Genomic DNA, 115343 nt, shown 5'->3' with positions numbered 1-115343 from the left:
AAGCATCCGGTCATCGCCACGATGGCTGACCAGGAGGACATCGTCGCCGGCAAGGGCGACCTGGGCGGCACCATGCGGCTCGGGGCGTACCCGGCGACGTTGACCGAGGGCTCGATCGTCGCCGAGGCGTACGGCAGCACTGACATCAGTGAGCGGCACCGGCACCGCTACGAGGTGAACAACGCCTACCGGGACGCGCTGACCAAGGCCGGCCTGCACATCTCCGGCACCTCGCCGGACGGTCGGCTGGTCGAGTTCATCGAGCTGGACCGGGGTCTGCACCCGTTCTTCGTGGCCACCCAGGCGCACCCGGAGCTGAAGAGCCGCCCCACCCGCCCGCACCCGCTGTTCGCCTCGTTCGTCAAGGCCGCTGTGGCGTACTCGCAGGCCGACCAGTTGCCGGTCGACCTGGACGCGGCCACGGAGGCCCCGACGGCGCGTAAGGCGGCCCGCAACGGCGCCGCGACGAAGGCGACGTCCGCGTCGTGAGCGCTGTCGAGCACCGCTACGAGGTGCGCTCCAGCGAGGAGCGTTATCGGGGCCGGATCTTCAACGTGGTCAGCGAGGAGGTGACCATGCCGGGCGGCGGGACCGCGCGGCGGGACCTCGTGCGGCACGTCGGGGCGGTGGCCGTGGTGGCGCTCGACGACGCCGGCCAGGTGGTGCTGATCCGGCAGTACCGGCACCCGGTCGGGCGGCACCTGTGGGAGCTGCCGGCCGGGCTGATGGACGTCTCCGGCGAGGAGTTGCCGGCCGCCGCGTTGCGGGAGCTGGCCGAGGAGGCTGACCTCACCGCCGGCCGCATCGACGCGCTGGTCGACCTGCACAGCTCGCCCGGGTTCACCAACGAGCTGGTCCGGGTCTACCTGGCCCGGGAGTTGGCCGACGTGCCGGCCGATGAGCGTCACGAGCGCAGCGACGAGGAGGCCGACCTCCAGATCGTCCGGATCGACCTGGACGAGGCGGTCGGCATGGTCCTGGCCGGCGAGATCACCAACGCTTCCGCGGTGGCCGGGCTGTTGGCCGCGGCCCGGGCCCGGGACACCGGCTGGTCGGCGCTGCGCCGCGCGGACACGCCGTTGCCGCGCTGAGAGTCGCCGTCGGGGCCGCACACGTGGCACCGGCGAGGAGTACGCGCAGAGGGGCCCCGCGGCGTGCCGCGGGGCCCCTTCGCGTTGGTCCGACGGTCAGTCGCGCAGCGGCCGGCCCTGCGCGTCCGTGCCGCCGTTCACCAGGATGAGGATGCCGTCGATGACGCCCCAGAGCGCCCCGACGCCACAGGTCACGATGCTCACCACGAGCTGCAGCACAGCGATCTTGGTGTGTCCGGTGTAGAACCGACCGGCGCCGAAGGTGCCGAGCAGGATGCCGAGGATGCCCGCGACGACCTTGCTCTTGTCGGAGTAACCGGGGGCGTACCCCGGCTGGTATTGAGGAGTGGTCATGGGCCGACACACTAGTGATCCACTCGCTCCTTGTCCGCACCGGTATCCGCCAGATGGGACGATAATGGGCGAACATTGTCCTGTCGGCTGAGGTGGCCTCCCACCGCCGGCCCGTTCGGTCGCCCTGACACTCCGTCAGGACACCCGGGCACCGATTGCCACTGTGCTGGCTCGCGGCGGCGCCGGGCGCGCCTAGACTGCCGCCGGCGGGACCGGTGGACCGTGGTGGCAATGGGGCCATCGCGGCACCGAGCAGTCGGGGGAGAGCAGCCCCGAAGAGAGGTGTCTGCATCGTGAAGGTCGGAATCCCTCGCGAGGTCAAGAACCACGAGTACCGCGTGGCGATCACGCCGGCGGGCGTCAACGAGTTCACCCGCAGCGGTCACCAGGTCTTCGTCGAGTCCGGCGCCGGGGTCGGCTCCAGCATCACCGATGAGGAGTTCGCCGCGGCGGGCGCCAAGATCCTGGCCACCGCCGACGAGGTGTGGGAGACCGCCGAGCTGGTGCTCAAGGTCAAGGAGCCGATCGCCGAGGAGTACCACCGGATGCGCGAGGGGCAGGTGCTCTTCACCTACCTGCACCTGGCCGCCTCCAAGGTCTGCACCGACGCGCTGGTCGACCGGAAGGTCACCGCCATCGCCTACGAGACCGTCGAGCTGCCCGACCGGTCGCTGCCGCTGCTCGCCCCGATGTCCGAGGTGGCCGGCCGGCTCGCCCCGCAGGTGGGCGCCTTCTACATGATGCGTACCGGCGGTGGACGCGGCGTGCTGCCCGGCGGCGTCTCCGGCGTGTACGCGGCCAAGACCGTGGTCATCGGCGCCGGCGTCTCCGGCATGAACGCCGCCGCCATCGCGCTGGGCCTCCAGTCCGAGGTGCTGCTGCTGGACAAGAACGTCGCCCGGCTGCGCCAGGCCGACGCCATCTACCGCGGCCACCTGCAGACCGTCGCGTCCAACGCGTACGAGATCGAGCGGGCCGTGCTCGACGCCGACCTGGTCATCGGCGCCGTGCTGGTGCCCGGTGCCAAGGCGCCGACCCTGATCTCCAACGAGTTGGTCTCCCGGATGAAGCAGGGCAGCGTTCTCGTCGACATCGCCATCGACCAGGGCGGCTGCTTCGAGGACTCGCGCCCGACCACGCACGCCGACCCGGTCTACAAGGTCCACGAGTCGATCTTCTACTGCGTGGCGAACATGCCCGGCGCGGTGCCGAACACCAGCACCTACGCGCTGACCAACGTCACCCTGCCGTACGCCCTGGAGCTGGCCAACCAGGGCTGGCGCGAGGCGCTGCGCCGCGACCCGGCGCTGGCGCTGGGCCTGAACACCCACGACGGCCAGGTCACCTACGGCCCGGTCGCCGAGGCGCACGGCATGAGCGTGCTCCCGCTGGCCGACGCGCTGGCCTGAGCGGTGGCGGGCTGACCGGCATTGCGGCCCCGGCCGGCGCGGGCGAGCAGCCCGCGCCGGCCCTGCGCCGTGCCGTGCGCGGCTACCTTGACCACCTCACCGTCGAGCGTGGCCTGTCCGCGAACACCCTGGCCTCGTACCGCCGGGATCTGGACCGTTACCTCGCGACCCTGGTCGATGCCGGCGTCGCCGACCTCGCGTCGGTCGGCGCCGGCGTCGTCGAATCGCACCTGGCCCGGCTGCGCGCCGGCGACGCCGCGCACCCCCCGCTGGCGGTCTCCTCCGCCGCCCGCGCGGCCAGCGCGGTGCGCGGCCTGCACCGCTTCGCCCTGCGGGAGGGCCTGGCCGGCGCCGACCCCAGCCGCGACGTCCGCCCGCCCACCCCGCCGCGCCGGCTGCCCCGCGCGTTGCCGGTCGACGACGTGGTCCGGCTGCTGGAGACCGCCGGCCCGGTCACCGCGACCGGTGACGGTGCGCCGCTGGCGCTGCGCGACCGGGCGCTGCTGGAGTTCCTGTACGGCACCGGCGCGCGGATCTCCGAGGCGGTCGGCGCCGCCGTGGACGACCTCGACACCGACGAGGGCACCGCGCTGCTGCGCGGCAAGGGCGGCCGGATGCGGCTGGTGCCGATCGGCGGGTACGCCGTCGAGGCGGTGCGCGCCTACCTGGTCCGGGCCCGGCCCGGGCTGGCCGCCGCCGGCCGGGGCACCCCTGCGGTCTTCCTCAACGCGCGCGGCGGAGCGCTGACCCGGCAGGGCGCCTGGGCCATCCTGCGCCGCGCGGCCGGCCGGGCCGGGCTACCGGTCGACGGGCCCGCCGCGGTCTCCCCGCACACCCTGCGCCACTCCTACGCCACCCACCTGCTCGACGGCGGCGCCGACGTGCGGGTGGTCCAGGAGTTGCTCGGTCACGCGTCGGTGACCACCACCCAGGTCTACACCCTGGTCACTGTTGAGCGGCTGCGCGAGGTGTACGCCACCGCCCACCCGCGCGCCCTCGGCTGAGCCCGGTCGGGGTCGGTCCCGACACGCCGGGCCGGTGCCGAACCCCCTGCTGGTCGGTGGCGTACAGTCGGCATCGGCGCGGACCTCCTGGGGCGACACGACCGGGGTGCGCAGCGGCGCCGCGAAGGACGTCGGACGGCTCCGACGCCGGGTGGGTCGTCGGGAGGGGGCAAACGAGGACATGGCTGGCAACGGTGACCGTGCCGAGACCTGGACGTCGGAGCTCCGCGAGCAGCAGGCCACGCTCGGTGCGGACCTGGGTCCGGCGGATCCGGCGGCCTACACGATGCGTAAGCCCATTCCCGAGCCGATGCCCACTGATCGGCACGGTCCGGCGCGCATCATCGCGATGGCCAACCAGAAGGGCGGCGTCGGCAAGACCACCACGACCATCAACCTGGGCGCGGCGCTGGCCGAGTACGGCCGCAAGGTGCTGCTGGTCGACTTCGACCCGCAGGGCGCGCTCTCGGTGGGGCTGGGGGTCAACCCGCACAACCTCGACCTGTCCGTCTACAACCTGCTCATGCAGGACGACGTCATCGCCGAGGACGTCCTCATCAAGACCGACGTGGCGGGCCTGCACCTGCTGCCGGCCAACATCGACCTCTCCGCCGCCGAGATCCAGCTCGTCAACGAGGTGGCCCGGGAGATGGCCCTGGCCCGGGTGCTGCGCAACGTCCGCAAGGAGTACGACTACATCCTGATCGACTGCCAGCCCTCGCTCGGCCTGCTGGCGATCAACGCGTTGACCGTCGCGCACGGGGTGCTCATCCCGCTCGAATGCGAGTTCTTCAGCCTGCGCGGCGTGGCGCTGCTGCTGGACACCATCGACAAGGTGCGCGAGCGGCTCAACTTCGACCTGGAGCTCGAGGGCATCCTCGCCACCATGTACGACAGCCGCACCACGCACTGCCGGCAGGTGCTCCAGCGGGTCGTGGAGGCGTTCGGCGACAAGGTCTACCAGACGGTCATCACCAAGACGGTGAAGTTCCCCGAGTCCACCGTGGCCGGTGCGCCGATCACCACCCTGGACCCGGCGTCCTCCGGGGCGCGCAACTACCGTCAGCTGGCCCGTGAGGTGATCGCCGCCCAGTCGGAGCGGTAGCCGGAACGCCCGGTGTCCGTCTCGTGGACTACGGTCGTCCGGTGACCGCGCCACCCCTCGACCCGCCGGCCGGGCCGCCCGAGGCCACCGCCCCGACGGTCGCCGCCGAGCTGGCCGCCGAGGTCGACGGTGTGCTGCCCGCCGGGGACGCCCCCGAGACCTCCGGGTTCACCGTCCGGCTGGCCAACTTCACCGGCCCGTTCGACCTGCTGCTGCAACTGATCGGCAAGCACAAACTCGACGTCACCGAGGTGGCCCTGCACAAGGTCACCGACGAGTTCATCGCCTACATCCGCGCCATGGGCGACAAATGGGACCTGGACGAGGCCAGCGAGTTCCTGCTGATCGCCGCCACCCTGCTCGACCTGAAGGCCGCGCGCCTGCTGCCCGCCGCCGAGGTGGAGGACGAGGCGGACCTCGCCCTGCTGGAGGCACGGGACCTGCTCTTCGCCCGGCTGTTGCAGTACAAGGCGTACAAGGAGGCGGCGGCGCACATCGCCGAGCTGGAGGCGGTCGGCGGTCGGCGGTACCCACGGGCGGTCAGCCTGGAGCCCCGGTACGCCGAGGCACTGCCCGACCTGGTGCTCGGCATCGGCCCACAGCGACTGCTGAAACTGGCCGTGAAGGCGATGACCCCGAAACCGGTGCCGGAGGTCTCCATCGCCCACGTGCACATGGTCCGGGTCAGCGTCCGGGAGCACGCGGCGATCCTCGCCGCCCGGCTGCGCCGGGCCGGCACGGCAACCTTCTCGCTGCTCTGCGCCGACTGCGAGGCCACGCTGGAGGTGGTGGCCCGCTTCCTCGCGCTGCTGGAGCTCTACCGGGAGGGCCTGGTGGAGTTCGTGCAGGAGCAGGCCCTGGAGGAACTGACCGTACGCTGGACCGGCCCGGCCGACGGCGACACCGAACTGCACGTCGACGAGTACGCCGGCACCCCGGCCGACCCGGAGTCAACCGCCGCGCAGGTGGTGCCCATCGACCCGGAGCCGGAGGCCGTGCTGACGGAGCAGGAGCCGACCGACGCGCCGGCGCGAGAGGTCGGGGGACCGGACGGGACGGACACGACGGAGGGTGAGCGGGATGAGTGACGAGGAACGCCAGGACTCCCTGGCCGACCAGGCCGCCGCCTGGGTCCCCCCGTGGGAGCGCCCCCGCCCGCCCGCTCCCACCTCCCCGGAAGCCGACGAAGACCCCGCCGCCGAACTGCCGCCGGAGACGTCTGTCACGACCCCAACGCCCGCTGCGGAAAATCTTGGAGGGCAGCCACCCCTGCAGGGGTCGGAATTTTCCAAGATCTCTGCCGAGTCCGACGAGTTTGGCGTGTCAGATGAGCCCGCCGAGCCCACTGAACGCGACGAGGCGGCTGAGCGCGATGCGTTTAGTGCGCCCGGTGCGACCGAGGCCAGTGCGGTGGCCGGCGCCGATGAGGCCAAGCCCCGTCAGCCCGATGAGGCTGGCGGGGGCGAAGCGGGCGCGGCCGTGGGGGAGAGCGGCGCTGGGGACGTACCCCATCGGCTGGCTGGGGGGCGACGGCGGGCGCCGGTCGCGCCGGAGCCTGCGCCGGAGCTGTCCGACGCCGAGCTGCGCGGCGCGCTGGAGGCGATCCTGCTGGTGGTCGACGAGCCGGTCAGCGAGTTGATCCTGGCCCAGGTGCTGGAGCAGCCGGCCGAGCGGGTCGGGCCGATGCTCGACGAGATCGCCGCCGGCTACACCGCCGCCGGGCACGGGTTCGAGCTGCGTAGGGCGGCTGGCGGATGGCGGCTGTACACCCGGCCGGAATACGCGACCTATGTCGAACGGTTCGTGTTGGACGGGCAGTCCGTACGGCTGACCCAGGCGGCGCTGGAGACGCTCGCCGTGGTCGCCTACAAGCAGCCGGTGACCCGTTCGCGGATCTCGGCCATCCGGGGTGTGAACTGCGATGGGGTCATCCGTACGCTGGTAACTCGCGGCCTTGTCGAGGAGTGCGGCGCCGAACCGGACAGCGGGGCGTTCCTCTACCGGACCACCACGCTGTTCCTGGAAAAGCTCGGGCTGAACACCGTCGACGAGCTGCCGCCACTCGCACCCTTCCTGCCCGACGACGTAGAAGAGCTTGCTGATGCGACCCGATAACCGTTCCCCCAAACCCGACGCCCCCGTCTACGAGGGTGCCGAGCGCCTGCAGAAGGTGCTCGCCGCCGCCGGCGTGGGTTCCCGGCGTGCCTGCGAGGACCTGATCTTCCGCCGCCGGGTAACCGTGGACGGGCGGGTGGCCAAGCTCGGCGACAAGGTCGACCCGGCCACCGCGGTGATCCACGTGGACGGCGAGCGCCTCCAGGTCGACACTCGCCTGGTCTACGTGGCGATGAACAAGCCGCGCGGGGTGGTTACCACCATGGCGGACGATAAGGGACGCAACGAGCTGGCCGAGTTCATTGGCAACCGGGTGGAGCAGCGGGTCTACCACGTCGGGCGGCTCGACGCGGACAGCGAGGGCCTGCTGCTGCTCACCAACGACGGCACCCTCGCGCACAAGCTCATGCACCCCTCGTACGAGGTGCTGAAGACCTACCTCGCCGAGGTGGTCGGGCCGATCCCGCGCAACCTGAGCAAGCGGCTGCTGGCCGGCGTCGAGCTGGAGGACGGGCCGGTCAAGGTCGACTCGTTCAAGGTGGTCGACACCCTGGGCAAGACCGCCCAGGTGGAGCTGAGCCTGCACGAGGGGCGCAAACACATCGTCCGGCGGTTGCTGGCCGAGGTCGGACACCCGGTCACCCGGCTGGTGCGTACCTCGATCGGGCCCATCCGGCTGGGTGACCTGCGGACCGGGCGGATCCGGCGGTTGACCAACGCCGAGGTCGCCGCCCTGTTCAACGCGGTGGGTGACTGACCCCCGGGTTCGGGGTACGGCTTTCGGTAGGCTCCCCGACGGCCCGGACGCGGCCGCGCGGGTGGCGCGGGTCGCGTCGCGCGGCACCGCGCGCGGTGCGCGGCGAGCTGCGGGCATGATTGATGACGATAAACAAACCGCTTGCGGCGCCGGAAGGCCGGCGATCCGTGAGGTACGGGCTGAGGAGGACGACGGTGGAGGAAAACGTACGGGCCGGGCGATGTGTGGTCGCCGTGGACGGGCCGTCCGGTTCGGGTAAGTCCACCGTCTCGCGGCGGCTCGCCGTCAGCATCGGTGCGCGCTACCTGGACACCGGGGCGATGTACCGGGCGATCACGTGGGCCGTGCTGCGCTCCGGCGTCGACCTCACCGACGCCGCGTCGGTGGCGAAGGTCGCCGGCGAGGTGGACCTGCGCGTCGGCACCGACCCGCAGGGGTACGGCGTGACCGTCGACGGGGTTGGCGTGGACGCGGAGATCCGCGGTGCCGAGGTGACCGGGGCGGTCTCCGCCGTCGCCGCAGTGCCGGCGGTCCGCGAGCTGCTGGTCGGCCGGCAGCGCGAGATGATCGGCAACGCCGGTCGGATCGTGGTCGAGGGCCGTGACATCGGTTCGGTGGTGGCACCGGACGCCGACCTGAAGGTCTTCCTGACCGCCTCCGAGGCGGCCCGGGCGGCTCGGCGCAGCGCCGAGGACGCCGCCGACGTGGCGGCCACCGCCGCGGACCTGGCCCGCCGGGACCGGCTCGACTCGACCCGCAAGGTCAACCCGCTGGCCCAGGCCCCGGACGCCGTGGTGCTGGACACCACCGAGTTGGGCATCGACGAGGTCGTGGCCCAGCTGCGGGACCTGCTCAGCGAACGGAGCGTGGCATGAGCGAGGGTGCAGGGTGGGTCGAGCTGCGTGAGCCCGACATCACCGTCGAGGAACCGACCGGCCCGCAGCCGGTGGTGGCCGTGGTCGGCCGCCCCAACGTGGGTAAGTCCACACTGGTCAACCGGATCATCGGCCGCCGGCAGGCGGTCGTCGAGGACATCCCCGGGGTGACCCGGGACCGGGTGCCGTACGACGCGCAGTGGAACGGCCGGGCGTTCACCGTGGTGGACACCGGCGGTTGGGAACCGGACGCGAAGGACCGGGCCGCGGCCATCGCGGCGCAGGCCGAGACGGCGGTGGTGACCGCCGACGTGGTGCTCTTCGTGGTCGACGCGATGGTGGGCTCCACCGACGTGGACGAGGCCGCGGTGAAGATGCTGCGACGCAGCGCCAAGCCGGTGATCCTGGTGGCGAACAAGGCCGACAACACCTCCATCGAGATGGAGGCGACGTCGCTCTGGTCGCTGGGCCTCGGCGAGCCGTTCCCGGTCTCCGCGCTGCACGGACGGGGCTCCGGCGACCTGCTGGACGCCATCCTCGCCGCGCTGCCGGAGGCGCCGGCGATCGTGGAGAACCGGCCGCGCGGGCCGCGCCGGGTGGCGCTGGTCGGGCGGCCGAACGTGGGCAAGTCCAGCCTGCTCAACCGCTTCTCCGGCGAGGAGCGGGCGGTCGTCGACTCGGTCGCCGGCACCACCGTCGACCCGGTGGACAGCCTGGTCGAGATCGGCGGTCAGACCTGGCAGCTGGTGGACACGGCCGGGCTGCGCAAGCGGGTCGGCCAGGCCAGCGGCACCGAGTACTACGCCAGCCTGCGCACCGCGGCGGCGATCGAGGCCGCCGAGGTGGCCGTGGTGCTGCTGGACGCCAGCGAACCGATCAGCGAGCAGGACCAGCGGATCCTGTCGATGGTCACCGAAACCGGCCGGGCGCTGGTCATCGCGTTCAACAAGTGGGACCTGGTCGACGCCGACCGCCGGTACTACCTGGACAAGGAGATCGACCGGGAGCTGCGCCGCATCCCCTGGGCGATCCGGTTGAACCTGTCGGCGATGACCGGCCGGGCGGTCGACAAGCTGGCCCCGGCGCTGAACAAGGCGCTGGCCAGCTGGGAGACCCGGGTACCGACCGCGCACCTCAACCAGTGGCTGACCGCGTTGGTGCAGGCCACCCCGCACCCGATCCGCGGTGGGCGCGCGCCGCGCATCCTGTTCGCCACCCAGGCCGGAGTGGCGCCGCCGCGATTCGTGCTCTTCACCACCGCCCCGCTGGACGCCGGCTACCAGCGCTTCGTCGAGCGCAAGCTCCGCGAGGAGTTCGGGTACGAGGGCAGCCCGATCGAGATCTCGGTCCGCCCCCGCAAGAAGCTCGGCCCCGGCGGCCGAGGCAAGGCACACGGCTGACGTTCTCTCTGCAAAAGTGCCGGATGGGCCCTCGCCCATCCGGCACTTTTGCACCCAACCTCCCACCTATCCTCCTAGGACGCTCTAGGGGTTGTGCGGTGGTTCGGTGATGCCGCGACCCGGGTGGGGCCTGTGCGGAGGACCGAGGGCTGCTGCGCTACGCTGTACCGGCTGTCGCGGGGGAAACCACGCGGGGGCGGGACGTGGCGCAGCTTGGTAGCGCACTTGACTGGGGGTCAAGGGGTCGTCGGTTCGAATCCGGCCGTCCCGACAGCACGAAAAGAGGCCGTCGGCCGGGATATTCTCCCTGGTCAACGGCCTCTAATTCGTACTGGAACAGTGGAGATCTACTGATCTAGACGGCGCGTAGCTGGGGACCACTTGGGGACCGGCGGGCCTTCAAGTGAGCGCTGAGGGCTGTTCCAGCGTCTGCGATCGACTGCCTGTCGGGGTGCAGGTATCGCTGTGTCGTCGTCAGCGACCCGTGACCGGCGATCTTCCGCAGTACATGCACCGGGACCCCGGCGTCGGCCATCCAGGTCAGCCCGGTGTGCCGTAGGTCGTGCCGTCGCAGGTGTTCGTAGCCCAGCTTCGTCACCACCTCATCCCAATGGGTCGCGTCCCGCAGCACGGCAGTGCTGACCCGTCCACCACGCGGCCCGGTGAACAGCCGAGAGTGCGGCTCGGCAACCGAGTCCAGGCGGCGAGCGACGATCGGTCGCACCTCTTCGATCAGCGGCACCATGCGGGCGCGCTTTCCCTTGGTGCCCTTGTCGATTAGGCCACCGGGGCCGGGCGTGGTCTGCCGGCGTACGGTCCACATCCACGTTTCCCGGTCGATGTCCTCGGCGCGGACGCCGGAAACCTCGCCGATCCGCGCGGCCGTGCACGCGGCGAATATCGTCACGTCGCCCCAACCGGGAAACCCGTTCGTGGACCGTTCGACCAGCGCGGCGGCGAGCTGTGTCAGAGCTTCCCAGTGAGGCAGAGCCAGCGTGCGCGGGTTGTCCAACTCGTCTTCTGCCCGCTGGTATTCGCGTTGCCACCCGGTGACCTGTGCGGGATTTCGGGGAATGATGCCGTCACGTACGGCTTGCTGCATTACTCGGACCAGCACGGCAAGGCTGTTCTTGACCGTCGATCGGCTGCACTCGTCGGCGATCCATCCATGGACGGCCCGATCTACCGCACCGTTGGTAATCATCCTCATCGGAATGTGGCCGAGGGCCGGCACCACCCGCTTACGCCAACCGGCGAGGTACGGGTCTAGCGTCTTCCGCTCCAGGCCGCGCAGCGCCAGCGTCATCACGCTCTCGCCGTACTCGGCCAGTCGCTTCGTCGCGGCGACCGGGTCGACGCCTCCTTGCGCCGCGCTGACCATTGCGTCGATCCACGCTTGCGCCTCTTCCGGTGTCGCCACCGACGTTGACTTGGACAGGCGGCGCTTGGTCGTTGCTTCGACCCACCGGACGCGCGCCCGGTAGGGGCGCTCCCGGCCTGCTCGTATCTCCACGTCGGAGGCGAGCCGTACGCCGATCGGCGGTTGCTGCGGAGGGGCCATCAGGCCGCCTTCGGGTGGACCCGGCGGGCGGAAAGCCACCGTTCTACGTCGGCCGTCGCGTACTTCACCACGCGGTCGGAAATCTGGATGAACGGTGGCCCCTGCAAGGGTGGAACGGTACGCCACCGCCGGATGGTCGACGGGTCGACGTCGAGCAGCTCGGCGAGTTCCTCGGTGGACATGAACAGCTTGGGTGAAAGCCGGATGGTGCCGGCCGCTTCCGGAGTGGCGTGCCTTTCCGGTGTGGGATTTTGCGTCACGAGTCGCACGGTGAGGGCCTTTCGGTTGACGCTGGTGGCTTGTGGAGGGTGTCGGGGTGGCGGTGCGGCAGAACGGCGTAGAACGGCCCGCTGGGAGCGTCGTAGGCGCAAGATTCCGGCGGGGTTGGTGTAAGGGCTTGGGGCTGTACCACCCTGTTTGGCTCGCAGCGGGCCGGTTTCCGGTGGCGGCGCGGGTGCGGGTGGGGAAGGGTCGGGAAGCGTTGACACGTTGACAATCGGTCGGCGCGGCCATGTTTCCGCAGGTGAGAGTGGGTGTCGGGTTGTCAACGCTCCCGTTGACAGGCGTTGACACCCGTTGACACCGGGTCGGCCGGCGGCGGGACTGTCAACGCCTGTCAACGCCTGTCAACGCCTGTCAACGCCCCCCGTTGACACCCTCTCGGGCGCTCTGAGCTGCGGAAACGTCGGCGTCGGGGCCGGTTGTCAACGTGTCAACGCTTTCGGGCACCTCGGCCACGGCGCGGGGGTGCAGCTCGTAGCGACCATCCGGCCCGTTGCGCACCCACCCGAGGGCGGCCAGTTCGGCGAGCACCGCTGACACCTCGTCGGACTTTGGTAGCCGGCGGGAGACACGTCGGTGCAGTTCCCGCCGGGTGAAGGTGCTCATGCCCTTGGTGGTGAGCACGCCGAGCACGTACCGGGCGTTCTCCATCGCCGCATCACTGCCGATGGTGGTCAGGGCAGTTCGGTAGTGCGCGGCGAAGAACTCGGCCAGCCGCACGGCGTCGGCCATCCGGTCGGCGTCGATCGGGCGTCGCCACGCGTCGGCGGGGTGGTGGGCAACGTGCAGCAACCCGGCCAGGCGCAGCGTTGCGCCGGAGAGCTTGTTGCCCCACTCCCGCATGTCGTGCAGCGTCCCGCCGGGCCGTAGCTGCGCCTCCACCTCCTGCGCTGCGGCCAGCCGCACCCGCCCCGCTTCCGGGGTGAGGGTCACGACGGCGGGGTCTTCCCACTCGGCGAGGGTGGCGGCCAGGTCGTGCACCCGGTGCCGGTAGCCGGCGGTCACCTGCTCAGGCACCGGCTCGGTATCCACCAACCGATACCCGGCCAGCGACCGGGGCAGGGCGAACAAAAACCGGGCCGGAAGCCCACGGCCGGCGAGGTCGGCGTTCCCGCCGAATTTCCGCAGCACGGTCGGTTGCGCCATCACGCACACGGTTAGCGCGGGATTGTCGACCGAGGCACCCTCCCGGGTCTGCCGTTCGTTGCTCATCGGCTGCCCCGCATGACCTTTCAGGTAGGGGTCAAGGTTCGGAGCACCGGAGTACCGACCCGCGAGGGTGTCGAAAATTCCGCCTTCATCGCTGATGATCGCCATGCGTCCGCCGTTGGCGGCCATCAACCCGATGAGGGCTTCCGGGGTGGCGTCGTCCACGATCAGCCGTGGCAGGCCGGGAACGGTGATCGCCTCGGCCGCGATCGCGGCGGCTACCGCCTCGGCGGCGGCCTCGTCGCGCTTGCCCGGGTCGCTGGCTTTCGCGGCGTGGGTTTTGGCCTGTTCGGCGTGCCGGTCGGCGATGTCCCGCAGCGCCGCCGCTTCCGCGATCCGAGGTCGCATCACCTCACCGAGCGTCGATTGAGCGGCGAACAGGGGCGCGGTCATGGCCCGGTGCACTGGGCTTTTGCGCTCGCCGGGGCCGGCGATGACGGCGGCGAACACGTTCACCGGCTCCCGCCACCCGCCGACCGGCTCCACTTCCAGCCGGCCACCCGCGCACGCGGCGAGCACGGCCACGGCGAGGGTGCCGGCCATCGCCGGATCGGTCTGGGTGAACCGGGCAACGCCGGTCACCATGTCGCCCAACCACCGGGGGAACACGTCGACCGGGAACGGCGGCGGCGCGGTGCTCGGCCCAGTCAGGGGCACTGGAACATCCCACAGCGGGCCGCCGCCGGTCGGTGGTGCGTCGGTGGCTTCCGGGTGGTCGGTGACGAGGTGCAGACGGGCGGGCGTCATGCGGCACGTCCTTCCGGTAGCGGTGCGGTGAGACGGGGATCGGTGACAACCGGGGTTGTCGTCGCGCGCGCCAGCTCGGCGAGCACGGCCATCTGTTCGGGCATGCCTCGCGTGCCGTCGAGCGGCCGGTGGGCGTGTGGCCACACCGCCGATACGGGGTCGGCGTAGTCGCGGCCGGCGAGCACGGTCACGGTGCCGGCCACGTCGATGCCCATGCGGCGGGCCTGTGCGCGCAGCGTCGAGGCGGTGACCGCGCCGGGCTGGCCCATACGCAGTTCGTACGGCTCGATCACCGTGTCCGGGGTGAGCAGCCCATGGCGGGCGGACAGGATGACGAGCCGCCCGCCGAGGCGGTCTGCGGCGCGGCGGCAGGCTCGGTGGTAGCTGCCGGTGTACATCTGCCCGGCCGGCGCGGGCCGGTCGAGCTTCGCCACGCCGCACGGCACGATCACCACCGCAACGTCGCGGCCCATCACGCTGCGGCGCATCCGAGCGTTCACCGGGTCGGCGTATGCCTTGCTGGCCGCCTGCCGGGTGGTGCCCATTGCCCGGCCCACCTCGGCATACGACCACCCGTCGTTGAGCACGAGGTCCACCGCGACCCACTCCCGGGCCTCCCGGCACGCAACCTCCGTCGCGGCCAGCGCGGCCAGGACATCGGATGGCGTTCGGGCGGTGGCCAGTGCGGCGGCGTGGTCGGCCACGTGGCCGGCTGCCGGGTGGAGCTGGGGCGCGCGGTGACAACTGCGGTTGTCGCCGAGCCGGGTCACGCGGCCACCTGCCGGGGTCGCTTGCTGCCGGCGGCCAGCCCGGATCGGATGGTGCGGGCCGTCTCGACGCTGCCCAACCCGGCAGACGCTGCGGCCTGTTCCAGCACTCCCGACGCATCCGTCTCGGTGAGCGACCCACCGGCCGCGAGTTGCCCGAGGGCCACGGCAGCGATGTACAGGCAGCGGTTGCGCTCCCCGGCCGGCGCGGTGGCCACCCGGTCGACTTCCCGGATGATCGCGGCTCGCACGTACGCGCCGCTGCGGTCTGTCGGCAACGACACCACCATCGGCCGCTGCGGCGGAAGTGGCGCCGGGGCCAACCGGGCGGCCAGCCACCCGGGCAGCGGCGCGGGGCCGGTATCCAGGTCGACCCGGTAGAGCCGACCGGCCACGGTGCTGCCGGCCGCGACCACGTAGCCGCCGTGCGCGCGGGTGTCGACCAGCGGGCCGAGGGTGCCGGCGGTGTTGCGCAGCGGCGGCCCGTCGTCGGGGTGGCGGTAGTAGAGGTGGGTGCCGCCCCGCCCGGTGGTCACCGTGTACGTCGGTTCGATGGCGGCGGCGTGTGCGGCGGCCAGGTCGGCGAGGGTGTCCAGCCCGGTCGGGCCGGTGGTGGCGTCCTTCGGGGTGTCGAGGTCGACCACCACGAGCCGCGACGGTCCGCAGGCCAACCCGATGCCATAGGGGCGGGCTGTCCAAGCCCGGCGGATGCGGTCGGGATCGGTGGTGGCGCGGGGTGCCCACCCGAGGTGGTGACCGGCGGTGCGGCAGCGCGGGTCACGGCCGGCGCAGTTATCGGCGGGGTGGTCGGGAAACGCCGGTCGCTTGTCGTCGGGGCGTAGCGGGAAGACGTGCCAGCCGCGTTCGGCGTGCGCGAGCGCGGCCGTGAGCAGGTTGGTGGTCGGCACAGGGCGCCTCTCTTCCTGGATGGTGAACGGGTGCCGTGGTGTCGATGGGGGTTCGGGCTGCCCCGCCAGCGCGGCGGGCGTGTGAGCGGGGCAGCGCAGCCCTTGCAGGTACGGGCGCAGGTTCTTCGGGGCGTGGCAGTAGCGGCGCTCGCTGCCGATCCAGTGGCCGCACCGCCCGCCGATCACCGCCCAGCCCTGCCGGGTCGCGGTCGGGCGGTGATCGCGGCCCGGGTCACCGCTTCCCGCAGGTCGCCGAGCAGCCCGACCAGTTGCCGACGGGCGGCCAGTTCGGACGGTGCGAGCGCGACCCTGACGCGCACCTCGGCGTGTTCGCGGCCGGCGGCGGTGCGCACCCTGACGAGGACGGCGCGGGAGCGGCCGGCGACGTCGACCACGATTTCGTCGGAGCGGTGTTCGTCGAGGCCGCATCGGTGGTCCTTGCCGCACCAGTCGGTGTGATCGTTGCGGCGGTTCATCGGTTGGCCTCAGCGCGTAGGCGGTGGAAGTGGTTGTAGACGCGGCGGCCGGTGCGCAGCCGGTGGCCCCGGTCGCAGCGCCGGCAGGCACGCGGGCGGCGCAGGACGCGGGTGGTGATGTGGCCGGTGCCGGCGCACCGCTGGCAGGTTTTCACGGGCTTCACCCAACACAGTCCGGCGTAACCGAGTGTGATCAGGGCGGGGATCGTGGTGAGGGCGATAGCGGCGGTCAGGTGGGGGTTCACAGGTGCCTCCTGGGCCGGTTTTTGGGTGCACGGGGCCGTGAGCTGCTATCTGCTAGGTCGCAGCTCATGATTCGGATCGGGTGCTAGCGAGGGTGCTAGCGCTAGCAGGACGGGCCGCTAGCGCTAGCACCCTCGCGGCGGGTTAGCCGGCGGACCGCTTCCGGTCACGCTCCGCGATCGCGGCGAGTACGTCGGGGTGCTTGATGCCGCGCCGGGTGGTGGCCCTGCCGTCGATGCGCCGCCCGACGTCGCCGACCTTCACCAGCGGGTGCGGCTTGAGCGCGGTAGTAAGCTGCGCCGCCTCCCACCCGCCGTACACGTCGGGCCGCAGCTCGGCCAGCAGCGCGCACAGCGTCTCGTTCCACACGGCCTTCTCGTCGCCCGGCCAGATCCGCGCCAGGTCGCCGAGGACGTCCGCAACCGGGGCCACGTCGCGGGTCTGCTCGTGCAGCTTCGGCAGCGTCCCGGCCGTGGTCCGCAGCGCCACCGCGCGGGCCACGATGCGGGCGGCGGCGGTGGTGTCGACGTAGAACGACCGCACCGCCGACGCCTTCGCACCGAACCCGCGCAGGATGCCCCACCCGGCCTCCACCACCGGCTGAAAGACCGTCGCCCGGTAGCCGTTCTTGTACGCCGACGTGCCAAGGATCATGTCGTTGGCCGTCTGGTCAGCCACGGAGAGGCAGAACCGGGAGTTGACGTTGCGGGTGATGCCGGTCGGCAAGCTGTCCTTGTCGGGGATCTGCGTACCGATCAGGATGATCACGCCCAACGCGCGGCCCAGCTTGATGACCTTCTCCAGGATGTCCCCGGCTTCCTTGCCGTACTTGCTGGTCATCAGCTCTTGCAGCTCATCGAACCAGGCGACGAGGGGGTGAAGCCCGGACCCCTTGAGCGACGCCAGTTCCGGCGTCACCTTGTTCTCTGGGGCCTTGCCCAACCTCGCGTAGTGCTCGATGCGCTTGGACCGGCGGCGGCACTCCTCGTACAGCCACTCAATGAACGCGAAGCAGCGGGCGAGGGTGTCATCATCGAAGCCGTTGCCGTACTCGGCCATGACCGGCTCCAGCACGGCGAAGTCCCCTACACCCTTCAACTCGTAGCCCCGGATCTCAGTGCGGGCGTCGAGGGCGGCGGCCAGGATCAGATCCCGCAGCGCGAACGTCTTCCCGGAACCGGGCTGCCCGCCGAACAGGTAGTTGCGGAACATCAGGTCAACCGCAACCGTGTCCAGGCGCGGGGTGGTGGCGAACGGGAACGCCTTGAACACGTCCACCTTCGCCGACTCCGACAGCAGCGGCCACGCGGGTTGCTTCATCTGTGAGGCCGGCTCATACCCGACCCACAACGCCAGCCGGCCCGTGTGGCCCGGTGCCGGTTCGGGCCACACCTGATCCAGCGGCAGCCGCATCGCCGAGGCCAGCCGGCCGCGCCGGGCGACCACCTCGGCGGCCTCCACCCCATACGGCAGGTCGACCACCGCGAGGTGCCCGGGGCCGTCGCGGTGAATGTCCACCGGGAACGAGATGGCCTTTGGGTCCTTGGCAACCGCGCTGTTGATCGCGGCCATCTGCAACGAGGTCAACGCCCGCCGCACGAGGTCAGCGGTCAGCTTGCGATAGCGGTTGCCCTCGGTCACCCGGTCGGTCAGCGGCTTGTCCGCCGGTCGGCCGAGCGTCGCCAGCAGCGGCACCACCACCGCCAACGCCAGGTAGCGCCACCACGGCGGCCCGACCGTCAGGACGATCGCCCCGGCCACGGTCGCGCCGGCACCGGCGGCCAGCACCCACCACCGCCACACGCTTTGGCGCTGCCGGCGGGCGTCGAGCTTGAGCCACACATCGGCCTCACCACGGGTCGCGGCAGCCTGCCGCAGGTGCCAGTTGCCCTCTTCGGCGCTGGCCCAGTGCAACGCCCGACCGAGCCCGCGGAACAGGCCAACCGGTGCCCACGCAGCGGTTTTCGCCGTGTACTTCGGCAGCCGCACCGCGTGATAGGCGGTGACGTAGCCGACATCCTTCGATTGGTGCCGCGCCGCCGCACGCAGGCCGCGCCACGAACGCGCCCACTCGGCCAGAATCGGCCGGCGCTCCCGCTGCCGGGCCAGCACCTCCGGCGGGATGTCCTCAGCCGCATCGACCAACCCGCCGAGGCGCTCCGGCCCGTCGTCGACCGTCTCGGCGTCGTCGCCGCTGCCGTCCTCGGCGGTGTCGTCCGCGTCGGCCGGCGGACGAGGGCGCGGCACCCGGCGGGCGCGGGCGTCGTCCAGGTCGACCACCTCGGCATCCGGCCCGGTGGGGTCGGTCAGGTCGTTCTCGGCGGCCTGCCAGTCGAAACGGTCGCCGGGCTCGTTGTTCGGGGCGCTCATCGGGACTCCTTCCCGGTGCGGATGACAGCGATGGGGGCACACAGACGGCCATAGGCATCGATCTGCCACGCCGTGGTGCGGATCAGGCCACGAGCGGCGAGCGCGGCGGCCACGGCGGCGAACTCCCGCTCATCGGGCCGGTCGTACTCCTCCATGCGGGTCGTCAAGCTGGAAACCCACTCGGTGCCCTGCGCGTAGTCGATGAGCAGGATGTAACCGCCACACGCGGCGGCGGCAATCGTGGCCCGCAACGGGGTGCCGAGCCAGTACGGGCGGCGGGGCCGCAAGCGGGCAGCTATCAGGAGCTTCCGCAGGGATGACAACATCAAGGCTCTCTCCAAATGGTTTCGTGCCGGATGGGTGAGACCGGCGGCGCGGCGCAGGTTGGAAGCCAGGGGCCGCGCCGCCGGGCGGCGCTAGTCGTGGTTGCGAACGAGGTGCGCGAGGGCGGCACCCATGCCGAGCACCGCGACCGGGAGGCAGGCCACGGCGGTGGTGATCCACCACGGGGCCGAGGTGACCCCGGCGGCCTCCAACAGGTGATAGGCGACCTGACCGAGCGCGCCGATCGCGAGGGAACCGAGGGCGGACCACTTGGCAAATCGGCGTGCCCGCTCGGGCACCCGACCGGACAGCCACACGTAGAGCGCGTACGCGCCGTACGTCTCCACCCCGATCGGGAGCGTGATCGCGCTGTTGATGGAGAAGCTGTCCCAGATCCCGGGTAGCGGGTGCACGATGCCGAACCCGGTGAGTCCGCCGAGGCCGACCCACCCGGACCAGATCGCGACGAAAGCCGGCAGGGCCAGCAGCACCACCGGCCACACCACCGCCGACCGGGCCGGCGCGGGCGGTGCGGGCGTGTCCGGGCGACTGACCGTGCTGGCCTCGACCAGCGGGGCGGGCGGCGTGATCTCCGGCGCGGGCGTCGGGTCCGGTACGACCGGCGGCGCGGGCTCGGGTGCGGCCGGTGCGGGTGCCGGGTCCGGGGTGGCCGGGTCGGTGGTGTCGGCCGGCGGTGCGGCGGGCTCGGCCTTGAGCAGGGCGAGCAGTTCGCCGGCCTTCGGTGCGCCGATGCGGAACTCCCGCATGAGCCGGTTGCGCGACGGGAACACCTCCCCGTCCGGCAGTTCCAGGTCCCGGGCGGCGGGCAACAGGTCTTCGATCGGTTGCGGGTAGCGGGTGCCGTTGATGGTGGGGGCGGTCATGCTGCGTCCTCCTGGGGGAAGGCGCACGCGAGGCATTCGCCCAGCGAGCGCGGGATGAAGTAAGGCCGAACCGTGTGGCAGGTGCGGCAGGTCCGGCGGGCCGTGAGGGCCTTGCCGATGGCGGCGCGCTGCGCGGGGGTCGCGGTGCGCTTCGGCGCGGCCAGGTCGACCCGGTACAGGTAGGCGGTGCGGGTGCCACCGACGCCGCGCCAGAGCACCTGAGCGGCGACGGGTTGACCACCGGGACGCAGGCCGGCGGCGGTCAGTTGACGGCGGGTGGCGTAGCCGGGCGGGGCACCCTTCCACCAGTAGGTGGGGATGCCGTACCGCGCCCCGTCCGGATCGAAGTAGGCGGCGCGGATACGCGACATCAGGCAGCGCGGCGCGGGTCGGTGCGGGCGGTCGTCTCGGTGGCGGCGCGGATGACACGGGCCTCGGCCCGGCGCAGCCGCCGCCAGTCCAGCGGCGACGGGCCGCCGTGGTCCTCGGCGTAGAGCATCGCGATCTCGGCGTCCAGCAGGTCCAGTTCGGCCGCGATCAGCGGCCACTCCGCGTCGATCGCGGCCAGGTCGGCGGCGGTCGGTTCGGCGGTGACAAGGGCGAGGTGCGTGCGCACGGGGGGGAACCTCCGGTGAGTCGATGAAGTGGGGGAAAGCCGGGGCGCGACCAGAACGGCCGCACCCCGGGCGAACAGAACGAGAGGCAGAAGCAACCGCGCGCCAGATCCGGCCCGCTCGCCCCGCTCGCCCGGGATCTACCGAGGTCGGCCACCGTGTGGCTCAAGGCGGGGATGCCGCAGACGGATCTACGCGGCGCTTCTGCTGTGAAGTTCTCAATGAACGACCACACGACCGGCCCGTGAGCGCGCAGCGCAATGCGCCACCTTCCCCGGCTTCCGCTCGACTTGCCGCGCCTGGCTAGCCAAGTGCGACGAGATGAACGTAGGCCGGCTTGGCTAGTCAGGTCAAGAGGGTGCGGCGAACTTTCCTGACTTGGCTAGTCAGCGCTACCGTGGGCGGGTGAGCGAGAACCTTGACTTCCTCGGCGAGCTGGACCCCGACGACCCCAAACAGGCCTCGCAGCAGATCGCGAACAAGCTTCGGGCCGCCATCCTCACGCGTCGACTCGCGCCCGGCGACAAGCTGCCGTCGCAGCCCGAGCTAGCCACCCGCTACGGAGTGGCGCGAGAGACGGTCAAGCGAGCCTTGGACCTGCTCCGGGCGGAACGCCTGATCGTGTCCCGGCAGGGCAGCGGCGCGTTCGTCCGCGCGCAAACACAGCGAGCGGTTGAACTGCGCCCGCACATCGAAGCCTCGTTCGACCGACCTAACGTCACCATCGACTTCGCCGGATTCTCCGGTGAGACGCTGCGCGACGCGCTCGCCGAAGCACTCGACAAGGTGCGCGTCGGCAGGCTCGCCCCGGAGACGATCGCCGTGCGGGTCCTAGTTTCCGACATGGCTGTGCCGATGGCGCTGCCGTCACGGGCCGAGACGCAGGCGGACGACCCAGCAGTGCGCGAACGCGCGGAGCGGATCACCCGCCGGGCGGTGGACGGCATCGTTGATCAGGTGGCCGAGCTAGGCGACCTCGGCCTAATCCGGTCCGCCACGGTTGATGTGCGGATGCATCGGGCATCTCCGCTGTTCAAGCTCTACATCTTGAACGGTGAAGAGGTCTTCTACGGCTTCTACCCGGTCGTTGAGCGAACCGTCTCGATCAAGGGTGAGCCCATGGCGATCTACGACCTCATGGGCAAGGACGTGCCGCTGTTCCACTACGCGGTAACCGACGACGACACCTCGCACGGAACGCAGTTCGTGGAGGCGTCCCGCCAGTGGTTCGACTCAGTGTGGTCGACCATCGCCTACCGGTACGACGGATGAACGCCGGCCTCGGCCGGCTGCTCGGCGAGGTCGGCGCGGTGCTGCTCGACTTCGACGGCCCCGTATGCAGCATCTTCGCCGGATACCCGGCGCCGCAGGTTGCCGCCGAGTTGGTCGATGTGCTGCGGCGGCACGACGTTGACGTGCCGCCGGATCTCGCTAACGAGCCGGACCCGCTTGAGGTGCTGCGTCGCACCGCGGCGGCCGGCGACCACGACATCATGCAGGCCGTGGAGAATGCGCTCTGCGCGGCCGAGCGCCGGGCCGTCGAGACTGCTGAACCGACGCCGTACGCTCGGGAGGTCATCGTGGCAGCCCGGCAGGCGGGGATGTCGGTGGCGGTGGTCAGCAACAACTCGGCCGGCGCGGTGAACGCCTACTTGGCAGCGCACCGGCTCGCCGTGTACATCTCACCGGTGGTCGGCCGGGCGTACGCCGATCCAGTCCGCATGAAGCCGAACCCGGAACCGATCCTGCAAGCCGCGCGTGTCGTCCACGAGCCGGCGCACAGGTGCGTACTGATCGGCGACTCGCTTTCGGACATTGAGGGGGCGAGGGCGGCCGGAGTGCGGGCGATTGGCTACGCGAATCGGCCTGCCAAGGTCGAGACAATGCGGACCGTTGGGGCGGATGTGGTAATCACGAGCATGGGCGAGATAGCCAGAATTTTGATCGGGGGCATGGATGATTGAAAGGCCGGATAGCAGCGATGGATGAGCGGGCCACTATGGCGCCGGCTGCCGCTCAAGAAGCAACGGTCGGCGAATCTGTCGAACCAGCGTCTAGAAGATTAGGGTGGCCGCAAGCGAATCACGACGTACCCGCCATATTCGTTGATCCGCACACTTCCGCCAATCCTGCAAGGCGCCCGACTGTAAGTCCCTCCGGAACCCCTTGAAGGCTACTGGTCATCCGACCTGAGGAACTTTTCCAATATCTCCCCGTCCCACAACCCCGTGCATCCTTGTCTGCAGTGGAAGCATTCGAGGGTGGTCACTTCCCGCGGAACTGCGCCACGCATCATCTGGCCGATTCGTGCGGGCTCTAGGGCGATTGCTTGAATCCGAGCCAACGGGTCGCGCGGCCTAAGCACGGTCGAAATCTCGTGAAGATCTGCCTCTCGGACAAGCGCCGCAGCGTACGTCTCGATGACGTCTCCCGGTCGGTGTTCCTTGCAGTTGGTCGAGCCGCATGGGCATCTTTCGCCGTCAGTAACAACGACTCTGTACATTCTATCCGGTAGGTGCTCGCATTCTGATATATCTTCGCCACACAAGGAGCAGAGTCTGGCAGCGGTGAATCCAACGGATTTGCCGACCCGGAGGTGCGAGATTACCACCGGGCACCGCCACACCCAATGGCCGTCTTCGAGCTCGATGTGGCAGCCGAAATGCCAGGACACGAAGGCCCCGATTTCGTGGATCAGGCGGTGAGCGTCACTTGCCAGCGGCAGGTCTTCCAAGAAGTTGAGGGCGTTTACGGCATGGCTCAACGCGCTTCGCGCTAAGCCCTCCGACTCTCTTCGTTTGCCCGCGCACCCCAAGGGAGGGGTAGATGGCACGCCACCGTAGATCCACCAAGGGGCTTTCGGGCTCTCTAACGCATGAGGATGCCGTGCGCAAGCCACTGCGTCTACGGCGTTGCTGAATAGCCGCTTTGCAGAAACCAGTTCAGCTGCTCCCTCTCGAAGGAGAATGCGTTGACGGAGGGGCCCGTCAGGAGGTGGAATTTCGACGTCATAACGCACTGCCAATGCATGAACGGTCCCGGCGAAGAGTAGAAGGGAAACGGCCACCTCCCCGCTGGTCATGCGACGATAGTTCTTAGTCACGGCTGTTCGTTTCGCCCTCGCCTGTCTCCCGAGGCGGGGGTATGACCCCCGCGGCTCCAGGCGAACTCTCGGCGGCAGCTCGAACGATTGCCTCGACTCGCTCCAATGCCAGGTCAGCCGGCCCTTCGATTCTTTGCCAGGTTGTAGATGAACCGTCGGCGTTCTTGGTGATCCCCATCGCGATCACGACCTTTTGGGTCGACGCCCTAGAGGTCTTTAGTTGGGTTCGCAGCATTGAGGTAAAATACTTGATGCCGTCCCATGCTGCGCTGCTTGCTAGATTGAGTAGTACACCGAGAAGCAGGGCGCCGGTAGCACTGAAGTTGCTCTGATAAAGTCTTCCGCGCTCACCGCTGACAAATTGTGCGTCGACGCCATTAGCGCGAAGTGTTTTGGCTGCATGCAATAACTGCGCGTCGTATATCGTTGCGCCATTCTCTATGCGCTGAGGAAGCAGGGTGAGCGTGGGGAGTTCGCTTTGCACGAGGGGCAGCACTATATCCAGCCAGCGCTGATCGACCTGCTCAACCGTTACTTCCTCATAGCCATGGGGGTTCATGGGATTGATGCTACCGCCTTCCATCGACCCGCTTGTGGACCCGCTCGTCCCGGACGGGCACGCGTTGTTGCGGGAATCCCTCTAGGATCCGTTGCCATGGATCTGGGGGAAGCGCTGCGCGGCGTTCGACTGAAGGCCTACGTTCACTCGCACGGGAGGGATCAGCCTGCGCAGCAGCATCTACAGGCGGTCCGGCGTGAGTTGCCGGCGCTCGTGCCGTCGGGCATGAAGGTACTTGCCAGCGGCGCCGGCCAGAGCTTGCCCGTGGTGCCGTGGATCGCCGTCCTCGACAGCAACGTGACCACGACGGCACAGGAAGGGCTCTACGTCGTCTACCTATACCGGCAGGATCTCTCGCGGGTCTACCTGAGCATGAACCAGGGCGCGACGCAGCATCAGCGGAACGCCGGCGAGGCGGGGCTAACCGGCGTAGCGCAGGATCGGGCAGCTCTGGCCGAGCTTCGGGCGGAGGCGGCTCTGCTGCGCAAGCACCTCAGCGATGAGGCGTTGGCCGGCCTGACAAAGGCTATCGAGCTTGGGGCACCGCGGAATCGCTTCCTGCCTTGCGGCTACGAAGAGGGCAACATTGCCGCGATCGAGTACGACCCGGCGCAGTTGCCGGACGAGGGCACGTTGCAAGCTGACCTCAGTCGCTTCCTCGCGCTGTACGCGACGTGCGTCGAGATCAAGAGCGAGATCCTGGCGACCGACCCGGGCCTCATCAAGACGACGGCCGGCTCCGACAAGGCCAAGCCCAAGTTCAAGCCCAAGCCGCCTGCGTTCCGCCCCAAGACACCTGCCGAGTACCGCGCGCAATTGAAGGCGTATGTCCAAGACCGCAAACCACGCCATGAGGCTCTGCTGAACGACTTCGCCAAGCAAGCCAAGGCCGCCGGACTCGTCCCAGCTAACAATGCTCACCCCTGCGACCTCACAGTCACTGGCCAGGGCAACCACTGGCTAGTTGAGGTGAAGACGGTAGGCGCAAACGCGGAGCACGCAGTCCGAGACGCGATCGGGCAACTCTTCTCCTACCGGCACTTCTGCTACCGCGAGAACGACCGCCCCGACCCATCCCTGGTAGCGCTGTTCTCCGAGCCCGTGGGCGAAGCGCTGGTAGATCTCATCGTGTCCTTGGGTATCGAAGCCGTCTGGCGACAGGGCGCCCAGTGGTACGGCCGTGCTGCTGTCGGCGCCGGTAGCCTTCTGGCCGCCGCCACACCCTCGACCGCTCCCGCCTAGAACACGGGTACACCGTGGGCTGCGGCAGCTAGGCCCCCGACTGACAACCAAGGTTGTCGCTGTACTGGCCCTGGGCGCCGTGGACACCCTGCTACCCCGCCCGACTCCCTTCCTTTCTGCCTCGAGGAAGAAGAGCTGCGGATCAATTCCCCCTCACCGTAGGTCCGAGCCTGCGATGCGGCCACGCAACCGGCGAGGTGAGGCCGGCCGGCATCCGGCAGCCGGGTCACCGCCACAAGTTGCACGTTCGCTGCACGCCGCCCAGTACCTTGCGCATCCCCGTTACCGTGGCCCCGTGCTGCTGACCCCCGTGCCGCTAGCCGTCGATTGGCAGCAAGTATCGGATCAAGCGACGGTCCTTGGGGTCTTTGTCGCCCTCGCCGTGGGCCTTGCAACGACCGTCGTCATGATCCGCCAGGAGAAGGTTACGAGGAAGGGCCAGCAGCTTCAGTCGGAATACGCGACCGCTGCCGCTGAGCGGGCAGAGTCGGCTGCTCGGCTGACCGAGGAGTACACGCGCCGGGTCGTTGAGGCGCTAGAAACGATGGCCGCTCGCCCAGCGGGAGCTGAACTGGTGATCGCCGCACCCCGCGTCCGCTGGTCTCTCGAGCACCACGACGGCGATAAGTACCTACTCACGAACATCGGAGATGCAGCCGCACACAGTGTGCGAATCAGTGCTGACAAGTCACTCGATTTGGTGAAGCCTACTGATGGGCACAACGTCGACGCCGGCGAGGCGTTGGGCTTCATGGCAGTTCCCACGATGGCCACCCGCGACTTCACGATCACCGTGGAATGGTTCGACCTTTCGACCGCTCAGAAACGGACGTGGAGGTACCCCCTCCCCACGGGCCGCCGGAGGTGACCTGCCATCCCGCCTGCCGCTGACCCACACCTCGGCGGAGCGGGCCAGGGCCAGGGCGACAAGGTGTAGGGCCGCCTACCGGAGGAACGACCTTGGCCCGTCCTACGAGGCCGAACGGCCTCTGACTGCCCGACGAGGAGACTCGCCAGGCGCGCTACTACAGAAGTACAACAAGGTCCGGCCATCTACGATGGACGGACGGAGCCAAGGTCGTTCGTCCGGCAGGGCGCTCCACCTTGTCCCCGTCCGGGGAGGCTGGACGGTCTACGACTGCCCGACGAGAAGATCCGCTTAAGGCCGCGCGCGGTTGACGTTGACCAAGAGGTCATCCCCAGTCGATAGAAGATGTCGGCTGGCCGCTTCTTATGGGCTGAATTAGCTCGCTGGCACTTCTCAGACGAATGCGAAGACTTTTGAGCTTCCGCGTCTCTTGAGTCTTGATGCCGTTGTGGATGAGAGCTGGCGCAAACTTCGCGCTTGCAGCACCTAACAGGAGGTCCGCCACGTTGGCGCCGTTTTGTAGTTGATCTCCCACACTTCCTGCTCGAAAAGAGCCGCTCTTCAACTCTAAAGTGGCGACGTGTAGCGAGCCGCCTCGTGGTTCCCAGAAAAGGATGAAGTCGCAGAGTTTACTGCTATAGCCATGATGGGCCTGATATTTGGTTCCCGATAGGCAAAGCCACTGCCGGTTATCGGCCGGCAGCAGCATTTTGCAGCCGCTGTCTTCGGCGCGCAGAACGGCGCAGCAATCTAAGTGTCCGATACGTTGGAGAGCCCTAGTCCTCCGGATCATCGCTCAGCCTCTTGTCGAGGGCAACAGTCTGTGCATACAGGTACTCGGCTACCTCGGAGAATGAGTCCTCCGGGATCCCCTCCCGTGGATCGATCGATAGTTCCACTACTTGGGTGCCGTCATCGCCTGGACGAAAGAGGTAGGCTGCGACATTCTTGGCGGAAAGCCGGGTATCTCGATCCAGGCCGATCTTCTCGGATCCGGAGCCTTTCACGTTGGCGGCAACCACAGCATTGTTGATCTGCTGAAGGAAAAATTCACTGTGGGTGGTTGTCGCGATTGCCAAGCCCGCATTAGCCAGCCGAGCTAATGTCCTCGCAAACGCGACTTGAGCCCGAGGGTGCAGATGCGCCTCTGGTTCCTCGATCATCAGGAGGTCGCCGCGTTGCATAAGCTGACGCAGGTATAGAACAACAGGAGCCAGTTCCGACACCATGGAAGACGTTCGGCTTAGTGGGAACTCCCCATCGTTGGATAGGTAGACGGGCTCAAGGTAGTGCCCGGAGGGGTCCTCCTTCATCTCGATGGACCCATGCAGAATTTCCTGCTCTAATCTAGCTGCATGCTCGGGGAACTGGCCGAGTGGCCGAACCCCCATTTCCACCATCTCGCCTAGGAAGTCTGCAACGATTCCACTAACGGCGGGGATTCGCATTTCGCGAATGCCGGCCCAGGAAGACTCTCTGACAATTGAGCCTGCAAGCGCCTTCTGTGACTGCATCAGGCCTGATCGAGCTGCGGGCATATACCGCGTATGGCGCGGGAAATCACTGAAGCAAGCTCGGATCACTTCAATGGACAAGTCCCTGAGTACCTGGCTGGCTGTGGTACGGGCGAGCCGCCGGGAACGGTTACGGAACCTTTGCCACCCTGTTTTATCGACTCGATTCCACGCGTCTTGAAGGGCTGGAGGAGTAACCACGGACTTGACGCCAGAAGCGAGGATCCGCAGTTCGAGACCCCAGGTTGGATTTTCGCTTGTCACGATAATTGCGGTTCGGCTTCCGCGCTTGTTAGTCCGGCGAAGGCCTGGAAGTGGTGTTCCGGCGGCCCGCGTCAACTGTTCGCTAAACACTTCGGCGTAGAGACGGAAAGAGACGTCGATCTGGTCCTGCAACATCTCCTGCGCCTGCGCTGGGAGCGCTGAGAGCTCAGGCTTTCTGCTGACGGTGAGGGCCTCCATCAGCGCGGCCGAGAACTCGATATTGTCCTCGTTCGTCTTAGAGCTGGGGTATCGGATGGCGCGCGTTAGCTCAAACGGAACGGCAGCTCCGAACTGTGCGAGCGCCGCGTAGAGCACAGTCAGGACCACCGACTTGCCACTATTGTTGGGGCCAATGAGAACTGTTAGTGGCTCTACCCTGATCGTCGCTGATCGAACGGGCCCGACGTTCGCAATCGAAACTTCCACCTTTTCACCAATCTTCGAGCACCTAGCGGCCTAGTTCCAGGCCGAAGGTGGCGCGAGACCTAATCATTGCACCAGTTGCCACGGCATAGGGCTCGGCGACACCTGGCGGCGGCCGTCCCGTCCGCAGGGCTCTACCTGCGGTCACCGAAGTTGGGCAGCTACCTTGAGGCGTCACCGCACCTCAGCCTCTACGCGGGGCAGGCTGGGCGGATCCTGCAAATCAGCAACACCCGCCGACCCAGGTGCTGATCTTCCAAGGTGGGTCCGTGGAGTGCCGTTTCGGGGCCGGCGGTCGTAGAGGTGGCCGCCAGGCCAGGACGCAGCCGGACTTGGCAAGTTTCAAGCTGACGCCTTGGGAGCCACCGGCGCGGACTGGACCGGGGGGCCGAACCGATCGAGTTGCCGAGTGTTCGAGGACCACGTCCAGACGGACGGAGGTCGGGCGCGCGGCCGGCAGCAGTCCTCACTTGGTGCTCAAGACGTCGGACCGCGACCACCGACGCTGAGAGATGCCGAGAGGCATTTCTGCACGTCACGCCAGTCGAGGCCAGGTAACCATCGGTCGCCAACTTGATCTCGTAATGCGTAGGTCGCTTGTGCCATCCACGTGCCAGTAGCCCGTACCCCTGACGGTCACGAGAGGGCACGAGCGGTCTACACGTCCTGTGCCTGACCTGGCCCACTAGGTCCTTGTCGGCCGTGATCTTCGCCCTTGCAAACTGAAGCTGCCGAGTCGGTTGGTCTTACCATCCCCACGTGGAAGACGACGACAGCAGCGGGCACATCTGGCGCGAAGAGGTGGCGAAGAGATTGCCGCTGGTTCACGACGCCCAGGCGCTCGGCCGGCTGATCGAGCACGACCACGACCCGCCGGAGATCGCGTACTACGAAGCGTTCGCGGGCCCGGAGGCGCAGGCGCTGGACGATGCACAGCGGTCCTATGCCGGGCAGTACCTCCGCAGGTTGCGGCGGCTTGACGAGCGACGCAGGCACGCCAGGAGCGACCGCGAGGACTGACGGCTGTACAGCCATCCGTACAGCCAAGCCGGCCGACATGCGTGGGTGACGGGCGACGGCCATCGACAAGCCGAGCAGGTCAGCTGCGCTCACCTACGCTGGCCGACAGCCGTCTTGATCTTTGCAAAGCCGGGGGAGCGCAGCGTGCCCGTACGTGCCGATGGGGCAGGTGCCGAGGGTCAACGGCGGTCAACTCCTGGACGTGCGAGCCAGCATGGCGACACAGGTCAAGCCAGGTCATGCCAAGCAGTTTCGGCCCGTGTCCACATTTCCTAAACCGCGTGCTGCGGCCGCCAAGCGTGTCAGTGTCCGGGGACCAGGCAGGGACCACACGGCATGCGCGATGGTGGGCGGCATGCGGCCGACCGCACGGCCTGATCTTGGGGATAGCGTGCGTGACGTGTGTGGACGTGTGGCGAAGCGTCCTGGGGGTCGTGTGGTCTAGTGACCTGTTTACGTACGACCGTTCAAGGCGGCCCGCTTCGCAGGCCGCTCGCGCCGCCGACCAGGGCCGGACGCAAGGTCCGCCGCCGACGCCTGCCGCTTCGCTCACGGCGTCGCCGGTAGAGCCCGCCCGCGGCGCGACATGTGACGAAGCCCCGGGCCGCTGGTTACAACGGTTCCGGGGTTTCGGAGGAATAGCGCGAGCAATACGCCGTGCCGGGTGACTTCGCGGGTCGCGGGGGAGAGGGGCACGAGCAGATAGGAGCAGGCGCTCAGGATCCGGGATGGGTGACCCGATGCAGCTAGGGGGACGGGCGAAAAGGCCCTAGCTCCCAGACTCGCGCTACCGGAAGCAGAAAGTTCGGTATTTCGCCGCCGAGATCAGGAGACAGGTCGCCGTCATAAACGATTTCGCCGCGCCGTCGCCGGAAAATTTCGATTACTTCGCTCAGTCGGCCATCCTTGGTCATCGCCGTTACTGTAATGGCCTCCATCCGGTTCGGGCGGTCCCTCGCAGGCTTCACGTTCGGTGTCCTGAGGTCTTCCCCTGGTTCGACATCGGCAACCCATTGCTCGCCGACCAAGACGATGCCATCGCCCCCACTCTTCCTTACCTCTTCAGCGAAGCGTCGAAGCGCCAGACGCTTTGAGTTCTGATCCGGGAACAGCATTGGAAAGTGAGCGGCCACTTGGTCACCGATCATGATGTACGCGAATGTAAGATGCGACTTGTCTACGCTCAGTACCCGCTTTGCGATTGCCAACAGGCCGGGAACACGGGCAATCGCATCACCGCTCACCGATCCGAAATCGACCCCGTACCTCTCGGCGGCGGCCTGATGCGATTCGCTGCTTACGTTGAAAGGAGCGCGAATCTCGGCGATCTCATAACCGGTCTTGAGGTCGACATGCAACAGGCGATTTTCGTCGGATGAGTCCATGCAGACCGGCTGCCCGTGGGCGTCAGCGGTTACACAACTCGGGGTGCGGGGGGCCAGGTTACATGCTGAGACCCCCGCTTTTCTATGTGCAGTTTGAACTACTTGCGTAAGGTGACCGTAAGCGCGAGAGGTTGCATCAAGCAGTTCCCAGTCCGGCAGCAGTTGGTCAACCCAGCGACGGTTCACCGAGATCGTCCCTTCGGGCGCGATGGCATTTCGGGTCAGGATGGCCCTCAAGATATCGCGATTACGGAATCGCGGGGGAAAATTGAAGGTGTTCTCGTATTCATGCGTCCAGTCGCGGGAAACTCTCACCCGTGCTTCGCTGTAGATTTCAAGGTCCGCCTCCTTTACTATCCGGTTGCGCGCCTTTACCACCCATGTCATTACGGGGTCGCTCTTAACGGAGCTTTGCCAGTCGCCGTACCAAGACTGGAATTCCGGCAAGGAGTTTTTCTGTTTCTGCAATAGCCATGTGACGTTTCGTAGATTCTGGACCAGCGCGTTCAAGTTCAACCGGAACCCCTCGGGGTCCATGTAAGCACCCGCCGTCATGTGCCAGTGCACATGGCAATCCATAAGGCGCTTGTGAGCGTCCTTGATCGGACAGGGAACTGGCTGACGATCGGCTGAATCGGGGGAGCTGGGCGAAGGTACGGGCATCCACCGAGGGTAGAGAGTTCCGAGACTGTGTGGCGCTAGCCGTACAGCCAAGAAGTACAGCGACCGACCAGACCACAGCGGACCGGAGAAGGCTGGACACGCCGCCTGACCTCGTATGCGCCCGCATCCGACCGCCTTGCGTGAACTTGACACGGAAGCGGTCAGGCGGGGCGTTGGATGCCTGACCCCTGCGTGACCTCAACCCGTCGCAAGAACCGCACGCCCAGCAAGTCCAGCAGGGTGGCCGAGCCGAGGTCGCGCATGGTGGCCGAGGGGCGGCACGGGTCCTCTTAATCCGCTGGTCTACTGGGGACCAGCCGGGGACCACACGTTGTCAGCGATCCGGAACGTGCCGCAGTCCTTGACACGTCAGACGGAGGCGGTCATCGCGCTTGACGTGCGCAAACGGGGTACTCCAACGTCCTGGGGGTCAAGGGGTCGTCGGTTCGAATCCGGCCGTCCCGACGCAGGTGAGAGGGCTGATCCGGAAATTGGGTCGGCTCTTTCGCCGTTTTGGGGACCAAGATCAGTCAAGTTGGAGTGGCCTGGCGCTGCTTGACCGTCGGTCAAGCTTCAGCGGCCAGTGCGGCCAGTGTGGTTGATTGCCGAATTCTTCTCTTGCTGTATCAAGGCGGCCCGCAACGCGGGCCGCGCCGGCCCGGCCCCGGCCTGCTGGCGACCTCCGGCCGGCATCGGCCGGGCCGGCCGGCCACGCTGACGAGCCACGAAAAACCATCCGACGTCAGGCGGGACGATCGCGGAGCAGGGTGGCCACCGTCGAGGCTGGGGCGATCGGCTGCCGCGCAGCGGAGCTGCTTGCCCTCGAAGTCATCGGGCTCGGGTCCGCGGTCGCTGCGACGAGGACCAGGGCGTCACTCATCCCCCGCGTGCCCGATCCTCTACGCCATCCACCCGGCGTCAAGGGCGCTACGCGTCGGCAAGCCGATGGCCTTCGGCCACCCTTGACCCCGACCGGATACCGCAGACTGTGGCACCTATGCGGGGGATGGGGGCAGTGTGGCGTCCGTCAACGCGGACCGTGCGGACTGGAACAGGAGGTGACGACGTGCAAAGTTTCGCTGACCAGGTCATCGAACTGCTCGGCGTCTCGGCGAGACAGGTCCCGTATTCCTGGGAAGCAGCCGAATCGGCTATCGGGGTAGGGGTGCCCGACGACTACAAGTCGTTGATCGGCCGAACCGGACCCATCATCGTTGACCAGTGGCTCTGTCTCTTCGGTCCCGACAGCGGCAATCGGAACTCTGATATCGCGCTTCTGGTCCAAGAGCGTGAGCGTGCCTGGGCCGAGTTCCGCGAGGCTGGAATTGAGTTGCCAGGCAAGTACTTCGCGGCAGGAAGCAGACTGCTTGCGTTCGCAGCTGTCGAGGCCAACTACTTCTTCTGGCACGCTCGGCCAGGGGTCGTGCCGGAGGACTGGGGCGTCGTCATCGTCGACGCGGACCTTGAAGAGTGGTATGAGCCCGACATGTCGGCGACCGAATGCATCTACAGAGTGCTAGTGGGAGAGATCGAGTTGGACCCGTTCGAGGATCTGTTCGGGGGCCTCGAGCATCGTGTCGAGACCTTCCCTGGCTGAACTACGCAGAGCAGCCGTCGGGCCATCCACGGGCCAGTAACCGTGGCGCACAGCGGTCACGAGCGGGCACGAGACGCAACCGGGCCGACCGCCACCCACAGGCGTTTCGGGCTTCGCGACCGCTTGAGCACGCTCTTCCAAACTGGCGGTGCGGCCGAGTGGTTCGCCACGAAGTCACGACTTCAGCAAGCGGCGGATATTCTCGGCCTCTGCTCGCGCGGCCTCCGCCTCCCTGGCGGCCTGGTTGCGGTCCGACTCGAAGAGGAGTTGCCGAGACAGGAAGCTCAGGCACTCCGACATCCGCTCCCGCCATAGGGCTAGCTCTTCGGTTGGCTTGTCCCCAGCGGGCTGTTCAGCCTGAGTAGCACGAAGGCGCCGCAACGCGTCCTTGAGGTCGGGAGGTAGGGACACAGCGCCATCATGCCCGTCTTCTTGCGTGCAGAGTAGGTGCAACGACCTTGTTGGGCTGATGTGGTGGTAACCGTGACGCTGGTGCAGCTCAGGAAGCAGGCGGCGGAGTAGCGAGCTGAGGTTTCCTAAACCGTGTGCGGTTCTGGGGACCACGCAGGGACCACACGTTGCGCCCGATAGTGGACGATGCGCGGTCAGGTGCACGGCTTGATCATGGGCATAGCGTGTGTGACGTGCGTGGACGTGTGGCGAGTCGTCCTGGGGGTCAAGGGGTCGTCGGTTCGAATCCGGCCGTCCCGACGCAGGTGAGAGGGCTGATCCGGAAATCGGGTCGGCTCTTTCCCCGTTTTGGGGACCAAGATCAGTCAAGTTGGAGTGGCCTGGCGCTGCTTGACCGTCGGTCAAGCTTCAGCGGCCAGCGCGGCCAGTGTGGTCGATTGCCGAATTCTTCTCTCGCTGTATCAAGGCGGGCCGCGCCGGGCCGGCCGCACCAGAAAGGCACTGCGTTGTCTGACGATGGTGTGTGATCCTGCTGCCGTGGAAGTCTGGGATCACGACGGCAAGCTCTACGAGGTCAACTCTGGACTACAGCCTGCCCGACGACGCGTGGCAGTACGAGCTGGTCGGACTGTCCGGAGCACCGCTACGAGCAGGTGCGCGACGTAGGCGTGTCAGTGCTTCGGCCTGCTCGTAAGATGCCGGGCAGTCGGAACGCATGTGGCGCGACGCCCGGACGGAGCAAGGAGAACGAGGTGCATATTGAGGGCCGCGCGGCGCTGGACTATCCCGCCTACCGGCGACTGGTGTGGGTGTCCGGCAAGGGGCGGCTGCTGAAGTTGTGGGTGGCCGTCCTCCTGATGGCGATCGGCGGGCTGCTCCTGTCGCCGGTGGCTGGCGTGGTGCTGCTCATCGTGTTCCTGGTCGCAGTCCCGCTCTTCTTCGAGCTCTCGTTGCGGCGCGTCTGGCGGCGGCTGGCAGCCGATGGGCCGGCTATGGAGGTCGGGTACGAGCTGACTGACGAGGGGATGAGGGTGTGCCTCGGCGGTGTCTCGACGCAGCACCGTTGGGAGTCCTTGCGGCCCCTGCAGCAGACGACCCGCTACTGGCTGTTCCAGGGCCTCCTGTCCCGACGGGCGATCGCAGTACCGAGAGACGCCTTCAGCTCCGACGCACGCGGCGAGGTCGACGCCGTGTTCGCCGGGCTACACTCACGTCCGCTGCCCGCCTGATCTTTGCAAGGGCGGGGGTTGGCGATCGGTTCCGGCCGGCGGTCGCGGCGAGCACCGGGCATGCCATTAGCGTGCCGTTGGGCGAGGACAACAGGGGCCAGCCGAGGCCACGAGTGACTGCCGAAACCAGGCCGTCAAGGCGGTGGCCTGGCGGAGATCGACAATTCCCAAGCTGACAGTCAGCCGCACAAGCCGGTGGCCGTGACGGGCCATCCATGGGCCAGTAACTGTGGCGCGCAGCGGTCACGAAGGGGCACGAAAGGTAACCAGCTCCACCGCAGCCCGCAGGCGTTTCGGGCATCACGACCGCTTGAGCGCGCTCTTCCAAACTGAAGGTGTGAGTATGCGGTTGATCGACTTGGTGGAGCGCCTAGACCAGTTCCCCGATGAGGCGACGGTCTACGCCGGCCGACCCTGGTCCCCGGAGGCACGCGCGGCGGCTGTGGTGGACGATGAGAACCAGCGGTCTGACTACCTGCTTGAAGTCAGCCTGGCGCGTGAGGTGCTTGAGGTCTGGTCGGCGTGGCGCGGTGGCCGAACACCAAGCCCAGCCGAGGCGTGCGCCGCCGTAATCCACTACGCGGAATGGGACGCCTACTTGCCGGTGTCAGAGACCTGGGCTTCGCCGTTCCCGAGGTCGACCAGGCTGCCGCCGCTGGTGCCAGTCCGCATCCCGCGCCGCGACCGCCTCGTTCGGGCGGTTGGCGACGGCGTTCAGGTCGTCACCGACCAGGCCCCCGTACAGTCCAGCGTTATCGACGCCGAGGCGTGCCCGAGCTTCCGCTGCACAGCCTTGACGTTCGCGCCCGCCGCCACGGCCAGACTCGCCGCCGTGTGCCGAAGATCGTCACGAGGGTTCCTCCGCTCGCCCGGTTTGGTCGCGGTCCAGGCTTCAGGTGTTCACCGGCCCACGGGCGCTGGGCTTCCATAAGCCATGACACGCAGGAAGACCACCACGATCAACAGAGGAACGATCACCCCGCCCACCATCCCGACGCCGAGGGGCCTGCGGCGTCGGCTGACGCAAAGCACCGCACCGGTGATCAGGAAAGCGGCCAGAACGCAGGGCGACAGCATGATGTAGAAGAACCCGGTGTAGGCGGCGGCGCTGTCTGGTCCTGGGTCCGGGTCTGCCCTCTGCTCGGCACCGGCCTGGGCAGCGGCGAAGTAGACGTACGCGCCGCATGCGATGTATCCGAGAACAGATACGAAGAATCCGCCGGCTACCTTCGCCCACGTAGGCATTGACAGAGTATGACCCGAGCCGGCCGGGCCGACCGCCCCGGGCACAGCCGGCAGTATGCCAGGGGCGGTGCCCACGAGTGACCGTCCGAACGTCTGACCACGGACGACACCGGATCGAGTATGAAAAGCGAGCACGAGGTTGTACAGCCTTGCGTACAGCCAAGACGGCCGATGGTCGGGGATAAGAAGCGGCGGCAGCCGACAAACCGAGCAGGTCAACCGCAGCAGCCGACGCGAGCCGACATACCGCATGATCTTTGCAAGGCCGGGGCCGGGTCCGGGGCCCGTTGCGTTCCCGATTGGACGGTCGGCGGGAGTCAGCTGCGGTCAGGTTCGGTGCAGGGGACCAGGGCGGGTAGCGCAGGCCAAGCCTGGTGATGGACCCGCGATGCGGCAGCGTATCGACACGTCCTAAACCGGGGGCTGCCGTCGCCAGGTTCCGACATCTGGGGACCAGGCGGGGACCACACGTGGTGCGCGATGCTAAGCGGTGCGCCGTCGGGAGCACGCCTTGATCATGGGGATAGCGTGTGTGACGTGCATGGACGTGTGGCGAATCGTCCTGGGGGTCAAGGGGTCGTCGGTTCGAATCCGGCCGTCCCGACGCAGGTCAGAGGGCTGATCCGGAAATCGGGTCGGCCTTTTGCCGTTTTGGGGACCAAGATCAGTCAAGTTGGAGCGTGCCTAGCGCTGCTTGACCGTTGGTCAAGTTTCAGGTGGCTACCCGGGTCATTTGCCGAATTGTTCGTTCTCTGGATCAAGGCGGCCCGCAAGCGGGCCGCGCCGGACGCGCTCGGCCTGCTGGCGGCGCAAGCGCCGGCATCGGCCGGCGCGCCGGCCGGTTGCAGGCTGCGCCAAGGACACGAACCGATGCCTCCGGCGGGGATCTTCGACAGAGATGGGGCCGCCCACCTCCACCGCGAGTCCGGGCGAAGCCGAACAGACCTGTCCCCCGGTGTCAACACGGTGGATCGTTGTGTTGACACCGGGGGACAGGCCCGTTCCACGATGTGCGGACTCACGGCGGAGATGGGCTCTAAGGCGCTTCGGCCAACCGCGCTTAAGCTTCTGCCGTGACAGAGCCAGATCCACCACTACGACACCTGAGCACGAACGAGGCCGGCGTCCTGGAAGCACTTCTCCGCCACAACTTCGCAGGTGCTGAGGAACTCCGCGTGCAAGCGCGAGACGTCATGGCCCGCCCGGGATGCGGGTGTGGATGCGGGACCATCCACCTCTTTCCACAAGGCAAGAACCTTCCCGCCTCACCGGCACAGACTCCGGTACGCGTACAAGGGCAGTTTCCCGATCAAGAAGGGCAGTGGTTCGGAGGCATCTTGCTCTTCCTTGCCAGCGGGCAGCTCGCGGAGCTGGAGCTCCACTCGTTCGGTGACCCGTTGCCCATGCCAGAACCCGATCAGGTGCTCTGGTTCCTGAGAACCGGCGAAAGCACCTGTACTCCACTGCCCAGCCAGCCGGAGTGACGGCGGGCAGGAGATCAGTGATCCGAGAGGCGCGTACCGCAGGACAGCCAGCAATGCCGGGCGACCCGAGGGCAGCAGGGCGTGCCCGCTCCGTGCCCGATGGGACGGGAGCCGAGGGTCAACGGCGGTCAGCTCCTGGACGCGACAGCGAGCGTGGCAACGCAGGTCAAGCCAGGCCGCTGCCGAGCGGCTTACGCCCACGCCAACACTTCCTAAACCGTGTGGCTGTACAGCCATCCGTACAGCCAAACCGACAGATCGAGCCGGACATCAGTGGACGCGGGTCGACGGGGCGAGCAGTTCAGCCGCAGTAGCCGACGTCGGCCGACAGCAGTCTTGATCTTTGCAAGGCCGTGCCCGTGCCCGTGCCCGTTGCGTGCCCGATTGGACGGTCGGCGGGAGTCAGCTGCGGTCAGGTTCGGTGCAGGGGACCAGGGCGGGTAGCGCAGGCCAAGCCTGGTGATGGACCCGCGATGCGGCAGCGTATCGACACGTCCTAAACCGGAGGCTGCCGTCGCCAGGTTCCGACATCTGGGGACCAGGCGGGGACCACACGTGGTGCGCGATGCTAAGCGGTGCGCCGTCGGGAGCACGCCTTGATCACGGGCATAGCGTGTGTGACGTGCATGGACGTGTGGCGAATCGTCCTGGGGGTCAAGGGGTCGTCGGTTCGAATCCGGCCGTCCCGACGCAGGTCAGAGGCCATTCGGAATCTTCCGGATGGCCATTTCTGATCTTGTACACCAGCGAAGTACAGCAACGGCTCATTGATCGAGGCTTTCGCCGAGTCTCCGCAGGGCTTCGCGGGTCGTCTTGGACGAGACCTGGCTGTAGATCTCCATCATGATCGAGAAGTCCGCGTGCCGCAGGTTCGCCATCGCGACCCGAGGGTGCACGTCCAGGTCGACCAGCAGCGAACCGCAGGTGCGGCGGGCGTCGTGAACGGTGATCTTTCGGATGCCAGCGCGGGCGATGCGGCTGTCGTAGGAGCGGTTGAAGTTGCGGGGTTCGACCGGCAGTCCGTAGCGGGTCGTGAAGATCATGCCGGTGTCGTGCCAGACATCGCCCGCTTTCTCGCGTGCGGCCTGCTGTTGTTGGTAGCGGTGCCGCAGTGCGGCGACGCAGATCGCCGGCAGCGGTCGGGGAGCGTCGGACTCCTCGGTCTTGGTGGCCCGGTGCAGCAGTTGGCCGCGTACCCGCTGGAGCTGCTTGTCGATGACGAGGCTGATGTCGTGGTTGTCGCGGCAGTGCTCGCAGAACTTCTCGCCGTGGGTGGTGCACGGCTTCTGCCAGCCGTCCCAGTTGATGTGGTCCCAGGTGAGGCCGAGGACTTCTCCCTTGCGTAAGCCGAGCACGAGGACCAGGACGTAGGCGGCGTAGAGGTAATCGTCGTCGTCGCGGGAGGCCTCCAGGAATGCCCGAGCTTCCTCGCTGCTCCACGACTTGCCCTTGCGGTTGCGGATCGGTGGGAGCTTCACAAGGGCCGCGACGTTCTTTGCGACCAGTTCCTCCACTTCGGCCTGAGACAGCGCCGAGCGGAGGACGGCGCGGATTCCCTTGACGGTGCGAGCCGCGGGGAGGTCCTGGCAGCATCGGCCAACCGCGCAGCACTTGCGGCTCTTCGGTGGCCGGCGATCGTCTTTCCCCTGGGCGCAGCACTGGCAGGTCTTCGCGACCTTGTTGAGCCAGGTCTGAACGTCTCGTACCGACAGCCGCCCGTCGAGTCGTTTAGTGCCGAGGCCGGGGTGGTCCGGCGGGGCGGGCGTCGCGGATGTGGGCGGTCTCGGCCGTGGTGAGGGGGTCGGGCAGGCTGTGTAGCAGGACACCATCGGCGGTGATCTGCATGAGGCCGCGGTCGAGGCGGACGGTGACACGCCTGCCGGCGAAGTGGTAGCCGACGGGGTGTTGCCAGCCGGCGAGGCCGATCAGGCCGGTGGCGTTGACGAGCCGTTCGACCTCGCTCGGGGCGCCGGCCTGGATGGGCCCGGTGGCGATCGGTGGTGGTCCGGCCGGGACGGCGTCGTCGGCGAGGAGCTGGTGCAGGTGGCCGGGGGTGAGCCGGGACGGGACGGTCTTGAGTCGGACGCCGTCGCTGACTGATGGCCAAGGCTCGGGGATATTGCTGGTCTTTCACGGTATGGGGTGTGGGTGGGTAATCATCTGGCACCTGCGGTCGGCTGCCACATGATGCGTTCGTAGCAGACGAGGGCGGCGAGGACAGCGGTGATCACGCCGAAGGCGCCGAGGGCGGGCAGGCTCCGGGCGACGGGAAGCAGTGCGAGCATGATGCCGGCCGCGACGATTTGGGCGCGTGGGGTGTGTCCGACGGTGAAACGGAGGAACAGGCCCCGGCCGATGAGGTAGACGACCGGGCCGCCGAACAGGGCTGCTGTGGAGGTCCAATCCAGCGGCGCCCCGGCAGGATGCTGCGACGGGTGGTGGGCCAGGTGCTCGAGGACGAGTTCGATGCCCAGGGCCAGGTAGATGATCCCGGCGATGAGCGGGAAGTGGGCCAGGCTGTAGGCGTTGATGGCAGGCCGGACGCGGTCCTGGTCGGGGAGGCGCGCCAGGGCCTGTCCGGCCGGTGCGGCGGCGTTCTCGAAGTACAGCCACCACAGGGCCGTGGCAATGGCCACGGCGAGCAGTGCGGCGATCAGGACCGGCCAGCGGGTGACCGCCGATCCGGCGCCGGCGCCCACCGCGATCAGCGACTCGCCCAGGGCGATAATCAGTAACAGGCCATGCCGGTCGCACAGGTGGCTAGCACTGCGCAACCGAAATCGCTCTCTGCTGAACACCGAGACGCACGCGGTACCGAGGCAGTCGATGAGGAACGCTGCGGCCCACAACAGCGTTTGTGTGGCCCCGCCGAGCACCGCCCCGAGCAGCAGCGGAATCCAGCCCCCCGCGATCGGGATGGCATAGCGGAAGCCGGGCGCCGGGATTCGCGGGTTAACGACGGCCACGTGCCAATTGAGTAGGTAAAACACGATCCGGATCACGATGTACGCCACCGCCACCGTCAGCGCTTCGGACACCGTCCACCTGCCGTGCCCCCACGCGTACGGGATGATCAAGCCGGCCACCAACATTGCGGCCATCACCACGACCAGCCCGGCGCGGACCAGGCCCACGTCGGCGCGGACCCGGTTGGCCAGCCAGGCGAAGGTAGTGAAGGGCCACCACAGCAGCATCAGGAACACCAGGCCCTGCACCAGGACGAGCGGCGTCGGCGACCCTGCCATGAACGTGGCCACGCGGATGAAGGCGAACGCGAACACCAGGTCGAAGAAGACCTCAAACGGGGTAGTGCGTTGGGCCTCGCCAATCGGCACCGGTCGCCGAATCCCCAAGATATGCCCCATAGGCGCATCTTCCTACTCAACCGGCCGATACGGACCCGGACGCCTAATATGGTGCCAGTCCACCAGCGGTCCACAGCCGAGACGTTCCCAGCGGTTCGGGCGATCTCCGTCGTCGACGCACCGCCTGGACTTCCAGCACCACGCGATTCCGCTGCTCCGTCGCGGCAAACTCCACCAGCACACGGCGCACTGTCACGCAGGTTCTGCAATCAGACAGGCTGGCTGCCGGCGATGTCGGGTCTCCGGACGTCTGTGACAGATCAGTCTCGGGACGTGGGTGACACGTCCGGCTAGACGATCTTTTACGGCTCAGGCTACAAGTCCTGGCGAATGCCCTGGGTGGGGCTGGATTCCGACTGTTATGGAGCTGCTTGGTCAGGCGGTGCATCGGTTGGCGTGGGGTGGATGCCGAACTTTTCGATCATGAACCGCCCAGAACAGGGGGCGAGGAGCGCGGCCGGCTGGATCGGTCGGCAAGCCCTTCCAGGCCCTCGTCCTGATACCAGGCCAGCCAGCGGTGCACCGCTTGGCGGGAGACTTCGAACCGTTCGGCGACGTCCGTGACCGTGGATCCGGCAAGCACGTCGTGGACGGCTCGATACCGCTGTTCCATCACGCTCATCTCCACCACACTCGGCGGAGTGTCACGTAGGTCCTGATACCGATGCGTCATGCAGGTCCCGAGACTGGACACGTTGGCCATCTGTCGGTTGTGAGAACTTTCTGTACGAGATCAAGGCGGCCCGCGTCGCGGGCCGCTCGCGCCGCCGAACCTGGGCCGGGCCGATGGCCCGCCGCCGCGCCTCTGGCCTTCGGCCGCCAGCGCGTCGGTGATAGCCCGCCGGCGGCGCGACATACGACGAAGCCCCGGGCCGCCATGAGTACGGGCAGTTCCGGGGCTTCGGTGTTGGTTGGTACAAGGGCAGTGCCTCCGGCGGGGTCCTCGGGCACTCCGGGATGGTGGCGCCATCCCGACACCCTCCGTCCGGGCAGAGCCGAGCGGGCAGGACCTGCCCGGTCAAGGTCGTTCAGACGGTGGGTGCTCCACCTTGACCGGGCAGGCCCCACCCGCTCCACGGTGTGCGGACGAAGGCCGACGGGATGGCTAGCGGGCGTTGCGGGCGAGGGCCCGCGCCAAGAGGCCATCGTCTCGAGAGTCATTCCAGGTAATGGCCTCGACGCCGTCTCCGGTGGGTGACAACGCTGCATTGAAGGCCCGAGCGTCGTCGGATAGCGGAGCATTCGTGACTAGCAGGAAGCCGCCATCGAAGCCAGACCATCGGGCCTTAGCGGCTGCAAGCTCGATGTCTCTCGCTCCCAGTGATCCCCGGCGACGTAGTTTGACTTGGACGTTAACCTTCCCGGTGCCCACCTGGACGCGGGCATCGACGCCTTTGTCCCCGGGGCCGGGCCGGTGAGTAGGGTCGATCGAGGCTCCGGTTCGCCGCATTGCGTCGATGACTGCGGCCTCGTAGACCTGCTCTGGAGGCAGGCTCACCTGATGGGTGATTGTCTCTACGGCCTCGGCAACTGCCGCGGCGACCTCCGGAGGCTGCTCCTGCGCTGCCCTCTCGACTGCGCGTGCAGCTCGCCGTTGGACAGCGGCAAGCTCGATGCTGCTGTCACCGTGCCCGAAGCGGCGGAGCGGTGTTCCCTGCACTCCAACCAGCAAGAGAACTGCACCGATGAGGAGCAGGATTGCTGTCCCTGCTTGGTTGTCGGAAGAAAAGACTGCCCAACCGCCGGTGCCAGTGCCAGCGAGCCCGAAGATGATGGCAGCTATGCGAGTGCGGGTGGAGAGGCCGTCAGGGGACTCTTTGTCTTCGTCGTGGGAAGCTGGCTCTCCAGTCGGTTCGGTCACGGCTGCCCACCCTAGCTACGCGATGCAAGGCACTCAGTTCCACCTGAGGAGTCGGGCAAGGACGGCGGGGGAGAGAGTTTGGATCGGGTGGTGGTAGCTCGTGCGGATGCAGCGGTACAGCAGCGATGTACAGCAACCGACGGCACCGAGTGGAACCACGGTGACCACCATCAGACCGTCGACCAGCGGTGGGAGCCAAACGGGGCCGTATTGCCGATCTCTGGGGGTCAAGGGGTCGTCGGTTCGAATCCGGCCGTCCCGACAGCGAGAGGGTTTCCACAGGTCAGAGCCTGTGGAAGCCCTCTTTTTCGTGTTCAAGGTGGTTCGTCGAGGTCGAGCACGCCGCTTATCGACCCGTTGACTCGACGGGTGACCGGACATGCCTCTACTGGACCTCAACAAGCTCACCGCCGACCTGTCCTCGACCTGGGCGGGATACCTGCGCGACTGAGACCGGACGCTGCGGGCGGGCAACTACCCGGAGACGACGCGCTACAACTACCTGCTCGCCGCGGCGCAACTGGCCCGCTACCTGGCCGAGCACTGGCCCGACCCCGATGCTGCCGACGCTGCGGAGGACCCCACCGAGGTGACCCGGGGGCATGCGGAGGCGTTTCAGGCGTGGATGATCGAGACCCGGTCGCCCTCGACCGCGCTGAACAAGCACAAAGGTCTGCAGCAGTTCTTCAAGTGGTTGCTGGCTGAGGAGGACATCGACCGTTCTCCGATGGATCGGGTCCGACAGCCCAAGACGCCACAGAAGCTGATCCCGATCATGCGGGACGAGGACACGAAGAAGCTCCTCGACGCCTGCAAGGGCGAGACCTTTCCGCACCTGCGCGACGAGGCGATCATCCGCCTGTACTACAACACCGGAGCGCGTCTGTCGGAGGTCGGCAACCTCCTGCTCGATGACGTCGACCTCAACACGGAGTCGGTGCACTACCACGGCAAGGGTGCCAAGGACCGCCGGCTGCGATTCGGGCCGAAGACGGCACGGGCCATCAGCCGCTACCTGCGCGCGCGAGGCAAGCACAAGGGTTCGGAACTGCCGGATCTGTGGCTCGCGCAGCTCTACAGCCGCAGCGGCAGGTGGGGATCCGACGATCGTCAGCCCCCACCTTCATCGCCGCATTCGGACAATTGAGCGATGCTGCCGGCGTCAGCGCCCGGTGGACACGATGTTTGAGGAATGCCCGTTCTGCTCGTCGCGCTTCAGGCGCTTCGCAGTCTGCTTCTCCTTGATCGTCTTACCCTTCTTCTTGACGTTCGCCTTGGTCGTCGAGTCCTTGGACATGATCGAACCTCCTGGAGCAGGTCGGTGAACGTGCAGCGTGGTACTCGCCTGATCGCGGCGTGCAGGTGACGGAAGACCCGCGCGGCGGGCGCGAAGTCCTTCACTGCACGCCGACCCTACGCTCTTCCAGCTCTTGCCGACGTTGGGAAGTGCATCGCCGGTGGTGGGGCAATAGATCGTGTCGCCCCACCGACACGAACCCCCATCCCTACGGTAGGCGGGTCGCGATGGGTCGTTTTCTCGGTGACCTTAGGTCCCATGGTGGGGGAGTGGGGTGCGGCGGGGTCCTGGCGACGCCCTGTCGGCCTGCCCCCGTTTACCCCCCGAAAACCCCGCCTGCGGATGACAACCAGTGACAAGATGCGATCATTGCTGGATCGTGTCTGTGCAGCTCAGCGCCCATTTCTGACAGTCAATGACAAGGTCGGGGCGGCTACGGTTGGTAACAAGGGGTTTTGACAACCAATGACAAGCCTTGAAGGAGGAGGCTTGACATGAGGTTCTCGTGGGTTCAAATCGCCTCGGTCCGCTGAGCTGTCTGGTTAGACAGCTGCGAGGGTGAGTAGCCGATCCATTTCGGCCACAGGCAGCGTTGGTGCTGCGGCGCTCGTTTGCGCCACCCACTGGCTACACCGAGATGGCCGGACTTCTGCCGATCAGACGATTTTGAGATGCCGTGGTGAGCGCATGAAACGCCGAACGGCGGCCCGCTGAATCAGTCGGGCCGCCGTTCGCAGAGTGTGGATCAAAGCGGGCGGATGTTCTCCGCCTGCGGGCCCTTCTGGCCTTGGGTGATGTCGAACTCCACCTTCTGATTCTCGTCGAGGCTGCGGAAGCCGCTCGCCGAGATCGCGGAGAAGTGGGCGAAGACGTCGGCGCCGCCGTCGTCCGGGCTGATGAAGCCGAAGCCCTTGTCGGCGTTGAACCACTTCACGGTACCTGTAGTCATGTCTGCTCCTCGCAGGCTGTTAGAGACCGCACTGTGCGGACCCTTACGCCGCCGCGTTGATCACCCGCGTCGAAACGACACGAAAAACGAAAAGCGCCTGGATGGGTTTCAGATGCCCCATCAGGCGCTGGAAAACGTCTACGGAAATCAAAACTGCAACTCGGCTACCGTAGCACATGATCCGTCGTCGATCCCATGGAGGTGAGTGGACCTGGTCACTTGTCTGCTTCATCGATGCCGCCCTGGCCACAACCGTGAAGCGAACGTCGACCAGGCCGTCGCCGCCGCGACCACCCCTGCGGCCGGCTCGTGCTCGCCTTGGCCGCCATGCACGCTGCGCGCACCAGTCAGATCCGCGCGTTGCGCCTTGATGACGTCGACCTCGGCAACCGGCGCATCGTCGTCGCCGGCCGGGTCCGGCCACTGGACGACCTCACCCACCAACTCCTGCGCCAATGGCTGGATCACCGGAACCGCCGCTGGCCAGGCACCGCGAATCCATACCTCCTGATCAACCAGCAGACCGCGACGGAGGTCGGCCCGGTGAGCACCTTCTGGACCAAGAACGCGCTCCGCAGCCACACCGCCCACCCTGGAGCGTCTGTGCGGAGACCGACAACTCGAAAAAGCCCTCGCCCACGGCGGTGACCCGGTGCACCTGGCTGCGGTCTTCGGCCTCGACGCCAAGACCGCGATCCGCTACGCCACCACTGCCCGCCAGCTCCTGGAATCCAATCCGGAACGGCACACCAGCGAATAATCCTCTGCGTCGGACCTCGGCTTCGTCGATCATGAGCAGGTGACGCGTACCGAGAGCTACACGCTCGCCGGGTTCGCAGCTGGCTTCCGCTGGATACCAGCCGGACAGGACTGGACCGCCGACCTACCGCGCGTCGTCCCCACTGTCAGCGACTGCCTCGCCGATTTTCTCCCGACGGACCGGGACATCGAGCCGTGGCAACAGCCTCTGTTCGAGCCGTGGCACCGATCCTTCCAACACGCAGCTAATGCCGTCAGGCACGCGCCTTCGGACTCCCGCACCGCTCACGTGCTGAGCATGAGCGTGGCGGCAACGGTGGCCACCGAGCTGGCGACCATGATCGAGATGTGGATCGGCGACCTTCCGCATCCAATCCGGATGAACCTCGCGCAACCTGCGGCCGCTCCACCCGGCACGATTCTCGGATTCGAGGTACTCGGCTTTGACGCCGGCCGCTTCCACAGCTGGCTCTGCTACCGGCTGGATACCCAGACACTCGACAAGCTCGGCATCCGGCCGGGGGATGCTGCGCTGCTGACCACCCTCAACGATGCACAACGGGCCGCTGACATGGCCAACAACAACCACGGCACTCAGGACGGCACCCCTGAGGACGTCAGCTGGTTTCCCGCACTCATCACCGAGCACGACATCGACGAGGCGGTCCGTAGTTCACCGGAACCCGCCGGTCCGCCAAGCGTAAGGGCCAAACGGAGGCCTTAGTCCGTCATGCTGCCGCACCGGGAAACACCAAGATCCCCGACAGGGTCAAGCTCAGGGCAGCGCAGTGACGAGTTCTGCTGGCGGAGTGCGGAGTTGGGTGTCCTTGCTGGGTGGTGTGCCGAACATGCGGCGGTATTCACGGCTGAACTGGGAAGGGCTGTCGTAGCCGACGCTGAGGCCCACACCGGTGATGTCTGTGGGGCGGCTGGCGAGCAGGAGCCGGGCTTCTTGCAGGCGGATGCGTTTTTGGAACTGGATGGGGCTCATTCCTGTGACGGTCTGAAAGTTGCGGTGGAACGCGGAAACGCTCATGCCGGCGATTTCCGCCAGGTCCTCCACGCGGAAGGCGGTGGCGTAGTTCTCCCGGATCTGACGCACGGCGCGGTTGATGTGGGCCAGTCCGCTGTCGGCGAGACCGAGCTGGCGGATGGCGACTCCCTGCTCGCCGCGCAGGAGATGCCAGAGGATTTCCCGCTTAACCATGGGAGCGAGGATCTTGCGGTCTGCAGGCTGCTCCAGCAGCCGCAGCAGGCGCACGATGGCGTCCAGCAGTGAAGGCGAGGCCGTGGAGACGGCAATGCCGGGTGATGCGGTGCGTGGGGTGGCCGGCAGGTCTCGGGGGTCGGCTTCCAGGAGGAGTTCAGCAAGGGCTGAGGGAGCGAGAGTCATGCCGAAGCCGAGGGTGGGCTGCCCGGTGTCCAGGACATGGCCGGTGACGGGGAGGTCGGCAGAGGCGATCAGGTACTCGCCGGGCCCATACTCGTAGAGGCGCTCGCCCAGGGCGAGGCGTTTGCCGCCCTGGGCGATGACTGCGAGCACGGTCCCGGACATCCCGGCCGCCGAAGCATTCGGATGGGTGAATTTGCATACCTGAATGCCGTCGATCGCCGTGCTCATGTCGGGCCGCGCATGCCGGTTAAGAAGCTCACGCATTTCGTCCAGGGCAGACATGAATTCATTTTTGCACGAACCTCCACACGGGGTCGCTGGCCGGGCAGGATTGGGCACACATTCATGATTCCGCAGGTGCCCCCACCAGGCAGGGCGGCCTGTGGGCGGCTGTCTTGGCCCGTCGCGGAGTGAGCCGTGGGCGGCGTGTGTGGACGGAAGGGCTTGGCGTGGCTCACAGCTCACAGCTCACAGCAGGAGTAGTTCAGAGGTTCTGACCTCCGGAGACTTCGATGTCCTGGGCGGTGATCCACCGGCCTTCCTCGGAGACCAACATGGCGATGACCATGCCGATGTCGTCGGGCTCGCCGACGCGGCCGAGAGTGAAGGTCTTCGCCAGTTCCGGGATGATCTGCGTGTTCTTGCTGAACGCGTCGTCGGCGAAGCGGGTAACGGTGGCTCCCGGTGCGACCGAGTTCACGCGGATGCCGCGGGGACCGAACTCCTTGGCCATGTAGCGGGTGAGCACCGCCACGGCGCCCTTGAGAGCCGCGTAGACGGAGTATCCCGGCGCGGTCACCTGGGGCAGCGTGGAGTTGCTGGTCAGGTTGACGATGGCGCCGCCGTCGGCGAGGAGCGGCAGCAGGGCCTGGGTGAGGAAGAAGGGCCCCTTGAACAGGCCGTCCGTGAGCCGGTCGAATTCCTCCTCGCGGGTGTCCTCGATCATCGCCATGCCGGCGAATCCGGCATTGTTGACCAGGTGGTCGAAGGAGTCCCGCTGGAAGGTCTCGCGCAGCACCTCGGCAACGGTCTCCCGGAAGATGGTGAATCCCGCCGTATCGCCGAGATCCAGGTGCAGCGCCACGGCAGTGCCGCCCTGCTGCTCGATCCGCGCGACGGTGTCCTTGGCGCCCTGTTCGTTGGAGCTGTAGGTCAGGATGACGCCGGTACCGCGCCGGGCGATCTGCAGGGCGGCGCTCTGGCCGATGCCGGAGCTTGCACCGGTGACGACGGCTACCTTCATGGTGTGCCTCCTGGGCGCGAGGATTCGTCGGAATCCGTGGGGAGTGTGGCCCTTCTATGAGACCGCTGTGCCGGGCCCGCGAAAAGAATGATCCTCTTCGCCTCTTGCCCAATCCTCTTGGATGGACGGGGCATGGGCCGTGTCAGCCGTGCCCCGCCACTGACCGCCGTGCAGGGGAGCGTTGGCCTTTGCGTAACTGCCCGGCTCGTCGCCGTGCTGTGCCTGCGCGTGGGCAGGATCGTGCAAGGATCCGCCAGGATGTCCCTACCAGCCCTCCCGCCGTGACGGTTGACTTGCCCCAAAGCCATTTCCGTCAGGCACGAGTGAGGCAGCCGACCATGACCGACACCGCGGACAGAAGCTACGACGTGGGCGCGGTCAGGCGCGCTCTGGCCATCGGCCCGGGCTCGCCGCGCGAGGCACGCACCATCGACATCACCACCCTGGGCCGGCGCACCGGCCGCCCGAGGCGCATCGAGATCTGGTTCCACCATGTCGACGGCCGCTGGTACCTCAGCGGGATGCCGGTGCCCCGAAGCTGGCACGCCAACCTGTCGGCGCACCCGCACTTCACCTTCCACCTCAAGAACGGCGTTCGGGCGGACCTGCCGGCCACGGCAGTGCCGGTCAAGGATCCCGCGGTGCGCCATCGCGTACTGACTGCGGTAGTTGCCCTGCAGGACGAGCCCGGTTTGCGCATGCGCGTCACCCAGCGCCAGCGCCTGGAGGACTGGCTCAAGCACAGCCCGCTGATCGAGATCGTTTTCGACGACGAACGGCTGCGCCGCCGCTGAGCTGACCGCCCCGGGCGACATGGAGCGGCAGTCTGCTCGAGCATGGCCACGGCCCCGGCCGCCTCGTCCGATGTCCGCTCCCTGCGGCTGGACCGGCACGCACCAGAGATGGGTGAAGTCTCTGCGCGGCCCGGGTCTCGGCGTGATCCCGCGCGGGGGAACCTCACGTTAGCTTGCTTCCACGGCCTGGAGGTGACCACAGCCCGGTGTGCGGCGTCGACCGGTGACGTCGGCGACCTCGGGCGGCTCGGCCCGTCGCGATTAGTGGACGGGTGACGTCCGCTCATGGCACCCCTCTGTGTCAAGAGACGGCGAGCAGCGGTGTTCTAGGCTGGGAGTCGGCGGGTCCGGGAAGTGACTGTTCCGAAGTGTTGACCATAGGGATCGGGTCAGCCGCGCTAGATTGCAGAGTCGCCCCCGCATGTCCTCCCGGGCCCGGGGCGCAGCACGCCGCACGACCCGCGACCGCCTCCGTACCTTCGTCGACCAGCGACCCTCCGTCAGCGCCATCGCGGCGTTCGACGACGATGTCGCGCTGCGGACGCTCACGGCGTTCGGTGACCTCGGCCTGTCGGCGCCGGACGACGTTGCGCTGATCGGCTTCGACGACACCGAGTACGGCGCGCTGTGGACGCCCGCCCTGACGACGGTCCACATCGACGCGGTGGGATACGGTCGGCGCGCGGCGAGAAGCGTGCTCGGACTCGATACCGGCGACCTGCCACCGGACCCGTCGTCGATCATCGAACGCGACTCGGCCTGACCAGGCGAACCACGACGGACGTGGGTCGCGCTGTCGGTGGTCGACCTGGCTGTCAGGACAGGCGAAAGCGACGGATGCGCCAGACACAGAGCCCAGCTATGGCGAGGGCCAGCGTGAGATAGATGGCTGTCTCGTACCACTGGAAAGTCCAGTAGCGACCGGCGGGCTGATAGGCCACGAGTTGTTGGAGACGAAGCTGGTTGATCGCGGCGTGGCAGTCCGCCTGCGAGTTCGTCATGGACAGGCAGGCTTGCGGCGCGGTCCCCGTGAACGAACGCCCGGCCGCGTCTACGGTCTGGACGGAGGTGATCCAGGCACCAAGGATGGTCACTGGCGTGGACACGGTCATGGTGTTGCCCTGAATCCCTATTTGGTATTGGGTTCCGGCGGCCAGGGTGAGCGCCGTCGTGGTGTGGGCGGGCGGGAGGTAATGGGCGCGGACCGACATCGGCACGACCATCTGCACCGCGGCGAGGACGGCGAGCGTGACGGCCATCGCCGGTACGGTTCGCCGTACCAGGATTCCTACAGTGACGCCGAGGGCGAAGGCGAAGGCGGCGTAGCCGATCGGGACGATGTCCCGTGCGCCGAAGACCAGGGGCATGAACCGGTTGGGGAACCCGATGCCCTGGTCTTGGCCGGGGAGTCCGTTGGCCTGGTCGATCGGGCTGGACCACCAGGTCACGGCCAGGCTGAGCAGTCCCGCGGCCAGCACGGCGGCCAGGCCGACGACGCCGAGCTTGGCGGCGAGCCAGCGGGGGCGGGTGACGCTCTGGGTCCAGGTCAGGCGGAAGGTTCCAGCCTCCAGGTCCCGGGCTACCAGCGGCGCGCCCCAGAACATGCCGATGACGACGGGCGCGAGGTAGAGGATCGCGATGCCGGCGAAGTACAGCAGCGCGTAGGCGTCGTTGGCCTGCACGGCGATGGAAAACGCGGTCTGAGCCGACTCGCAGTCGTTGTCGGCCACGCAGGAGGCGAGCCCGCTGGTGTTGTACAGATGCGCCAGGTGAGGGCCGGTGACGGCGAGCGCGATCGCGACCACCACGAGGCCGCCGATCGCCACCCATGCCTGCACACGGAACTGACGCCAGGACAGCCAGATCATTTCGCCGGCTCCGTATCGGTTCGACGGCCTTGGCTCAGGTAGGCCAGGACCAGGTCTTCCAGTCCGACCTGCGAGACGGTCCAAGCCGGGTCGTGCAGCGGGTTCTCCGCGCGGACGACGACAGTGGTCCTGGCGTCGCCGTGGTTGGCTGAGACGACCTGCCAGTCCGCTGGGACAGCGGCGCCGCGCGGTCCGGTGAGCGAGCGATGCGCGGCCAGGAGCTCCTTGATCGGGCCGGCCGCCTGCACCCGGGCCGTGCTCAGCACGATGAGGTAGTCGCACGTTCGTGCCAGGTCGGAGACCAGGTGCGAGGACAACACGACGCTCATCTCGCGCTCGGCGACCGCCTCGGCCAGGTCCTGAAGGAACTCACGTCGGGCCAGGGGGTCGAGGCTGGCGGCCGGTTCGTCGAGGATCAGCAGCTCCGGTTGCTTGGCGACGGCCAAGGTCAGGGCCAGTTGCGCACGCTGCCCGCCGGACAGCTTCCCGGCCCGTATGCCGAGGTTCAGCCCGAGCCTTTCAATCCGGCGCTTTGCGTACGCGGCGTCCCAGCCGGGGTTGAGCCGCGCGCCGTACTTGAGGTGGTCCGCGACCGACAGCGAGGCGTAGACCGGTGCATCCTGGGCGACGAACCCGACCCGGGCCAGCTGCGCCTGGCTGGACCCGGGCCGCCCGCCGAGGACGTCGACAATGCCGGTCGTGGGCGCGAGAAGTCCGACAGCCAGATGGGTGGCGGTACGTCCGCCGATCCCGGCGTCGGTGCGGGCCTGGCGCCAGGCGGTCAGCCGTGGTGCGATCAGCGCCCAGCGGGCGTCGGACAGGTCGGAGGGGGTAGGCGGGTGGCTCGGCCAGGCGATATGTCTACTGTGGACTACATGATGGATCGCCGTTGGGTCCGACGATTCCCGAACTTTCAGAACCAGACACGTTGCGCCCGAGCATCGAAAAGCGAGATCATCACGCATGCTCGACCCCTCGCCCGAGGACGACGGGACTTCACCGACCGTTTCTACGCCGCATTTCGTGGGTCGTGATCGGGAGATGGCGGCGCTTCGGGTCGCCTTGGCCCGGCCACCGGCGATCGTGCTGGTAGAGGGCGAGGCGGGGATCGGGAAGAGCCGACTGCTGCGAGAGTGGTTGGCCGCGCCGGACCAGCGCACTGCCTTGGTCTCGGTGTGCCCACCGCTTCGCGAGTCGCTGACGTTGGGGCCGATCGTCGACGCGTTCCGTGGGATCGACCGCCCGGTGTCGCGATTGCGGCTCACCGAGCTTGCGGGTGCGTTACGGCCCCTGTTCCCTGAATGGTCCTCGGACCTGCCGCCCGCATTGCAGCCCTTGGACGATGCGAAGGCGGCACGGCATCGCCTGTTCCGCGCCCTGGACGAGCTGCTGCGGGCTCTGCGTGTCGACGTTCTCGTGCTCGAGGACGCTCACTGGGCCGACGAGGTGACCTTGGAGTTCCTGCTGTTCGTCGCCTCCCGACAGCAATCGCACGGGCCGAGCCTCGTGATCTCCTATCGGCCGGAGGAGGTGGACGTCGGATCGCTGTTGCTGCGGCTGACGTCCCGGTTGCCTGCTGGCGTGACCCAGCTGAGGATCGCCCTGGCGCCGATGCGACCCAACGACACGGCAGCGCTGGTGTCCTCGATGCTGGACGGCAACCCGATATCGCAGGAGTTCACGACGTTCATGCACGAGCGGACCGGTGGCGTTCCTCTGGCGCTGGAGGAGTCGGTTCGCCTCATGTGCGACCGCGCCGACCTCGTCTTCCGCGAAGGACAGTGGGTCCGGCTGAAGCTGCGCGAGCTACAGGTGCCGCCAACGGTGCGCGACTCCACCCGGGAGCGGGTGGGCCGTCTGTCGCCGACGGCGCAGCAGGTGTTGCGAGCCGCGGCTACGTTGGCTGAGCGGTCATCGGTGGACACGATCGCGGTGACCGCCGGTCTGTCACCAGCTGCGTGTCGAGGCGCTATCGCGGAGGCGGCCAACGCCGGCGTCCTGGACGGAGACGACCGCGGCCAGTGGCGATTCCGGCATGTGCTCGCCGCCACGGCTGTCTACGAAGCGATCCCGTTGACCGACCGCAGACACTTCCACCTGCTGGCCGGCCGGGCCTTGGAGGACATCCATCCGCCGCCTGTCGCACGCCTTGCCCACCACTTCCGTGAGGCGGGCGAGACGCAGTCCTGGGCGCGGTACGCCGAGCAGGGTGCCGAGCTGGCCATGGCCTCGGGTGACCACACCAAGGCGGTCGACTTGCTGGTCGATCTGTTGTCGTGGGCCGTGTTGCCGCCGACGGATCGGGCACGAGTTGCGCGCATCGCCGGAGTTGCCGCACTGGGCCGTCGTGAACCGGTCGACGAGGTCTATCACCGCGTGATCCGTACCTTGCGCTCGGTGCTGGAGACCCCCGGTCTCTCCGCGCGCCAGCAGGCCGAGATCCGCAACCCCCTGGGTCGGCTCCTGATCACCGGGGGTGAGGCGCAGGCCGCACTCAGCGAGCTCGAGCAAGCGGTGGCCAACCTCGACCATGAGCCGGTCGAGGCGGCTCGGGCAATGACCTATCTGGGATGGGCCTATGCGGGGCCGTGGCCGGCGTCGACCCATCGGCGTTGGCTGGATCGCGCCGCTGAGCTCACCGCCGAATTCGATTCTCCCGCAGAGCGGCTGAACCTGGCCGGCAACCGAGCCGCGGCGTTGCTCATGCTCGGCGAAGAGGAGGCCTGGGACGTCGTCGCCGGCCTGCCCATCGACGGCGCGACCTCGGCGGAGCGTCTCGACGTGGCCCGCATCCACGCAAATGTCGGGACCGGCGCATTGATCTGGGGTCGGTACGCCGACGCGGAAGAACACCTCGCCGTGGCCATGCGCCTTGCCGAGGCCGAGCAGGCGTCCCGGTTGCAACACAACGTCCGACTCGAACAGGCCAACCTGGCGTGGCTCACCGGCCGGTGGGAGGGTCTCGCGGAGCGAAGCGCGGCACTCACCGATGCCGACCGAGACCGGCCGGCGCACTACCTCGGCAGCATTCGCCTCGCGGCCCGGCTGGCAGCCGCAGCCGGACGGCGGCGCGCTGCGGAGGAGCAGTTCAGGCTGGTCCTCGAGGAGTCTGCCCGTCTCGGCGCAGCCGACGACACGATGGAGGCCGCCGCTGCGCTGGCCAGGCTGTGGCTGACGGACGGAAACAGCGGCCGGGCGCTGCAGATCACGAACGAGCCGATGGACACCGTCCGGAGGAAAGGCATCTGGGTCTGGGCGACGGACCTCGTGCCCGCCCGGATCGAGGCGCACCTCGCCGCAGGCGACCTGAAGGCCGCGACACGCCTGGGCGACCAGTTCGCCAGAGGGCTGCGTGGCCGTACGGCGCCTGCGCCTCGCGCCGCCCTCACCGTATGCCGTGCCCTGCTGGTCGCCGCAGCCGGAGACCACGCCCGGGCGGCGACGGCATACGACCGGGCGGCGCACGCCTGGAGCGCGTTGCCGCGCCCCTACGACGCCATGCTCGCCCGCGAGCGTCAATCCGAGGCGCTCATAGCGCAAGGCCAGATCGAACAAGGTCGAGAGCTGCTGGCCGCACAGTACGAGCAACTGTTCAGGCTCGGAGCCCGCGGCGACGCAGACCGTGTCGCACAGCGGCTTCGCGAACACGGCGCCGAGGTTCCGCGACTGTGGCGCGGCGGCCGACGAGGGTACGGCGACCAGCTCTCACCGCGCGAGCTCGACGTGGTCCAACTGGTTGTCGCCGGCAAGACGAACCGGGAGATCGGCCGGATCCTGGCCAAGTCGCCGGCCACGGTGGATCAACAGCTGCGTGCGGCGATGCGCAAGTTGAAGGTAACCTCCCGGACCGCGCTCGCGGTCAAGGCGGTAGAGGCCGGAGTGTTCGCAGAAGAGGACTCCCTCGACGACCCGTCGTGAAAATTGACGTATCCGCTGGATAGCGACGGCCACTCGCCCCCTCGAGCATGACTCCATGATTCATAGCCGTAGGGCAATGTATGCCTGAGCGACCAGTCGCGCGTGACGACGCCGCCATCGAGCACCCGCCACCACCCGAGCTGCCCTGCGAGGCGCGCGTCAGCGCCCCCGACGCCGACGGTGCCGACGGTGCCGATGACCACAAAAACCACGACCCCTATCAACCCCTGTAGGCCAAGGACTCATATGAGACTCAAAGCCCTCGCGGCTTCGCTGGCCGCAGTGGTCAGCTTGAGCTTGATCCAGCCATCTCCGGCGTCCGCCGCTGAGCCGGATCCTGGCGCTGCCGCCAACAAGATCGCGTCGAACCTGAAGGACCGCTTCCGCACGGAGCCGGCGTCCGACTTCTGGATCACGTTTGACACCAAAGCCGACCTCGGGTCGGCGAAGAAGATCACCGACTGGACCGCTCGTGGTCAGTTCGTCTACGACGCGCTGACCGCAGCGGCGAAGAACTCCCTGGCATCTGTTTCCACCGAACTCGACCGGGCAGGCGTCAAATACACCTCCTATCCGATCGCCAACACCGTGTTCGTCAAGGGGGGCACCGAAAAGCTCGCCCTTAACGTGGCCTCGAGGGTGCAGGTCGCCGAGATCCACGCGACGCCGCAGGTCGCGCTGGTCGAGCCAGTGGACAAGAAGATCCCAGCTGACCAGGCTGCCCGCCCTGCCGCCCCGAAGGCTGCAGCCGAAGATGGCACCGTCTCGTGGGGTCTGGACGCCATCCATGCCCCCCAGGCGTGGGCCATGGGCGCCACCGGTGCGGGCATCACCGTGTCCAACCTCGACTCGGGCGTCCAATTCGACCACCCCGCTCTGATGCACCAGTACCGGGGCACGAAGCCCGACGGCACCGTCGACCACAACTACAACTGGATGGCCACCCGGGGCACGTGCACCGGCGCACCGTGCGACGACAACGGACACGGCACGCACACCATGGGCACCATGGTCGGCGACGACGGAACCAACCACGTCGGCGTTGCGCCGGACGCGCAGTGGATCGCGACAAACGGCTGCTGCGACAGCACCGGCGTCGAAACGCTGCTTCAGTCCGGCTGGTGGCTGCTCGCCCCGACCGATGTGGATGGGAACAACCCTGACCCGTCCAAGCGCCCGCACGTCATCAACAACTCGTGGGGCCAAACCGACGAGCACAGCTTCAACGGCTTCTTCCAGGCCATCGACGAGGCCTGGAGCGCCGCGGGCGTCTTCAGCGTGTGGTCATCGGGCAACACCACGCCGTACGCGGCCTGCGACACCGTCTCCTCGCCCGGCTCCGCCGAGAGTGCCTACTCCGTCGGCGCCTACTCATCGGACGGCACGCTCGCGTCGTTCTCCCGCAAGGGCGAGGGTGAAGGTGGCCGGATCAAGCCCGAGATCTCCGCTCCGGGCGTCGCTGTCCGTTCCTCCTACCCGAACAACAGCTACACCGAGATGTCCGGCACCTCGATGGCGGCCCCCCACGTGGCTGGCGCCGTCGCGGCGCTGTGGAGCTACGACCCGACCCTCATCGGGCAGGTGGAGGAGACCCGCCGCCTGCTCGCCGAGTCGGCCGTCGACGTCGACGACACCGAGTGCGGCGGCACCGCCGAGGTCAACAACAAGTACGGCGAGGGCCGGCTCGACCTCGTCCGCCTGCTCGAGCTCGCGCCCCGGCAGGGTGGCACCCTCACCGGTGTCGTCACCGCCAACGGCGTCCCGGTCCCCGCTGCCGAGGTGACGATCAGCGGGCCGTTCAGCCGGTCGATCGGAACCGACAAGGACGGCCGGTTCACGACGAACCTCCCGGTCGGCGACTACCAGCTCAGCACCAAGGTCTTCGGCTACCTGACCGCGACCGCCAACGTCACGATCTCCCTCGGCCAGGACACCTCCGTCAAGCTGCCGCTCACGGCCGCCGCTAGGCACGACATCAGCGGCAGGGTTGTCGACGACAAGAAACAGCCCGTCCCGAACGCCGACGTCTCCGTCAAGGACACGCCGCTGAAGCCGGTACGCACGGATGCCAACGGCGCGTTCACGATCGCCGCTGTCCCCGAGGGCGGGTACACGCTGGGCATCAAGCCCAACGCCTGCTTCTCGCCCACGACGGTCCCGCTGATCGTCGGCGCACAGAACGAGTCGCGCGAGATCCCAGTCGGGCTCGTCGTCGACAAGGGCGGCTACAGCTGCGCCGTCTCCGACGGCGAGTACCTGCGCGGCACCGACCCGGTCGCGTTCACCAGCGGCGTGTGGGCGACGGTGAAGCTGCCCTTCCCGATCGCGCTCTACAACGGCAGCCACGACACCCTCGGTATCAGCCTGCGCGGCGTGATCTCCCCGGACACCTCCACCGGACCCGGCAGCGGCGGTGCGGGCATCTTCCCGTTCTACGTCCAGACCCCGGTCGAGTTCGCCCCCGGCGGGGGAGTCTTCACGGCAGCCACCAAGGTCAACGGCGAGGACGCGTTCGTCGTCGAGTTCCGCAACGCCAAACTCTGGGCCTATCCGGACCGGTCGGAGTACACGGAGCCGGTCAGCTATTCGGCCACGCTCACCCGCTCCGGCACGGTGATCTTCGGGTACGGCGACGGCATCGGGACCGACGACCCGGTGACCGCCGGCGCGCACGCCATCACCGGCATTCAGGGCTGGGCCGGTGTCGACGGCATCCGGTTCTCCGACAGCGCCCCGGTGCTGCGCGACGAGATGATCGTCACCTACGACATGCCTGACTTCGGGTACCTCGACGCGACCGTCGTCGACCAGAACGACGGGCTGCCGGTGGCCGGGGCCAAGGTCTCCTTCATGGACAAGAATGGGCTCGTCGAGACCGTCACGACCAACGGGACGGGCATCGTGCATCGCCAGCTTCCGGTGGGCGACTACACCATGACGGTCGACGCGCCGAACTACACGACCGCGGCATACCCCTTCTCCCTCGACAAGCTCTACGCGAGTGCCAAGATCGACGCGCGTCTGACCACGGGTGTCGCCGGCCTGAAGGCTGACGGCCTCGACGCGCTGTTGGGCACCGACCAGAACGGTGTCGGCTCGCTGACGCTGACCAACAACGGTTCCGCCCCACTCACGTACAACCTGGGCGAGGCCGCGCGCCACCCCGACCTTGACGCCGCCGGCGCCACCGGGCGCACCGGGAAGGGTGCGGACAGCACGATCGACCTCACCGCGTGGAAGGCCGGTGCGAGCGGCATGAAGCCGTCGAACGTCGACGGCAAGGCGGCGACGGCGAGCGCCGCGGAAGCACAGGCGGCTGGCAAGGTCGGCGCGACCTCCGGCGGTGAGGTCATCACCCGGATCGCCATCCCGGGCAAGATCGAAAACAAGGAGCCCTCCGGCATCGGGTACGACGGCGACGTCTGGGTCCACGACTACAACGCGCGGACCAACACCGCCTACACGGTGACGGGCAAGCCGACCGGGAAGGTCTTCGACGCGTCGTGGAACCCCGCGTACCGGGCGTTCGACATGGCGCTCGACACCAAGACCGGTGACATGTGCCAGATGGAGGACAGCCCGGCCAGCTACATCCACTGCTTCGACCGGGAGACCGGGAAGGAGACCCGGCAGATCAAGGGTGACTGGTCCACGCTGCAGCTGACCGGACTCGCCTACAACCCGACGGAGGACGTGTTCTACGTCGGCGGTCGAAGGAACGGCATGATCGGAACCGTCGCCGGGACGTCGCACGACAACGCGGGTGCGCTGCTGTCCTTCTGCGCCCCGCCGCTGCCCGAGGTGATGGGCCTGGCCTACAACCAGGCGTCCGACACCATCTGGTACACCGACCTCACCTCGAACAGGCCCACCCGCCTGCTGCAGGTGGACCCCGACGACTGCTCGCTGGTGAACGCGTGGTGGTTCCCCGGCCAGAAGGCGGGCCAGGGCGGCGGCCTCGAGACCGACTCGACCGGGGCGCTGTGGGCGGCGGACCAGGTCGCCGATGACGTCGTGCTGGTCGACGTCGAGGACGACCTGCTCACCGACCTGCCGTGGCTGTCGCTCTCCTCGACCGGCGGCACCCTTGCCCCGGGTGAGTCGACGACCGTCAAGGTCTCGATCTCCTCGAAGGACACCAAGCCAGGAGTCCTCGGTGCGAACATCGTGGTGAGGTCCGACTCCGGACGCCAGTCCAAGACCTACGTCCCGGTGACGCTCACGACCACGAAGTACCAGGTCGGCGTCAACGCCGGCGGCCCTTCGTTCACCGACGGCTCCGGCTACACCTGGTCCGGCGACCAGGCCGGCGGCAAGGGGGCGTGGGGCTACGAGGGGAAGACGAAGGTCGCTTCCACGAAGGCCGGGATCGAAGGCACGACGGACGACGCCCTGTTCCAGTCGCAGCGCACCACGCCGGACAAGCAGTTGTTCTACCGCTTTCCCGACGCGCCCAAGGGCACCTACGCGATCGATCTCGGGTTCGCCGAAATCGAGAAGGTGGCCAAGGGCAAGCGGGTGTTCGACGTCCTCGTGGACGGAACGCTGACGGAGTACGCGTACGACGCGGCCGCGGCCGTGGGGCCGAACGCCGCCGACTGGCGCACCGCCGTCGTGAAGCACGAGGGCGGTCCGCTGACCGTGGAGCTGCGGGGCTCGAAGGGCCTAAAGGCCCCGACCATTGCCGCGCTGCGTGTGACGCTCGACCCGCGCGCAGACACGGCGGAGCCGGAGCCCCAGCCCGAGCAGCCGGAGCCGGGCCCCGTGCCGGTGGCCCCCGCCGGTCGCTCGTACTCGATGAAGGTGACCGACGGGCTCTACCGCCAGGGCACGGAGGAATCCGGGTGGCACGGCGATGACCTCTGCGGCGTGCTGTGGTTCGACTCCAGCTTCCTGCAACCCTTCTACGACACGGCCTGGGACGGGGTGTGCGTGACGACGAACGGCACGCTGACCTTCGACCGCGCCAGCACGCTGGGGAACAACACCGCACTGCCGTCGCCCAGTCCGATCGACGCGATCTATCCGCTCTGGGACGACCTCATCGTCGACGACGAGGCAGGCATCTACTTCGGCACGACCGAGGTGGACGGGCTGGCGGCGCAGGTCATCGAATGGCGCAACGTCACCTTCTACAACGACCGGACGGCTCGCGTGAGCTTCTCGGTCACCCTGATCGCGGACGGACGGGTCCAGATCGGATACGGCGACGGCGTCGGCGGCGACAACCCCCTCACCCGAGGGTCGTCGGCGACGGTGGGCCTGGAGAGCCTGAACCGCAACCCCGCGAGCCAGTACTCCTTCAACCAGCCCATCCTCAAGGCCGGCCTGGGGCTGGAGTACACCCTCCCGGCCGCGGGCACGATCGAGGGAACGGTCACCGACGCGAACGACCGCAAGCCGATCGCGGGCGCGATCGTCACGCTCAAGGGGCCGAGCGGTGAGCGGGTCATCACCGCCGACGAGAAGGGCCGGTGGAAGGCCCAGGCGCTGGTCGGCGAGAACACCGTGGAGGTGTCGGCGCCGAACTATGTCACCGCCAGCCACCCCGTGACCATCGCCAAGAAGGATCAGGCCGAGGTGGTCGACACGGCGTTGACCACGGGCGTCGCCACCATCACCGGAGGTGACTTCGACTGGCTCCTCGACAAGGACCAGAAGGCGACCGCCGACGTGACCGTGACCAACACCGGCTCCGCCCCACTCGAGGTGCGGCTCAGTGAGCAGAAGCGCACCAGCGACGACGGGCACGAGGCCGCCGACCTTCCGTGGCTGACCCTCACGGGCGCGGCCGCGGCCGGCACGGTCAAGCTGGCGGCCGGCGAGTCCACCACGGTCACGGCGACGGCCGACAACGCCAACGTCGAGCCCGGCGTGCTCGTCGGGGACGTGCTCGTGGCGTCGAACGCCGGCAAGGGCGAAGCCCAGTTCAAGCCGGTCCGCCTGGCGACCTCGGCTTACTGGAAGGGCGTCGACGCCGGCGGGTCCGGGTACGTCGGCGCCGACGGCTTCGTCTGGGCGCCCGACCAGCAGCTCGGCTCGCGGTCGTGGGGCTACGTCGGCGGCAAGGCGCGTGCCACCAAGGCCGACATCGCCGGCACCGAGGACGACGCGCTGTTCCGCACCCAGCGGACCGGCGAGACGTTCAGCTACGTGTTCAAGAACGCCCCCGCCGGGAAGTACCGGATCGGCCTCGACTTCGCGGAGATCGAGAAGGTCAAGGCCGGCAAGCGTGCCTTCGATGTTCTGATCGACGGCAAGGTCGTGCTCTACGACCACGACGTGCAGGCGAAGGTGGGTGCGCTGACCGCGGACGTGAACACGGTCACCGTCGAGCACGCCGGTGGCGATCTGAAGGTCGAGCTTCGCCGCGAGATCGGCGAGAGCGACCCGATCCTCAACGCCCTGAAGGTCCAGCAGGACCCGCGCCTATGAGATAGCCAACCTATCCGCCAGCAGTGGGCAGAGCCTCCTCGGAAAGGATCACCGGCGAGGCTCTGCCCACGACTACCGAGTGTGCGGCTTCGGACCGTACTCGCGCACTTGGTGGCAAAGAATCGGAGTTCCTCGTCAGTGGCGACGCGCCAGACGACGAAGCGCGTTGCCCGCCACGCCAGAGCCCTTCGCCACCGTCGCCCCCCGACCGCGCCCTCGCCGCTAAGGCCCGGATCACCGCCCTCAACCAGCTGCACGGTCGCAGCGCCAGCGTCATCACGCTCTCGCCGTACTCGGCCAGTCGCGTTGTCGCGGCCACCGGGTCGACGCATCCTTGCGCCGCGCTGACCATTGCGCCGATCCACGCGTGCGCCTCTTCCGGTGTCGCCACCGATGTTGACGTGGACAGGCGGCGCTTGGTCGTCGCGTCGACCCACCGAACCCGCGCCCGGCAGGGATGTTCCCGGCCGGCCCGAACCTCCATATCGGAGGCAAGCGGTACGCCGATCGGTGGCTGACGGTGTGTCGGGGCGACGGTCGGCCCGCAGCGTTGACTACAGGGCAGCGCGATGGGGCGCGCGGTGGCTGTCTGCTCTGCGCAGCCGTCGAGAGGGCCGCCCCGATTCATGGGGGGCCATCGAAAAAGAGGTAACCACCTATCTTGAAGCCCCTGAATGATCCCCTAAGAAATATCGATGGGAGGCCTTGAAAAGTATCAATGGAGGGCTGGGTGGGTGCCCCCTTGAAAACCTTCGATGGGGGGACATCGAGGACCGCCCTGTTCAGTCACCCCTTGAAAAGTGTCGATGTTTGTGTCCGCCGCGCTCGTCGTCCTCCACTTCGAACACGACCGCACCGCACCACCTGGTCACGCAGCGCTACAACCGTTGCTCAGAAAGGCTCATTGACAAGCTGGGAAGCGCCTGAAAGTGTCTCGCGTACAACGAAATTCATCCGACGTTTTTTGGTCTGACCATTCAGGGAGATCACGGTGCTGCGGAAGAAACCTCTTGCAATGACACTTGGCATGTCATTGCTCCTGTCCATGGGTGTAGCGGCTGACGCGTCCGCGACCAGCGTCGGCGAGGAGCGCTTCCAGCCGAGCGCCACCTACGATCTGTCGGTGACCGACGCCGAGCGCGACGCGATCCACGCGGAAGTCGAGGCGTTGGCTGGGCGCGTCAACAGCGCGCGGGCGGGGGACGGCACCTACGACCCGCTCAGTCTGATCGGGGCGATGCTGGACGGGTCGAGCTACGACTCCATCTCCCGAGGCGGCACGGCCGCGACGGCGTACCCCTTCCCGGTTAGCAACACCGAAGCCAACCAGAACGAGTACGACCGCAAGGTCGCCAAGCTCGCCTGGGTGGTCAAGCTGGCCACCGACCTGGGTTTCCCGGTGGTCGTCCAACGCCAGGCCGACAAGTACGTCTACGCAGAGATCGGTGACCCGGACGCCCCGGAGATGGTCATGGCGTTGAGCCACCTCGACTCGCCGACGGCTTCCGTTTCGCCAGCCCAACTGGCGCGCTGGCGGGACGCCGATGGCAACCTCGGCACTCCTGGTGCGTACCACTCGCCCTATGTCCAGGACGGCTGGGTCTACGGGGCGGGCCTGCAGGACGACAGCGGCCCGACCCTGGCGACGCTGCTCGCGGCCAAGGCGCTGCTCGAGGCGGGGTTGCCCCTCGACCGACGCATCCGCATCGTCATGGGCATCTACGAAGACGGCGGTCCCGGCACGCCCTCGACGACGAACACCGCCACCTTCCAGTCCATCCCGTACAACTCGAACCCGAGCTTCTACGACAACTGGGCCTACAAGAACCTCAACCGGGAGGAGATCCCGATCGCGGGCTACACCTCCGACTCGCGGTTCCCGGTCATCGTCGGCAACTCCGGATCGGTGACCCCGTCGGTGTCGATGAGCTTGTCCGCAGACAGCACCAAGGCCTTCCGGTTGACGGATGCCACAGCCGGCGTCACCCGGCGCGAAGGCGACCCGACGCTCAAGGACATCGCCTACGGCAGCACCACGCAGATCGCCTCGCGGGCCATTTTCACCCTCGACGTGGCGGGGGCCGGCTCTGCCGAGCGCGACCGATTCGTGTCGGCGATCACCGCTGCCGCGACCACGAAGGGTTGGCTCCCGGCTGCTCCCCGCACCACGCCCAAGGTGCAGACTACGATCACCGGCGACTCGCTCACGCTCGAGATCAACACCGATGTGGCGATGGAGATGCCGACCCCGCAGTACGGCAAGAATGCCATTGTGTGGGGAATGTTCCTCCTCTCCAAGGGACTCGGCGCATTGGGAACCACGGCCGCCGACATGCAATTGAAGAAAGCCGCCGACGGCATCGCCGACCTGTTCTTCCGCGACGGTGTCGAAGGCGAAGCCTATATCGGCAAGTACATGGGCATCCCGGCGAGCCTGTTGCGCAACCCGAGCAACGGCACGCCGAACCTGACCTTTGCCCTCATGGGAGGCATCAATTCAGAGACCCCGACGAGCTTTTACACGGACGCCTCCGGCAGTCTCAGCATGCCGATGTATGTGCGCAGCATGCACGTCACCGCGGCTGACTCCGGCCAGGCAACGGCGGCGGTCACGGCCGCCTTCCAGGCGAAGGGGTTCACCATCGGCAACCTCGGCTCGCCCGTCGGCGCCGGGTTGTACGTTACTCACGACAACCCGCTGACGGCTCTTCAGTTCGGGAGCTACGAAGCCTCGATCAACCGCAATCCGGCGGAGTTTGCGGATCCATATTCCCTCAGGGACGTGGTCTATCCGCAGGGCACGACCGGTGGCACCCTGGCCAGCAGCTTCCGCAATAAGATGACCGCCTTCGGCGCCGTCATCCCGGGCAACGAGCGCTGGTGGCACACGGCCAACGAGCGGATGAAGGTCGACTCGGCAGTGCAGATGACCAAGATCATGGCCGATGGCATGCTGGAGATGGCCCGGTACTCCGGGCCCGCCGGTGCCAAGTTCATGTCGGCAAACATCCCTGGGCTGAACGCCGACCGGGCGGACCTCGACCTGCTCGACGTCACGATCGGAACCTACAAGGACGCGTCGGCCGCTGTCGGCACGAGCCAGTTGGGCACCCAGGCCCTGCTCGGCGCCACCTCGTTCAACATCCCGATGTGGAACGGGCGCGGCAACTCGGCCCCGACGGCGTCGGCTTTCGCACTGGGGCACGCCCCGGGAGGGGTCTACTTGCCCCTGACCGACACCGAGTACCTGAACAACACGTACGTGGCGCCGATGCGTCTGGAGTTCAAGGTGGAGCGCCCCGACCACATGTCGGACGCGGCTTGGGCGAAGTTCGTCGCCGGCGGCTACGGCGACTTCCAGTTCAACATTCTCGTCGGCGACGCGGTTGTGCCGCTGGCCGTTCCTGCAGGGCAGAGTGCGGACAGGTACTTCTCCTCGCGCATCTCGGCCAACAACCCCGACGCCATCTACCTGTCGGTCAACCTCGCGATCACCGATGCCCCGTACACCGGGGTGCAGGGCATCCTCGCGGATTCCAAGACGGACCTGTACACGGTCAATCCGACGTACTTGGCTTCAAACCCTGATCCGTTCCCCGGTCGCGGGGCCATCGAACAACGGGGCTTCTTCACCTTCGGTGATGGGCAGAAGAACGCGGAGTTCTCTTCACCCGACGCGGTCTACGTGACAGTCGCCAACGCGGTCACCGATGCGAAGCCGTCGGCGGTGGTGAAGAAGTTGAAGGGCAACAAGAACGAGTTGACCATCACGGTGAACCAGACCCACATCGACGGCAGCGAGTCTCCTGTGACGACCACGTTCACCATCGACAACAACGCTGCCGGCACTTACACCGTCGGCGATTACAAGGTATACGTCGAAACCAAGGGCAACACCCAGGTGCGGTCGATCTCCATCGTGTGACGCGTGTGAACCCGAAGTTCAGCGCGCGGACGAGAGGGCATGCGCGGTGCAGGGCCCCGGCAAAGTCGTGAGGGTGCCCGGCTTGATGTGGGTGGTGTAGACGCGCCCGTGCTGGTGGTAGCAGGGCGGGCATGACCGGTTCAGATGATCATTGAGGTTCCGACGCCTTATTGATCGTCCGAAGTGAGTCATGCCCGCGCTGCCATCATCGCTGATCTCGTCCTTGTCCGACGCACCGGCTGTCACCGTGCGCGATTGGGCCGCGCTGATTCATGCCATGCGGCCTTCGCGAGCCCTGATAAGCGCCTGGGTCATCAGCGCGGCGGCAAGAAAGACGGCGGCGAGGATGGCCCAGCCCGCCGCGCCGTGTTCGATGGCGGCGGTGACGACGAGGGGCGCGAGCATGGCGCCGAGTGCTGCGCCGGTCTGGCTGACGCCCTGGTAGGCGCCGGCGTTGGCAGGGTCGGCCAGTTCGAAGGCGAGTGTCCAGCTGCCGGCCTCGGAGAGGATCTCCGCGAGACTGTGCGCGATGGCTGCGAGGACCAGGACGGCCACGGCGATCACGAGTGAGCCGAAAGCGGCGATGGAGTACAGGGCGCAGGCGAGCGCCAGGAGTGCGCCGGCTTGCGCGATTGCGCGGCCGGAGGAATGCAGGTCGGTTGTTCGGTGTGCCGCCCAGAGCTGCAGGACCGACACGATGGCGGTGTTCGCGGCCAGCAGCACCGCCACGGTCACCGCTGGCGTCTGGGTATGGCCAACGACCCACAGTGGCATCCCGATCGTCAATAATCCGAACTGCATGGAGAGGAGCGCGTAGAGGGCGGTGATCGCCAGATAGGTGCGGTCTCGCAGCGGTGAGCGTCGCATGGGCCGACCGGATTGGGTCCGCTGTGTTGGGTCGGTGTCTACGTGGGTCGCCTGGGGCTGCCACCGTGCCCGGACGAGCGTGTAGGCGGCGACGAGCGTCAACGCTCCGGTGGCCAGCATGGCCACCTGGTACGCGGGTCTCGTGTCGATGGCGAGGGCGATCGCCGCCAGCGCGGTCCCCAAGGCGATGAAGACATTCATCACCACCCGCAGCCGGGCCCGCACAGCGAGCCGGTCTGCCGCGGTGAAGGACTCCGCAATCATCGTCGTGAGTGCGGTGCGCTGCATGGCCTGTCCGCAGACCGCGACGCTCGCGACGACGACGAACGCAGCCGGCGTCCGGGCCAACAGGTAAGCAAGCAGCGCTACACCCTGTCCGGCGGTGGCCAGAACCATCACCCGCCGCGCGCCGATCGCCCGGGCAAGGTAGCCGGCACCCAGTGCCGCTCCGACCCCGAGGCATCCGGCGATGGTCAGCCCGAGCCCGACGGTCGTGGCGGGGAAGCCGGCCACGCGCGTGAAGTACAGCACGCTGACGCTGAAGAACACGCCCTTTGACAGTGAGGACGCGATCGTCGACCAGGTCAGCGCCCGAGCGGTTGGGTCGACCGGGTTCAGGTATGGGGCAAGCCACTCAGTGATGGACGGCCGCCGGACCGTTGCGGGAAGCATGATTGCAGTTGTCGCACTGTCCGGTCCCTTGCCGCCAACGATGTAGCGTTGTGCTTCATGGTCCGCTATGAGTTGGTCGATAACGACTTGGCTGATGTCCGGTTCGCGGTGTCGCCACTCAACGAAGTGGTGCTGTCGCTGCGGGCGTGGCGAGACCCGGGTCGGTATCCCCTGCATTTGCGTTGGGTGCGCTCCGTCAACGAGTCGCGAAGCGCGCTGGACCACGAGACACTGCTGGCCCTGACTGATTCGAGACTTTGGACGCCTGACTTCCTCAATCCCCGGCCGTCCTCCCCGCTAACCCACTTCGATGATGAACTGGCGAGGCTGGCCACCATCGACCCGGCCGTGGTCGTCCGCGACCTGCGGGCCGTGCACAGTGCGGGGCCGCTGCCCCGCGCGTTGCGTGGTCCCGTCCCTCGGGTGCTGTCCAGGATCATCGATGCCCTGGCCGGCTACTGGCGGCACTGCTTTGCGCCGCACTGGCCGCGCATGCGAGCTCTCCTTGAGGGCGATGTGACGTTCCGCGCGCGGCAGATCTCCCAACACGGACTTGCGGCAATGTTCAACGGGCTCTCGCCTGCAGTCCGGCTCGTCGACGCGACCGTCGAGGTGCGGCTGCGATCCCGTCTGCAATACACGCGGGCGACCAACGGCGGCCTGACCCTCGTGCCGAGCCTCTGGACGCTCAACGCATCGACGCCGGCCTCCGAAGCCGAACCGCCGATGATCATCTATGCGGGGCGTGGGGTGGCGACGCTGTGGGAGCCGCAGCCGCTGGCCGCGCCGGGCGCGTTGGCGGCTCTGCTGGGCGTTGTCCGGGCCGGTCTGCTCGTCGCGTTGGAGACGCCGGCGTCATCCACCGAACTCGCGTCCCGCCTCGGCGTCACGCCAACTGCGGTCAACCAGCACCTGCGCGCGCTGCGCGACGGTGGTCTGCTTGTCGGGGTACGCGACGGCCGGTCCGTGCTCTACCGCCGTTCCCCGCTCGGTGACCGCGTGGTAGCACCCGACCCTGCCTCCTGGCAGGGGTGAACTGTTTGGCGGGCCGACGATCGCGGTGCAGTCGGTCGAAGGCGATGCGCTCAGAGGTTTGCGGCGGTCGACCGGGCTCTGGCCGGTTTTGGGCACCCTTGAGCACCCGAACGTGCGTGCCGTCGATCACCGCCCGGGAGATGTTCAGCTGCTCGGCGGCTCTCAGCTTGCCCAGCAGCACTTCGTGCAGGCGTTGCCGCACGCCGGCGTCGGTCCAGTCGAGCAACCGCCGCCAGCAGGTCATGCCCGACCCGAAGCCCAGATCCTGGGTAGGCACCTTGCGGTCATCAAGGGGCTTGCGACCAGGGTTAGCGGCGCCGACGTGGTGGTCGAGGCGGTAACAGCGGCGCGATCTCGGCCCACAGCTCGTCAGAGGCGATCCACGGCGGCTGCTCACCCCTCCTTACGTTGAGACAGGACGATCCTCACGTCCCGAGGACACGCCAAACATCTGGAGATGTTGTCCCAGGGTGTCGCGATTGCTGCGTGAGTATCAGCTGTCCGAGTTCCTGGGTGCATCGGGTGAGCGCGACGTAGAGGCCGTTCCAGCCGCGCGGTTCAGCGGCGATGCCCTGGGGGTCGATGAGTAGCGTTGCGTCCCATTCCAATCCCTTGGACTGGGTTGCAGTGAGCACTGGCACATCACTCAGCACGGCTAGGAGTTCGGCGATGCGGTCCGCGGGGGCGATGACGCCGACCGTGCCACCATGCCACCGTTGCTGCAGCCGTCGCGCAGCTTGGGCGGCGGCGTCGGCAAGCTCGGCGGACGTGATCGTGAGCTCCCAGGGGGCGATGCCGGAGGAGCGTACCGCCCGTGGCGGAGTGTTGTGGCTGCCAGCTTTCGTCAAGACCGGTTCGGTGAGGTCCATAACCTCACGTGGGGTCCGGTAGCAGATGGTCAGTTCCGCGGCGGTCCAGCGGTCTCCGAAAACAGCCTGCACCGCTTGTGCCCAGCTGGTGTGCCGGTGCGCTGCCTCCGCCTGGTCGATGTCGCCGACGGCGGTGATGGAGCGACTGGGACAGCGCCGTAGGACCATGTGCCACTGCATCTCGGACAGCTCTTGCGCCTCGTCGATGACGACGTGGCCATACACCCAGCCGCGCTGTCGGCGAGCGCGGTCGGCGATGAACTCGCCCTGTGGTTGCGGGGCGTCGACCTCGCCGAGTAGGTCGGCGAGGGCGTCGAGCAGGGCAATGTCGCTCGATGCCCATGGGGCGGGCTCGGCCGAGACAGCGGTGATCTCCTCCGGGGACAGTTGCGGGGCGAACCGGGCCAGCAGGGTGCGGTCGGTCAGGAGATCACCCAGCAGGGTTTCGGCGTCGAGGGTGGGCCACCATGCCTTGATAAACCGGGCGATGGTGGCGTTCTCGGCGATACGAAGACGGAGGTGATCGATCTCTTCCTCGGAGAGCAATCCGTCGATGTCACTGCCGGTGGACGTCCTGCCGGAGTGGTGGTCATGCCGCATGCCCCTGTCGACGCGGGCGAGGATGTCCTCGAAGCCTTCCTCCATCTCGTTCATCAGCGCCTCGCGCTGCTCGACGACGACTTCGGCAAGGAGGTGGTGCAACTGCTCGGCGAACGCCGCGCGGGCGCGGTGGTACGGGCGTCCCTGCACCGCCGAGGCGAGCGCCTGCGCCACTGTTGCGGCTGTGACGACGTAGAACTCGCCCTCCCAGCGCAGCTTCAGCTCGCGAGGCCGGGGGAGCAGCGACGTGACGTAGTTTTCGAGCGCGGGCTGCCAGAGGGCGCGGCCCTTGATTTCGGCGAGAAGCCGGCTCTCGTCGCGGCCCACGCGGACCTCGGTCAGCAGAGTGTCGCAGGTCGCCGAGACGACGGCGGTCTCACCGAGCGCGGGTAGCACCTGGCCGATGTACTGGAGGAACCGCGGCGAGGGGCCGAGGACCAGGACCGCTTGGTCGGCCATCTTCCGGTGGGCGAACAGCAGGTAGGCGACGCGGTGCAGAGCAACCACGGTCTTACCGGTGCCGGGACCGCCCTGAACGATCAGCGGGCCGGTCGCCTCAGCCCGGATGATGTCGTCCTGTTCGCGTTGCAGCGTGGAGATCGCCGTCGACATGCGGCCGGTGCGCCGCTGGTCGAGGGCGGCAAGAAGAGCGCCTTCACCGACGAGTTCCGCCGTTATGGTCCCGTCCAGTGGCTCGTCGTCCACGCCGACGACGGTCGATCCCGTCGTGCGTATGTGACGGCGCCGTGCCTGACCTTGTGGGTCGACAGCCGTCGCGGTGTAGAACGGCCGAGCTGCGGGAGCGCGCCAATCGACCAGCAGTGGCTCACTGTCCTCGCCATCGTTGCGGAGACCGACACGGCCTACGTGTCGCACGGTGCCATCAAGGCCGTCGAGGCGGCCGAAGACCAGCCCTTCCCGTGCTCGCCGCAGCTCTTCGTACTGCTGGCGGAGCATGCGCTGCCGGGCCCGTTCCAACGCGTCCAGGGCCTCTGACGAAAGCTCGACCTGCAGGTGGTCGGCCAGCCTGTCGCGCCGGGCCGTGGCCAAGTCGAGAAACGCCTGTTCCTCGGCGACCGCGGATCGGCGCGCGACGCCCTCTGCGGTAGAGGTCGGCGGTTCGCCGTCCGGTGTTATTTCGCTGACGCCAGCAGTGTGGTTGTTCAGAGCAGACTTCCGGCGCATTCGCAAGTCCTTGTATTGGTGTTCCCCTCGGCCCGGATGAGCCGCAGTGCATTCGGCGGCAAGCATAGGGCTGGTTTCCCTTGTCGGCCAGGAACTCCGCCGGCAGAGATGGGGATCTCAATGCCTTGCAGTTCCGGGTCGCTTGTGGCCTTACCCAATCTTGATTCGCTTATTGACAGTTCGGTCCTTATCTGATCTGCGGGTGGCCCTTCGACCAACCACACTGCACCCACGATGCGGATCCACGACGACAGCACCATTGGGAGGGGTCGAGACGTTGTTCCAGCCAATGAGTTGATCTCAGCAACGCGAGTCTGCTGATTGGACGGCACGGACAAAATGCCCGAAGTTGACGGGGCGGGATATGGGCCCGGATTCCCTCGCAGGGCTCCGGAGGCAGTGCCCTTGAGTGCCCGTAGGATGCGCACCGTGGGTTACCTAGTATGGCCTTCAGGCCGCCTGAACCTTCCGCAGTCGGACGACGCCGCTGCCGTCGCCGCCGCCAAGGCCGCCATGGCTGAACGAGGTGGTTGGTTCGCCCCGGATGAGTCTGCCGCAAGCGACACACTGGCCGACATAGCGGAGGCGGCGAGAGCCTCGATCAGCCGCGCCGGAGACTGGATCGAGTTTGGTTACGACGATGCGGGCGATCCCAAGTGGTCGGATCAAGCTACGGCCTTCTACGTCGCGATTGCGCCGTTCGTTCGCTCGGGAGTCGTCCATATCGAGGGCGAAGACGGTGCCCGCTGGTCCTATTCCTATGCTGATGGGCAGGTCACTCAACAGGGTTGGAACGGTTGGGATGGATCCATCGAGCCGTTTGGCGAGTATGTGGAGCACCCTCTGCCCGACCAGCTTTAGGCGTCAGCGGCGGCCCCTTCTGAGGTAGAAAGAGTCATGAGCTGGTTGCGACGGTCCCGCACTGCCTCCTATGCGGTCGACGGTGTCGAGCCGTGGCGTAGCAGCGGCGGCTGGGACATCTTCGACGGCGACGCTCTGGCCTGGCTGCCTGCGGTTGCCGAGGCCGCCGCGCGCCTGCCGCAGGACCCCGCAATGGAGGACCTGCCGGACTAACTGGCGGTCTGCACGAAGAACGGCCGGGAGTGACGTGATCTCAACATGAATCCGGTAGGTATCGGTATTCGAAATGGGTGAGATGGAGAGCGGCGCGGACGATGTCGCCGACCTGTCGTGGGCTGGCGGTGCTGTGGCCTAGTGTGCGCCAGCGGCCGGGTGAGGATCGCGAAGCCGCGTTCTCCGAGGCATCGCATGGATCGAAGGGCAGCGTTGTAGGTGCGGTTGTCGACCGCGAGGCGGCGGCCGTCGGCGGGTTGCTTGTACGGGGTGTGGATGCCCTGGCCGGCGCCTTCGTAGCCGGAGTCGGCCAGGGTCGGTAGATCCAGCGCCGACGCCGCCCAGTAGAGCGCGCCGGTGATGTCCAACTGTTGGGCGCAGGCCAGGTCGTGAAGGTGTCCGGGCATCGCACTCGAGGTCCAGACCGGTAGTCCGTCCGGGCGCATGACCGCTTGGATGTTCGCGCCGAAGTCGCGGTGTTTCCCGGAGTACCAGGCGTCGATCGTTTTGCCCTTGACGCTGGTGGTGGTCTCGGCGAGCCGGTCGGTGTCGAACAACTTGCCGTCGAGGATCACGTGGGACCAGCCGTCAGCCGCGACCTGGGTCAGGGCGTCGTGCAGGGTGGGGGTCTGCGCGGCGAGGACGCGCACGGCCTCGGCGACGTACCGGTAAGCAGTTGCCCTCGACACCCCGAACCCGACCCCGAGGGTCGTCTTGTCCTCGCCCTTGCGGAACCACACCAGCACCAGAAGCGCCTGGTAGAAGCACGTCAACGCCCGGGCTCGGCGGCGGGTTCCCACCGCCCGACGCTCCGCGTGTAGCAGACGCGCCACGTGACGCACGAGTTCCCTGGGGACGTCGAGCCTGGCAGAATAGGTGATCACGTGGAGCTCTCTCGGAGACTGATTCTGTCGCAAGAACCTGTCTACCGATGGCTCCACGTCCTTATCCCACACTGTCCGCTATGGACGCTACGCCATCCCGAATCCCGCCCGAATCCTTGCTGAGATCACCTCAATGAGCCCTTTTCATCGTGAGGGGCCGGGTCACGGTGGGCGCGGCGGAGATCTGGTGTCGACATAGGACGCGGCTCCCGGTAAGACAGCAGTCGACCAAGATCCGATGCCCCAACCGGGAGCCTCGCTGTGCTGTCCTACCCGTCCGTAGTCGCGCTGTCCAGCCGCACCCTGAACCACCTGGCCGACCTCCTTCGCGCCGAACGCGCCCGGCGCCGAGGTCGGTGGTGGCGCCTCGATGCCGGCCGGCAGGCCCTGCTCGCCCTGGCCCAGCTCCGCAACGGTGACACCATCGCCCGTCTGGCCCGCGGCTTCGCAGTCAGCGTCTCGACGGCCTGGCGGTACGTCCGGGAAGCGATCGACCTGCTCGCGGCGCACGCCGAGGACCTGAACGCGGCGATGCGTCGCATCGGCCGGCTTGCCTACGCGATTCTCGACGGCACCCTCATCCCGATCGACCGGGTCGTGGACCAAAGGCCCTACTACTCCGGCAAGCACAAGCGCCACGGCGTGAACGTGCAAGTCATCGCGGACTGCGCCGGACGCCTGATCTGGGCCTCGCCCGCGCTGCCTGGCGCTGCGCACGATCTGACCGCCGCCCGCACCCACGGCCTGACCGACGCGCTGACCAGCGCGAACGTCTTGACCTTCGCCGACAAGGCGTACCAAGGCGCCGGCGGCAGCGTCCACACGCCGTTCAAACGCCGTTCGCACCGGCCCCGACTGTCCCGACGGCAGGAGACCGTCAACCGCCATCACGCCAAGATCCGAGCCGTCGGCGAACGTGCCGTCGCCACCCTCAAAGGCTGGAAGGTCCTAGCCAAGCTCCGCTGCTGCCCGCGACGCGCCACCGCGATCGTCCAGGCCATCCTCGTCCTACATCACGTCCAGACCAGCCGCGACCCACGATGAAAAGGGCTCGTTGTTACACGGACGGGTCCCAGGCGATGAGCTGATCGAAGATGCGACGGTCGCCGTCCAGCTCCAGCTTCAGCTTCAGCTTCAGAGAATCCAGCGGTATGCGGCCGTAAAAGAACAGGACCAGGTCACTGGCCGTGCCCCGGGCGGAGGCGTCGGCCGTGTCCGGGTCCTCGCTGGCAGCCGGCGCGCCGAGGCGGGCGGCCCATGCGCCGTCGCGGGACAGTCGAAGGCGCCAAGAGCGGCCCTCGGTGGCGTAGTAATCGACGACGGCGGGTTCGTGCGGCCAGGCGACATCCGTCGAGCAGAGGGTGAACTGGCAGTCGTCGAAACCGTCGAGGGCGACCTCGACTGGTAGCGGCTCCGGGTCCCCCACGGTGAGCTGGACATCGTAGGTGTGCACCGCGATCTCGGGAACCTGGCGCCGAGCCCATGCACCGGAGGTTTCCGGTGACTGCGAGTCACCCCACCACGTCCAACAACCGCGGTCCGGGCCGGCCTCACGCAGCGCGCTCGTCAGTCGCTCGACGGACTCGGTCCACCAGGCCAGGAGAGCCTCGCGTTCCCGAGGCGCACCCGTGCCGTCGTCCCAAGCGGACTTCTCCGGGGGAGCGTCGGCCGGCCCGGCGGCGACGATGGCGGCCGACCTGCGGCGGCCCATGCCCAGGTGCTGCACGAGATCGAACAGCGTCCACTCCGGACAGCTCGGCACCGGCACGTCGAGGCTGGGCGCCGCAGCGACCGCGGCGCGGAAGGCGGTCGACCGTTCGTCAATCAGCCGCAGATGATCAGAGAACGTCAAAGTCTTTTGCACTCCGGCTTTCTACCAGTGTGCTCCGACAACCGGACAGCGATTTTCGCAGCCGACGCGGCCGCGGCACTGGCGCGCCAGGGTTCCACCTGCCGTGACCTGCACCGTCACGATGAAAAAGGCTCAATGAAGGTGCTCTTCCGCCTTAGAGCGTGTTTGAGAAGTTGTTGATCAGGTCCAGTGAAGGTTCGGCTGGCTTGTTGTTGGGCCGGCGGCCGGGTACCGGCCGACCAGCATAGACATCCCACGGGCTTGAACGCACACAATCCAGGACAGAAGCGCGCTCATGCTCATCGTCGCAGGGCGTGCAACGTCGAGGCCCGCAGCGTGACGGCGAACAAGCAGAGACTGCTGCAGCACGCATGAAGCCGTTTGAGGTCCATTTTGATGGGGTGGGGCTGCGGGTGCGTGTCAGCCCAGTGCTTTGCGCAGCAGTGCCGTCAACTGGTCCTGTTCGTCGGGTGAGAGTCGTCCGACCGCCGTGCGGGCGAAGGTGAAGGCTGTTGTGAACCGGTGGTTGATCTCGTCTCCTCGGGGGGTTCGCGCGACGAGTCGTGCGCGGCGGTCCTGGGGATTCGGTTCGCGGGTCACGAGGCCGAGCGCTTCGAGGCGCGCGACGATCTGGGTGATGTTGGAGGCATCGCAGCCGAGCTCCTCGGCCAAGGCGCCCATGCCGCGTCGCTCATCGAGTCGCCCGAGCACACATGCCTGGGCCGGGCTGAGCGACAGTTGGGCTGCGGCCGCCTCGTAGGCGCGGTCGTATACGTCGACCAGGTCGAACAGGACGGCCTCGGCCTCGGACGAGGTGGTTACGGGTCCGTTTGGCAGTGCCATGGCTCCCAGCCTAGAACAGTTACTTGATCCGCTCAAATAGCTGTGATCCAATGATCCTTGATTCACTCAAGCAACAAGGAGGGGCAATGGAGAGCAGAGTCGAGCGCACAGCGGGCGCGATCGTGGTGCCGCAGATGATCGCGGTCGTCCTTGACCGGTTCGGCGGTGTCGACGAACTCTCGTCGCGCCGCGTACCGCTTCCGGAGGTCGGCGACGACGACGTCCTCATCCGGGTGGAGTTCGCAGGGGTCGGGTCCTGGGACGCGGGCGAGCGGGAGGGGGACTACGACGGCATTTTCGGTGTCGCGTCGACCTTCCCCTATGTCCTCGGCTGGGACGCGGCGGGCACGGTGGCCGCGGTCGGACGCAACGTCATCCGGTTCGACGTGGGTGAGCGTGTTTACGCTGCGTCGATGCCGGTGCCGCGTGGCGGCTTCTACGCCGAGTACGGCGTCGTTGAGGCGGAGTTCGTGGCTCGCGTGCCTGACCGGGTGCCGACCGAACAGGCCGGCGCAATGGCTTGGGATGCCCTGACCGCACTGAGCGGCCTCGATCTGCTCGGCCTGCGGCCGGGCGAGACGCTCATGGTCTTCGGGGCCAGCGGGGGTATCGGGCACATGGCCGTGCAGCTGGCGCGGCACAGCGGCATCCGGGTGTTGGCCGTGGCCTCTGGTGACGACGGTGTCGCCTTGGCCCGGCGGCTGGGCGCTGACGACGCCGTCGACGGTCGCAAAGACGATGTGTTGGCTGCGGCGTTCGAGTTCGCACCAGGCGGGCTCGATGCGGCTCTGGTCACCGTGGGAGGCGAGACTGCCGAACGGTCTCTTCGCGCGATCAAGAATTCGGGACGGATCGCCTGGCCGAACGGTGTCCTGCCCGCGCCTGTAACGTCGCCGGACGCGACGGTGTCCTACTACGACGGGGATCGAAGCCGCGCCGCCACCGATCGGCTGAACGCGACCATCGAGGCCAGCTCCTTCGAGGTCCACGTCGCCCGGACCTTCCCGTTGGAGCGAGTCAAGGATGCGCATCGCGCCCTAAATGATCACTATGTCGGGAAGCTGGCCCTCAAGGTCGGATAGAACGCCAACAAACGGCCCGAGGCTCCGGCTGTCAACGGCATCAACGCCGCTCAGCCTTCCTGACACGCAGGTAGCGGTCGAGGGACCAGGCGTTCAGTTCCAAATCAGCGTGAAGATGGGCCTGGGTCATCTGGATGGTGGCGTGGCCGAGCCAGAGCGCATGCTGGCGGTGCTGGACGGGGTGTGGCAGCCGGTTCGGGGCCGGCGCCGGGTGCTGGGCCTGTACTGGGCCGTCGTGCTGACGCTGTTTCTCATGCGCCGCAACGAGTCCCAGGCCGTGGCCGGCGAGTTGTTCGGCTGCTCGCAGTCCACCGTGTTCCGGATCGTGTGCCGGTTGCGGCCGCTGCTACGCGCGGCCACCGCCGAGGTCGCCGGCCAGGTACGGCTTCAGGCGAAACGCTCGGCGGTGCTGGTTGACGGGTTCCTGGCCCCGACCGATAACCGCACCGGCGTGAGCGACCTGTTCTCCGGCAAGCGCCATACCTACGGGTTGAACATCCAAGCCGTATCGGACCTTGCCGGCCGGCTGGTCGACACCGGCCTACCGGTGCCCGGTGCCCGCCACGACAGCAAAGCCCTGGCCGAGTCCGGCATCGCCGACCGGTGGGCCAGCCACCTCGAACCCGGCGGGCCCAGCATGCTCGCCGACCTCGGCTACCTGGGCACCGGCGCGATCACCGGCATCCGCAAACCCCGCGGAGCCGACCTGACCGGCGTCCAACGCGCCTGCAACACCGCCATCAACAGCGCCCGCGCGGCGGGGCCATCGCCCACCTGGTCAACTGGAAAGTCCTCGACACCGGCTGGCGCGGACGCCTCACCGACTTCCCCGAAGTACTACGCACCGTCACCGGACTCGAAATCTACCGAACCTGGGCTTTCCCGACGACTAGCCTGTCGCCACACCCGACACCGATGTGGCGCGGGGCCTGCTAGGCGCGGGCTTGGCGGCGGAGGCCGAGGGCACCGGCGGTTAGCAGGGCGATGGCCCCGATGACGACCGACCAGAACCACGTGGCGCCGAGAACCTCGGGCTGACCCCAGGCGCCCAGGGCTCTGAGCGACAGCATGGCGATGATCAGTGGGATGAGGAGCACCCCGGCCGCGATGGTCGCCCGGGCATCGACGGCAACCCATAGCAGGAAACCGGCCATCACGACGACGGTGGCCCCCGGTTGCAGGCCGATCGTCACGTCGTAGTCCGTGGGCAGCAGAAACACCGCGACCGGCACGGCGAGCAGCCAGGCCTCTGGCCGCCGCGTGCCCGGCGCCGGCCAGAGGATCAACGGCACGATCAACAGCACGGCGAGTGGCAGCGGCCAGAGGGTCGAGTCAGTCATGGCGACTTCGCGGATGAACTCGATCGGCGGATAATGGCGCTCACCGGTGACGCTGTCTACGCCGACCAAGGCGAGGCGCAGAACGACCAGCGCCGCAGCGAGCGCGCTAAGCGTTGCCAGCAGGCCCAGTACGTATCGGCCGCCGGCTACCGCGACGACCGCCGAGGCGGCGATGACGGTTACCAGTGGATAGGTGAGCTCAGGCGGGTAATCCACGCCGTCGGTGACGATGCGGGGGAGGACTCTGCCGGTCTCGGCCAGGCTGCCGGCCGTGGCATACACCAGCAGCAGGAGCACAGCCAGGCGCAGCGACCCACGGAAGCCCTGGCTTGTCGAACGTGCGTCGTGCGTCCTGGCACGGGTCTGCAATCCCCGTAGGACCAGCATCGCCCCCTCCCGCGCCGTTGGGCGCTGCTGATCAGGGCCGGCCGCCTCCATGAGCGTGCCGATCATCTCAGCGCCGCGCTCACGCCGGTAGCGCTTCGGGTACGCCCACAGCAGCAGCCGGTACCGCGCCTCAAGTACCTCCTGAGTCATGCCGGTCTCACCGTCCGAACGCGCAGCGCCGGTCGGTCGATCACCACGCGCGCAGCCTGGATCATCCGATCGGCCTCGGCGCGGAGCACGGCAACGCCCTCGTCCGTGAGGTTGTAGTAGCGCCGGGCACGCCCGTTGACCACCTCCTCGTCAGCTACGCGTAGAAGCCCTTCGGCGCTGAGCCGGTCGAGTGCCGCATAGAGGGTGCCAGCCGCCATGCGTACCCGACCGCGCGACAGTTCCTCGGCGCGTTTAATGATCGCGTATCCGTGGAGTGGGCCGTCCATCAGCGCGGCGAGCGCAAAATAGCTCTGTTCGCGGATAGTCATGACATCAGAATATTCAGTCAAGGTGAATACAGCAAGGTTGCGCGGCAGAGTGGGAGCGCCACGCTCGGGCCGCCTCCTCGGCCCGCGGCCCTCAACTGCCGCTACAGCGACATCGGCGGAAGTGACCCCAGTGGACCCAACCGCCCGCAAACGAGCAGGACTGGTACGACAACTCCGCACGCCCAGTCGAGGCCAGAAGGGTTCGGCCATGACCAAAGACAGCACTTATGATCCATTGCACAACTGGCGTGGTCCGTGGGGCTGTACAGCCATCCGTACAGCCAAGCCGACCTACGGACGCCGTCCGAGGCCGACTGCGGACGACAGGACGAGCAGGCTAGCAGCAGCCATGGACACCAGCCGACAGTCGTCTTGATCTTTGCAAGGCCGGTGCCGTCTGGTCCGAGTTACTCCTGCGCCACGGCGTCCCGGTGGAGCAGCACAGCACCCGATCGGCCCTGGAGGACCCCCTGAGGGCGTACGTCCTCGGATCTTCTTTCAGCAGGTCCCCGAGGGCAAGACCGCCAAGTGCCGCCTGCACCTGGACGTACGCGCCGCACCCGGCCTGCACGGCGACGAGCGGATGGCCGCCCTCGAAGCGGAGTGCGAGCGCCTCGTCGGTCTCGGCGCCACCCGCTTGCGCCGCGACGAGCCGGCGCCTCCTACCAGCGCGGGCTACATCGTGATGGTCGATCCGGAGGGAAGCGAGTTCTGCTTGGACTGAGCGACGGGGAACTTCACCCCGGTGAGGTCTTCGGAGACGGCCCACAGCCGCTGCTGGACGGCTACCTCGTACGAGTCTGGGCTGGAGGTGACCAGCCGGGGGTGGCCCATGACCTCGTTGCGTCCGCCGGGACCGTAGTACTGGCCGCCGAGCGCGGCGGGGTCGGTGGCGGCGCGCAGGGTCGGCAGCGCGCCCATCGCTGGCGTCTGGGTGATCAGCGGCGCGAGCCAGGTGAGCGGAAGCCGGAGGGCCGCGGGGGTGTTGCGGGCGAGCTCGGTGCTGGACATGCCGGGGTGCGCGGCCATCGCGACGGTGGTGCCGTGCGTGGCGAGCCGGCGCTGCAGCTCGTAGGTGAACATCAGGTTGGCCAGCTTGGACTGGCCATAGGCGGCGGCCCGGCTGTACGACCGCTCCCACTGCAGGTCGTCGAAGTGGATCGCGGCCCGGATGCGGTGGCCGGTGCTGCTGACCGTCACCACGCGGGAGCCGGGCACCGGCAGCATCAGGTCCAGCAGCAGCCCGGTGAGCGCGAAGTGGCCGAGGTGGTTGGTGGCGAACTGCATCTCGAAGCCGTCCCGGGTGGTCTGCTTCGGGGTGTACATCACGCCGGCGTTGTTGATCAGCAGGTCGATCCGGTCGAGCCGGGACCGCAGCGCCGCCGCCGTGGTCCGGACGGAGTCGAGCGAGGTCAGGTCCAGCGCCTGCACGGTCACGTCGCCGGTCATGCGGGCCGCGGCCTGCTCGCCCTTCTCGACGTTGCGCACGGCGAGGACGACGGACGCCCCGCGCTCGGCGAGCGCCTTGGCGGTCTCGTACCCCAGTCCGGTGTTGGCCCCGGTCACCACGGCCACCCGTCCGCGCTGGTCCGGAATGTTCGCTGTCGTCCACTTTTCGCGCATGTCAGGCTCCCAACTAGCTAACGTACCGAAGGTATCTTGTGCCGACGACGTTAAAGTACTTTCGGTACGTTGTCAACGTACCGCAGGTACCTAAGTTAGGCTGGCGATCGTGACTTTCCAGCGGGCGCGAACCGAAGAGCAGCGGGAGATCCGCCGACGGGCCATCCTCGACATGGCATCGGCGATGCTCAACGAGATGCCCGTGGCCGCGGTCACCCTGAACGAACTCAGCCGCCGGGTAGGCCTGGCGAAGCCGAACGTGCTGCGCTACTTCGAGTCTCGCGAGGCGGTGCTGCTAGAACTGCTGGACCACTTCCTGCAGGAGTGGCTGACGGAACTGGCAAGCGAGTTGGCTGCCGGCATCGACGAGAATCTACCCATGGCCGAGCGAGCGGCAGCGGTGGCCGAGATCCTCAGCCGTTCGCTCTCCGGCCGAGTGGTGCTGTGCGACCTCTTCGGCGCACAGGGCAGCGTCCTGGAACACAACGTCTCCGTCGAGGTCGTAGCACGCTACAAGCGCGCCTCGCTGGACCGCCTGACAACCATGACCGCCCTGATCCAGAAGTACCTGCCGGAGCTGGGCGAGAACGCAACACTGTTCAGCCTGCAAACCATGGTCATGGCCGGCGCGCTGTCGGCGTACAGCACACCCCCACCCAGCCTGCAGGCGGCCTACCAGGCCGAGCCCGACCTGGCCCGCTTCCACCTGGAGCTGAAGGACTACTTGAAGCTGGCCCTGACCGCAACCCTCCTGGGTGTGCTACCCCGCCGCTGACCTGCGTTGCACTGGACAGGCCAAAACCTCTGCATTTCTCGCGCATCGATGCGGAGTGAGCGGGTTCGGCTGGTTGTCGGCGCCGACATGGACCCCGCTCTGGTGTAGCGCCAGTGCTGCGGGCAGCTGTCCCGGGGCGTCGAGCTCGATCGGCGTGATGCGGCCGTCGGCAGGACCGCCCAGGAGCCATGCCTCGGTGTCTGGCATCAATGATCACCCACCATTTTGACGACTGCCAGCAGACCGGCTATCGCGGTGATGAGGCTCGCCGACGCGCTGGCGTCCGCCGCGCGCTGGCGGCGACGTCGGGCTGCACGTACTCGAAACGATGACCACCCTGATCCCAGTCGGCAGCGAAGGCCAGCGGATCGAGCTGACGACGGTGGTGGAGCGGCCCGCACCAGTTCCGCTCACTCCGGTCGAGGACTGGAAGGCGTACGACGCATACGGACACTGAACGAGGGTCGGGTGGCGGTCGGCGCTGGCCCGGCGGCGCGGCCCCGCCGCGCGTCTACGGCGAGCAGTGTGAGGGCGACCAGCGTGAGCAGCCCGCCGACGAGTGCCAGCGACCGTGCCCCCGAGGTGGGCAGGAGGGCACCGCCGAGCAGTGATCCGCCGGCAATGCCGGCGTTGAAGGCGGTGCTGACGCCGGCCGACGCGATGTCGGTGCTACCCGGAGCCAGTTGCAGCATCCGGTTCTGCACGGCGGAGCCGAACGCCGCGTAGGCGAGGCCGATCCCGGCGAGGAGTGCGACCGCGCCGGGCCGGAGCGCGCCGAGCGCGTACAGGCCGAACAGCGAGGCCGTGCCGATGCTCAGCGGCGTCAGCAGGGAAGCGATCGGCCGGGTGTCCAGGGTCCGGGTCGCGGCCAGGGTGCCGACGACGCCGGCGGCGCCGGCCGCGAACAGCAGCGGCGCCAGCACCGCGTCGGCGAAGCCGCTGACGTCGAGCAGGAACGGTGTGACGTAGGTCTGCAGGGTCATGAAGCCGCCGATGCCGAAGGCGGTCGCGATCAGCAACAGGGCGAAGCGCCGCCCGTCCGGTGCGGTGCCCCGGGCGGCGCCGCCAGCGGCCGGGGGATAGGAAGGAAGGAAGACGAGCACCGCAGCGACGATCGCCAGACCGACCCCGGCCAGCGCCGCGAACGCCACACGCCAACCGGCCTGCTGCCCGAGCCAGGTGCCGAGGGGTACACCGAGCACCGGGGCGAGCGTCGCGCCGGTCGCGAACAGCGCTATCACCCGGCCGCGCACCGCGACCGGGAAGGGCCCGGTCACGGTCGCCGTGGCGATGGACCAGAACAGCGCCTGGGCGAGGGCGGTTACGAGGCGGGAGCCCGCCAGCACGGCGTACGTCGGCGCGAGCGCGGCGGTGGCGTTCCCGGCGGCGAACAGGAGCATCGTGACGCCGAGCAGTTGACGCCGGGGACCCGCTGGGTCAGCCGGGCCAGCGGCACGGACGCCAGCACGACCACGACGGCGTACCCGCTGACCAGCAGACCTACCTGCGAGCGGGACCGATCGAGATCGGGTGCAATGTGGGTCAGCAGGCCGACGGGCAGCAGTTCGGTCGTGATGAACGCGAACGCGGCAAGGGAGAGCGCGACGAGCACGGCCCTGGCCCTTCGCGGCGACACCTCCGGAGCCATGGCCCACCCCCATTCATGGTCACCGTAATCGCGGGGCCCGACCCCCGCTGCAGCCGGCCAGCCGCTGACCCGGGAGGCATTCTCCGCGGAACTGTTCGGCATCACCGGATTCCTGCCACGACGCGACACAATGGACGGCGGGTCGCGGATGTCCGGTGCGGCGGCGGCCTTCGCCGCCTTCGAACGCATCTGGTCGGGCCAGCCCACCGCCGCCGACTGGGAGGCGATCACACCGTTCACCCACGGCCGGTGGGACGCCGACCGCCGGGGCCCGGGTCGCCGGGGAGGCGGGGCAGCGCAATGACGACGCAGCGGCCGTCTACTACTCGGTCGGGGCCGTCGACCCGGAGGCTGTCAGGTCCGCCCTCGGTCACCTTCAGGCGCCGGTCTTGCTGCTCGCCGGCGAGTACGACGTTGGGCTCCCGCCGAAGCGCGCCGCCGAGTACGCCGGCCTGTTCCCGCGGGCCGAGTTGGCGGTGCAGCCGGGCGCCGGGCACTATCCGTGGCTCGACGATCCGGAGTGGTTCGTGGAGACGATGGCCGGATTCCTGCGTTGAGCGGGGACGGCCGCGGCGCCCAGGAGCGCCGCGGCCGTCCCTACCTGCCGTGATTCGTCAGCTGGTCGGCAGGACCGCCTGGCCCTTGCGGTAGTTCTTGCCGCTGCCGTCCGGGGTGTAGTTGTTCTCGACGTTGCCGGCCGAGTCGACCGAGAACCAGTTGATCCGGGTGCCGGCCGGGATCGTCAGGGTCTCCCCGCCCTCGCGGATGCCCGCCGAGCCGTAGAGCGTCGACGAGTACGTCGGCGTAGCGCCGTCGAGGGTGTAGAAGACCGAGGCGGGCTCGGAGACGCCGAAGGTCACGTTCACCATGCCCGGTGTCGAGCTGGGGGCGACCGTGAGGGTGCTCTCCGGGCGGGTCCGGTCCTTGGCGAAGTCCCGGGCCACCCGCATTAGCTCGACCAGGCCATTGGAGAACTCCATCGCCTCGGAGTGCGCCTCCTCCCAGTCAGGTTGGAAGGACGTGCCGACCTCGAAGTTCCAGGCGTAGATGCCGTACTTGTACCAGAGCATGTCGCCGGAGTTGCCCGCCGCCGAGTAGAGCACGTCGGAGATCGGGCCCGTGCGGGCCGGGGTGACCGGCATGTTCCGGTGCTGCTTGATGGCGGTCAGGATCCGCGAGGACGCGCCCCAGAAGGCCGACTCCTCGGCCAGCGTCGGCCGCGGCGCCGAGGTCCGGTCCGGCAGGGCGTACGCGCCCGGCGACCACATGAAGTAGTTCCCGGAGGAGTGCAGGTTCATCGAAAACTTGATGTTGGGGCGGGCGGCCAGCCAGTCGACGTTGCGGTTCTCCGGCTCGGAGAGCTCGCTCGGCCCGGCGTAGGTGCCGCTGGTGCAGCTGCTCGACGCGCCCGAGTACCCGTCGAAGAGGCTGTACTCGGTGTAGTTGCGGTTGTTGTCGACGCCCCACGAGTCCCGGCCGAGGAAGTCTGCGGCCCCGGTCGACGGGCAGTGGTTGGTCATGTTCTTGCGCTGGGAGTTGAAGTCGTAGAAGGAGTAGTGGCCGCCGTCCGGGTTGACCGACGGCGCGATCCAGATGTCCAGGTTGTTCAGCAGCTGCTTGGTCTGCCCGTCGTGCGCGTAGTTGCGCAGCAACCGCTCGGCGGTCTCGACGGTGACCAGCGGCGGCACCCACTCCCGCGCGTGCTCCTGCGCGTAGGCGAGCACACCCGGCTTCGAACCGTCCCGAACCTTGCCGATCCGGATCGCGTACACCGGCTGCGGATCGCGGGAGACGGAGGCCGGCGCACTCAGGTCGTCGGTGAGCAGGGTCCGCGCCGCCGGCGCGACCACGCCGCCGCCCGGGCTGCCGCGATAGGTGTACGCCTTGACCAGGGACCCGGCCACGGCGTTGAGCGCCGCGACGACCTCGGCCGCGGTGCTGGTCACCGCGCCCGCTCCGTCGGTACCGAGGGCCACCCGGATGGCCTTACCGCTCACGGTCACCGCCAGCGCCGAGTTGCCGACGCCCGGGTTCACCAGCTCCACCGAGATGTCGTTGCCACCCTGGTGCCCCCAGGCCAGGGAGTCCACCGCGACCCGGCTGGCGTTGGCGCTGCCGAGGACGGCCTGGGCGTGCCGCCGGTAGCCGTTCGTCTTGTACGGCAGCTCGACGATCTCGGCCAGGTTGGGGAACTCGGCGGCGAGCTGGTGGATCCGCGCGTACAGCTCGGTCGGGGTGAGGTAGCTGGTGACGAAGTCCTTCTGGTAGCCCGGCCCCTCCGGGCTGGTCTCCGGCGTGGGCAGCCACTCCTGCACCTTGACCTCGGCCACGTCCCCGGCGGGGCTGGTGATCCGGATACGGTCCGGCCGGCTGGTCACCGCCGAGGCGCCACGGTGGTAGAGGTAGACGCCGGCGTCGACGAAGCGGGAGATGGTCTGCGTGCCGCCGGAGCCGATCGCGGTTCCCGGCCCACTGTCCCGCTCGACGGTGAGCGTGTTGCTGGCTGTCTGGCCCTGCGCCCACTTCGCCTCGACGGAGAGGACCTGGCTGGTCCCGGAGGTGTAGTAGTCCGCGCGGATGATCTTGATGTCGGAGACGTCCGGAGCGGTCGGGTCGGCCGCGGCGGCGGCGAACTCCCGGTTCTCGGCGAGGTGCTCGGCGATGGTCGACTCGCGCTCCTCGACGCGGGCCCGGGCGTCCTCGGGGCGATGCAGCACGTCGCCGAGGGTGAAGCCGGCCGCGGTCAGCCGGGCGGCTTCGCTCGGCGTGAGCACCGCGTGCGCGACCACGCCGTTCTCCGAGCGTTCGACATGGTGGTCGAGGTCCACTCCGGTGGCGACCAGCGCGTCCAGCTCCGCGGTGCCGGCGAGCAGCACCTCCACGACGTTCGCCGGCTCACCGGCGACCGGGCCGGAATCGGCCGGCGCGCCGGCGTCCGGCGCGGTCGCCGAGGCCGGACTGACCAGCAGCACGACGGCCATGGCGGCGGCCAGCGCCGCCGGGACCGGGAGGCGGCGTCGCCACCGCGCGGGTAGGGATTTCGGCATGGTGATGTCTGCCCTTCTGGCTACTCGGCCTGATGGCCGTAGGAGATGGCCGAGGGGCACGCCCGGGGTACGCGGCTCCATCCGTTGGGTCGCGTGCGGTCGTTGCGGCAACCGAGCGCGCGACACGCTGAGAAAGGGAAGGTGACGTCGTCCGGCTCCGTCGCCTCGACAGGACCCGCAACGCCGAATTCCGGGGTGTCGAACGATGGTGACGGAGGTTCTCCGGTGACAGTTGGTGGACTGAGGCAATCCTCAGCTGTCACAGCGTGAACTGTCAATCCTCTGCTGGGCCCGTTGACTCTCGGGCGGTAGTCCTCACCGAACACGCCGAGGAGGTGGGGTAGGTGGGCAGGTCCCGCGCCAAGCCTTCCTGAGCCCAGAAGGCGTCGACGGACCGCCTGCTGTCTCGGGTCAGGTCACCGCGGAGCGGACGCCGAGGCCGATGAGGACGGTGCCGGTGAGCCGGTCGAGGGTACGGCGCACGCGTGGGGTGCGCAGCAGCCGTGCGGCTGCGCCGGTGACCGCGGTCCAGCCGGCCAGCCAGAAGGTGTGCAGCAGGATGGTCACGGTCGCTACGGCGTCATCGAGGCGGCTGTCCTGGTCGAGGACTCGGCTAGCTCCCTTGACCTCGTGATCGTCTGCACTCGACGATCGATGTCCGTGATCGTCCGACTGCTGTACCAGATTCTGGTTCAGGTGCTCTCGTGGCTGGCGCTGTTCGCCGGCTCCTCCGGGTCGAAGGACGCGGCGATCCTCCTGCTGCGTCACGAGGTGGCGGTGCTGCGCCGAGGCAACCCGAGACCACGCGCGCTTCGCGCACGCTGGGCTGCGGTGGACTGACAGGCCGTACTCGCCGCCCTGACCAGGCTCATACCCAAGCTGCTTCGCGGCCGCGTGCTACAGACCTCTATCGAGCACTACAACACCGGCCGAAGCCACCATGACCATGGGATCGGTCTGCGAGCTCCGACCGACGACCGCAACGTCCCACTCCCCACCCCAACCGACCGCATACATCGCCGCAGTCGCCTCGGAGGATTCTCCAACGAGCACCAAGCCACCACATGAAACCCCAGCTCAACACGGACCGAGTCTCGACCAGGGCCGTCACTCATCCGGCCCCGCGAGGAGCCCATGGCCCGGTCCATGACAGTTACGTACATAGATGTAGACGGTCGCTCAAACCGCTTCTGGTGGATAGATGTTGCCCTCTTGACGAGGCACTTCTGTCGCAGTCTAATTGGTGATCATGTAGGGAGGCCACGCGTGGGAGAGTTCCAGTTCGCCGTTCTGACGTGGCAGGGTTTCCTTATTTTGTCTCGACCGGCGCGTGTAGATCATGGGGCTGGGACGCAACAGGCCGCCCCGGTCCGTTAGAGATATCGACCCATCGGGAAGGAGACGGAGATGAGCATGAGGTCCACGAGTCGGCGGCAGTTCCTGCGGCGATTGGGAGGCACCCTTGCTGCCGGAGTAGGCATCGCGTTTTTTCCGGCTGGGTTCGCCTCGGCATCGTCCAAGTCCGGTCCGACATCGACCCCTGGCCATACGGGCGGCGGGCCGGCGTACCCGGAAGATCCCGGCTTTGTCGCCACGAGTCCAGGGGAACTAGATGCCGCTAAAGCCAGTTGGGAAACGCCGGAATATGGTTATTATACCGGCCATAATCCTTCTACTCCTGGCACAGCGGTCAATTCCCCATGGCAGCTCGTCGCGGTAAACGCGTCCACCGCCTACGCCCTAGGGTACTGCGGGCAGGGCGTCACGCTGGGCATGATGGATTCGGGCTACAGGGCTACACACGAAGCATTTCAGACCGGGCTGATCGCTTCGGTGAGAGCGGAGGGTGTCTACGGCACGTCCGGCTTCGGGTATCGTAACGCAGCAACCCCGGCGAACCCGTTTACTGCGGGCGAGCGGTTCAGTGTGGCCGGTGATCAGGCGAGAACAAGTGACTACGGGCACGGGACCGGTATGCTTGGGGTTACCTCCGGCATGCGCGATGGTAAAGACCAGCACGGCATCGCCTTTGGATCGAAGATGTATGTTGCCAAGACCGGCGGTTCCGATACCCAGTCCCACGGTCCCTTCCACGATTACGTGTATTGGCATACAGCCAATAAGGCTTTGGTCGACGCAGGCGCCCGGGTCATCAACAGCAGTTGGGGCTCTTTTGTCCAGACTATTGACAGAACCCGTTTTGACGGCTTAGGAAACGACCTTGGAGTCAACGGCAACCTCGCCAACGCTTACCAACTGCCTGGCAAAGACAGCGCCAGCGCCACGGCAATGGCGACCATTATCCCCAACGAGTATCTGAAGGATCTGGAGTACCAGTATTTCTTCTTCAAGAAAAGCTATTCGGAAGGCGGCATTCAATACAATCCGAACTACCCCGGACGTTCCTTTATGGACGCCATCTGGGACGCCATCAAGGATAGCGGTACCGTCAACGTAAGGTCGTCCGGCAACAACGACTGGAGCAACCCGTATTTTCGCCCGGCGTATCCCTTCTTCAATCCGTTGGCGGAAAAGCAGTGGATAGCAGTCGGCGGGGTGCAACCGCCCACTGTGGCCAATCCCGAATACGCAAAGCAGTTCGGGTATAACGAGGCGGCGCTCGCCAAATGGTGGACCGTGTCTACCCCTTCAAACAGCGTTCGGACCACGAACAGCGGTGGTGACACTAACTATTCAAACTCAAGCGGCACGTCACCGGCAACGCCCGTTGCGACAGCGGTGATGGGGGTTCTGCTCTCCCGCTATCCGAACATGGACGCCAAGCAGGTGCGTGAGCTGATGCTCACCACGGCGAACAACAAGATGTCCGACGGCGTGAGATTCCTCGGCACCGGGCAAACCTCCCCCTCCGGGGCGTCCATCGCCTGGACCGCTCCCGACGGTCTTCCGGACGAACGCTGGGGCTGGGGGATTCCCGATCTGGCCAAGGGCATGTACGGCCCCGGCCAGCTCCTGAGCCCCATGACCTACAACATGGATAAAGCGCCCCTGGACGTCTGGTCGAACGCCATCAGCCAGATCGCGATCAAGGAAAGGGAAAGGGAAGATCTGGAGTGGCTGGCTGGCTACAAGGAGCAAGGCATTGCCTACGCCGGTGAATTCAGCCCCAACGTGCTGAACCCGGACGCCACGCTTAACGAACAGGCCTTCATGCTTCAGGGCATTTTGGCTGATCCTTACATCCAAGCTATCACTAACGGCCATCCCGAGTTGTACGACAAGATCACCTATGAGGACGCCGTCAAGTGGCGCAAGGAATGGATGGACGAGCGCGCGGCCTACATTCAGAACAACATCGACAACAACCTCTACACGGCTTCTCTGACCAAGCAAGGCCCCGGGACGCTGATCATGACGGGCGACGACACCTACGAGGGCGGCACGACGGTTGAAGGCGGTAAGCTTTCGATCACCGGCTCGCACGCAAGCTCGATCGACGTCAAGGGCGGTACGCTCGGCGGCAGCGGTTTCGTGGCAGGCAGCATCGACGTCGACAGCGGCGTGCTGCACCCCGGTCTGTCGTCCGGGGAAGCGGCGTCCGCGGCGTCCATCACCCTCACCGACGTCGCGCCCGGCAACGTCCTGAACGTCGGCGGCGACGTGACCGTCAGCCGAGCGGGTCGCCTCGCCATCACCATCTCCGGCGACCACGACTACACCAGCGTGCGGGCCGCGGGTGACCTGGTGCTGGACGGCGAACTCGCCCTAGACATTCGCGCGCCCCTCACTCCGGGCACGGTACTGACGATCATGAGCGGCGACTCGATCCAGGGCAACTTCCATTCCCTGCCGGAACGGCGGATCCTGAACGCGGGCCACCACATGTTCAGGGTGTCCTACCAGGACGGCGATGTGACGCTGACCGTCGTGCGGACGCTGCCCAGGGCAGGGTCCGGCGGCGTCTAGCCGCACGTGGCCTGGCCAGCCAGGCTCAGGTTCGCCTGAGCCTGGCTGGCCAGGCCTTCGCCCAGGTTCAGCCGCCCCGACCGCCACGGCCGACAAACCTGCCGAACCAGTACAGAACCCGGTCGTAGGCCTGCGCCGCGGCGTTGGCGTTGTGGTTCCGGCCGGTGTCGTTGAAGAACGCGTGGTTCACACCGGGGAAGACGACCATCTCGTGTTCCAACCCGACGGCCTCGACGTCCAGATGGCGACCGCACATCAGCCTCGCGTACGCCAACACCGACGGTGCCCCGGTCAAGCCCATCGTGTCGGGTGCCAAAACCTGCTTACCGTGGTTGACCAGGCGCGGTGGTCCGCACTGCTGTCCGGCAGGACCATTGCCGTGTCGCTACGCATGCTCTACCTCATGTTCTGCCGCCTCGCCGAATGGCTGACCCTGCTCGCCAAGACCAGTGCCGCGAAGGACGTGGAGATCCTCGTCCTGCGTCATGAGAACGCGGTGCTACGCCGGGCCAACCCGAGGCCTCGGTTGGATTGGGCCGACCGGGCCCACGCTCAGCGCTCTGATCAGGCTCCTTCCCCGCGCTGTGAGGATGCACCGGCTCGTCACTCCTGCCACGCTCCTGCGTTGGCATCGGCGGCTGGTCGCCCATCACTGGACCTACCCGAACCGGCCGGGACGCCCACCGATTGACGCGGCTATCGTGGCCCTGGTTGAGCAGATGGCCCGGGACAATCCCGGCTGGGGCTACCAGAGAATCCAAGGCGAACTACACGGCCTCGGTCACCGGATCGGCACCTCCACAATCCGTCGTATCCTCAACCGCCTGGGCATACCACCGGCCCCGCAACGCCGCGACGAGATGATGAGTGTGTTCGACGATCTGGCCGGCGGCCTCGTGAACTCCTGCCAGCCACTGCTGAACGAACCGGACGACCCGATGCGTGACCCGTACGTCCAGGCCCGGGTGGCTGCGGCGGTGGTACGCGGCGGCGCGGTGGCCGTCCGGGTCAACGGCACCGCTGACGTGGCGGCAATCCGCGCCGCCGTCGACGTACCGGTCATCGGGTTGCACAAGCACGGCGTCGACGGGGTGTTCATCACCCCGACGGCGGCGCACGCGCTCGACGTCGCCGCGGCCGGGGCGCACATCGTCGCCGTGGACGCCACCGACCGCCCCCGTCCGGACGGGCGGAGCTTCGCCGACACGGTCCGCGCGCTCCGGGAGCACACCGACGCGCTGGTCCTCGCCGACGTCTCCACCGTCGAGGAGGGCGTGGCCGCCGTGCGGGCCGGTGCGGACGCCGTCGCCACCACCCTCTCCGGCTACACCCCGGCCAGCCCACCGACCGACGGACCGGACCTGACGCTGGTGGCCCGGCTGGCCGGCGCGCTGGCGGTGCCGGTGATCGCCGAGGGGCGGTACCGCGACGCCGAACAGATCGGGCAGGCGTTCGCCGCCGGCGCCCACTCGGTGGTGATGGGCAACGCGGTCACCTCGCCGCTGTGGATCACCCGTCGCCTGGTACCGGCCACCCCGGCGGCAGCCGGTTCACCTGACGCCGCCGTCGGACCGTGACCGGGTGCGGGCCGGTGCTCCTGTGGTGGCGCCGGGCACGATGGTGCAGGGCAGGCTGCGCCGGAGCGCGTCGGCGGGCAGCAGGGTGGGGCTGACCAGCTGTTCGAAGAGGAGCCGCACCGCCGCCGCGCCCATCTGCTCGCGAGGAATCCGAAACCCGGTCCAATCGATGTCGTCCGGGCTGCCGTCCTCGACGTCACCGAGCTGTGCCAGCGACAGATCGCCGGGTACGGACATCCCCCGGGCCAGCGCCGCCGCCCGGATGTCCGGGGCCAACCCGGACGGCCAGACCACCGCCGCAGTGAGCCCGGTTTCGCCGATCAGGTCGAGCGCCTCGCCGCCGGTCAGCCCGGTCCCGTTCAGCACGACCGGACGGCTCCCGGCGGCCCGTACCGCCTGGTGGTAGCCCTGCGCGCGGTCCACCGACGGCTCGTCCCGGCGGAGGTCACCGACGAATCCGACCCGTTCGTGGCCGAGGGCGAACAATCGCTCGACCACCTCCCGGGTGGCGGTCACGTAGTCGGCTCCGACGTACGGCACGGTGCCGGCGTCGGACTCCCGACGACCGATGAAGGCGAAGGGGAAGTCGCGGCTGAGCAGGTCAGCCAGGTCGCGCTTGTCGTCGTGCCGGCCGAGCAGGACGCAACCGTCGGCGATACCGAGCCGACGGGAGCCGGCACCGAGCAGGCGCCGCCCCTCCCGCGACGGGGTGCTGGTGAAGAAGAGCAGGTCGCATCCGAGCTCCTCGGTCTGCGCCTCGACCCCGACCAGGAATGGGTGGTAGAAGTCCCGGCTGTCGCGCGGGAAGACCGGCTCGTAGGTGAAGACGCCGATGATCCGGGTCCGTCCCCCGGCCAGGCGTTGGGCGGCCGGGTTCGCGACGTACCCGGTCATCCGGATGGCGTCGAGCACCCGCCGACGGGTCTGCTCACCGGCCCGTCGGCGGCCCGTGTCGCCCCCGTTGAGGATCAGGGACACGGTCGCCTGGCTGACCCCGGCAACCCGGGCCACATCGGCCTGGGTGGCCCGTCCGTTGGCGCCTGGCATCGTCGTCACCTCCGTGTCCCCGCCGGTGGCCGGGGCCCGCTCCCGGGCCGTCGCCCCGGCTGGTCATGCGCATGACCACACGATCGCACACGGCAACGTCTCGGGAGCGGGTTGGCGTGAATGGTCGGCCCATCAGCCGCATTTTGTCAATGTTACGCGGCGGTTTCAGATTCTGGCGGACCGGCTATTGACACCTGGAGGCTGCGGAAACATTCTGGTTATGCGCATGACCACATGGTCGCCGACCGGTCCCACCAGGGCAGGAAAGGCGTACCAGATGATCCAAGCTCCACCCCGGCAGGCAGCCGGCCGCCGACCCTTACCGGGCCGGGCATGGGTCGGCATGCTAGCCGGTTCCCTCCTCCTGGCCACCACGGCGATGGCGCCGGCAGTCGTCTCCCAATCGGCGACAGCCGCCACCGAGCCGGCCACCTCGACCTCGGTCTACCAAAGCATGCCGGCCGACCCGACCGCCGTCGTCCTCGGCAGCGCACAGTTCCCGGTGCACCGCGACGGAATCGGTGACGACACGGCCTCGGTGCAGGCCGCCATCGACGAAGCGTCCCGCCGAGGCGGCAGGAACTGGCTGGGCAACATCGTCGGCGGGGCACGCGACGTCACCGTCGGGGACGGCGGTGGTGTGGTCTTCGTGCCGGAAGGGCGTTACCGCCTCTCCCGGCAGGTGGACCTGCACGCCTCGGTACGCCTGGTCGGGTTCGGTGCCGAGAGGCCCGAGTTCGTCCTCGGCGAATCCACCCCCGGCTTCCAGGACGGCAACCAGTCCTTCCTCTTCGCCGCGCTGCGCCGGCCGTTCCAGCCGGACACGCCCCGCAGCTTCGGCAACAACGACACCTTCGGCACCGGCCTGATCAACCTGGACATCCGGATCGCGCCCGGCAACCCCGCCGCAGTGGCCGTACGCTTCAGCGGCGCGCAGATGTTCGTCCTGCAGGACCTCGACATCCACGTGGGTACGGGCTACGCCGGGATCGACCACAACGCCAACCTGATCCAGCGGGTCAACGTGCACGGCGGCACGGTCGGCATGCTGGCCTTCGCCGCCTCGCCCGGCTGGCAGACCACCCTGCTGGACACCACCTTCACCGGCCAGCGCGAGGCGGCCATCAAGCTGCACACGGACAGCAAGCTCAGTCTGATCCGCAACCGCATCGCCGACTCGCCGACCGGCATCGTCGCCACCCCCGACCAGACCCAGCGCCTCTACGTGCAGGACTCGGTCTTCCAGAACATCAGCGGGTCGGCGATCACCCTCAACGACAGCGAATCCGTCCCGGGTGGCGGCGAGCCGGAACTCGTCCGCGCCCAGAACCAGCTCAACGTGGTCGACACCGGAGTCACCGGGACCGGCGCGCTGCTGACCACCGTGCCCAGCGGGCGTACCTGGGCCGGACCCGGCGCGTCCTATCTGGTGCGGGACGCCACGCTCGGGCTTCGGGTCGACGACGCGCTGGGCGCCGCCGAGCGGCGCAGCGACGGCGTCCTGGTCTCGGCGACACCGGCCGCACCGGCGAGCTTCGCCCGGCTCCTGCGCTCCGACGCGCCCCTGCCACCGGCCACCGGCGGTTGGGTCAACGTGGTCGATTACGCCGCCGCCAGGGGCGTCACGGTCGGCACCGGCACCAGCGACGACTACGCCATCTTCCAGCAGGCCATCGACGAGCACGACACCGTGTACGTGCCGATGGGGCAGTACCTGATCGGGAACACCCTGCGGCTCCGGCCACAGAGCAACCTGATCGGCCTGCATCCCCGGCAGACCTGGCTGAAGCTGCCGGACAGTGCCGCCGGATTCACCGACCCGGACCAGCCGAAGGCGATGATCCAGACCCCCCTCGGCGGGAGGAACCAGGTGACCGGCCTCGGCCTGGACTCCGCGCAGCAGACCGCGGGCTCGGTGCACGTGCACTGGCGCTCCGGCGCGCAGAGCTACCTCGCCGACATCGCCACGCAGTTCGTGAAGTGGCATCCGGAGCGGACCGAGCCCGGCGATCCCGGCGCCGGTGACCCCGGTTACCAGTACCGCGGCAGGCACAAGTACAGCTTCTGGGTGCAGGGCGGTGGCGGCACCTTCGCCAACATCTGGAGCGTCGCCGGCTGGGCCGACAACGGCTTCCTGGTCGAGGACACCTCGGTGCGCGGCCAGATGTACGAGGTCTCCGTCGAGCACCACGAGCACCGCGAGGTCGTGCTGCGCCGGGTCCGCAACTGGGAACTGCACGCGCTCCAGACCGAGGACCACATCTACGGCTGGCGCTCCCAGGCCGTCGAACTGGACGACGTGCACGATGTCCTGTTCGGCAACACGGTCTTCTTCCGGGTGGCCACGGTGCAGGGCCCGTACCCGTACGCGGTGGGGCTGCGCAACAGCACCGGGATCGTAATCCGGGGCACCCGGGGCTACCGGCCGGACAACGTGGTCAACACCCGGTGGGGCGCCACCATCGCCGACGTGGCGACCGGCCGGACCGTACCCGAGATCGAGGTGGCGTACCTGGGGGTCGGGGTGACCGGTACGACGCCCACCCCGGCCGGCGCCCACATCGCGCTGGACACGCCGGAGATCCGGGTCCTGCCCGGCCGGTCCGGCAGCACAGTGCTGCGGGTACGCAACGACGGCCCCGGCCCGGTCACCGGCCTGGCGGTCGACGCCGAGGCGCCGGCCGGCTGGCAGGCGCAGGCGCGCCCGGAGGCCACGAGACTGCCCGTGGGCGCGACCACGCCGGTCGCGGTCAGCGTGCGGGTCCCCACCGACGCGGTGACCGACGGCACGGTCCGGTTGACCGTCTCGTTCACCCGGGGCGGTGAGCGGCAGGAGATTCCGCAGACCCTGCGGGTGCGCGTGACCGGGGAGAACCTCGCCCGGGGCGCCGCCGTGCAGGCCAGTTCGGTCCTCTCCGGCAACGTCGCGGGCAACGCGGTGGACGGCAACCGGACCGGAGCCCGCTGGATCTCTGGCTCAGTGGACCCGGCGCCGACGCTCACCCTGGATCTCGGTGGGCCGGCGGACCTCCAACGGCTCGACCTCTACAGCGGAGTGGCCGGCTCGGAGAGCCTGCGGGTGCGGGCCTTCCGGGTGGAGGCCCTGGTCGACGGGGCCTGGACGACCATCGGGTCCGCCGGGGCGAACACCGCCAGCCCGGCCCAGGTCGACCTCAGCGGCGCGCCGGCCGGGATCCGGCAGGTCCGCCTCGTGTTCACCGAACCCAGCCCGACCGACGGGTTGGCCCGAGTCTTCGAGGTGGAGATCCATGGCATCCGCTGAACCGTGGCGAACCAGCCGGGTGAGCCGGCGCGCGATGGGCCGGGGTCTGCTGGCCGCCGCGGCGGGATCGACGCTGTTACCGGCGCTTCCGGCCACCGCCGGCGCGACCGACCCGACCACCGGCGGAACCGCAGCAGGCACCGACCCGATCGGCGTCGGTCCGACTACGGTCGATCAGTCGGAGGTGGTTCCGGCGGCGTCGCTCGTCCCGGCTGCCGGGGCCCTCTTCGGCGCCTTCGTCAAGCACGATCCGGACCGCGACCCGGGGATCTCCGAACCGGAGGCGCTGGAGTCGGTGACCCATGAGCTGCTCGGCATCGACCACTCCTTCCAGCACTGGGGCCAGACGTTCCGCGCCGACCGGCTCACCGACGACATCGCCCGAGGGCGTACCCCGCTGCTCTCCTGGGGAGCCGGCCCGCAGAGCGTGCTGGCCGCGACCGCGCAGGGCGTCAACGATGAACTGGTTCGGCAACAGGCGGGATGGCTGCGGGCCCTGCGGCAGCCGGTGCTGCTGCGCTTCACCTGGGAGATGGACCTGCCGCAGCGCGGCTACACCCCGGCGACCTTCAAGGAGGCGTGGCGCCGGGTCCGGACGATCTTCCGGGAGGAACGCGCCGACAACGTCGCGTTCGTCTTCTGCCCGACCTGGCTGGCCTTCAGGACCGGGCGGGTCTCGTCCTTCTGGCCCGGCGACTCGATGGTCGACTGGGTCGGCGCCGACGGGTACGCCCGCCCGAGCAACGATCACGCACCGCTGACCGAGCTGTTCCCCTGGTTCTACGACTTCGGGATCCGGCACGACAAGCCGATGATCCTCGCCGAGGTCGGCGTCAACGACACCGCACCCGGGGTGCAGGCTGACTGGCTGCGCCAGGCCCGGACGGACCTGCGGACGACGTTCCCACTGGTACGGGCGATGGTGTACTTCGATTCCAGGGGCAGTGGCGAGACCGACTGGGTCCTGCCGGGCAATCCCCGTACGGAGGCCGCACTGCGCCAGCTGGGTGCACGACCCGTACTTCCTGCCGCGCCCGGGCGCCCGCCGGTAACCGGTGCGGTCCCATCGGAGCGGGCCGGTGCCGACGAACGGTCGATGCCGGACCGCCCCGGGGCTCAACAGACGGGTCCGGGGCAGCAGAGGGTCAGCGCGCCGGGCACCACCCGCACCTTGAGCCGGGTGGTGCCGCCGCGGCGCCGCCGTCCAGCTCGTACGTGCGCGGCGCGGCGAGCCGGACCTTGATCTTGCGGCCCCGGGTGATCCGTACGAACGGCGACTCCTCGGTGCGGCCGGCGGCCATCCGGCCGAGGGTGCGCGTCCAGTCCACCGCGCCGTCGGCGGTGGACACGCCGATCTCCAGGCAGCCGTCGTCGGGACGGGCGTCGTCGAACGCCCGGATGCCGCCGGTGATCGTGCCCACGTTGCCGAAGAGCACGCAGCTCGCCTCGCCGTCGAACCAGTCCGCGCCGTCGACCGTGATCCGGGTGCGGACGAGTTCGCCGCGCACAGGCCGGGGCACTGGCCCGCGCCTCGGTACGCCGGTCCGGGTGCACCAGCAGCATGTCGATGCGGCGGTCCTGCTGGCGGCCGCCGGTGCGGCGGTGACCTCGGTCAGGATCGCCCACCGGCCGGTGAAGTGCTGGTAGAGGGCCCCGGCAGTCGTGCAGCTTCTGCCCGACGGGTGCGGGTGAGAAGCGGCGGCAACCGACAAGCCGTGCAGGTCAACGGCCGCCATCGAGGCCAGCCGACAACGGGCTTGATCTTTGCAAGGCCGGTGCCGTGCCCGATTGGGCGGTCGGCGGGAGTCAGCGGCGGTCAGGTTCGGTGCAGGGGACCACGGCGGGTAGCGCAGGCCAAGTCTGGTGATGGACCCGCGATGCGGCAGCGTATCGACACTTCCTAAACCGGGGCTGCCGTCGCCAGGTTCCGACATCTGGGGACTGTCAAGCCCCGGGTTTGATGGAGACGGGATTATCTGTTTTTCGGGGTTGCGTTGACCGGACGGGTCATCGTGTGTAGGGCTTCGTACTCGGCGGGCGGGACGTGCCCGAGCTCGCCGTGTAAGCGTCGGTTGTTGTACCAGTCGATGTACTCGACGGCCGCGATCTCCAGGTCGTCGATCCCACGCCAGGGGCCCTTGTTGCGCACGAGTTCGGCCTTGAACAGAGAGTTGAACGCCTCGGCCATCGCGTTGTCGTACGAGTCGCCGACCGAGCCGACCGACGCGACGGCGCCAGCCTCGGCCAGCCGCTGCGTGTAGCGAATCGCCCGATATTGGATACCCCTGTCGGAGTGGTGGACCAAGCCGGCCAGGTCGGCGCGCCGGGCCATCCGTCATGAGAAGGACAGCTCCGCAGGGACCGCTGGATGGGTGAGGAGCAGCGCTCAGCGGGCTCCGTCGTCACCTCGTCGGCGCTGCCGTCTGCGGTCATCGCGCTCCTGACCCACCCGGTACGCGCGCGCCAGACCGGGCAACCGGTCACCCGCTCGTCGCCTTCATGTGCCGCTCCGCCGCGAGGATCCAACCGTTCGTCGCAAGTGCATTGCCGATTATGAATATCGACAGCTAGGCATGAGCCACGCCGTTCCGGCGGACCCGACCTACCCGACCTGCTGGAGGTCCGAGTCATGCCCCATCCACACCGTCCCCAACGGACGCGCAACGCGCGCCGTGCCGCCACCGCTGCAGCCAGCCTCCTCCTGTCCACCGTCGCCGTGATCTTCGGCCAACCACCCGGCGCCAGCGCCAGCCCCGCGCCCACCGCCGACACGCCGATCGACGGCACGTCGTGTGCCGCCAACGTCGACGGCATGGCCGACTTCACCCCCGTCCTCGGCCTGGACCTGCCCGAGCGGGCCAGCTGGCTCAACCAGACCCCGCCGTACACGTTTGACCGCACGGCAGACGTCGCCGCCGGCTTTGACCGCGTCGGGTACTGCCTCGAGCTGACCACCCCGGCCGGTCCGCAGTGGGTGTGGACAGCCATGACACCGTTCACCACCGACGCGCGCCGGCTCGGCCTGCCGACCCGCAGCGGGGAGATCACCCGACAGCGGGTCAACGACCTGGAGGTCGCCTCCAACGTCCCCGGCGTCACCACCGGCACCGACCTGGCCGGCTACGTGGAGATGTGGCCCCACACGTACAGCACTGGCGGCTCCCGGCAGATCTCCGGTGCCTCGCCGAGCGCCTACGACGCCGACGACACCGTGAACTCGTCCGGCGGGTACGGGTCGTTCCAGGTGCACCAGGTCGGCGCCACCCGCCCGTCCCCGGCGGCGCCCCGCACCGTCTTCGCGGTTAACACCTTCACCTCGACCGGCGCGCCGCTCTCGCTCGGCATCGGCTCCGCACCCACCGGGCACCCGGACTGGACCTTCGCCGGGAACGCCGGCACCTTCACCCAGCGCCGGCTGACCGTGTACGCCCGACCCTCCGTGCTCACCCTTGACCAGCGCCCACGGGACCGCCAGCTCTACCCGCGGGACGCCTCGAACACCGCCACCGTGCCGGTCTCCGGGATGATCAGCGATCCACGGGTCAAGGCGGTACAGCTGAAGGTGACCAGCGGCGCCGACGAGTGGACGTACACCTCGCCGGTCACCGACCGGCGGGACTTCTCCTTCAGCCCGCGCATCGATGCCGCCCTGCGCGAATACCGGTTCGAGCTGCGCGCGCTCGGCTCCGGCGTGACCCGCCGGGCCGGCCTGTGGGAGGGCGTCCTGGCGGGCGACGTCTACGTCATCCAGGGCCAGTCCAACGCGGTCGCCGCCGTGTACCGGGGCTCGTCCGCAGGGGAGGAGTCACCGTTCATCCGCAGCTACGGCTCACCCACCGCGGACCCCGTCCTGTCTACGGCGGAACGCAGCTGGAACTACGCCGGCAGCGAGGTCACCAACCAGCCCGGTTCCATCGGCCAGTGGGGCATCCGCATGACCCGCCGGATCGTGGACACCTACGGCGTGCCGGTAGCCGTCGTCAACGGCGGCCACGGCGGCCAACCGATCTCGTTCTTCCAGCGCAACGACGCCAACCCCGACGCCGTCACCACCAACTACGGCCGGCTGCGGCAACGGCTGGACGCCGCCGGGGTACGGGCCGACGTGCGCGGGCTGCTCTGGTACCAGGGCGAGTCCGACAGCGACAACGCCGCCGTCCACGTCACCGGGTTCACCGCGCTGCTGACCGACTGGCGCAGCGACATCGGCACCGGCATCGCCGACGGCACCCGGTACTTCGTCTACCAGGTCCGCACCTCCCCCTGCAGCAACAGCACCACCGGCGCACTGCGGGAGGCGCAGCGGCAGATGGGCGACACGCACGGCGTGACCCTGCTCTCCACCAACGGCCTGTCCGGCCACGACGGGTGCCACTACGCCTGGGAGCAGGGCTACCGCGAGATGGGCGACCACACGTTCGCCGTCGTGGCCCGCGACCTCTACCACGGCCCGAGCGAGGGCGTGGCACCACCCAACCCGAGCGCCGCGACGTTCTCCAACCCGGAACGCACCGAGGTGACCGTGCACCTGCGCAGCGACGACCCGCTCACCGTCGACCCCGGCGTCGCCGCCGACTTCCGGGTCAACGGCAGCACGGCCACCGTCACCGGCGTCGAGTACCGGGCGGGCGGCCGGCTCGTGCTGACCCTCTCCGCGCCAGCCGACGGGGCGACCGGCGTGAGCTACCTCAGCCACCTGCGCGCCGGCCCGTGGATCGTCAACGCGACGGGCAGCGGCCTGCTCACCTTCCACAACCTGCCACTCACCTAACCGGCAGCCGATCGGATGGAACGGCGCGAGCCACCGGGTGGTGGTCCGCGCCGTTCCTCCTACGACCGGCCGGAAGACCGAAGGGATGCGCCGAGGGTGGTCGACTCGAGGTAGCCGGGGTCGAGCCCCTGCAGATACGCGGCGTAGGAGAGCACTTGGGCAACCACCGCGCGTCGCGCCTCAGGGTTCCCGGCGAGCTTGACCTCGACGACGACAAGCCGGCCTGAAGACTCCACGGCCACGATGTCAGCGCGGCCAGTACCGAGCTGTACCTCCGTGCCGAGTACGGTCAGGCCCGGTGCCCCGGACAGTGGAAGCATCTGCGGGCCTTCAGCGACCAGGTCGTGCAAGGCCTGCTCCGCCGGGTACTGACTTGCCGCAAGTGGCTGCCAGTTGCCGGTCGCGTCGGAGCCCCAGATGGCGGTCACGCGGGGCCGTTAGCACCTACGCCGGCAGGCAGAATGCCCGCCGGCTCCGTCAGCCTCAAGCTCGAACGGTGCTGCTTAGGCGTGGAAGCGGGCGATGACGGGGGCGTGGTCGGGGACGGTGGCGGGGCGTCGGGTTCGGTGGATGCGGTGATCGAGCCGATGTCATCGACGAGGCTGTCGACGCTGGCGAGTCGTAGCCGCAGGTCGCGGGAGACGAGGATGTGGTCGATGAGTTCGCCTCGTCCTTGGTAGATGCGTGAGTATGCCCGTCCGGGAGGTAGGAGCGGGGCGAGGTTGTACAGCCGGACGGGGTCGCCCTTGTCGGGCCGGTCGATGTCTCCGTCGTCGGGGCCGGCGAGCAGGGTGGTGGTGACGGCGTCGGGCCCGTCGTTGAGGTCCCCGCAGACGACGGTGGGTGTTCCGGGTTCGCCGCTGGTGGCGGAGGCGGTCATGACCTTGTTGAGCTGCACGCGGACGGCGACGGCTTCGGCGGCGCGCCGCAGCAGGGCGTATCCGGCGCCCCGGGCGCGTTCGTCTTCGTACTTCGGGTACCGGCGGCCGTTGGGGTAGGTCAGCAGCTTTGACTTGAGGTGGCAGGTGAGCAGCCGCAGGCCGCCGCCGACGTCGACGTGGACTAAGTAGCCGAACGGAGCGCGGTCAGTGTGTTTGGGTTTCCCAGACCGGCTGCTGGGGCTCGTCGTTGTGCACGATGATGTCGACGTGATCGGTCGGGCGGACCGTGGCGAAGTAGAGCTGTTGGGAGGGGATGTAACGCTCGCGCCAGCGCCGTTCGACGTCGGCCCGAGATAACACCCGGCGCTCTCGGATCACGGCACGATCCACAGTCTTGTCGAGGGCGGTCGACACGAAGATGCGCAGGTCCCACCGATCAATCAGTTCCGGGCGCATGAGGAAGACGCCGTCGAAGACCAGCACGGCGTCGGCGGGGGCAGTCATGACCGGCGGCGACAGCGCAGTATCCGCGGTGCGGTCGTACACCGCGTGTTGGAAGCGTCGATCTCCGCTTGGGCCGAGCGGATCGAGCAGAAGCCGGTTCAACGCGTCGTAGTCGTGGGCGTCGAAGTAGCAGCCTTCGGCCGAGTACTCGCCGCGCGGATAGCGCTGCGTCTGTGGGAAGAGGAAATCGTCGATCGTCGCGCGGATGACGTCGCGACCCTGTGTGCGCAAGGCGACGGCCAGTTCGTCGGCGAGGGTGGTCTTGCCTGCGGCGGGGGGTCCGTCGATGGCAACCCGCGTCGGGTGTGCGACTGTGACGGCCCCGACTGCCTCAGCCAGGCGGCCGAGCAACTCGTCGCGGCTGCCTTGGTCCATGTCCTGCTCCGTCCTAGTCTCGCGAAGGTCGCCATGTCGAGCCGACCTTATGCGCGCCAGGCTCTTCGCGCGCGCCACTGTCCGAGTGAGCGAGATTGCCGCATGTGGAAGTGGCTGCGGTCGCGGCGCACAAGGACTGTCATGCCGGCGCTGGTCGCCCGGCATAACGTGACCGGTCATGTTGTGAGGCGCGGTTGTCGCCTCGCGATCATGTCAAGCGTCGTCCGAGGCCACGACGTCAAGCATCACCCGGCACAGGACACCGCCGAATTGTTCTCTCGACGTATCAAAGGCGGCCCGCAAGCGGGCCGCGCCGGCCCGGCCGGCCACGCTTCGGAAGACCAAGACCCCGAAGACCTCGGGGCTCCGCCCCGAACCTCGGCCCTCCTCAGAGATTCGCTCTCATCGACCTAGGAACCGCGGGATGGCGTCACGAATCTTCCGGTACGGGTCACGAGGCCTAGGGTCAGGGTCAGAGAACGGGGGCCAGCAAGGAGTTCGGCCAGCACCGAATCACCTGGTCAGCAGGCCCTGCTAGCGTCAGCCGCACACAGGCCGCCCACCGGATCATGTCCTCGGATGTCTCCGGCCGGCGTTCGTGGTCGCGGGCCAGCCGGCGGTGGCCCATCAGCCAGCCCATACTCCTCCCGACCACCCACCGCCTGGGGTGGACAGCGAATCCCTTCTGATCAGCGGGTTCCCGGACGATGTCCAACGTCAGGTTCAGCATCGCGGCGGCCCAGCCGACGAGCCGGCCGGCGAAGCCCCGGTCGGCGAACACGTGCCGGATCGGGGTGGCCGCCACTGCGGCGAGCAGCGCGCCCTTGGCACCGTCGCGGTCCTGCCAGGACGCGGCCAGGATCCAGACCGTGACCAGCAGCCCGAGGGTGTCGGTGACGATGAACCGATTCCGGCCGTTGACCCGCTTCCCCTCGAACACGCCCGCGGCGTCGTCGGCCCCTGAGCCGGCCGGTTGCGACACCAGGGACGGGTCGACGGCGCCGGACCGGGACCGGGTGACGAGAAATGCGCCGCACCGACGCGATCACGTCCGGGCCCTGACCCGCTAGGGTGTGGAAACAGCGTTTCCATTCGTGCCACAATAGGGCAGAGGGGCCAACGTGCAGCGCAGCCAGGAAGACACCGCCGCCGCGCCGGAGGCCGGCGAGCAGACCACCACGTTCGGCCCACTCCGGCTCTCACCGGGCACGACCCGGACCAACATCAGCGGGTACTACTGGCTGGCGCTGACGTCGATCATGACGTTCACGTTCATCCCGGCCGCGCAGACCGCGCTACTCACCTCCATCCTGGGCGTGCCCAAGGGTGAGCAGGGTTCGATCGTGGGCACCGCTGGGCTGATCAGCGAGATCGTCCTGATCGCGGCGGTCGGCCTGGCCGGCGCCTGGTCCGACCGCCTCGGACGGCGCCCGATCGTGGTCGGCGGCTACATCCTGCTCGGCCTCGGCGTCGGCATGGCACCGTTCCTCGGCTCGGTCCTGCCCTACTACCTGGCCCGGGGTGTCGCCGCCGTCGGCATGGCGATGGTCACCGTGATGCTCACGGCCGTGGTCGCCGACTACGTCCGGGACACCACCCGCGGCAGGGCCAACGGCATCCTCGGCTTCTGCAACGGTCTCGGCGCGCTCGTCACGTTCTTCGTGCTGATCAAACTGCCCGACATCTTCGAGGGCATCGGGATGGACGCGACCGCCGCGCTGCGGGCGACCTACCTCATCGTCGGCGGGCTGGCCCTGCTCACCGCGATCCTGATGCGGCTCACCCTCCGGGGCGGCCTGGCGACAACGCACTCCGAGCACATCCCGATCCCCAGGCTGCTGCGCGAGGGCGTCGCCGAGATCCGGCGCCCCGGGGTCTCCTTCGCTTACCTCAGCGCCTTCGTCGCCCGGGCCGACCTGGCGCTCGTCGGCGCCTACCTCACCCTCTGGGCACAGCAGTACGGCACCCAGCACCTCGGGCTCAGCGAGGCCGAGGCGCTGGCCAAGGCAGGTCTGTTGCTGGGAGTGGCCAACGGCGTCGCGCTGATCGGGGCACCGGCCATCGGCATCATCGCCGACCGGCTGTCCCGCACCGACGCGGTGCTGATCTCCCTGGGGACCGCCGCCCTCGGCTACACCGCCACGATCTTCGTCGGAGACCCGTTCAGCCCGCTCGGCTACGCCGTCGCCGCGCTGATCGGGCTCGGCCAGGTCAGCGCCGTCATCTCCAGTCAGGTGCTGATCGCCGAACAGGCTCCCAGCCGTACCCGGGGCTCGGTCATCGGAACGTTCGCGCTCAGCGGCGGCATCGGCATCATGATCGCGTTCGCCGCCGGTGGCACCCTGTACGACAACTGGCGCCCCGCCGGCCCGTTCGTCCTGTTCGGCATCCTGGCCGGGCTGGCCTGCCTGTACGGCCTGGCCGTCCGATCGAGGATCCCCAACCACCCGCTGGACTGAAAGCCCCAGCTGTGGGGCGTCAAGTCCGTGACTTGTGGTACTACGGCAAGCGGAGGGGCGCTCATGCTGAACAACCAAGCCGACCGGCATACGGTCCCGGGCTGACGATGCGCGACTCGGCGAGTGGGCGAGCGAGGCGGTCGCCGGCAGCCTTGATCTCTGCAAGGCAGAGATCGCCGTCCGCAGCGCCTCGTGCAAAGTGCGTGCCATGGTCTCGATTCGTAGGGCCGGTGGGCGACCGGCCCATACAGGTCGCGGCCACAATGGCAAGACTGCGACTGTCTCCTTCCTGAACCCCTGCGGTTCTGGGGACCACCTAGGGACCACACGTAGCGCCCGACGGCGGACGAGGTGCGGGCAGGTGCACGGCTTGATCATGGCCATAGCGTGTGTGTGTGGACGTGTGGCGGATCATCCTGGGGGTCAAGGGGTCGTCGGTTCGAATCCGGCCGTCCCAACAGGAATAGCAGGTCAGAAGGCTGGTCCGAAACACCGGGCCGGCCTCTGACGTTCTGGGGGACCACGCCGGTCAAGTGCGCCGTGTGGTGGCGCTCCTTGACCAGCGGTCAAGGACGACGGCCGGGTGGCATCTAGAGTCCGGACGGCTGCTCCGAAAGCCAATCCGGGTGCCGTGCCTTCAGCGCATCCCGCTGTTCTTGCGTCGGCAGAATGACATCGGCTCCACCGTCGTAGGGGTGATACAGCCATCGAAAATCATTCGGCGCGAGGATCACGTTTGCCAACTCGTCGTCGGCGACAGCCCTCAACAGGACGTCAATCGCGCCCCGTCGCCAAGGGACGGTCTCGGCGTAGAGCTGGGTGTAGATACGGTACTCAGGCTCATCCTCTCGGTCTTCCAGCAGGGTCTGCCAGTGCCATGCCGAGGGCGCAACTTCTGAACGCCTCAGCCACATCCGGGGGGTGGTTGCCGGGCCCTCTGTCCACTCGCTGGTTACAACAAGAAGGACGGCACCTGGACCGAGCTCTGACAGCACCGTGTAGTGCCGGTCGAGCACGATCGCGTACTCGCTATCGTTGTCTGCGTACCGCTTCGAGCCGGGCAGGCTGTGGAATCGCACCCACCGATCGGGGTATCGGCCGCGAAGCCAGTGGGCGAACGGCGGGCACTCGGGCCACCGCTGCTCCCACAGCTCAATCAAGGTCTGCGGGTTCAGTTCTTGGCTCGGTGTCACCGCGTTGTTGTACCTCAAGTCCTGGCAGGGCCGCTCCCGGAGACCAGGCAGGAAACAACCGTCATGCACGAGGGCGGACGACGGGCCAATCCATGATCGTTTCACAAATCCTTGTTCGACCGGTGCAGGGGCGGGCTGACCGCTATGCGGCGCCTTCCTCTCGACGGTGCTTGACAAACTCGATCTTGGCGGGCATCTCAGAACCCGAGTCCATCTGACCTGCCGCCAGCCAGCCGTACGCTTCATAGAAGGCGATGGCCGCCTTGTTGCCGACGAAGGTTTCGAGACGGATGACCCTGTACTGGGTAAACAGCACCTCCTCGGCCCGTGAGAGAAGCACCTTGCCCAGGCCCTGGCGGTGGTGACGGACGTCGATCATCATCAGGTCAACGGTCGGCCCGTCGAGAATCATCAGGCCCACGATCCCTCCATCCGCTTCCAGGCAGTAGACATGCCCCTGGCCGAAATGGCTCTCGATGTGATCATCCGATGCGCCCGAGTTGATGAACCAGTCGACGCCCTCATTGCCCAGGAACGAACGGTAGCTCGCGTCGATCGTACGGCGGGCGAGCTCTTGAAGGGCCACAAGGTCCTCGATGAGAGCGGGGCGCACGACGGGGTGTGACGGCTGCAACGACATGCGGACTCCAAGCTATAGCGCGCTAACAACCAGGTCAGTCTGCCAGTCGCTGATGTCCGGCTCGCCTGGCGCACGACAGCCGCCCCCGAACAACAACAGCACGCGGCACATCTCAAACACGTCCTAGCTACCCGGTCTTGTGCGATTCCCAAGCTGACGCTGCGCCAGGCGAGTGGTCCGCATCTAGTCCACAAGACGGCGACCGGTAGCGGGGGGAGCGGTGTGAGATGTTGAGAGGCGTTTTCGCTAGTAGACACTCGTGCGGCCAGGTCGACGGGGCGGGCAATGTGATCTCATAATCCCTCGGTCGCCGTGCCGGTTGCGTGCCCGATGGGGCGGAAGCCGAGGGTCACCGGCGGTCAGCCCCCGGACGTGGGAGCCAGCATGGCGACCCAGGTCAAGCCGGGTGACCGCCGAACGGCCTCCGCCCGTATCCGCACTTCCGGAACCGCGTGCTGCGGTCGCCAAGCTTGTCAGCGTCCGGGGACCAGGCGGGAACCACACGGCATGCACGATGGTGGCCGGCATGCCGTCGACTGCACCGCCTGATTTTGGGGATGACGTGCGTGACGTGCGTTGACGTGTGGCGAAGCGTCCTGGGGGTCAAGGGGTCGTCGGTTCGAATCCGGCCGTCCCGACGCAGGTGAGGGGCCATCTCGAAAGATCGAGACGGCCCCTTTGTCGTGGGTGACTAACTGAGTGACTACGCCTCAGCGTCGAAGATCCGGTCCATCGCGACTGTGCCGCCCAGGAGCACCGGCCGCAGTTGGTGCCGGTAGACGCCCTCGGTGACAGTCGTACCGGAGTGGCCGCAGAGGTCCGCGATCTGTTCAAGGCTCATGCCACTGTCCAACAGCAGGGACACGAAGCTGTGCCACGCAACTCGCGGGGAGTCCAGTCGCGCGGGTCGAGGCCCGCTTTGGCGACGACGGGGCGGAAGCTCGAAGCACGTTGTGCCGATCAAAAGCGGCGCCTGCACGTGGAGTCTCACACATGCCGGCCCGGCGTCGAGACCGTCCTGAGCGTCGAGGTCCTGCCCCCGACGGTCCGCCGGGCTGCCTGCGCGCCGGCAACCCGGCGAGTCGGGCTGGCCGACGGGCAGAGGCTGCGGCCACGGCGCAGCGGTTAGCCTGCCGTTATGGCGAGTGCCGAACTGGATGAGTTGATCGTCGCGGACGCCGAGGCGCTGCGCGCGTGGTTGTCGGCCAACCACGCCACGTCGCCCGGTGTCTGGCTCGCCCTGACCAAGAAGGGCGGCACAGTCACGACGCTGACCTGGCAGCAGGCGGTCGACGAGGCCCTGTGTTTCGGCTGGATCGACGGGCAGGCCCGTAAACGGGATCAGGAAACCTCCTGGATCCGGTTCACCCCTCGCAGGCCCCGCAGTTCCTGGTCACAACGCAACGTCTCCCACGTGGCCCGGCTAGAGGTGCAGGAGCGAATGCTGCCCCCAGGCCGCGCCGCGGTGGAAGCCGCGAAGGCGGACGGGCGGTGGGCGGCCGCCTACGCCCCGCCGTCCGAAGCCGAGGTGCCGGCCGACCTCCTCGCCGCCATTGCCGCCGACCCCACCGCCCAAGCCATGTTCGACGTACTCACCAAAACCAACCGGTACGCTCTCATCCACCGAGTCAATGCCGTCAAACGCGCGCAGACCCGCGAGCGGAAGATCGGCGAGTTCGTCGCCATGCTGGCCCGTCACGAGACGATTTACCCGCAAAAGGCCAAGCCTCCGAACTCGCCGTAATCGGCATCTTCATGATCATGTGCACGCATCTGGCACCCTCCGTGTCAAGAGGCGGCGAGGAGCGGTGCTCCAGGCTGGGGTTCGGGGGTCCGGGAAGTGACTTTTCCGAAGTGTCGATCATGGGGATCGGGTTGGCCACGCTGGATTGAAGAGTCGTCCCCACGTGTCCTCCCGGGCCCGCCCCAGCCTTGTTAGCGTCTTTGATCATTTGCTTGTAGACGACGCTTGAGTGCGCGCATGGCCTCCATCGGCGTTTTGCCCGCGGGATGTTCGTACTCATCGGCCTCAAGACGCTGATGTAGACCGGCGAATCACTGGGTTACTCCCCGTTCCGGGACGCCTGAGGCACGAGAAAAACGGCGCAGGGGGCTGCCGCCTCAACCTTCCGATGGCGTCAGCCCCGGTGTCCGCGTCAGCTTGCCAATTGGGAACGCAGGAGCTCCTTCGCTCGCTGGGCCCGGTCCCGGTCATTCGACTGCACGTCCTTGAAGAACTGCGCGGCCGCCGGATCACCACTACGTTGAGCGTCGTCGATGTACTGCTGTAGCGTGTCGGCCTCCTGCAAGGTGTGGTACAAGAGGCTGATCACGTTGTAGTGGACGTCATGAGTTGCAGTGACGCTAGCGGTCATCGTCTGCTCCCTTCAACTGTCCGTTGTCTGTGCCGCGGTTACCCGCCATGTGCGCCTTGAAAAGTCCCAGGATATTCGCAACGGCGCTATGGAGCCTCGACCCCAATGGTGACTACAAAGGCCATGCACCACGTGTCGTCCCGCAATGGAGGAAACCCCCCGAGATCGTCTCCGGCCGTACGGCTTGAGCCTGTCCGCGCCGACGGCGGCCTCCGATCACTCCGGCACCGGCAGACAACTCCCGCCGCCGAGTGAAGTGTTCCGTCCGATCCCAACGCAGCGGGACGACTGACCCGAACGGGCCGGGTAGCGTCCTAATCGTGCTCGAGTGGGCCGGCGACCGGTTCGGGTTGGCGCGGTGAGCGCCGCCGTCGGTCTGCTGGTGTTGGCCGCGGTGCTCGGCTTCGCGGTAGCCCCGCCGCGCGGGCTGCCGGAAGCGGTGCCCGGCGCCGGGCTGCTGGTCGCGTTGGGCTGGTCTCCCGGCCACAGGTGCGCGGCGAACTGGTGGCGCGTGGGCCGACGGTGGGGTTCCTGACCACCGTACTGGTCCTGGCGCACCTCGCCGACGAACACGGTGTGGTCGGCTACGCCGGAGCGGTCGTCGGCCGTGCCAGCCGGGGCTCACCACGACGTCTGCTGCGGCTGGTCTTCGTACTCGTCTCGATCGTGACCGCCGTGTTGAGCCTCGACGCCACGGTGGTGCTGCTGACCCCGGCGGTGCTGGCCACCACCGCTCGCGTGGGGGTGCGGCCGAAACCGCACCTGTACGCCTGCGGGAACCTGGCCAACTCCGCGTCGCTGCTGCTGCCGATCTCCAATGTGAGCAACCCGCTCGCCTTCGCCGTCAGCGGGTTGAGCTTTACCCGGTTCGCGGCGCTGATGGCCCTGCCGTGGCTGGCGGTGATCGCCATCGAGTATGCGATCTTCCGGCGGGTGTTCGCCGTCGACCTGGCCACCCCGGCGCAAGCACCGCCATTGGCGCCCCTTCCCGCCCGCCGCAGTACGCGTTCGCAGTCGTGGGCGGCACGCCTCGCAGGGTTCGCGCTGGCCAAACCGATCGGTGGGCATCCGCATGGACCGCAGCGGCCGGGGCCCTGGCCTTGGCGGTACCCCGCCTTTGCCGGGCGCCCCGGCGCGAAGGCGTACCGGCGCGTCACCGAACCGGCGAGACACCCACGCCTCCTGATCGTTGAGCCAATACCCCCCCGAACCGGGGCTGTTGCTGAACTGGAGGACAAGGTGCCGGACTATCCGAAGGCGATCGCCCCGGACGACCGCGTTGAGCCGGTGCCCCGCCGGATCCGCGCCTACTTCGCCGGCGAACTGGTGCTGGACACCAGGCGGGCGCAGTACGTGTGGGAGTCGCCCTTCTACCCCCAGTACTACATCCCGATCGCCGACGTGAACCGCAGCCTCCTGGTCGATGAGCACCGCACGGAGCGGATCCGATGTGGAACCGGGCGGGTGCACGGGCTGCGCGTCGGCGAGACTTCCCGTCCTTCGTCCGCCCGGTGCTACGGAGACGACGCGCTGCCCGGGTTGGCGGACACCGTCCGGTTCGACTGGGCCGCCATGGACAGCTGGTTCGAAGAGGACGAAGAGGTCTTCGTGCACCCCCGGAATCCGTATGCCCGGGTGGACGCACTGCGGTCCACCCGCCACGTACGGGTGGAACACGACGGGGTCGTGCTGGCCGAGTCGGCGTCGCCGGTGCTGGTCTTCGAGACCGGTCTGCCGACTCGCTACTACCTCAACCGGACCGAGGTGAACTTCGGGCACCTCGTGCCGTCAGAGACGACGACCTCCTGCCCGTACAAGGGCCGGGTCAGCCGCTACTGGTCCGTGCGTGTCGACGGCACGGTCTACCCGGACCTGGCCTGGTCGTACGACTTCCCCACAGGCCCGCTCCTGCCGATCGCCGGGCTGATCGCCTTCTACAACGAGAAGGTCGACCTGATCATCGACGGGGAGCGACTCATCCGGCCGCAGACCCACTTCTCCTGAGCGGGAACGGGGCATCGTCGGGATCACCCGACGCCGACGCCGACACGGGCGGCGCCGGCATCGGCGAGGCAGAGTGGTTGGGGTGTCGGTAGTCGTGGTCGAGCACCAGCCGCACCGGCGCCACGGTGGGCAGGTCAAAGGTGTACCGCAGCTCTACGCGTCCCGGTCCCGAGACCCGGGCGCAGCCACGGTGACGCTGCTGAGCCCGGCGGCCGCTGGAGTCGCTCAGATGGAGAGGGGCAGGGTACGCGAGCGTTGCTGGACGCCCGGTGCGCCGTACGGATAATCGGACACGCTCGGCGAGCTTGCCTCGGTGAGCAGAGCTGTCTCCTTCTCCGACAGATGCAGATCGGCGGCGCCGAGGTTGTCGTCGAGCTGTTCGAGCGTGCGTGCGCCGAGGATCACCGACGTGACGGCGGGGCGGTCCGCGACCCAGGCCAGCGCCACCTGTGACATGGATGCACCACGCCCCTCGGCGACCTGCCGCACCGTGTCGATGACCCGCCACGTGCGTTCCTCTGCGTTGCGCGGGGCATAGGCCTCCATGCCACGCTTCGGGTCCTCGCCGAGCCGGGTCGCGCCGGTCGGCACATGGTCACGCGTGTACTTTCCGGTCAACCAGCCACCGGCCAGCGGGGACCACGGCAAGATCCCGATGTTCTCGTTGCGGCACACATCCGCCAGTTCAAACTCGATGTCGCGCACCAGCAGGTTGTACTGGGGCTGCAGCGTCACGATCGGCGCGAGCCCGCGGAACTGGGTCAGCAGCGCCGCTTTCTGCAACTGCCAGCCGAGGAAGTTGCTGACGCCCGCGTATCGGATCTTGCCGGCGCGCACCGCGTCGTCAAAGAAGCCGAGGGTCTCCTCGATCGGGGTCAGAGGGTCCCAGGCGTGCGCCTGGTAGAGGTCGATGGTCTCGACCCCGAGCCGGCGCAGGCTCGCTTCCAACGCCCGGGACAGGTTGGTGCGGGTGAGGCCCGCATCATTGGGCCCGTCCCCCATGGGAAAACGTCCCTTTGTCGCGATGACCAGCTGATCCCGTACCCCCCGCCGGGCCGCCAGCCAGCGGCCGACGATCTCCTCGGACAAGCCTCGGGAGTACACGTTGGCGGTGTCGATGAAGTTCCCGCCGCGTTCGGTGAACCGGTCGAGCTGGGCGTGCGACACCTCCTCGCTGCTCTCGTTGCCGAACGTCATCGTGCCCAGGCACTGCGAGGACACCACCGTGCCGGTGTTGCCCAAGGTGCGATATTCCATCGGTCTGCCTCCCTCGAGATCCACCCCGGAGTCTGATTGACCCGGATTGAGCTGTCCAACAGAAGGAACTGATCAGTTCGATCGTTGAGCGCGATGAATCTTGCCGGCGCCTGTGAACCTGACCCGCTGTCGAGGCTGCTCTGTAGCGTGCGGCCCCTGGACGAGACATCGAGAACCCGAGACGCTGTGCGCGCTTACGTAGCGAGCGCCGAGCAGCGCGGACTGGCAACGACTCAGCGATCTGCTGACTGAAAACATGGTGTACGAGCTGCCGCAGAGCCGTGAACGGATTCAGGTCCGCTTTGATGCAGTTCAATAAGGAATACCCGAGGTGGCCGGCGCGGCCAGCATCGGCTTCCTGAGGACTGGCATCTTCAGGTACGTCGCATCGCCGCCGATGGCCCCCATGCGGCGGTGTGGATCGATGCATGCGTCGGCAATGAGCACCAGGACGCGTGCATGTGGTTCGAGCTTTCCGATGACAAACTGATCATTCGGGTCGTCGACTACTGACCGGAGTCGTACGACCCGCCGTAGGGCCGTGAGCATCTGGAGGAGCGTTGGTGGGCCTCACCTTGAAAGGACGCCCCGGGCGGGGACTACTCGCTGCTGGAACGCGCCCAGAGATTGATGCCGGACTCCGTGGCGAATCTGTCGATCTCGGTCAGTTCGTCCTCGGTGAACGTCAGGTTGTCGAGGGCAGCCACGTTGGCCTCCAGTTGTGCGACGCTGCTGGCCCCGATCAGGGTCGAGGTCATTCGCGGATCGCGTAGTGACCAGGCGAGCGCCATCTGGGCCAGCGTTTGTCCACGTCGTGCGGCGATCTCGTTCAATGCCCGGATCTTGGCGAGGTTCTCCTCGCTCAGCGCTTCCGGCGACAGCGAGCTGTCTCGGCTGGCACGCGAACCTTCGGGCACGCCGCCAAGGTAACGGTCGGTAAGCATCCCCTGGGCCAGCGGCGAGAATCCGATGCAGCCGACACCCTCCTGCTCAAGCACTCTGAGGAGATCCTGCTCGATCCAGCGGTTGAGCATGGAATACGAGGGCTGGTGGATGAGCAGCGGCGTGCCGAGATCCTTCAGGATTGCGGCCGCCTCGGCGGTCTTGCCGGGTGAGTAGGACGAGATCCCGACGTGCAGAGCCTTGCCTTGCCGTACGGCGCTGTCCAAGGCTCCCATTGTCTCTTCAAGTGGGGTCTGCGGGTCGAAGCGGTGCGAATAGAAGACGTCGACGTAATCCAACCCCATCCGCTGCAGGCTCTGATCAAGGCTGGCGAGCAGGTACTTTCGCGAGCCCCCTTCGCCGTACGGGCCGGGCCACATGTCGTACCCGGCCTTCGTTGAGATGACCAACTCGTCGCGGTACGGCCGAAAATCTTCGGCGAGCAGGCGTCCGAAGTTCTGCTCAGCGGACCCGTAAGGTGGGCCGTAGTTGTTCGCGAGGTCGAAATGCGTAATCCCGAGGTCGAAGGCGCGACGCAGAATCGCGCGCTGGCTCTCGAGCGGCCGATCGCCTCCGAAGTTGTGCCACAAGCCGAGCGACATGGCCGGTAGGCGAAGCCCGCTGCGTCCGCAGCGGCGGTAGCTCATGCTGCCGTAGCGGGTGGGTTCGGCGGTGTAACTCATCGGTGTCGCGGCGTGGATACCCCTGCCTTCAGGCGGGGGAGGAAACGCCGCTCCCTCCCTTCAAGTGCAGACTCACATAGGCAAATGCTAGAATGTGAAGCGTGGGTGAGGTGGTGAAGCGGGCGTACAAGTACCGCTTCTATCCGACCCCGCAGCAGGCTGAGCAGTTGAACCGCACCTTCGGGTGCGTGCGCAAGGTCTACAACCTGGCCTTGGATGCGCGCACCCGCGCGTGGGCGGTGCACGGGCAGCACAGCACCTATGTGCAGTCGTCGGCGTGGCTGACCGAGTGGAAGCGCACCGAGGAGCTTTTGTTCCTCAATGAGGTCAGTTCCGTGCCGTTGCAGCAGGCGCTGCGGCATCTGCAAGCCGGGTTCGCGGCGTTCTGGGGCAAGCGGTCGCGTTACCCGCGTTTCAAGTCCAAGCGCAAGTCTCGGGCGTCGGCGGAGTACACCCGCTCGGCGTTCCGCTGGCGCGACGGGCAGCTCACCCTGGCCAAGATGGACGCCCCGCTGACCATCGTGTGGTCCCGGGCCCTGCCCGACGGCGCCGAGCCGTCCACGGTCACGGTGTCCCGCGACGCGGCCGGTCGGTGGTTCGTGTCCCTGCTGGTCGAGGATCCCACCGTGACACCGCTCCCGCCGGTCGACACGGCGGTAGGGGTGGACGCGGGCATCACCAGTCTGCTCACCCTGTCCACCGGGGAGAAGATCACCAACCCTCGGCATGAGCGCGCTGACCGGCGCAAGCTGGCCAACGCGCAACGCCGGCTGGCCCGTAAGGCCAAGGATTCCGCCAACCGGGCCAAAGCCCGTCTGGCGGTGGCCCGCATCCACGCCCGTATCGGCGACCGGCGGCGGGATCACCTGCACAAGCTGTCGACTCGACTCGTCCGCGAGAACCAAACGGTCGTGATCGAAGATCTCAGTGTGCGCACCATGCTGCGCAACCACAGTCTGGCCCGCGCTATCTCCGACGCGGCGTGGACGCAACTGCGCAGCATGATCGAGTACAAGGCCGCCTGGTACGGGCGGACGGTGATCGCCGTCGACCGCTGGCACCCGAGCACGAAGACCTGCTCGGCGTGCGGGCGGATCAACACCGCGATGACCCTCGGCGTTCGCGCCTGGACGTGCCCCGGCTGCGATGCCGTGCACGACCGGGACGTCAACGCCGCGAAGAACATTCTCGCCGCCGGGCTGGCGGAGAGGTAAAACGCCTGTGGAGGGACGGTGAGACCCGACCCGCGCAAGCGGTGAAGGCGCGGCCCGGTGAAACAGGAACCCTCTCGGGCGACCGAGGGAATCCCCGCCCTTCACGGCGGTGGAGGATGTCAACAGAAAGTCCCCAGGTATGTGTGATGTGTGTAGTAACGGTCAGGGCGCTGCGCCGGCGGCGTCGAGATCAGCGATTTCCTCGTGGGTGAGAACCAGGTCCGCCGCAGCCGCCGAGTCGCGGATCGTCTGGGCTCGTCAAAGCGGCAGGCACCAGACTCACCCACCCACATCCTGCCGTCCAACAGCAAAAACCGCTGAGAATGAGCAGATATGATGCTCAATCATGGAGCTGCGACACCTTGAGTACTTCATCGCGGTCGCCGAGGAGAGGCACTTCACCCGGGCCGCGGAACGCATGCACGTCGCCCAGTCGGGCCTGTCCGCGTCGATCCGCACGCTGGAACGGGAGCTCGGCGCGGACCTGTTCATCCGCAGCACCCGCCGCGTCGAGCTCACCGAGGCGGGACGGGCGCTGCTGATCGAGGCGCACCGCACCCTGGCCAGCGTCGACGCCGCGCGGGATGCCGTCGCTGCTGTGCAGGGGCTCCTGCGGGGCACGGTGTCCGTCGGCACCGAG

Annotated in this window: 100 protein-coding genes, 2 tRNA genes and 4 pseudogenes (2 of these 106 only partly in view); 50 read left to right on the top strand and 56 right to left on the bottom strand. The window is 67.9% G+C overall.

Annotated elements, in window-relative coordinates:
- Positions 1 to 489, top strand: the 3' end of a protein-coding gene (locus tag ACFY29_RS27345; protein ID WP_386990767.1) for a CTP synthase. It extends 1263 nt beyond the left edge of the window; 489 of the gene's 1752 nt are visible here — the last part of the coding sequence; the start codon falls outside the window, past its left edge; its stop codon occupies positions 487 to 489.
- Positions 486 to 1091, top strand: coding sequence for an NUDIX domain-containing protein (locus tag ACFY29_RS27340; RefSeq protein ID WP_386990765.1), 606 nt, complete (start codon positions 486 to 488; stop codon positions 1089 to 1091). Before ACFY29_RS27345 ends, ACFY29_RS27340 begins: the two co-directional genes overlap by 4 nt.
- A gap of 96 nt (positions 1092 to 1187) precedes the next feature.
- On the opposite strand, the gene ACFY29_RS27335 is transcribed toward ACFY29_RS27340, so the two are convergent.
- Positions 1188 to 1445 carry a TM2 domain-containing protein gene (locus tag ACFY29_RS27335; protein ID WP_355613441.1) on the bottom strand — a complete coding sequence of 86 codons (258 nt, stop codon included), beginning with the start codon at positions 1443 to 1445 and terminating at the stop codon, positions 1188 to 1190.
- Positions 1446 to 1738: 293 nt separating this feature from the next.
- On the opposite strand from ACFY29_RS27335, the gene ald reads away from it, so the two are divergent.
- The 9 genes from ald (at position 1739) to ACFY29_RS27290 (ending at position 10381) form a co-directional block, all read left to right on the top strand.
- The gene (gene ald / locus ACFY29_RS27330) at positions 1739 to 2854 is read left to right on the top strand and encodes an alanine dehydrogenase (RefSeq protein WP_328414256.1); all 1116 of its coding nucleotides are present in this window, start codon (positions 1739 to 1741) and stop codon (positions 2852 to 2854) included.
- Between the two features lie 20 nt (positions 2855 to 2874).
- Positions 2875 to 3858, top strand: a complete 984-nt coding sequence (locus ACFY29_RS27325) for a site-specific tyrosine recombinase XerD (RefSeq protein ID WP_386990841.1) — start codon at positions 2875 to 2877, stop codon at positions 3856 to 3858.
- Positions 3859 to 4039: 181 nt separating this feature from the next.
- Positions 4040 to 4963, top strand: coding sequence for a ParA family protein (locus ACFY29_RS27320; RefSeq protein WP_386990838.1), 924 nt, complete (start codon positions 4040 to 4042; stop codon positions 4961 to 4963).
- Between the two features lie 41 nt (positions 4964 to 5004).
- Positions 5005 to 6051, top strand: a complete 1047-nt coding sequence (locus ACFY29_RS27315; protein WP_386990762.1) for a segregation and condensation protein A — start codon at positions 5005 to 5007, stop codon at positions 6049 to 6051.
- Complete coding sequence (gene scpB, locus ACFY29_RS27310; RefSeq protein WP_386990761.1) at positions 6044 to 7078, top strand: SMC-Scp complex subunit ScpB; 1035 nt, start codon at positions 6044 to 6046, stop codon at positions 7076 to 7078. Before ACFY29_RS27315 ends, scpB begins: the two co-directional genes overlap by 8 nt.
- A complete protein-coding gene (locus ACFY29_RS27305; protein ID WP_386990759.1) occupies positions 7065 to 7835 on the top strand; it encodes a pseudouridine synthase in 771 nt (256 codons plus the stop codon). The genes scpB and ACFY29_RS27305 overlap by 14 nt, the downstream gene beginning before the upstream one ends.
- Positions 7836 to 8029: 194 nt before the next feature.
- Complete coding sequence (gene cmk, locus ACFY29_RS27300; protein WP_386990757.1) at positions 8030 to 8710, top strand: (d)CMP kinase; 681 nt, start codon at positions 8030 to 8032, stop codon at positions 8708 to 8710.
- A complete protein-coding gene (der, locus tag ACFY29_RS27295; protein WP_386990755.1) occupies positions 8707 to 10110 on the top strand; it encodes a ribosome biogenesis GTPase Der in 1404 nt (467 codons plus the stop codon). Before cmk ends, der begins: the two co-directional genes overlap by 4 nt.
- A gap of 197 nt (positions 10111 to 10307) precedes the next feature.
- Positions 10308 to 10381 (top strand) — tRNA-Pro (locus ACFY29_RS27290).
- A gap of 84 nt (positions 10382 to 10465) precedes the next feature.
- On the opposite strand, the gene ACFY29_RS27285 is transcribed toward ACFY29_RS27290, so the two are convergent.
- The 12 genes from ACFY29_RS27285 to ACFY29_RS27230 all read right to left on the bottom strand — a co-directional run bounded on the left by ACFY29_RS27285 (position 10466) and on the right by ACFY29_RS27230 (position 20497).
- Positions 10466 to 11671 (bottom strand): tyrosine-type recombinase/integrase, encoded by a 1206-nt coding sequence (locus ACFY29_RS27285; protein WP_386990753.1) that lies wholly within the window; start codon positions 11669 to 11671, stop codon positions 10466 to 10468.
- On the bottom strand, positions 11671 to 11853 hold the full coding sequence (locus tag ACFY29_RS27280) for a helix-turn-helix domain-containing protein (RefSeq protein WP_347815141.1): 183 nt from the start codon (positions 11851 to 11853) through the stop codon (positions 11671 to 11673). Before ACFY29_RS27280 ends, ACFY29_RS27285 begins: the two co-directional genes overlap by 1 nt.
- A 454-nt stretch (positions 11854 to 12307) precedes the next feature.
- Complete coding sequence (locus ACFY29_RS27275; RefSeq protein WP_386990751.1) at positions 12308 to 13909, bottom strand: YfjI family protein; 1602 nt, start codon at positions 13907 to 13909, stop codon at positions 12308 to 12310.
- Entirely contained in the window at positions 13906 to 14679 is a 774-nt protein-coding gene (locus ACFY29_RS27270; RefSeq protein ID WP_386990749.1) for a DUF6884 domain-containing protein, read from the bottom strand. The genes ACFY29_RS27275 and ACFY29_RS27270 overlap by 4 nt, the downstream gene beginning before the upstream one ends.
- Positions 14676 to 15605 (bottom strand): bifunctional DNA primase/polymerase, encoded by a 930-nt coding sequence (locus ACFY29_RS27265; RefSeq protein WP_386990836.1) that lies wholly within the window; start codon positions 15603 to 15605, stop codon positions 14676 to 14678. Before ACFY29_RS27265 ends, ACFY29_RS27270 begins: the two co-directional genes overlap by 4 nt.
- A gap of 161 nt (positions 15606 to 15766) precedes the next feature.
- Positions 15767 to 16060 carry a hypothetical protein gene (locus tag ACFY29_RS27260; protein ID WP_386990747.1) on the bottom strand — a complete coding sequence of 98 codons (294 nt, stop codon included), beginning with the start codon at positions 16058 to 16060 and terminating at the stop codon, positions 15767 to 15769.
- Entirely contained in the window at positions 16057 to 16305 is a 249-nt protein-coding gene (locus tag ACFY29_RS27255; protein ID WP_386990745.1) for a hypothetical protein, read from the bottom strand. The genes ACFY29_RS27260 and ACFY29_RS27255 overlap by 4 nt, the downstream gene beginning before the upstream one ends.
- Before the next feature lie 142 nt (positions 16306 to 16447).
- Positions 16448 to 18673 (bottom strand): cell division protein FtsK, encoded by a 2226-nt coding sequence (locus tag ACFY29_RS27250; protein WP_386990743.1) that lies wholly within the window; start codon positions 18671 to 18673, stop codon positions 16448 to 16450.
- Positions 18670 to 18999 carry a hypothetical protein gene (locus tag ACFY29_RS27245; protein WP_386990741.1) on the bottom strand — a complete coding sequence of 110 codons (330 nt, stop codon included), beginning with the start codon at positions 18997 to 18999 and terminating at the stop codon, positions 18670 to 18672. The genes ACFY29_RS27250 and ACFY29_RS27245 overlap by 4 nt, the downstream gene beginning before the upstream one ends.
- Positions 19000 to 19089: 90 nt before the next feature.
- Positions 19090 to 19881, bottom strand: a complete 792-nt coding sequence (locus ACFY29_RS27240) for an ABC transporter permease (RefSeq protein ID WP_386990739.1) — start codon at positions 19879 to 19881, stop codon at positions 19090 to 19092.
- The gene (locus ACFY29_RS27235) at positions 19878 to 20252 is read right to left on the bottom strand and encodes an RRQRL motif-containing zinc-binding protein (RefSeq protein ID WP_386990737.1); all 375 of its coding nucleotides are present in this window, start codon (positions 20250 to 20252) and stop codon (positions 19878 to 19880) included. The genes ACFY29_RS27240 and ACFY29_RS27235 overlap by 4 nt, the downstream gene beginning before the upstream one ends.
- Positions 20252 to 20497, bottom strand: a complete 246-nt coding sequence (locus ACFY29_RS27230; RefSeq protein WP_386990735.1) for a DUF6284 family protein — start codon at positions 20495 to 20497, stop codon at positions 20252 to 20254. The genes ACFY29_RS27235 and ACFY29_RS27230 overlap by 1 nt, the downstream gene beginning before the upstream one ends.
- 403 nt (positions 20498 to 20900) lie before the next feature.
- On the opposite strand from ACFY29_RS27230, the gene ACFY29_RS27225 reads away from it, so the two are divergent.
- Both ACFY29_RS27225 and ACFY29_RS27220 read left to right on the top strand, forming a co-directional pair.
- Entirely contained in the window at positions 20901 to 21767 is an 867-nt protein-coding gene (locus ACFY29_RS27225; protein WP_386990733.1) for a GntR family transcriptional regulator, read from the top strand.
- Positions 21764 to 22459, top strand: coding sequence for an HAD family hydrolase (locus ACFY29_RS27220; RefSeq protein ID WP_386990731.1), 696 nt, complete (start codon positions 21764 to 21766; stop codon positions 22457 to 22459). The genes ACFY29_RS27225 and ACFY29_RS27220 overlap by 4 nt, the downstream gene beginning before the upstream one ends.
- A gap of 1131 nt (positions 22460 to 23590) precedes the next feature.
- Here the strand turns inward: ACFY29_RS27220 and ACFY29_RS27215 are convergent.
- A complete protein-coding gene (locus ACFY29_RS27215) occupies positions 23591 to 24157 on the bottom strand; it encodes a hypothetical protein (RefSeq protein WP_386990729.1) in 567 nt (188 codons plus the stop codon).
- A gap of 96 nt (positions 24158 to 24253) precedes the next feature.
- On the opposite strand from ACFY29_RS27215, the gene ACFY29_RS27210 reads away from it, so the two are divergent.
- Positions 24254 to 25399: an MrcB family domain-containing protein gene (locus ACFY29_RS27210; RefSeq protein ID WP_386990727.1), complete on the top strand. Its 1146-nt coding sequence runs from the start codon at positions 24254 to 24256 to the stop codon at positions 25397 to 25399.
- A 295-nt stretch (positions 25400 to 25694) separates the two neighbouring features.
- Positions 25695 to 26267 carry a hypothetical protein gene (locus ACFY29_RS27205; protein WP_386990726.1) on the top strand — a complete coding sequence of 191 codons (573 nt, stop codon included), beginning with the start codon at positions 25695 to 25697 and terminating at the stop codon, positions 26265 to 26267.
- A gap of 325 nt (positions 26268 to 26592) precedes the next feature.
- Here the strand turns inward: ACFY29_RS27205 and ACFY29_RS27200 are convergent, their stop codons facing one another.
- Entirely contained in the window at positions 26593 to 26976 is a 384-nt protein-coding gene (locus tag ACFY29_RS27200) for a hypothetical protein (protein WP_386990725.1), read from the bottom strand.
- Positions 26977 to 27043: 67 nt separating this feature from the next.
- The gene (locus ACFY29_RS27195) at positions 27044 to 28372 is read right to left on the bottom strand and encodes an AAA family ATPase (RefSeq protein WP_386990724.1); all 1329 of its coding nucleotides are present in this window, start codon (positions 28370 to 28372) and stop codon (positions 27044 to 27046) included.
- Between the two features lie 855 nt (positions 28373 to 29227).
- On the opposite strand from ACFY29_RS27195, the gene ACFY29_RS27190 reads away from it, so the two are divergent.
- The gene (locus tag ACFY29_RS27190) at positions 29228 to 29488 is read left to right on the top strand and encodes a hypothetical protein (protein WP_386990722.1); all 261 of its coding nucleotides are present in this window, start codon (positions 29228 to 29230) and stop codon (positions 29486 to 29488) included.
- 746 nt (positions 29489 to 30234) lie between these two features.
- On the opposite strand, the gene ACFY29_RS27185 is transcribed toward ACFY29_RS27190, so the two are convergent.
- A complete protein-coding gene (locus tag ACFY29_RS27185; protein WP_386990720.1) occupies positions 30235 to 31410 on the bottom strand; it encodes a hypothetical protein in 1176 nt (391 codons plus the stop codon).
- A 469-nt stretch (positions 31411 to 31879) separates the two neighbouring features.
- Here ACFY29_RS27185 and ACFY29_RS27180 point away from each other — a divergent pair.
- The 4 genes from ACFY29_RS27180 to ACFY29_RS27165 all read left to right on the top strand — a co-directional run bounded on the left by ACFY29_RS27180 (position 31880) and on the right by ACFY29_RS27165 (position 35704).
- A tRNA-OTHER gene (locus ACFY29_RS27180) sits at positions 31880 to 32001 on the top strand.
- Between the two features lie 601 nt (positions 32002 to 32602).
- Complete coding sequence (locus ACFY29_RS27175; protein ID WP_386990718.1) at positions 32603 to 33133, top strand: hypothetical protein; 531 nt, start codon at positions 32603 to 32605, stop codon at positions 33131 to 33133.
- Positions 33134 to 34296: 1163 nt separating this feature from the next.
- Complete coding sequence (locus ACFY29_RS27170) at positions 34297 to 34773, top strand: YcxB family protein (RefSeq protein ID WP_386990716.1); 477 nt, start codon at positions 34297 to 34299, stop codon at positions 34771 to 34773.
- 343 nt (positions 34774 to 35116) lie between these two features.
- Positions 35117 to 35704, top strand: coding sequence for a hypothetical protein (locus ACFY29_RS27165; RefSeq protein ID WP_386990714.1), 588 nt, complete (start codon positions 35117 to 35119; stop codon positions 35702 to 35704).
- Here the strand turns inward: ACFY29_RS27165 and ACFY29_RS27160 are convergent.
- Both ACFY29_RS27160 and ACFY29_RS27155 read right to left on the bottom strand, forming a co-directional pair.
- The gene (locus tag ACFY29_RS27160) at positions 35674 to 36018 is read right to left on the bottom strand and encodes a hypothetical protein (protein WP_386990712.1); all 345 of its coding nucleotides are present in this window, start codon (positions 36016 to 36018) and stop codon (positions 35674 to 35676) included. The two genes, ACFY29_RS27165 and ACFY29_RS27160, sit on opposite strands and share 31 nt — an antisense overlap.
- 2248 nt (positions 36019 to 38266) lie before the next feature.
- Positions 38267 to 39247, bottom strand: a pseudogene (locus ACFY29_RS27155) (tyrosine-type recombinase/integrase); the annotation flags it as partial.
- Positions 39248 to 39407: 160 nt separating this feature from the next.
- Here ACFY29_RS27155 and ACFY29_RS27150 point away from each other — a divergent pair.
- Entirely contained in the window at positions 39408 to 39602 is a 195-nt protein-coding gene (locus tag ACFY29_RS27150; protein ID WP_386990710.1) for a hypothetical protein, read from the top strand.
- Positions 39603 to 39658: 56 nt separating this feature from the next.
- On the opposite strand, the gene ACFY29_RS27145 is transcribed toward ACFY29_RS27150, so the two are convergent.
- The 3 genes from ACFY29_RS27145 to ACFY29_RS27135 form a co-directional block, all read right to left on the bottom strand.
- A complete protein-coding gene (locus tag ACFY29_RS27145; RefSeq protein WP_386990709.1) occupies positions 39659 to 40837 on the bottom strand; it encodes a low temperature requirement protein A in 1179 nt (392 codons plus the stop codon).
- A 451-nt stretch (positions 40838 to 41288) separates the two neighbouring features.
- The gene (locus ACFY29_RS27140; protein WP_386990707.1) at positions 41289 to 41489 is read right to left on the bottom strand and encodes a helix-turn-helix domain-containing protein; all 201 of its coding nucleotides are present in this window, start codon (positions 41487 to 41489) and stop codon (positions 41289 to 41291) included.
- Between the two features lie 483 nt (positions 41490 to 41972).
- Complete coding sequence (locus ACFY29_RS27135; RefSeq protein WP_386990705.1) at positions 41973 to 42728, bottom strand: restriction endonuclease; 756 nt, start codon at positions 42726 to 42728, stop codon at positions 41973 to 41975.
- A 460-nt stretch (positions 42729 to 43188) separates the two neighbouring features.
- Between ACFY29_RS27135 and ACFY29_RS27130 the strand changes: the two genes are divergently transcribed.
- Positions 43189 to 43875, top strand: a complete 687-nt coding sequence (locus ACFY29_RS27130; protein ID WP_386990834.1) for a tyrosine-type recombinase/integrase — start codon at positions 43189 to 43191, stop codon at positions 43873 to 43875.
- Positions 43876 to 43890: 15 nt separating this feature from the next.
- Here the strand turns inward: ACFY29_RS27130 and ACFY29_RS27125 are convergent, their stop codons facing one another.
- The 3 genes from ACFY29_RS27125 to ACFY29_RS27115 form a co-directional block, all read right to left on the bottom strand.
- Complete coding sequence (locus tag ACFY29_RS27125) at positions 43891 to 44025, bottom strand: hypothetical protein (protein WP_272618018.1); 135 nt, start codon at positions 44023 to 44025, stop codon at positions 43891 to 43893.
- 745 nt (positions 44026 to 44770) lie between these two features.
- On the bottom strand, positions 44771 to 44974 hold the full coding sequence (locus ACFY29_RS27120; protein WP_013283833.1) for a cold-shock protein: 204 nt from the start codon (positions 44972 to 44974) through the stop codon (positions 44771 to 44773).
- Positions 44975 to 45202: 228 nt separating this feature from the next.
- Positions 45203 to 45556: a hypothetical protein gene (locus tag ACFY29_RS27115; protein ID WP_386990701.1), complete on the bottom strand. Its 354-nt coding sequence runs from the start codon at positions 45554 to 45556 to the stop codon at positions 45203 to 45205.
- Between the two features lie 217 nt (positions 45557 to 45773).
- Between ACFY29_RS27115 and ACFY29_RS27110 the strand changes: the two genes are divergently transcribed.
- A complete protein-coding gene (locus ACFY29_RS27110; RefSeq protein ID WP_386990699.1) occupies positions 45774 to 46457 on the top strand; it encodes a hypothetical protein in 684 nt (227 codons plus the stop codon).
- Positions 46458 to 46508: 51 nt separating this feature from the next.
- Here ACFY29_RS27110 and ACFY29_RS27105 read toward each other — a convergent pair whose 3' ends face one another.
- Both ACFY29_RS27105 and ACFY29_RS27100 read right to left on the bottom strand, forming a co-directional pair.
- Positions 46509 to 47408 (bottom strand): AraC family transcriptional regulator N-terminal domain-containing protein, encoded by a 900-nt coding sequence (locus tag ACFY29_RS27105; protein WP_386990697.1) that lies wholly within the window; start codon positions 47406 to 47408, stop codon positions 46509 to 46511.
- Between the two features lie 202 nt (positions 47409 to 47610).
- Complete coding sequence (locus ACFY29_RS27100; RefSeq protein WP_386990695.1) at positions 47611 to 48369, bottom strand: SDR family NAD(P)-dependent oxidoreductase; 759 nt, start codon at positions 48367 to 48369, stop codon at positions 47611 to 47613.
- Between the two features lie 338 nt (positions 48370 to 48707).
- On the opposite strand from ACFY29_RS27100, the gene ACFY29_RS27095 reads away from it, so the two are divergent.
- On the top strand, positions 48708 to 49163 hold the full coding sequence (locus ACFY29_RS27095) for a nitroreductase/quinone reductase family protein (RefSeq protein ID WP_386990693.1): 456 nt from the start codon (positions 48708 to 48710) through the stop codon (positions 49161 to 49163).
- A 421-nt stretch (positions 49164 to 49584) separates the two neighbouring features.
- On the top strand, positions 49585 to 49926 hold the full coding sequence (locus ACFY29_RS27090; protein ID WP_386990691.1) for a substrate-binding domain-containing protein: 342 nt from the start codon (positions 49585 to 49587) through the stop codon (positions 49924 to 49926).
- A gap of 52 nt (positions 49927 to 49978) precedes the next feature.
- On the opposite strand, the gene ACFY29_RS27085 is transcribed toward ACFY29_RS27090, so the two are convergent.
- The gene (locus ACFY29_RS27085) at positions 49979 to 51031 is read right to left on the bottom strand and encodes an ABC transporter permease (protein ID WP_386990689.1); all 1053 of its coding nucleotides are present in this window, start codon (positions 51029 to 51031) and stop codon (positions 49979 to 49981) included.
- Entirely contained in the window at positions 51028 to 51996 is a 969-nt protein-coding gene (locus ACFY29_RS27080) for an ATP-binding cassette domain-containing protein (RefSeq protein ID WP_386990687.1), read from the bottom strand. Before ACFY29_RS27080 ends, ACFY29_RS27085 begins: the two co-directional genes overlap by 4 nt.
- Here ACFY29_RS27080 and ACFY29_RS27075 point away from each other — a divergent pair.
- From ACFY29_RS27075 to ACFY29_RS27065, 3 genes are all read left to right on the top strand, one after another.
- Positions 51995 to 54949: an ATP-binding protein gene (locus ACFY29_RS27075; protein ID WP_386990685.1), complete on the top strand. Its 2955-nt coding sequence runs from the start codon at positions 51995 to 51997 to the stop codon at positions 54947 to 54949. The genes ACFY29_RS27080 and ACFY29_RS27075 overlap by 2 nt on opposite strands.
- Before the next feature lie 246 nt (positions 54950 to 55195).
- Positions 55196 to 61384, top strand: a complete 6189-nt coding sequence (locus ACFY29_RS27070) for a S8 family serine peptidase (RefSeq protein WP_386990683.1) — start codon at positions 55196 to 55198, stop codon at positions 61382 to 61384.
- 991 nt (positions 61385 to 62375) lie between these two features.
- A complete protein-coding gene (locus tag ACFY29_RS27065) occupies positions 62376 to 65309 on the top strand; it encodes a M20/M25/M40 family metallo-hydrolase (RefSeq protein ID WP_386990681.1) in 2934 nt (977 codons plus the stop codon).
- Positions 65310 to 65579: 270 nt separating this feature from the next.
- Here the strand turns inward: ACFY29_RS27065 and ACFY29_RS27060 are convergent, their stop codons facing one another.
- On the bottom strand, positions 65580 to 66848 hold the full coding sequence (locus tag ACFY29_RS27060; protein ID WP_386990679.1) for an MFS transporter: 1269 nt from the start codon (positions 66846 to 66848) through the stop codon (positions 65580 to 65582).
- Positions 66849 to 66905: 57 nt separating this feature from the next.
- Between ACFY29_RS27060 and ACFY29_RS27055 the strand changes: the two genes are divergently transcribed.
- Positions 66906 to 67883: a helix-turn-helix domain-containing protein gene (locus tag ACFY29_RS27055; RefSeq protein WP_386990677.1), complete on the top strand. Its 978-nt coding sequence runs from the start codon at positions 66906 to 66908 to the stop codon at positions 67881 to 67883.
- 425 nt (positions 67884 to 68308) lie between these two features.
- Here the strand turns inward: ACFY29_RS27055 and ACFY29_RS27050 are convergent, their stop codons facing one another.
- Entirely contained in the window at positions 68309 to 70537 is a 2229-nt protein-coding gene (locus ACFY29_RS27050; RefSeq protein WP_386990675.1) for a HelD family protein, read from the bottom strand.
- A 429-nt stretch (positions 70538 to 70966) separates the two neighbouring features.
- Here ACFY29_RS27050 and ACFY29_RS27045 point away from each other — a divergent pair, with 429 nt between their 5' ends.
- The gene (locus tag ACFY29_RS27045; RefSeq protein WP_386990673.1) at positions 70967 to 71398 is read left to right on the top strand and encodes a hypothetical protein; all 432 of its coding nucleotides are present in this window, start codon (positions 70967 to 70969) and stop codon (positions 71396 to 71398) included.
- Between the two features lie 36 nt (positions 71399 to 71434).
- A complete protein-coding gene (locus ACFY29_RS27040) occupies positions 71435 to 71611 on the top strand; it encodes a hypothetical protein (protein WP_386990671.1) in 177 nt (58 codons plus the stop codon).
- On the opposite strand, the gene ACFY29_RS27035 is transcribed toward ACFY29_RS27040, so the two are convergent.
- Positions 71608 to 72411 (bottom strand): transposase family protein, encoded by an 804-nt coding sequence (locus tag ACFY29_RS27035; protein ID WP_386990670.1) that lies wholly within the window; start codon positions 72409 to 72411, stop codon positions 71608 to 71610. The two genes, ACFY29_RS27040 and ACFY29_RS27035, sit on opposite strands and share 4 nt — an antisense overlap.
- 345 nt (positions 72412 to 72756) lie before the next feature.
- Here ACFY29_RS27035 and ACFY29_RS27030 point away from each other — a divergent pair, with 345 nt between their 5' ends.
- Complete coding sequence (locus tag ACFY29_RS27030; RefSeq protein WP_386990668.1) at positions 72757 to 73539, top strand: transposase family protein; 783 nt, start codon at positions 72757 to 72759, stop codon at positions 73537 to 73539.
- Positions 73540 to 73552: 13 nt separating this feature from the next.
- Here ACFY29_RS27030 and ACFY29_RS27025 read toward each other — a convergent pair whose 3' ends face one another.
- Positions 73553 to 74359: a maleylpyruvate isomerase N-terminal domain-containing protein gene (locus ACFY29_RS27025; protein WP_386990666.1), complete on the bottom strand. Its 807-nt coding sequence runs from the start codon at positions 74357 to 74359 to the stop codon at positions 73553 to 73555.
- 408 nt (positions 74360 to 74767) lie between these two features.
- Positions 74768 to 75190: a MarR family transcriptional regulator gene (locus tag ACFY29_RS27020; protein WP_328414362.1), complete on the bottom strand. Its 423-nt coding sequence runs from the start codon at positions 75188 to 75190 to the stop codon at positions 74768 to 74770.
- Between the two features lie 86 nt (positions 75191 to 75276).
- Here ACFY29_RS27020 and ACFY29_RS27015 point away from each other — a divergent pair, with 86 nt between their 5' ends.
- Both ACFY29_RS27015 and ACFY29_RS27010 read left to right on the top strand, forming a co-directional pair.
- Positions 75277 to 76272 (top strand): zinc-binding alcohol dehydrogenase family protein, encoded by a 996-nt coding sequence (locus tag ACFY29_RS27015; protein ID WP_386990663.1) that lies wholly within the window; start codon positions 75277 to 75279, stop codon positions 76270 to 76272.
- A gap of 142 nt (positions 76273 to 76414) precedes the next feature.
- Complete coding sequence (locus tag ACFY29_RS27010) at positions 76415 to 77269, top strand: transposase family protein (RefSeq protein WP_386990661.1); 855 nt, start codon at positions 76415 to 76417, stop codon at positions 77267 to 77269.
- Here the strand turns inward: ACFY29_RS27010 and ACFY29_RS27005 are convergent.
- Together ACFY29_RS27005 and ACFY29_RS27000 are read right to left on the bottom strand one after the other, a co-directional pair.
- On the bottom strand, positions 77205 to 78149 hold the full coding sequence (locus tag ACFY29_RS27005) for a hypothetical protein (RefSeq protein ID WP_386990659.1): 945 nt from the start codon (positions 78147 to 78149) through the stop codon (positions 77205 to 77207). The two genes, ACFY29_RS27010 and ACFY29_RS27005, sit on opposite strands and share 65 nt — an antisense overlap.
- Positions 78146 to 78478 (bottom strand): PadR family transcriptional regulator, encoded by a 333-nt coding sequence (locus ACFY29_RS27000; protein ID WP_328414369.1) that lies wholly within the window; start codon positions 78476 to 78478, stop codon positions 78146 to 78148. The genes ACFY29_RS27005 and ACFY29_RS27000 overlap by 4 nt, the downstream gene beginning before the upstream one ends.
- A 379-nt stretch (positions 78479 to 78857) precedes the next feature.
- On the opposite strand from ACFY29_RS27000, the gene ACFY29_RS26995 reads away from it, so the two are divergent.
- Positions 78858 to 79202: a VOC family protein gene (locus ACFY29_RS26995; RefSeq protein WP_386990657.1), complete on the top strand. Its 345-nt coding sequence runs from the start codon at positions 78858 to 78860 to the stop codon at positions 79200 to 79202.
- On the opposite strand, the gene ACFY29_RS26990 is transcribed toward ACFY29_RS26995, so the two are convergent.
- Positions 79154 to 80101, bottom strand: coding sequence for an SDR family NAD(P)-dependent oxidoreductase (locus ACFY29_RS26990; RefSeq protein WP_386990655.1), 948 nt, complete (start codon positions 80099 to 80101; stop codon positions 79154 to 79156). The two genes, ACFY29_RS26995 and ACFY29_RS26990, sit on opposite strands and share 49 nt — an antisense overlap.
- 109 nt (positions 80102 to 80210) lie before the next feature.
- Here ACFY29_RS26990 and ACFY29_RS26985 point away from each other — a divergent pair, with 109 nt between their 5' ends.
- Positions 80211 to 80876 (top strand): TetR/AcrR family transcriptional regulator, encoded by a 666-nt coding sequence (locus ACFY29_RS26985; RefSeq protein ID WP_386990653.1) that lies wholly within the window; start codon positions 80211 to 80213, stop codon positions 80874 to 80876.
- A gap of 410 nt (positions 80877 to 81286) precedes the next feature.
- On the opposite strand, the gene ACFY29_RS26980 is transcribed toward ACFY29_RS26985, so the two are convergent.
- Positions 81287 to 82276 (bottom strand): MFS transporter, encoded by a 990-nt coding sequence (locus ACFY29_RS26980; RefSeq protein ID WP_386990652.1) that lies wholly within the window; start codon positions 82274 to 82276, stop codon positions 81287 to 81289.
- Positions 82198 to 82524 carry a hypothetical protein gene (locus ACFY29_RS26975; RefSeq protein WP_386990650.1) on the bottom strand — a complete coding sequence of 109 codons (327 nt, stop codon included), beginning with the start codon at positions 82522 to 82524 and terminating at the stop codon, positions 82198 to 82200. The genes ACFY29_RS26980 and ACFY29_RS26975 overlap by 79 nt, the downstream gene beginning before the upstream one ends.
- Positions 82525 to 82679: 155 nt before the next feature.
- Here ACFY29_RS26975 and ACFY29_RS26970 point away from each other — a divergent pair, with 155 nt between their 5' ends.
- Positions 82680 to 83081: an alpha/beta fold hydrolase gene (locus ACFY29_RS26970; RefSeq protein WP_386990648.1), complete on the top strand. Its 402-nt coding sequence runs from the start codon at positions 82680 to 82682 to the stop codon at positions 83079 to 83081.
- 57 nt (positions 83082 to 83138) lie between these two features.
- Here the strand turns inward: ACFY29_RS26970 and ACFY29_RS26965 are convergent, their stop codons facing one another.
- Both ACFY29_RS26965 and ACFY29_RS26960 read right to left on the bottom strand, forming a co-directional pair.
- Positions 83139 to 85571, bottom strand: a complete 2433-nt coding sequence (locus ACFY29_RS26965) for a M14 family metallopeptidase (RefSeq protein WP_386990646.1) — start codon at positions 85569 to 85571, stop codon at positions 83139 to 83141.
- Positions 85572 to 85982: 411 nt separating this feature from the next.
- Positions 85983 to 86138, bottom strand: coding sequence for a hypothetical protein (locus ACFY29_RS26960; RefSeq protein ID WP_386990644.1), 156 nt, complete (start codon positions 86136 to 86138; stop codon positions 85983 to 85985).
- A gap of 87 nt (positions 86139 to 86225) precedes the next feature.
- Between ACFY29_RS26960 and ACFY29_RS26955 the strand changes: the two genes are divergently transcribed.
- Positions 86226 to 86411 (top strand): hypothetical protein, encoded by a 186-nt coding sequence (locus ACFY29_RS26955; protein ID WP_386990642.1) that lies wholly within the window; start codon positions 86226 to 86228, stop codon positions 86409 to 86411.
- Between the two features lie 567 nt (positions 86412 to 86978).
- Positions 86979 to 89498, top strand: a complete 2520-nt coding sequence (locus tag ACFY29_RS26950; protein ID WP_386990640.1) for a S8 family serine peptidase — start codon at positions 86979 to 86981, stop codon at positions 89496 to 89498.
- A 67-nt stretch (positions 89499 to 89565) separates the two neighbouring features.
- Here ACFY29_RS26950 and ACFY29_RS26945 read toward each other — a convergent pair whose 3' ends face one another.
- On the bottom strand, positions 89566 to 89754 hold the full coding sequence (locus ACFY29_RS26945; RefSeq protein WP_386990638.1) for a dienelactone hydrolase family protein: 189 nt from the start codon (positions 89752 to 89754) through the stop codon (positions 89566 to 89568).
- A 229-nt stretch (positions 89755 to 89983) separates the two neighbouring features.
- On the opposite strand from ACFY29_RS26945, the pseudogene ACFY29_RS26940 reads away from it, so the two are divergent.
- A pseudogene (locus ACFY29_RS26940) lies at positions 89984 to 90256 on the top strand (hypothetical protein); the annotation flags it as partial.
- 105 nt (positions 90257 to 90361) lie between these two features.
- Positions 90362 to 91075, top strand: coding sequence for an N-acetylmannosamine-6-phosphate 2-epimerase (locus ACFY29_RS26935; protein ID WP_386990832.1), 714 nt, complete (start codon positions 90362 to 90364; stop codon positions 91073 to 91075).
- Here the strand turns inward: ACFY29_RS26935 and ACFY29_RS26930 are convergent.
- On the bottom strand, positions 91049 to 92122 hold the full coding sequence (locus tag ACFY29_RS26930) for a LacI family DNA-binding transcriptional regulator (protein ID WP_386990830.1): 1074 nt from the start codon (positions 92120 to 92122) through the stop codon (positions 91049 to 91051). The two genes, ACFY29_RS26935 and ACFY29_RS26930, sit on opposite strands and share 27 nt — an antisense overlap.
- A 343-nt stretch (positions 92123 to 92465) precedes the next feature.
- On the opposite strand from ACFY29_RS26930, the gene ACFY29_RS26925 reads away from it, so the two are divergent.
- Together ACFY29_RS26925 and ACFY29_RS26920 are read left to right on the top strand one after the other, a co-directional pair.
- The gene (locus tag ACFY29_RS26925) at positions 92466 to 95405 is read left to right on the top strand and encodes a glycosyl hydrolase family 28-related protein (RefSeq protein ID WP_386990636.1); all 2940 of its coding nucleotides are present in this window, start codon (positions 92466 to 92468) and stop codon (positions 95403 to 95405) included.
- Positions 95392 to 96648, top strand: coding sequence for a glycoside hydrolase family 26 protein (locus ACFY29_RS26920; protein WP_386990634.1), 1257 nt, complete (start codon positions 95392 to 95394; stop codon positions 96646 to 96648). Before ACFY29_RS26925 ends, ACFY29_RS26920 begins: the two co-directional genes overlap by 14 nt.
- Here the strand turns inward: ACFY29_RS26920 and ACFY29_RS26915 are convergent.
- Together ACFY29_RS26915 and ACFY29_RS26910 are read right to left on the bottom strand one after the other, a co-directional pair.
- Positions 96551 to 96925 (bottom strand): diacylglycerol/lipid kinase family protein, encoded by a 375-nt coding sequence (locus tag ACFY29_RS26915; RefSeq protein ID WP_386990632.1) that lies wholly within the window; start codon positions 96923 to 96925, stop codon positions 96551 to 96553. The genes ACFY29_RS26920 and ACFY29_RS26915 overlap by 98 nt on opposite strands.
- Before the next feature lie 452 nt (positions 96926 to 97377).
- Positions 97378 to 97713 (bottom strand): annotated as a pseudogene (locus tag ACFY29_RS26910) (integrase core domain-containing protein); the annotation flags it as partial.
- A gap of 321 nt (positions 97714 to 98034) precedes the next feature.
- Here ACFY29_RS26910 and ACFY29_RS26905 point away from each other — a divergent pair.
- Entirely contained in the window at positions 98035 to 100176 is a 2142-nt protein-coding gene (locus ACFY29_RS26905; protein WP_328414395.1) for a sialate O-acetylesterase, read from the top strand.
- 59 nt (positions 100177 to 100235) lie between these two features.
- On the opposite strand, the gene ACFY29_RS26900 is transcribed toward ACFY29_RS26905, so the two are convergent.
- From ACFY29_RS26900 to ACFY29_RS26885, 4 genes are all read right to left on the bottom strand, one after another.
- Positions 100236 to 100604 carry a hypothetical protein gene (locus ACFY29_RS26900; RefSeq protein WP_328414397.1) on the bottom strand — a complete coding sequence of 123 codons (369 nt, stop codon included), beginning with the start codon at positions 100602 to 100604 and terminating at the stop codon, positions 100236 to 100238.
- Positions 100601 to 101074: an endonuclease/exonuclease/phosphatase family protein gene (locus ACFY29_RS26895; RefSeq protein WP_328414399.1), complete on the bottom strand. Its 474-nt coding sequence runs from the start codon at positions 101072 to 101074 to the stop codon at positions 100601 to 100603. The genes ACFY29_RS26900 and ACFY29_RS26895 overlap by 4 nt, the downstream gene beginning before the upstream one ends.
- A 187-nt stretch (positions 101075 to 101261) precedes the next feature.
- Entirely contained in the window at positions 101262 to 101936 is a 675-nt protein-coding gene (locus ACFY29_RS26890; protein WP_386990629.1) for a cytidylate kinase family protein, read from the bottom strand.
- 472 nt (positions 101937 to 102408) lie between these two features.
- Positions 102409 to 102876 (bottom strand): transposase, encoded by a 468-nt coding sequence (locus ACFY29_RS26885; protein ID WP_386990627.1) that lies wholly within the window; start codon positions 102874 to 102876, stop codon positions 102409 to 102411.
- A 181-nt stretch (positions 102877 to 103057) separates the two neighbouring features.
- Between ACFY29_RS26885 and ACFY29_RS26880 the strand changes: the two genes are divergently transcribed.
- A complete protein-coding gene (locus ACFY29_RS26880; protein WP_386990625.1) occupies positions 103058 to 104395 on the top strand; it encodes an MFS transporter in 1338 nt (445 codons plus the stop codon).
- A 590-nt stretch (positions 104396 to 104985) separates the two neighbouring features.
- Here the strand turns inward: ACFY29_RS26880 and ACFY29_RS26875 are convergent.
- The 3 genes and pseudogenes from ACFY29_RS26875 to ACFY29_RS26865 form a co-directional block, all read right to left on the bottom strand.
- Positions 104986 to 105588 carry a hypothetical protein gene (locus ACFY29_RS26875; RefSeq protein ID WP_386990623.1) on the bottom strand — a complete coding sequence of 201 codons (603 nt, stop codon included), beginning with the start codon at positions 105586 to 105588 and terminating at the stop codon, positions 104986 to 104988.
- 142 nt (positions 105589 to 105730) lie between these two features.
- On the bottom strand, positions 105731 to 106228 hold the full coding sequence (locus ACFY29_RS26870) for a GNAT family N-acetyltransferase (RefSeq protein ID WP_386990621.1): 498 nt from the start codon (positions 106226 to 106228) through the stop codon (positions 105731 to 105733).
- A gap of 703 nt (positions 106229 to 106931) precedes the next feature.
- Positions 106932 to 107205: pseudogene (locus ACFY29_RS26865) on the bottom strand (tyrosine-type recombinase/integrase); the annotation flags it as partial.
- 161 nt (positions 107206 to 107366) lie between these two features.
- Here ACFY29_RS26865 and ACFY29_RS26860 point away from each other — a divergent pair.
- On the top strand, positions 107367 to 107972 hold the full coding sequence (locus ACFY29_RS26860) for a YdeI family protein (RefSeq protein WP_386990619.1): 606 nt from the start codon (positions 107367 to 107369) through the stop codon (positions 107970 to 107972).
- A 412-nt stretch (positions 107973 to 108384) separates the two neighbouring features.
- Here the strand turns inward: ACFY29_RS26860 and ACFY29_RS26855 are convergent, their stop codons facing one another.
- On the bottom strand, positions 108385 to 108603 hold the full coding sequence (locus ACFY29_RS26855) for a hypothetical protein (protein ID WP_386990617.1): 219 nt from the start codon (positions 108601 to 108603) through the stop codon (positions 108385 to 108387).
- A 358-nt stretch (positions 108604 to 108961) separates the two neighbouring features.
- Here ACFY29_RS26855 and ACFY29_RS26850 point away from each other — a divergent pair, with 358 nt between their 5' ends.
- Both ACFY29_RS26850 and ACFY29_RS26845 read left to right on the top strand, forming a co-directional pair.
- Entirely contained in the window at positions 108962 to 109138 is a 177-nt protein-coding gene (locus ACFY29_RS26850; RefSeq protein WP_386990615.1) for a hypothetical protein, read from the top strand.
- Positions 109093 to 110607 carry an SLC13 family permease gene (locus ACFY29_RS26845; RefSeq protein WP_386990613.1) on the top strand — a complete coding sequence of 505 codons (1515 nt, stop codon included), beginning with the start codon at positions 109093 to 109095 and terminating at the stop codon, positions 110605 to 110607. The genes ACFY29_RS26850 and ACFY29_RS26845 overlap by 46 nt, the downstream gene beginning before the upstream one ends.
- Positions 110608 to 110832: 225 nt before the next feature.
- Here the strand turns inward: ACFY29_RS26845 and ACFY29_RS26840 are convergent, their stop codons facing one another.
- The 3 genes from ACFY29_RS26840 to mgrA all read right to left on the bottom strand — a co-directional run bounded on the left by ACFY29_RS26840 (position 110833) and on the right by mgrA (position 113489).
- Positions 110833 to 111864, bottom strand: a complete 1032-nt coding sequence (locus tag ACFY29_RS26840; RefSeq protein ID WP_355615026.1) for an aldo/keto reductase — start codon at positions 111862 to 111864, stop codon at positions 110833 to 110835.
- A 312-nt stretch (positions 111865 to 112176) separates the two neighbouring features.
- Positions 112177 to 112413 carry a hypothetical protein gene (locus tag ACFY29_RS26835; RefSeq protein WP_386990611.1) on the bottom strand — a complete coding sequence of 79 codons (237 nt, stop codon included), beginning with the start codon at positions 112411 to 112413 and terminating at the stop codon, positions 112177 to 112179.
- A 50-nt stretch (positions 112414 to 112463) separates the two neighbouring features.
- A complete protein-coding gene (mgrA, locus tag ACFY29_RS26830) occupies positions 112464 to 113489 on the bottom strand; it encodes an L-glyceraldehyde 3-phosphate reductase (RefSeq protein WP_386990609.1) in 1026 nt (341 codons plus the stop codon).
- A gap of 101 nt (positions 113490 to 113590) precedes the next feature.
- On the opposite strand from mgrA, the gene ACFY29_RS26825 reads away from it, so the two are divergent.
- Complete coding sequence (locus ACFY29_RS26825; protein WP_386990607.1) at positions 113591 to 114703, top strand: RNA-guided endonuclease InsQ/TnpB family protein; 1113 nt, start codon at positions 113591 to 113593, stop codon at positions 114701 to 114703.
- Positions 114704 to 115049: 346 nt separating this feature from the next.
- Positions 115050 to 115343: the start of a LysR family transcriptional regulator gene (locus ACFY29_RS26820; RefSeq protein ID WP_386990605.1), read on the top strand. Its footprint extends 624 nt past the window's final position; only the first 294 of its 918 coding nucleotides appear in the window; its start codon is at positions 115050 to 115052; its stop codon lies off the right edge, out of view.

The sequence above is a fragment of the Micromonospora sp. NPDC000668 genome (assembly GCF_042897975.1).
Taxonomy (GTDB): domain Bacteria; phylum Actinomycetota; class Actinomycetes; order Mycobacteriales; family Micromonosporaceae; genus Micromonospora.
The sequence above is the reverse complement of the archived record's forward strand: the minus strand, read 5'-3'. Positions and strand labels throughout refer to the sequence as shown.

Coding starts and splice junctions, on each gene's coding strand:
- ACFY29_RS27335 (WP_355613441.1), bottom strand. CDS start 1,445: ATGACCACTCCTCAATACCAGCCGGGGTACGCCCCCGGTTACTCCGAC.
- ACFY29_RS27320 (WP_386990838.1), top strand. CDS start 4,040: ATGGCTGGCAACGGTGACCGTGCCGAGACCTGGACGTCGGAGCTCCGC.
- scpB (WP_386990761.1), top strand. CDS start 6,044: ATGAGTGACGAGGAACGCCAGGACTCCCTGGCCGACCAGGCCGCCGCC.
- ACFY29_RS27305 (WP_386990759.1), top strand. CDS start 7,065: ATGCGACCCGATAACCGTTCCCCCAAACCCGACGCCCCCGTCTACGAG.
- der (WP_386990755.1), top strand. CDS start 8,707: ATGAGCGAGGGTGCAGGGTGGGTCGAGCTGCGTGAGCCCGACATCACC.
- ACFY29_RS27285 (WP_386990753.1), bottom strand. CDS start 11,671: ATGGCCCCTCCGCAGCAACCGCCGATCGGCGTACGGCTCGCCTCCGAC.
- ACFY29_RS27280 (WP_347815141.1), bottom strand. CDS start 11,853: ATGTCCACCGAGGAACTCGCCGAGCTGCTCGACGTCGACCCGTCGACC.
- ACFY29_RS27275 (WP_386990751.1), bottom strand. CDS start 13,909: ATGACGCCCGCCCGTCTGCACCTCGTCACCGACCACCCGGAAGCCACC.
- ACFY29_RS27260 (WP_386990747.1), bottom strand. CDS start 16,060: ATGAACCGCCGCAACGATCACACCGACTGGTGCGGCAAGGACCACCGA.
- ACFY29_RS27250 (WP_386990743.1), bottom strand. CDS start 18,673: ATGAGCGCCCCGAACAACGAGCCCGGCGACCGTTTCGACTGGCAGGCC.
- ACFY29_RS27245 (WP_386990741.1), bottom strand. CDS start 18,999: ATGTTGTCATCCCTGCGGAAGCTCCTGATAGCTGCCCGCTTGCGGCCC.
- ACFY29_RS27240 (WP_386990739.1), bottom strand. CDS start 19,881: ATGACCGCCCCCACCATCAACGGCACCCGCTACCCGCAACCGATCGAA.
- ACFY29_RS27235 (WP_386990737.1), bottom strand. CDS start 20,252: ATGTCGCGTATCCGCGCCGCCTACTTCGATCCGGACGGGGCGCGGTAC.
- ACFY29_RS27220 (WP_386990731.1), top strand. CDS start 21,764: ATGAACGCCGGCCTCGGCCGGCTGCTCGGCGAGGTCGGCGCGGTGCTG.
- ACFY29_RS27215 (WP_386990729.1), bottom strand. CDS start 24,157: ATGAACCCCCATGGCTATGAGGAAGTAACGGTTGAGCAGGTCGATCAG.
- ACFY29_RS27210 (WP_386990727.1), top strand. CDS start 24,254: ATGGATCTGGGGGAAGCGCTGCGCGGCGTTCGACTGAAGGCCTACGTT.
- ACFY29_RS27200 (WP_386990725.1), bottom strand. CDS start 26,976: ATGCTGCTGCCGGCCGATAACCGGCAGTGGCTTTGCCTATCGGGAACC.
- ACFY29_RS27185 (WP_386990720.1), bottom strand. CDS start 31,410: ATGGACCCCGAGGGGTTCCGGTTGAACTTGAACGCGCTGGTCCAGAAT.
- ACFY29_RS27165 (WP_386990714.1), top strand. CDS start 35,117: ATGCGGTTGATCGACTTGGTGGAGCGCCTAGACCAGTTCCCCGATGAG.
- ACFY29_RS27160 (WP_386990712.1), bottom strand. CDS start 36,018: ATGCCTACGTGGGCGAAGGTAGCCGGCGGATTCTTCGTATCTGTTCTC.
- ACFY29_RS27140 (WP_386990707.1), bottom strand. CDS start 41,489: ATGAGCGTGATGGAACAGCGGTATCGAGCCGTCCACGACGTGCTTGCC.
- ACFY29_RS27125 (WP_272618018.1), bottom strand. CDS start 44,025: ATGTCCAAGGACTCGACGACCAAGGCGAACGTCAAGAAGAAGGGTAAG.
- ACFY29_RS27120 (WP_013283833.1), bottom strand. CDS start 44,974: ATGACTACAGGTACCGTGAAGTGGTTCAACGCCGACAAGGGCTTCGGC.
- ACFY29_RS27105 (WP_386990697.1), bottom strand. CDS start 47,408: ATGTCTGCCCTGGACGAAATGCGTGAGCTTCTTAACCGGCATGCGCGG.
- ACFY29_RS27100 (WP_386990695.1), bottom strand. CDS start 48,369: ATGAAGGTAGCCGTCGTCACCGGTGCAAGCTCCGGCATCGGCCAGAGC.
- ACFY29_RS27095 (WP_386990693.1), top strand. CDS start 48,708: ATGACCGACACCGCGGACAGAAGCTACGACGTGGGCGCGGTCAGGCGC.
- ACFY29_RS27090 (WP_386990691.1), top strand. CDS start 49,585: ATGTCCTCCCGGGCCCGGGGCGCAGCACGCCGCACGACCCGCGACCGC.
- ACFY29_RS27085 (WP_386990689.1), bottom strand. CDS start 51,031: ATGATCTGGCTGTCCTGGCGTCAGTTCCGTGTGCAGGCATGGGTGGCG.
- ACFY29_RS27075 (WP_386990685.1), top strand. CDS start 51,995: ATGCTCGACCCCTCGCCCGAGGACGACGGGACTTCACCGACCGTTTCT.
- ACFY29_RS27080 (WP_386990687.1), bottom strand. CDS start 51,996: ATGCGTGATGATCTCGCTTTTCGATGCTCGGGCGCAACGTGTCTGGTT.
- ACFY29_RS27070 (WP_386990683.1), top strand. CDS start 55,196: ATGAGACTCAAAGCCCTCGCGGCTTCGCTGGCCGCAGTGGTCAGCTTG.
- ACFY29_RS27060 (WP_386990679.1), bottom strand. CDS start 66,848: ATGCTTCCCGCAACGGTCCGGCGGCCGTCCATCACTGAGTGGCTTGCC.
- ACFY29_RS27055 (WP_386990677.1), top strand. CDS start 66,906: ATGGTCCGCTATGAGTTGGTCGATAACGACTTGGCTGATGTCCGGTTC.
- ACFY29_RS27050 (WP_386990675.1), bottom strand. CDS start 70,537: ATGCGCCGGAAGTCTGCTCTGAACAACCACACTGCTGGCGTCAGCGAA.
- ACFY29_RS27040 (WP_386990671.1), top strand. CDS start 71,435: ATGAGCTGGTTGCGACGGTCCCGCACTGCCTCCTATGCGGTCGACGGT.
- ACFY29_RS27020 (WP_328414362.1), bottom strand. CDS start 75,190: ATGGCACTGCCAAACGGACCCGTAACCACCTCGTCCGAGGCCGAGGCC.
- ACFY29_RS27015 (WP_386990663.1), top strand. CDS start 75,277: ATGGAGAGCAGAGTCGAGCGCACAGCGGGCGCGATCGTGGTGCCGCAG.
- ACFY29_RS27005 (WP_386990659.1), bottom strand. CDS start 78,149: ATGACTCAGGAGGTACTTGAGGCGCGGTACCGGCTGCTGCTGTGGGCG.
- ACFY29_RS27000 (WP_328414369.1), bottom strand. CDS start 78,478: ATGACTATCCGCGAACAGAGCTATTTTGCGCTCGCCGCGCTGATGGAC.
- ACFY29_RS26990 (WP_386990655.1), bottom strand. CDS start 80,101: ATGCGCGAAAAGTGGACGACAGCGAACATTCCGGACCAGCGCGGACGG.
- ACFY29_RS26980 (WP_386990652.1), bottom strand. CDS start 82,276: ATGCTCCTGTTCGCCGCCGGGAACGCCACCGCCGCGCTCGCGCCGACG.
- ACFY29_RS26975 (WP_386990650.1), bottom strand. CDS start 82,524: ATGGCTCCGGAGGTGTCGCCGCGAAGGGCCAGGGCCGTGCTCGTCGCG.
- ACFY29_RS26965 (WP_386990646.1), bottom strand. CDS start 85,571: ATGCCGAAATCCCTACCCGCGCGGTGGCGACGCCGCCTCCCGGTCCCG.
- ACFY29_RS26955 (WP_386990642.1), top strand. CDS start 86,226: ATGTCCGTGATCGTCCGACTGCTGTACCAGATTCTGGTTCAGGTGCTC.
- ACFY29_RS26950 (WP_386990640.1), top strand. CDS start 86,979: ATGAGCATGAGGTCCACGAGTCGGCGGCAGTTCCTGCGGCGATTGGGA.
- ACFY29_RS26945 (WP_386990638.1), bottom strand. CDS start 89,754: ATGTGCGGTCGCCATCTGGACGTCGAGGCCGTCGGGTTGGAACACGAG.
- ACFY29_RS26935 (WP_386990832.1), top strand. CDS start 90,362: ATGAGTGTGTTCGACGATCTGGCCGGCGGCCTCGTGAACTCCTGCCAG.
- ACFY29_RS26930 (WP_386990830.1), bottom strand. CDS start 92,122: ATGCCAGGCGCCAACGGACGGGCCACCCAGGCCGATGTGGCCCGGGTT.
- ACFY29_RS26925 (WP_386990636.1), top strand. CDS start 92,466: ATGCTAGCCGGTTCCCTCCTCCTGGCCACCACGGCGATGGCGCCGGCA.
- ACFY29_RS26920 (WP_386990634.1), top strand. CDS start 95,392: ATGGCATCCGCTGAACCGTGGCGAACCAGCCGGGTGAGCCGGCGCGCG.
- ACFY29_RS26905 (WP_328414395.1), top strand. CDS start 98,035: ATGCCCCATCCACACCGTCCCCAACGGACGCGCAACGCGCGCCGTGCC.
- ACFY29_RS26890 (WP_386990629.1), bottom strand. CDS start 101,936: ATGGACCAAGGCAGCCGCGACGAGTTGCTCGGCCGCCTGGCTGAGGCA.
- ACFY29_RS26870 (WP_386990621.1), bottom strand. CDS start 106,228: ATGTCGTTGCAGCCGTCACACCCCGTCGTGCGCCCCGCTCTCATCGAG.
- ACFY29_RS26860 (WP_386990619.1), top strand. CDS start 107,367: ATGGCGAGTGCCGAACTGGATGAGTTGATCGTCGCGGACGCCGAGGCG.
- ACFY29_RS26855 (WP_386990617.1), bottom strand. CDS start 108,603: ATGACCGCTAGCGTCACTGCAACTCATGACGTCCACTACAACGTGATC.
- ACFY29_RS26840 (WP_355615026.1), bottom strand. CDS start 111,864: ATGGAATATCGCACCTTGGGCAACACCGGCACGGTGGTGTCCTCGCAG.
- ACFY29_RS26835 (WP_386990611.1), bottom strand. CDS start 112,413: ATGCTCACGGCCCTACGGCGGGTCGTACGACTCCGGTCAGTAGTCGAC.
- mgrA (WP_386990609.1), bottom strand. CDS start 113,489: ATGAGTTACACCGCCGAACCCACCCGCTACGGCAGCATGAGCTACCGC.